101 protein-coding genes and 2 tRNA genes (2 of these 103 cut by a window edge) are annotated in these 115343 nt (G+C 63.4%); 70 read left to right on the top strand and 33 right to left on the bottom strand.

Going from position 1 to position 115343, the window contains the following annotated elements:
• On the top strand, positions 1–245 hold the 3' portion of the coding sequence (locus ACLRDN_RS16965; protein WP_088757477.1) for a hypothetical protein. 4 nt of this gene lie to the left of the window's left edge; 245 of the gene's 249 nt are visible here — the last part of the coding sequence; its start codon lies beyond the left edge, outside the window; its stop codon occupies positions 243–245.
• Between the two features lie 90 nt (positions 246–335).
• Here the strand turns inward: ACLRDN_RS16965 and ACLRDN_RS16960 are convergent, their stop codons facing one another.
• Complete coding sequence (locus ACLRDN_RS16960; RefSeq protein WP_413457234.1) at positions 336–824, bottom strand: response regulator; 489 nt, start codon at positions 822–824, stop codon at positions 336–338.
• A gap of 520 nt (positions 825–1344) precedes the next feature.
• Here ACLRDN_RS16960 and argE point away from each other — a divergent pair.
• Complete coding sequence (gene argE / locus ACLRDN_RS16955; protein WP_413457233.1) at positions 1345–2547, top strand: acetylornithine deacetylase; 1203 nt, start codon at positions 1345–1347, stop codon at positions 2545–2547.
• Between the two features lie 82 nt (positions 2548–2629).
• On the opposite strand, the gene ACLRDN_RS16950 is transcribed toward argE, so the two are convergent.
• Both ACLRDN_RS16950 and ACLRDN_RS16945 read right to left on the bottom strand, forming a co-directional pair.
• A complete protein-coding gene (locus ACLRDN_RS16950; protein ID WP_413457232.1) occupies positions 2630–3787 on the bottom strand; it encodes an MFS transporter in 1158 nt (385 codons plus the stop codon).
• A gap of 96 nt (positions 3788–3883) precedes the next feature.
• The gene (locus ACLRDN_RS16945) at positions 3884–4540 is read right to left on the bottom strand and encodes a 7-cyano-7-deazaguanine/7-aminomethyl-7-deazaguanine transporter (protein ID WP_413457231.1); all 657 of its coding nucleotides are present in this window, start codon (positions 4538–4540) and stop codon (positions 3884–3886) included.
• 191 nt (positions 4541–4731) lie between these two features.
• Between ACLRDN_RS16945 and yddG the strand changes: the two genes are divergently transcribed.
• The 12 genes from yddG (at position 4732) to ACLRDN_RS16885 (ending at position 16814) form a co-directional block, all read left to right on the top strand.
• Entirely contained in the window at positions 4732–5625 is an 894-nt protein-coding gene (gene yddG, locus ACLRDN_RS16940; RefSeq protein ID WP_413457230.1) for an aromatic amino acid DMT transporter YddG, read from the top strand.
• 295 nt (positions 5626–5920) lie between these two features.
• A complete protein-coding gene (gene hemN / locus ACLRDN_RS16935) occupies positions 5921–7372 on the top strand; it encodes an oxygen-independent coproporphyrinogen III oxidase (RefSeq protein WP_310836024.1) in 1452 nt (483 codons plus the stop codon).
• A gap of 13 nt (positions 7373–7385) precedes the next feature.
• Entirely contained in the window at positions 7386–8228 is an 843-nt protein-coding gene (locus ACLRDN_RS16930) for a sulfite exporter TauE/SafE family protein (RefSeq protein ID WP_413457229.1), read from the top strand.
• 2 nt (positions 8229–8230) lie between these two features.
• Positions 8231–10747, top strand: a complete 2517-nt coding sequence (locus tag ACLRDN_RS16925; protein ID WP_413457228.1) for a heavy metal translocating P-type ATPase — start codon at positions 8231–8233, stop codon at positions 10745–10747.
• Positions 10747–10920, top strand: a complete 174-nt coding sequence (gene ccoS, locus ACLRDN_RS16920; RefSeq protein ID WP_413457227.1) for a cbb3-type cytochrome oxidase assembly protein CcoS — start codon at positions 10747–10749, stop codon at positions 10918–10920. The genes ACLRDN_RS16925 and ccoS overlap by 1 nt, the downstream gene beginning before the upstream one ends.
• 152 nt (positions 10921–11072) lie before the next feature.
• On the top strand, positions 11073–12500 hold the full coding sequence (gene ccoN, locus ACLRDN_RS16915) for a cytochrome-c oxidase, cbb3-type subunit I (RefSeq protein WP_413457226.1): 1428 nt from the start codon (positions 11073–11075) through the stop codon (positions 12498–12500).
• Between the two features lie 12 nt (positions 12501–12512).
• Complete coding sequence (ccoO, locus tag ACLRDN_RS16910; protein WP_039784824.1) at positions 12513–13127, top strand: cytochrome-c oxidase, cbb3-type subunit II; 615 nt, start codon at positions 12513–12515, stop codon at positions 13125–13127.
• A gap of 4 nt (positions 13128–13131) precedes the next feature.
• Positions 13132–13326, top strand: a complete 195-nt coding sequence (locus tag ACLRDN_RS16905; protein WP_121042212.1) for a cbb3-type cytochrome oxidase subunit 3 — start codon at positions 13132–13134, stop codon at positions 13324–13326.
• Positions 13319–14251 (top strand): cytochrome-c oxidase, cbb3-type subunit III, encoded by a 933-nt coding sequence (gene ccoP, locus ACLRDN_RS16900; protein ID WP_413457225.1) that lies wholly within the window; start codon positions 13319–13321, stop codon positions 14249–14251. Before ACLRDN_RS16905 ends, ccoP begins: the two co-directional genes overlap by 8 nt.
• Before the next feature lie 143 nt (positions 14252–14394).
• Entirely contained in the window at positions 14395–15882 is a 1488-nt protein-coding gene (ccoG, locus tag ACLRDN_RS16895) for a cytochrome c oxidase accessory protein CcoG (protein ID WP_413457224.1), read from the top strand.
• A 53-nt stretch (positions 15883–15935) separates the two neighbouring features.
• Entirely contained in the window at positions 15936–16481 is a 546-nt protein-coding gene (locus ACLRDN_RS16890) for a FixH family protein (protein WP_413457223.1), read from the top strand.
• Between the two features lie 75 nt (positions 16482–16556).
• On the top strand, positions 16557–16814 hold the full coding sequence (locus tag ACLRDN_RS16885; protein WP_121042204.1) for a hypothetical protein: 258 nt from the start codon (positions 16557–16559) through the stop codon (positions 16812–16814).
• 95 nt (positions 16815–16909) lie between these two features.
• On the opposite strand, the gene fnr is transcribed toward ACLRDN_RS16885, so the two are convergent.
• The 4 genes from fnr to ACLRDN_RS16865 form a co-directional block, all read right to left on the bottom strand.
• Positions 16910–17761, bottom strand: a complete 852-nt coding sequence (gene fnr, locus ACLRDN_RS16880) for a fumarate/nitrate reduction transcriptional regulator Fnr (protein ID WP_413457222.1) — start codon at positions 17759–17761, stop codon at positions 16910–16912.
• Between the two features lie 339 nt (positions 17762–18100).
• Positions 18101–19219, bottom strand: a complete 1119-nt coding sequence (locus ACLRDN_RS16875) for a fatty acid desaturase (RefSeq protein WP_413457221.1) — start codon at positions 19217–19219, stop codon at positions 18101–18103.
• A 205-nt stretch (positions 19220–19424) separates the two neighbouring features.
• Positions 19425–20051, bottom strand: coding sequence for an OmpW/AlkL family protein (locus tag ACLRDN_RS16870; RefSeq protein WP_413457220.1), 627 nt, complete (start codon positions 20049–20051; stop codon positions 19425–19427).
• A gap of 230 nt (positions 20052–20281) precedes the next feature.
• Entirely contained in the window at positions 20282–21349 is a 1068-nt protein-coding gene (locus ACLRDN_RS16865) for a 1-aminocyclopropane-1-carboxylate deaminase (protein ID WP_413457219.1), read from the bottom strand.
• A gap of 198 nt (positions 21350–21547) precedes the next feature.
• On the opposite strand from ACLRDN_RS16865, the gene ACLRDN_RS16860 reads away from it, so the two are divergent.
• Positions 21548–22009, top strand: coding sequence for an Lrp/AsnC family transcriptional regulator (locus tag ACLRDN_RS16860; RefSeq protein ID WP_413457218.1), 462 nt, complete (start codon positions 21548–21550; stop codon positions 22007–22009).
• Between the two features lie 67 nt (positions 22010–22076).
• Positions 22077–23045 carry a prolyl aminopeptidase gene (gene pip / locus ACLRDN_RS16855; protein WP_413457217.1) on the top strand — a complete coding sequence of 323 codons (969 nt, stop codon included), beginning with the start codon at positions 22077–22079 and terminating at the stop codon, positions 23043–23045.
• Between the two features lie 94 nt (positions 23046–23139).
• Here the strand turns inward: pip and ACLRDN_RS16850 are convergent, their stop codons facing one another.
• Entirely contained in the window at positions 23140–23664 is a 525-nt protein-coding gene (locus ACLRDN_RS16850) for a MarR family winged helix-turn-helix transcriptional regulator (protein ID WP_413460405.1), read from the bottom strand.
• A 190-nt stretch (positions 23665–23854) separates the two neighbouring features.
• Here ACLRDN_RS16850 and ACLRDN_RS16845 point away from each other — a divergent pair, with 190 nt between their 5' ends.
• From ACLRDN_RS16845 to ACLRDN_RS16835, 3 genes are read left to right on the top strand one after another with little or no spacing between them, the layout of a single operon-like run.
• The gene (locus tag ACLRDN_RS16845; protein ID WP_413457216.1) at positions 23855–25048 is read left to right on the top strand and encodes an efflux RND transporter periplasmic adaptor subunit; all 1194 of its coding nucleotides are present in this window, start codon (positions 23855–23857) and stop codon (positions 25046–25048) included.
• Complete coding sequence (locus ACLRDN_RS16840) at positions 25045–26613, top strand: MDR family MFS transporter (protein ID WP_413457215.1); 1569 nt, start codon at positions 25045–25047, stop codon at positions 26611–26613. Before ACLRDN_RS16845 ends, ACLRDN_RS16840 begins: the two co-directional genes overlap by 4 nt.
• Entirely contained in the window at positions 26613–28091 is a 1479-nt protein-coding gene (locus ACLRDN_RS16835; protein ID WP_413457214.1) for an efflux transporter outer membrane subunit, read from the top strand. Before ACLRDN_RS16840 ends, ACLRDN_RS16835 begins: the two co-directional genes overlap by 1 nt.
• 601 nt (positions 28092–28692) lie before the next feature.
• On the opposite strand, the gene ACLRDN_RS16830 is transcribed toward ACLRDN_RS16835, so the two are convergent.
• Positions 28693–31551: a hypothetical protein gene (locus tag ACLRDN_RS16830; RefSeq protein WP_413457213.1), complete on the bottom strand. Its 2859-nt coding sequence runs from the start codon at positions 31549–31551 to the stop codon at positions 28693–28695.
• A 115-nt stretch (positions 31552–31666) separates the two neighbouring features.
• Here ACLRDN_RS16830 and ACLRDN_RS16825 point away from each other — a divergent pair, with 115 nt between their 5' ends.
• Together ACLRDN_RS16825 and ACLRDN_RS16820 are read left to right on the top strand one after the other, a co-directional pair.
• The gene (locus ACLRDN_RS16825) at positions 31667–32782 is read left to right on the top strand and encodes an autotransporter domain-containing protein (protein WP_413457212.1); all 1116 of its coding nucleotides are present in this window, start codon (positions 31667–31669) and stop codon (positions 32780–32782) included.
• Between the two features lie 331 nt (positions 32783–33113).
• Positions 33114–37124 (top strand): S8 family serine peptidase, encoded by a 4011-nt coding sequence (locus ACLRDN_RS16820; protein ID WP_413457211.1) that lies wholly within the window; start codon positions 33114–33116, stop codon positions 37122–37124.
• A gap of 63 nt (positions 37125–37187) precedes the next feature.
• On the opposite strand, the gene ACLRDN_RS16815 is transcribed toward ACLRDN_RS16820, so the two are convergent.
• Positions 37188–38099 carry a LysR family transcriptional regulator gene (locus tag ACLRDN_RS16815; RefSeq protein WP_413457210.1) on the bottom strand — a complete coding sequence of 304 codons (912 nt, stop codon included), beginning with the start codon at positions 38097–38099 and terminating at the stop codon, positions 37188–37190.
• 335 nt (positions 38100–38434) lie between these two features.
• Here ACLRDN_RS16815 and ACLRDN_RS16810 point away from each other — a divergent pair, with 335 nt between their 5' ends.
• From ACLRDN_RS16810 to ACLRDN_RS16770, 9 genes are all read left to right on the top strand, one after another.
• Positions 38435–39973 (top strand): ABC transporter substrate-binding protein, encoded by a 1539-nt coding sequence (locus tag ACLRDN_RS16810; RefSeq protein WP_413457209.1) that lies wholly within the window; start codon positions 38435–38437, stop codon positions 39971–39973.
• 71 nt (positions 39974–40044) lie between these two features.
• Entirely contained in the window at positions 40045–40962 is a 918-nt protein-coding gene (locus ACLRDN_RS16805) for an ABC transporter permease (RefSeq protein ID WP_209535617.1), read from the top strand.
• A gap of 17 nt (positions 40963–40979) precedes the next feature.
• Positions 40980–41900: an ABC transporter permease gene (locus ACLRDN_RS16800; protein ID WP_413457208.1), complete on the top strand. Its 921-nt coding sequence runs from the start codon at positions 40980–40982 to the stop codon at positions 41898–41900.
• 22 nt (positions 41901–41922) lie between these two features.
• Positions 41923–42927, top strand: coding sequence for an ABC transporter ATP-binding protein (locus ACLRDN_RS16795; RefSeq protein ID WP_413457207.1), 1005 nt, complete (start codon positions 41923–41925; stop codon positions 42925–42927).
• Positions 42924–43769 carry an ATP-binding cassette domain-containing protein gene (locus ACLRDN_RS16790; RefSeq protein ID WP_413457206.1) on the top strand — a complete coding sequence of 282 codons (846 nt, stop codon included), beginning with the start codon at positions 42924–42926 and terminating at the stop codon, positions 43767–43769. Before ACLRDN_RS16795 ends, ACLRDN_RS16790 begins: the two co-directional genes overlap by 4 nt.
• Before the next feature lie 39 nt (positions 43770–43808).
• Complete coding sequence (locus ACLRDN_RS16785) at positions 43809–45230, top strand: M20 family metallopeptidase (protein ID WP_413457205.1); 1422 nt, start codon at positions 43809–43811, stop codon at positions 45228–45230.
• Positions 45227–46426: a M20 aminoacylase family protein gene (locus ACLRDN_RS16780; RefSeq protein WP_413457204.1), complete on the top strand. Its 1200-nt coding sequence runs from the start codon at positions 45227–45229 to the stop codon at positions 46424–46426. The genes ACLRDN_RS16785 and ACLRDN_RS16780 overlap by 4 nt, the downstream gene beginning before the upstream one ends.
• A 435-nt stretch (positions 46427–46861) precedes the next feature.
• Positions 46862–47173, top strand: coding sequence for a hypothetical protein (locus tag ACLRDN_RS16775; RefSeq protein ID WP_413457203.1), 312 nt, complete (start codon positions 46862–46864; stop codon positions 47171–47173).
• A gap of 413 nt (positions 47174–47586) precedes the next feature.
• Positions 47587–48255: a DUF2026 family protein gene (locus ACLRDN_RS16770; RefSeq protein WP_413457202.1), complete on the top strand. Its 669-nt coding sequence runs from the start codon at positions 47587–47589 to the stop codon at positions 48253–48255.
• A 629-nt stretch (positions 48256–48884) separates the two neighbouring features.
• On the opposite strand, the gene ACLRDN_RS16765 is transcribed toward ACLRDN_RS16770, so the two are convergent.
• The 6 genes from ACLRDN_RS16765 to ACLRDN_RS16740 form a co-directional block, all read right to left on the bottom strand.
• Positions 48885–49166: a hypothetical protein gene (locus ACLRDN_RS16765; RefSeq protein ID WP_413457201.1), complete on the bottom strand. Its 282-nt coding sequence runs from the start codon at positions 49164–49166 to the stop codon at positions 48885–48887.
• Positions 49163–49495: a hypothetical protein gene (locus tag ACLRDN_RS16760; protein WP_413457200.1), complete on the bottom strand. Its 333-nt coding sequence runs from the start codon at positions 49493–49495 to the stop codon at positions 49163–49165. The genes ACLRDN_RS16765 and ACLRDN_RS16760 overlap by 4 nt, the downstream gene beginning before the upstream one ends.
• 287 nt (positions 49496–49782) lie before the next feature.
• Positions 49783–50556 carry a DUF3299 domain-containing protein gene (locus tag ACLRDN_RS16755; RefSeq protein ID WP_413457199.1) on the bottom strand — a complete coding sequence of 258 codons (774 nt, stop codon included), beginning with the start codon at positions 50554–50556 and terminating at the stop codon, positions 49783–49785.
• A 15-nt stretch (positions 50557–50571) separates the two neighbouring features.
• Entirely contained in the window at positions 50572–51840 is a 1269-nt protein-coding gene (locus ACLRDN_RS16750) for an ABC transporter permease (RefSeq protein ID WP_413457198.1), read from the bottom strand.
• Positions 51837–52571 (bottom strand): ABC transporter ATP-binding protein, encoded by a 735-nt coding sequence (locus ACLRDN_RS16745; RefSeq protein ID WP_413457197.1) that lies wholly within the window; start codon positions 52569–52571, stop codon positions 51837–51839. The genes ACLRDN_RS16750 and ACLRDN_RS16745 overlap by 4 nt, the downstream gene beginning before the upstream one ends.
• 119 nt (positions 52572–52690) lie before the next feature.
• On the bottom strand, positions 52691–53284 hold the full coding sequence (locus tag ACLRDN_RS16740; protein ID WP_413457196.1) for a DUF2796 domain-containing protein: 594 nt from the start codon (positions 53282–53284) through the stop codon (positions 52691–52693).
• A 289-nt stretch (positions 53285–53573) separates the two neighbouring features.
• On the opposite strand from ACLRDN_RS16740, the gene ACLRDN_RS16735 reads away from it, so the two are divergent.
• The 5 genes from ACLRDN_RS16735 (at position 53574) to ACLRDN_RS16715 (ending at position 56823) form a co-directional block, all read left to right on the top strand.
• Complete coding sequence (locus ACLRDN_RS16735) at positions 53574–53705, top strand: hypothetical protein (RefSeq protein ID WP_413457195.1); 132 nt, start codon at positions 53574–53576, stop codon at positions 53703–53705.
• A gap of 1 nt (position 53706) precedes the next feature.
• Positions 53707–54549, top strand: coding sequence for a zinc ABC transporter ATP-binding protein AztA (gene aztA / locus ACLRDN_RS16730; RefSeq protein WP_413457194.1), 843 nt, complete (start codon positions 53707–53709; stop codon positions 54547–54549).
• Positions 54546–55433 (top strand): metal ABC transporter permease, encoded by an 888-nt coding sequence (locus ACLRDN_RS16725; RefSeq protein WP_310159270.1) that lies wholly within the window; start codon positions 54546–54548, stop codon positions 55431–55433. Before aztA ends, ACLRDN_RS16725 begins: the two co-directional genes overlap by 4 nt.
• Before the next feature lie 59 nt (positions 55434–55492).
• Positions 55493–56425, top strand: a complete 933-nt coding sequence (locus tag ACLRDN_RS16720; RefSeq protein ID WP_413457193.1) for a metal ABC transporter substrate-binding protein — start codon at positions 55493–55495, stop codon at positions 56423–56425.
• An 80-nt stretch (positions 56426–56505) separates the two neighbouring features.
• Positions 56506–56823: a putative quinol monooxygenase gene (locus ACLRDN_RS16715; protein WP_286865674.1), complete on the top strand. Its 318-nt coding sequence runs from the start codon at positions 56506–56508 to the stop codon at positions 56821–56823.
• A gap of 45 nt (positions 56824–56868) precedes the next feature.
• Here the strand turns inward: ACLRDN_RS16715 and ACLRDN_RS16710 are convergent, their stop codons facing one another.
• Entirely contained in the window at positions 56869–57807 is a 939-nt protein-coding gene (locus tag ACLRDN_RS16710; protein WP_154134935.1) for a LysR substrate-binding domain-containing protein, read from the bottom strand.
• 103 nt (positions 57808–57910) lie between these two features.
• Here ACLRDN_RS16710 and ACLRDN_RS16705 point away from each other — a divergent pair, with 103 nt between their 5' ends.
• Both ACLRDN_RS16705 and ACLRDN_RS16700 read left to right on the top strand, forming a co-directional pair.
• Complete coding sequence (locus tag ACLRDN_RS16705) at positions 57911–58165, top strand: hypothetical protein (RefSeq protein ID WP_088757012.1); 255 nt, start codon at positions 57911–57913, stop codon at positions 58163–58165.
• 488 nt (positions 58166–58653) lie between these two features.
• A complete protein-coding gene (locus tag ACLRDN_RS16700) occupies positions 58654–60669 on the top strand; it encodes a methyl-accepting chemotaxis protein (RefSeq protein ID WP_413457192.1) in 2016 nt (671 codons plus the stop codon).
• A 24-nt stretch (positions 60670–60693) separates the two neighbouring features.
• Here the strand turns inward: ACLRDN_RS16700 and ACLRDN_RS16695 are convergent, their stop codons facing one another.
• Positions 60694–61491 carry a uracil-DNA glycosylase gene (locus ACLRDN_RS16695; RefSeq protein WP_413457191.1) on the bottom strand — a complete coding sequence of 266 codons (798 nt, stop codon included), beginning with the start codon at positions 61489–61491 and terminating at the stop codon, positions 60694–60696.
• A 76-nt stretch (positions 61492–61567) separates the two neighbouring features.
• Entirely contained in the window at positions 61568–63649 is a 2082-nt protein-coding gene (gene uvrB / locus ACLRDN_RS16690; RefSeq protein WP_209583728.1) for an excinuclease ABC subunit UvrB, read from the bottom strand.
• A 433-nt stretch (positions 63650–64082) separates the two neighbouring features.
• Here uvrB and ACLRDN_RS16685 point away from each other — a divergent pair, with 433 nt between their 5' ends.
• The 5 genes from ACLRDN_RS16685 to mnmH all read left to right on the top strand — a co-directional run bounded on the left by ACLRDN_RS16685 (position 64083) and on the right by mnmH (position 68123).
• Positions 64083–65300: an aromatic amino acid transaminase gene (locus tag ACLRDN_RS16685; protein ID WP_288067321.1), complete on the top strand. Its 1218-nt coding sequence runs from the start codon at positions 64083–64085 to the stop codon at positions 65298–65300.
• A gap of 128 nt (positions 65301–65428) precedes the next feature.
• A tRNA-Asn gene (locus tag ACLRDN_RS16680) sits at positions 65429–65504 on the top strand.
• A gap of 180 nt (positions 65505–65684) precedes the next feature.
• Positions 65685–65760: transfer RNA gene (locus tag ACLRDN_RS16675), tRNA-Asn, on the top strand.
• A 237-nt stretch (positions 65761–65997) separates the two neighbouring features.
• Positions 65998–67032, top strand: coding sequence for a selenide, water dikinase SelD (gene selD, locus ACLRDN_RS16670; protein ID WP_413457190.1), 1035 nt, complete (start codon positions 65998–66000; stop codon positions 67030–67032).
• A complete protein-coding gene (gene mnmH, locus ACLRDN_RS16665; RefSeq protein WP_413457189.1) occupies positions 67032–68123 on the top strand; it encodes a tRNA 2-selenouridine(34) synthase MnmH in 1092 nt (363 codons plus the stop codon). Before selD ends, mnmH begins: the two co-directional genes overlap by 1 nt.
• 6 nt (positions 68124–68129) lie before the next feature.
• Here mnmH and ACLRDN_RS16660 read toward each other — a convergent pair whose 3' ends face one another.
• Entirely contained in the window at positions 68130–69188 is a 1059-nt protein-coding gene (locus ACLRDN_RS16660; protein WP_413457188.1) for a permease, read from the bottom strand.
• Between the two features lie 333 nt (positions 69189–69521).
• On the opposite strand from ACLRDN_RS16660, the gene ACLRDN_RS16655 reads away from it, so the two are divergent.
• The 4 genes from ACLRDN_RS16655 (at position 69522) to ACLRDN_RS16640 (ending at position 75760) form a co-directional block, all read left to right on the top strand.
• A complete protein-coding gene (locus ACLRDN_RS16655; protein WP_413457187.1) occupies positions 69522–70862 on the top strand; it encodes an MFS transporter in 1341 nt (446 codons plus the stop codon).
• Positions 70863–70938: 76 nt separating this feature from the next.
• Positions 70939–72507 carry a galactarate dehydratase gene (gene garD, locus ACLRDN_RS16650; RefSeq protein WP_413457186.1) on the top strand — a complete coding sequence of 523 codons (1569 nt, stop codon included), beginning with the start codon at positions 70939–70941 and terminating at the stop codon, positions 72505–72507.
• A gap of 78 nt (positions 72508–72585) precedes the next feature.
• Positions 72586–73695 carry a lactonase family protein gene (locus ACLRDN_RS16645; protein WP_413457185.1) on the top strand — a complete coding sequence of 370 codons (1110 nt, stop codon included), beginning with the start codon at positions 72586–72588 and terminating at the stop codon, positions 73693–73695.
• 304 nt (positions 73696–73999) lie between these two features.
• Positions 74000–75760, top strand: a complete 1761-nt coding sequence (locus ACLRDN_RS16640; RefSeq protein WP_413457184.1) for a methyl-accepting chemotaxis protein — start codon at positions 74000–74002, stop codon at positions 75758–75760.
• A gap of 158 nt (positions 75761–75918) precedes the next feature.
• Here the strand turns inward: ACLRDN_RS16640 and kdgD are convergent, their stop codons facing one another.
• Together kdgD and ACLRDN_RS16630 are read right to left on the bottom strand one after the other, a co-directional pair.
• The gene (gene kdgD / locus ACLRDN_RS16635) at positions 75919–76839 is read right to left on the bottom strand and encodes a 5-dehydro-4-deoxyglucarate dehydratase (RefSeq protein WP_088757000.1); all 921 of its coding nucleotides are present in this window, start codon (positions 76837–76839) and stop codon (positions 75919–75921) included.
• A 266-nt stretch (positions 76840–77105) separates the two neighbouring features.
• On the bottom strand, positions 77106–77873 hold the full coding sequence (locus ACLRDN_RS16630) for a FadR/GntR family transcriptional regulator (protein ID WP_413457183.1): 768 nt from the start codon (positions 77871–77873) through the stop codon (positions 77106–77108).
• Positions 77874–78211: 338 nt separating this feature from the next.
• Here ACLRDN_RS16630 and iscR point away from each other — a divergent pair, with 338 nt between their 5' ends.
• From iscR to iscX, 9 genes are all read left to right on the top strand, one after another.
• Positions 78212–78706, top strand: coding sequence for a Fe-S cluster assembly transcriptional regulator IscR (gene iscR, locus ACLRDN_RS16625; RefSeq protein ID WP_413457182.1), 495 nt, complete (start codon positions 78212–78214; stop codon positions 78704–78706).
• Positions 78707–78723: 17 nt separating this feature from the next.
• Positions 78724–79977, top strand: coding sequence for an IscS subfamily cysteine desulfurase (locus ACLRDN_RS16620; protein ID WP_039784865.1), 1254 nt, complete (start codon positions 78724–78726; stop codon positions 79975–79977).
• Between the two features lie 81 nt (positions 79978–80058).
• Positions 80059–80457, top strand: coding sequence for a Fe-S cluster assembly scaffold IscU (gene iscU, locus ACLRDN_RS16615; RefSeq protein ID WP_413457181.1), 399 nt, complete (start codon positions 80059–80061; stop codon positions 80455–80457).
• A gap of 54 nt (positions 80458–80511) precedes the next feature.
• Positions 80512–80835: an iron-sulfur cluster assembly protein IscA gene (iscA, locus tag ACLRDN_RS16610; protein ID WP_006712826.1), complete on the top strand. Its 324-nt coding sequence runs from the start codon at positions 80512–80514 to the stop codon at positions 80833–80835.
• 184 nt (positions 80836–81019) lie between these two features.
• The gene (hscB, locus tag ACLRDN_RS16605) at positions 81020–81535 is read left to right on the top strand and encodes a Fe-S protein assembly co-chaperone HscB (protein WP_252695244.1); all 516 of its coding nucleotides are present in this window, start codon (positions 81020–81022) and stop codon (positions 81533–81535) included.
• A 13-nt stretch (positions 81536–81548) separates the two neighbouring features.
• Positions 81549–82175 carry a LysE family translocator gene (locus ACLRDN_RS16600; protein ID WP_413457180.1) on the top strand — a complete coding sequence of 209 codons (627 nt, stop codon included), beginning with the start codon at positions 81549–81551 and terminating at the stop codon, positions 82173–82175.
• 45 nt (positions 82176–82220) lie between these two features.
• Positions 82221–84086, top strand: a complete 1866-nt coding sequence (gene hscA, locus ACLRDN_RS16595; RefSeq protein ID WP_413457179.1) for a Fe-S protein assembly chaperone HscA — start codon at positions 82221–82223, stop codon at positions 84084–84086.
• 54 nt (positions 84087–84140) lie between these two features.
• Positions 84141–84479, top strand: coding sequence for an ISC system 2Fe-2S type ferredoxin (gene fdx, locus ACLRDN_RS16590; protein WP_413457178.1), 339 nt, complete (start codon positions 84141–84143; stop codon positions 84477–84479).
• Between the two features lie 45 nt (positions 84480–84524).
• A complete protein-coding gene (iscX, locus tag ACLRDN_RS16585) occupies positions 84525–84719 on the top strand; it encodes a Fe-S cluster assembly protein IscX (protein WP_034331339.1) in 195 nt (64 codons plus the stop codon).
• Between the two features lie 86 nt (positions 84720–84805).
• Here the strand turns inward: iscX and ACLRDN_RS16580 are convergent, their stop codons facing one another.
• Together ACLRDN_RS16580 and ACLRDN_RS16575 are read right to left on the bottom strand one after the other, a co-directional pair.
• On the bottom strand, positions 84806–86125 hold the full coding sequence (locus ACLRDN_RS16580; protein ID WP_413457177.1) for a DUF1501 domain-containing protein: 1320 nt from the start codon (positions 86123–86125) through the stop codon (positions 84806–84808).
• Positions 86126–86144: 19 nt separating this feature from the next.
• The gene (locus ACLRDN_RS16575) at positions 86145–87686 is read right to left on the bottom strand and encodes a DUF1800 domain-containing protein (RefSeq protein WP_413457176.1); all 1542 of its coding nucleotides are present in this window, start codon (positions 87684–87686) and stop codon (positions 86145–86147) included.
• Between the two features lie 373 nt (positions 87687–88059).
• On the opposite strand from ACLRDN_RS16575, the gene ACLRDN_RS16570 reads away from it, so the two are divergent.
• Positions 88060–88785 (top strand): response regulator transcription factor, encoded by a 726-nt coding sequence (locus ACLRDN_RS16570; protein WP_413457175.1) that lies wholly within the window; start codon positions 88060–88062, stop codon positions 88783–88785.
• A complete protein-coding gene (locus tag ACLRDN_RS16565) occupies positions 88786–89514 on the top strand; it encodes a response regulator (RefSeq protein ID WP_413457174.1) in 729 nt (242 codons plus the stop codon).
• An 18-nt stretch (positions 89515–89532) separates the two neighbouring features.
• Here ACLRDN_RS16565 and ACLRDN_RS16560 read toward each other — a convergent pair whose 3' ends face one another.
• Positions 89533–89994, bottom strand: coding sequence for a rhodanese-like domain-containing protein (locus ACLRDN_RS16560; RefSeq protein ID WP_413457173.1), 462 nt, complete (start codon positions 89992–89994; stop codon positions 89533–89535).
• A gap of 490 nt (positions 89995–90484) precedes the next feature.
• On the opposite strand from ACLRDN_RS16560, the gene glnA reads away from it, so the two are divergent.
• The 3 genes from glnA (at position 90485) to ntrC (ending at position 94807) form a co-directional block, all read left to right on the top strand.
• Positions 90485–91900, top strand: coding sequence for a type I glutamate--ammonia ligase (gene glnA / locus ACLRDN_RS16555; protein ID WP_329800269.1), 1416 nt, complete (start codon positions 90485–90487; stop codon positions 91898–91900).
• A 196-nt stretch (positions 91901–92096) separates the two neighbouring features.
• The gene (gene glnL / locus ACLRDN_RS16550) at positions 92097–93170 is read left to right on the top strand and encodes a nitrogen regulation protein NR(II) (RefSeq protein WP_034331333.1); all 1074 of its coding nucleotides are present in this window, start codon (positions 92097–92099) and stop codon (positions 93168–93170) included.
• Positions 93171–93307: 137 nt separating this feature from the next.
• Positions 93308–94807, top strand: a complete 1500-nt coding sequence (gene ntrC, locus ACLRDN_RS16545) for a nitrogen regulation protein NR(I) (RefSeq protein WP_413457172.1) — start codon at positions 93308–93310, stop codon at positions 94805–94807.
• Positions 94808–94985: 178 nt separating this feature from the next.
• Here ntrC and ACLRDN_RS16540 read toward each other — a convergent pair whose 3' ends face one another.
• Together ACLRDN_RS16540 and prpR are read right to left on the bottom strand one after the other, a co-directional pair.
• Positions 94986–96269 carry an MFS transporter gene (locus tag ACLRDN_RS16540; RefSeq protein ID WP_413457171.1) on the bottom strand — a complete coding sequence of 428 codons (1284 nt, stop codon included), beginning with the start codon at positions 96267–96269 and terminating at the stop codon, positions 94986–94988.
• A gap of 242 nt (positions 96270–96511) precedes the next feature.
• Positions 96512–98185 (bottom strand): propionate catabolism operon regulatory protein PrpR, encoded by a 1674-nt coding sequence (gene prpR, locus ACLRDN_RS16535; RefSeq protein WP_413457170.1) that lies wholly within the window; start codon positions 98183–98185, stop codon positions 96512–96514.
• Positions 98186–98502: 317 nt separating this feature from the next.
• On the opposite strand from prpR, the gene prpB reads away from it, so the two are divergent.
• The 6 genes from prpB to ACLRDN_RS16505 all read left to right on the top strand — a co-directional run bounded on the left by prpB (position 98503) and on the right by ACLRDN_RS16505 (position 104427).
• Positions 98503–99393, top strand: a complete 891-nt coding sequence (gene prpB / locus ACLRDN_RS16530) for a methylisocitrate lyase (RefSeq protein ID WP_413457169.1) — start codon at positions 98503–98505, stop codon at positions 99391–99393.
• Between the two features lie 73 nt (positions 99394–99466).
• A complete protein-coding gene (gene prpC / locus ACLRDN_RS16525; protein ID WP_145603944.1) occupies positions 99467–100621 on the top strand; it encodes a 2-methylcitrate synthase in 1155 nt (384 codons plus the stop codon).
• Positions 100622–100890: 269 nt separating this feature from the next.
• Entirely contained in the window at positions 100891–101316 is a 426-nt protein-coding gene (locus ACLRDN_RS16520) for a hypothetical protein (RefSeq protein ID WP_413457168.1), read from the top strand.
• A 321-nt stretch (positions 101317–101637) separates the two neighbouring features.
• Positions 101638–103524 (top strand): propionate--CoA ligase, encoded by a 1887-nt coding sequence (locus ACLRDN_RS16515; protein WP_413457167.1) that lies wholly within the window; start codon positions 101638–101640, stop codon positions 103522–103524.
• 112 nt (positions 103525–103636) lie between these two features.
• Complete coding sequence (locus tag ACLRDN_RS16510; RefSeq protein WP_413457166.1) at positions 103637–104140, top strand: arsinothricin resistance N-acetyltransferase ArsN1 family B; 504 nt, start codon at positions 103637–103639, stop codon at positions 104138–104140.
• On the top strand, positions 104140–104427 hold the full coding sequence (locus tag ACLRDN_RS16505; RefSeq protein ID WP_209535683.1) for a hypothetical protein: 288 nt from the start codon (positions 104140–104142) through the stop codon (positions 104425–104427). Before ACLRDN_RS16510 ends, ACLRDN_RS16505 begins: the two co-directional genes overlap by 1 nt.
• An 81-nt stretch (positions 104428–104508) precedes the next feature.
• Here ACLRDN_RS16505 and xth read toward each other — a convergent pair whose 3' ends face one another.
• Positions 104509–105276 (bottom strand): exodeoxyribonuclease III, encoded by a 768-nt coding sequence (xth, locus tag ACLRDN_RS16500; RefSeq protein ID WP_413457165.1) that lies wholly within the window; start codon positions 105274–105276, stop codon positions 104509–104511.
• Between the two features lie 223 nt (positions 105277–105499).
• Here xth and ACLRDN_RS16495 point away from each other — a divergent pair, with 223 nt between their 5' ends.
• From ACLRDN_RS16495 to ACLRDN_RS16485, 3 genes are read left to right on the top strand one after another with little or no spacing between them, the layout of a single operon-like run.
• Positions 105500–106186 carry a hypothetical protein gene (locus ACLRDN_RS16495; RefSeq protein WP_413457164.1) on the top strand — a complete coding sequence of 229 codons (687 nt, stop codon included), beginning with the start codon at positions 105500–105502 and terminating at the stop codon, positions 106184–106186.
• Positions 106187–106195: 9 nt separating this feature from the next.
• Complete coding sequence (locus tag ACLRDN_RS16490) at positions 106196–107488, top strand: hypothetical protein (RefSeq protein WP_413457163.1); 1293 nt, start codon at positions 106196–106198, stop codon at positions 107486–107488.
• A gap of 2 nt (positions 107489–107490) precedes the next feature.
• Positions 107491–108609 carry a hypothetical protein gene (locus ACLRDN_RS16485; protein WP_413457162.1) on the top strand — a complete coding sequence of 373 codons (1119 nt, stop codon included), beginning with the start codon at positions 107491–107493 and terminating at the stop codon, positions 108607–108609.
• Positions 108610–108767: 158 nt separating this feature from the next.
• Here ACLRDN_RS16485 and ACLRDN_RS16480 read toward each other — a convergent pair whose 3' ends face one another.
• The 5 genes from ACLRDN_RS16480 to ACLRDN_RS16460 form a co-directional block, all read right to left on the bottom strand.
• Positions 108768–109340, bottom strand: a complete 573-nt coding sequence (locus ACLRDN_RS16480; RefSeq protein WP_413457161.1) for an FxDxF family PEP-CTERM protein — start codon at positions 109338–109340, stop codon at positions 108768–108770.
• A 681-nt stretch (positions 109341–110021) separates the two neighbouring features.
• Positions 110022–110789, bottom strand: a complete 768-nt coding sequence (locus ACLRDN_RS16475) for a MipA/OmpV family protein (protein ID WP_413457160.1) — start codon at positions 110787–110789, stop codon at positions 110022–110024.
• Between the two features lie 152 nt (positions 110790–110941).
• Complete coding sequence (locus ACLRDN_RS16470; protein ID WP_413457159.1) at positions 110942–112054, bottom strand: alkene reductase; 1113 nt, start codon at positions 112052–112054, stop codon at positions 110942–110944.
• 155 nt (positions 112055–112209) lie between these two features.
• On the bottom strand, positions 112210–113079 hold the full coding sequence (locus ACLRDN_RS16465) for a dienelactone hydrolase family protein (protein ID WP_413457158.1): 870 nt from the start codon (positions 113077–113079) through the stop codon (positions 112210–112212).
• A 140-nt stretch (positions 113080–113219) separates the two neighbouring features.
• Entirely contained in the window at positions 113220–114740 is a 1521-nt protein-coding gene (locus ACLRDN_RS16460; protein WP_413457157.1) for a leucyl aminopeptidase, read from the bottom strand.
• A 166-nt stretch (positions 114741–114906) separates the two neighbouring features.
• Here ACLRDN_RS16460 and lptF point away from each other — a divergent pair, with 166 nt between their 5' ends.
• A protein-coding gene (gene lptF / locus ACLRDN_RS16455; protein ID WP_413457156.1) for an LPS export ABC transporter permease LptF crosses the window boundary here: on the top strand, positions 114907–115343 show its 5' end (the start). The gene runs 694 nt beyond the window's last position; the window shows 437 of its 1131 coding nt (coding positions 1–437); its start codon is at positions 114907–114909; its stop codon lies beyond the right edge, outside the window.

Genomic DNA, 115343 nt, shown 5'->3' with positions numbered 1-115343 from the left:
CCGAGCAGGAACAAGACCCCTGGATCACCCGCGCCGAAGAACTGAAGACGCAGATGGAATCGCTGCTGGTCGCCCAGCTGGAAGAATATGAAAAGATGACCGCCAAGCTCGAACAGTGGAAGCAGAATCCCGGCGGCTCCTGGCTCACCGAAGCGGACTACCAGCCCTGGCAGGAAGCCCTCAAGAAACTGGAAGCCGCGCAGCGCGAGTTCGATGGCCACATCAGCACGCGTGTGAAGAAATAAGCAGCAGCCAGCGCCTGTTGCGCGAGTAAAAAAATCGCCGTGACCTGTGAAGATCACGGCGATTTTTTTATGCACGGATGTGCGCGATGGCTAATCCTCGCCACCAGCCTTTTTAGGCTCCGCTGCCGCATCGGCATTGCCGGCCGATGCCGGGGAAGCACGCCGGCGCCGCCGCTTGCTCCAGCGCCGCGCACGATCCACCACCACCTCCATGTATTGCTGCGCCGTCTCGGGCTTGAGCAGATATTCTACGGCGCCGGCCTCGATCAGTGCCGGCATCTCCGGCGGATAATCACTGTCCGGAAACACCACGATGGGCACCGACCGGGTATCGCGGCCGGCCTTCATGGCCTGGATGAAATCCAGACCGTTGTTCTCCATCATGCCGGGATCCAGGAAGATCATGCCCGGCATCTGCATCTCGCCGTCCTGGCGGCGCTGCAGCAGACGCTCGATGGCTGCGTCTGCTTCGTCATACCACTGCAATACACAGTGAAAATTCTGGCGCCACAGCGCAAAGCGCGCCAGCTCCACCGCTTCGCCGTTCGACTCAATCATCAGTATGATCGGCGGTTTCATGGTCTCTTCCTTCTCTTGTAGTGACCCTGATCACCATTCCTGTGCCACGGGAATCCTTGCTGGCCTCTGTGGGCGCTTGTCCGGGCACAAAACTTCCACTGCAGTCTGACAAAGATGCGTAGAAACTCATAGCAGGATTTTCCTGATAGGGGACGTTTCGACGTTTTAAGCAACTGTTTATCCCTTTTCAATTGGCATTGAGGGGCAATTGCTGTCCGGGTGGCACCCACGCCTGGCCGTCAAAATCCTTCATCTCTCCAACCGGCCCATGCATTGCGGTGTAAGCTAAGACCTTCTCGTGCAGGGCAGCCCCCTCCTTCCTGAACATCATTCCCGGTCGATGGGACTGGTGCTATCGGAGCCAACGGCTGCGGCCGAGCCGCAATGGCCCAGCCGGCTGCCATCCCAGCAGGCACCGGCCGTGGCACGCGGCTTGCTGCACTTCTGAGGGAACACGCAAGCCAGTCGTCCTCTTGACGGCTGGCCCGGCGTTCCGGATTTGAACAGGCAAACCATCATCATGAATGCATCACTGAACGCAGCCGCCGTGGAACCGACCCCGGCGACGCTGGATATCCTCAAGACCCTCATCGGTTTCAACACCATCAGCCGTGAATCCAACCTGGGCCTCATCGAATGGGTGCGCGACTACCTGGAGCGCCACGGCGCCACCACGCGCCTGACCTACGACGCCGAGCGGCGCAAGGCCAATCTCTTCGCGACCCTCGGAGATGCCGGCCCCGGCCGCTATGGCACGGTCTTCTCGGGCCACACCGATGTGGTGCCCGTCAAGGGCCAGAACTGGGACACCGACCCCTTCGTCGCCCACGTGGCCGATGGCAAATTGTTCGGTCGCGGTGCTTGCGACATGAAGGGATTCATCGCGGTCTGCCTGGCGCGGCTGCCCTTCATCGCGCAGGATCGCTTGCATACGCCGCTGCACTTTTCCTTCTCCTATGATGAAGAAGTAGGCTGCCTGGGCGTGCGCGAACTGCTGGCTGACCTGCAGCAGAACGACATCAAGCCGACCGGCGTCATCATCGGCGAGCCCACCATGATGCAGCCCGTGATCGCGCACAAGGGCAAGCGCTCCTATCGCTGTTCGGTGCACGGGCATGCGGCCCATTCCTCATGTCCGCACCTGGGCATCAACAGCATCGACTATGCGGCCATGATGCAGCTGAAGATCCGCGAGATCGCCTTGCGCGTGCGCCATTCGGAAGTGCAGGATTACGACTTCGATGTGCCGTATTCCTCCATCGTCACCACGCTCTCCAACGGCGGCAACGCGCCCAACATCATCCCGGACAAGGCCGAGTTCGTCTTCGAGCACCGCTTCCTGCCGGGCATCGATCCGGCCGAAGTCTTCGAGGAAGTGAAGCGTTATGCAGAACAGGAAGTGCTGCCGCAAATGCAGATCGAAGGCGCGCAAGGGCGCATCGAATTCGAGACGCTCACCGCCTATCCCGGCATGAGCACGGCACCAGATGATCCGCTGGTGACGTCGGCACTGCGCATCCTGGGCAGTGAACGCGCACGCAAGGTCGGCTTTGGCACCGAAGGCGGCTTGTTCGGCCAGGCCGGGATGCCGGCGGTGATCTGCGGGCCGGGCGACATCGTCCATGCGCACAAGCCCAACGAGTTCGTGACCTTGGAGCAATTGGCCCGATGTGAAAGTTTCTTCGACAACTTCATCGCCTCGGCGCATCTGAAGGCGGCTTGACCGCCAAGATCGCAGCACCCGGATGAATAAAGGCGCTTGCCCGTGAGGGTCAAGCGCCTTTTTTGTCGGAGCGGGGAAGGGATCAGGCGGGAGCGCGCACGCGCTTGTCCAGCGAGGCCGACAGGGCCACCGTGGCCAATCCCAGCAACGCGAAGAACGAGCCGATCAGCGGCAAGTCGGTCAGCGGCAGGCCCGCCGAGATGGCCAATCCACCGACCCACGCGCCGGTGGCATTGCCCAGGTTGAAGGCCCCCTGGTTGAGGGTCGAGGCCAGGTTGGGCGCGCCGCGTGCGGTATCGAGCACGCGGATCTGTGCGCCCGGCACCACCGCAAAGGCAAAAGCACCCCAGGCAAACATGGTCGCCAGCGTCGCCCACTTGTAATGGCTGGTGAAGGAGAACAGCCCCAGCACGATGGCGATGCACAGGAACACCCCGCACATCACCGGCATCAGTTTCCAGTCGGCCAGCTTGCCGCCGGCCAAGCCCCCCACGGTGATGCCGGCGCCGAAGAGCAGCAGCACCCAGCTTTCTTCCTGGGTGCTGAAGCCGGTCACGTCCAGCAGGATGTAGGCAATATAGGTGATCACGCTGAACATGCTGATCGAGGCCAGCGTCGAGGTCAGCAGCGAGAGCTGTACGCGGGTATCGATAATGGAGCGGAACTCCTGGAAGATATTGCCCATCTGCATGGGGATCTTCTTGGGCAGCATGGTCCACAGCATGATGGCCGCCAGCACGCCGATACCGGTGACCACGCCGAAGGTGGAGCGCCATCCGGCCGCATGGCCGAAGGCGGTGCCCAGTGGTACGCCGAGGATATTGGCCACGGTCAGCCCGGTAAACATCAGCGCCACTGCCTGGGCACGCTTCTGCGGCGAGACCAGTTCGGCCGCCACCACCGAGCCGATGCCGAAGAAGGCCGCGTGGCAGAAGGCGGTGACCACGCGGGCCACCATCAGGAAGACGTAATTGGGGGCGACCGCGCACAGCACATTGCCCAGGATGAACAGGCACATCAACCCCACCAGCGCCTGCTTGCGCGGCCACTTGGCGGTGAGAATGGCGAGGATGGGCGCACCTGCGGCCACACCCAGGGCATAGCCCGAGACCAGCATGCCGGCTGCCGGCGCGGTCACGCCCAGATCGCGCGCGACGTCGGGCAGCAAGCCCATGATGACGAATTCAGTGGTGCCGATGCCAAAGGCGGCAACGGCGAGGGCAAACAAGGGCCAGTTCATGCGCAGTCCAGGTGGAGGGTGGAGGGGGAGGGCGCGCGGTCAGGCAAGACCACGCAAAGCCGCCAGTTTACCGCCGGACGCAATCGGCTGCAGGACTCAGGCCGGACCCGCCGCCAGCGCACGGCCGAACCAGCTCTTGGCCAACGACATCAGCGCCCCGTAGGCCGGCAGGAAGAACAGCAGGCTGATGGCGATCTTGAAACCGTAATCGACCAGCGCGATCTCGACCCAGTGCGTGGCCATGAAGGGATCGCTGCTGCGCCAGAAGGCGATGGAGAAGAAGGCGATGGTGTCGCTGGCATTGCCGAAGATCATCGATGCCGATGGCGCCAGCCACCAGTGGCGCGAGGCGCGCAGGCGATTGAACACCTGCACGTCCAGCACCTGCCCCAGTACATAGGCCATGAAGCTGGCCACTGCGATACGCGCCACGAAGACATTGAAATGCGCCAGCGCGCCAAAACCCTGCCACTGCCCCATGTAAAACAGCGCCGAGATCGCGTAGGAGATGAACAGCGCCGGCAGCATCACCGCAAAGATGATGCGGCGGGCCAGCGGCGCGCCAAAGAAACGTACCGTCAGGTCGGTGGCCAGGAAGATGAAGGGAAAACTGAAAGCCCCCCAGGTGGTATGCAGTCCGAAAATGGAGACCGGCAATTGCACCAGGTAATTGCTGGAGGTGATCACCAGCAGGTGGAACAGCGAAAGCCAGGTCAGCAGCGCGGCATGGCGGCGCAGGTCGAGAGTAGTCATATGAACCTTTTTGATGAATGGGGGCGAGGGAACCCATGAACACTTCCAGCCGCAGGGGAGACAGTCGCAGCGGCCAGGCAGAAGGGGCAGCATTTTAGCACAGGGTGGCTCTGCGGCCCGTTCGCGTGCCAGATCGGCCGTTCGATGCGCCGGGCCGTTGAGGTACACTCTTGCGCTTTTGGACGGCTGCAATGAAGAGCAAGAACGCAACCCTGATCGGATTGAGCGCCGTGGTGCTGTGGAGCGCCATCGTCGGCCTGATCCGTGGCGTGAGCGAGCATCTGGGCGCGACCGGCGGGGCGGCAGCCATCTATACGGTGGCCTCGCTGATCCTGCTGGTATCGGTGGGATTCCCCCGGCTGGCAAGTTTTCCGCGCAGGTATCTGCTGTGGGGCAGCGTGCTGTTCGTGGCTTATGAATTGTGCCTGTCGCTCTCCATCGGCTACGCCCATACCGGCCGCCAGGCCATCGAGGTGGGCATGGTCAATTACCTCTGGCCGACCTTCACGCTGGTGGCGGCCATCCTCTTCGGCAATCAACGCGCGACGCTGCTGGTGGTGCCGGGCTTCATTCTTTCCATGTTGGGCATCTGCTGGGTGCTCGGGGGCGACCAGGGGCTGGATCCCTCCGGCATGCTGGCCAACATCCGGGACAATCCGCTGAGCTACGGCCTGGCCTTTATCGGGGCCTTGATCTGGGCCGCCTACTGTACGGTGACGACCCGCATCGCCGAGGGCAAGAACGGGGTGACGCCTTTCTTCATGCTGGTGGCATTGGCATTGTGGGTGAAGGTCCTGCTGGGCGGGCATGCGGCTGAACTTTCCTTCAGTGTGCCTGCACTGGTCTATCTGGTGCTGGCGGCGGCCGCGATGGGGTTGGGCTATGCCGCCTGGAACGTGGGCATCCTGCATGGCAATGTGACGGTGCTGGCCGGGGCGTCGTATTTCATCCCGGTCTTTTCTTCGGCCTTGTCGGCCTTGCTGTTGCGTGCGCCGTTGCCGCCCTCGTTCTGGGTGGGCGCGGCACTGGTGTGCGCCGGGTCGATTCTCTGCTGGCGGGCCACCCGCAGCCGCCTCGCTCGCTAAAGCGCGATGATGCCAACAAGCAATGCCAAGAACCCGTGCGGCGCACAGGAGCTTGCATTTGCGCCACAAGATACGGCGATGGACCCTGCATTGATGCTGTTTTATCAATAAGGTGGGAAGGTCGGGCAGGACGATGGGACAACGCTGCCCGCCCCTTTGATGCATATCAATGCGAGCCGGCAGTGATCTGTCTATTCTGCAAGCTCCAGTCAATACCAGCTCGCCCGGTGGGCTCGCGGCCCAGCGCATGTGCGCGCCGCGTCAGTCCGGCGTGGCAGCCGGCCAGGAGCATCGCATGCAAGTCGCCCATCCGTCCATCCTGCATCCATCCGCCAGTCTCGCCGGCATGAACAAGGCCGTCCTGCGCAAAATGGACCAGCGTGGCCCGCGTTACACGTCCTATCCCACGGCAGATCGCTTTTCGAGTGACTTCGCCGTCACCGACTACCTGCATGCCGTCTCCGACCGCCGCAACATGAGCGCCTGGCGCGCACTGTCGCTGTACCTGCATATTCCGTTCTGCGACACCATCTGCTACTACTGCGCCTGCAACAAGATCGTCACCAAGAACCGCGCCAAGGCATCGCTCTACCTGAGCTACCTCAAGCGCGAGATCAGCATGCAGGGCTCGCTCTTCTCCGGCATGAACCAGGTCGAGCAGCTGCACTTCGGTGGCGGTACGCCGACTTATCTCTCCGACGAGCAGATGTCGGACCTGATGAACCATATCCGCCACAGCTTCACGCTGGCTCCGGATCACGTCGGTGAATATTCGATCGAGATCGATCCGCGCACGGTGTCGGTGGCGCGTGTCCACAAGCTGCGCGAGCAGGGGTTCAATCGCATCAGCCTGGGCGTGCAGGATTTCGATCCGGAAGTCCAGCTGGCAGTCAATCGCGTGCAATCCGAAGAACAGACCCTGCAGATCATCGCTGCCGCGCGTGAAGCCGGCTTCCGCTCGGTCAGCATCGACCTGATCTACGGGCTGCCCAAGCAGAACGTGATGTCGATGTCGCGCACGCTGGCCAAGGTCATCGCCGCCAGCCCGGACCGCATCGCCGTCTACAATTATGCGCACATGCCGGCGCTGTTCAAGACCCAGCGTCAGATCAAGGAAGAAGACCTGCCCAGCGCCGACAGCAAGCTGGACATGCTGTCGCTGTGCATCCGCCAGCTGACCGGCGCCGGTTACGTCTACATCGGCATGGACCACTTCGCCAAGCCCACTGACGATCTTGCCATCGCCCAGCAGCAGGGCCGCCTGCATCGCAACTTCCAGGGCTACTCCACCCATTCGGAGACCGACCTGGTCGCCTGCGGCGTCTCGGCCATCAGCGCCGTGGGCGGCAGCTACAGCCAGAATGAAAAGACCCTGGATGGCTATTACGCCCGCCTGGAAAATTCCACGCTGCCCATCGCCCGCGGCATCCAGCTGGGCATGGACGACGTGCTGCGCCGTCTCATCATCCAGCGGCTGATGTGCAACTTCGAGCTGTCGATCAATTCGCTGGAGATCGCCTATCCCATCGTCTTCCGCGAATACTTCGCGCCGGAGATGGAAAAGCTGAAGCAACTGGAAGAGGACGGCCTCATCAATATCGAACCTGAATGGATCACCGTCGAGCCCAAGGGCCGTCTGCTGATCCGCAACATCTGCATGGTGTTCGACCGCTACCTGACCCAGGACCGCGAAAAAGCCGCAAGCCAGAACAAGGACACACCGCAGCGCTATTCGCAGACCGTGTGAGCGGGGCGCGTCGATGAACCTGCTGCCGATCTTCCTGGTAGGCCTGATGGGCAGCGTCCATTGCATCGGCATGTGCGGCGGCATCATCGGTGCGCTCAGTTCAGCCGCGCCGCCGCGCGCGCGCGCGCCGGCCGCACAGGCGCTGGCCATGGCCGCAGCGCCGGGGCGTGCGGTGCATCGCATCATTCCCCTTCATGTCGCCGGCTCCGCCCAGGTCCAGGCCTTCGGGCAGGATCTGGTGCGCGTGCTGGGCTACAACCTCGGGCGCCTGTCCAGCTACGCGCTGGCCGGCGCGCTGGCCGGTGGCATCGCCGCCGGGCTGTTGCGCGGTGCCGATGTGCTGGGCTGGCTGGCACCGGCACAGACGGTGGCCTACGTCATCACCAATCTCGTTCTGATCCTGCTGGGGCTGTACCTGACCCAGTGGTGGAGCGGACTGTCCCGCATGGAGCAATTGGGCAGCGGTCTCTGGACCCGCCTGCGTCCCCATGCGGCACGGCTGGTGCCAGTCGATACGCCAGCCAAGGCGCTGCTGCTGGGCAGCCTCTGGGGCTGGCTGCCGTGCGGGATGGTCTACAGCGCCTTGCTCACCGCCCTCATGGCCGGCAGTGCCGTGCAGGGGGCGCTGACCATGCTGGCCTTCGGGGCGGGCACCTTGCCGGTGCTGCTGGTGGCGGGCATGTCCGGTGCACGCTTGCGCCAGCTAGCGGCGCGCCCCTGGGTACGGCGTAGCGCCGGCGTGGTCGTGCTGGCTTTCGGACTGCTCGGTTTGCTGCGTGCCGCCGAGATTGGCGGCCTGGGCATTGCGCGCGGCTGGATCGACGTGTTCTGCGTCAGCCCGGTGCACGGAGGATGAGCATGCGTGATGACGGGAGCGATGTGGCGAACCTGTGTTTCCATTGCGGCCAGCCGGTGCCGGCGGGGGAGTCCTGGACGCTGGACATTGGTGGCCTCAGCCGGACGCTGTGCTGCGTGGGCTGCCAAAGCGTGGCCCGGCTCATCGTCGAGAGCGGATGTGAAGATTTCTACCTGCGACGTACCGTTCCCTCTGCCCGCATCGATCCCGAACAATTGCTGCCACCCGAGCTGGCCCTGGTGGATCTGCCCGGGCAGACAGCCGATGGGGAAGTTTCTGACACAGAGGGTCATGCGCAGGAACTGGTGCTTTCCATCGATGGCTTGCGCTGCGCCGCCTGCGTCTGGCTGATCGAGAAATACCTGGCCCGGCTGCCCGGTATCGAGATGGCCGAACTCAACGTGGCCAGTGCGCGCCTGCATATCCGCCGTGATCCTGCCCGCTGTTCCACCTCCACCATCTTGCGCGGCCTGCATGGCCTGGGTTATACGGCCTATCCTTTTGATCCGTTGCGCCAGGGCGAGCAGGCGCGCCGCGCCGGCCGCCGGCTGTTCCGCCAGTTGTTCATCGCCGGGCTGTCGATGATGCAGGTGATGATGTATGCCATCCCGGTCTACATGACGCATGAAGGCATCGATCCCGACATGATGGCGCTGATGCGCTGGGCCAGCCTGTTCCTTACCATCCCGGCGGTGTTCTATTCGGCCTTGCCGTTCTTTACCGGTGCCTGGGCGGGGCTGCGGGCGCGTGCGCCTGGCATGGACCTGCCGGTGGCCATCGGCATTGCTGCGGCCTTCACGGGCAGCGCCATCGCGACATGGCGCGGCGAGGGCGAGATCTGGTTCGACAGCGTGAGCATGTTCATCTTCCTGCTGCTGGCCAGCCGCTATCTTGAGACGGCTGCGCGGCGCAAGTCGGCCGCAGCGCTGGAGCGCATGCAGCAGGCTTTCCCGGCGTCTGCGCTGGTACTGCGCGGCTATCCGCTGCAACGCGAGACGACGCTGGTGGCAGCCAGCCAATTGCAGGCCGGTGACGTGATCCTGGCCCGCCCCGGCGACACCATCGCCGCCGACGCCTGCCTGCTCGAAGGCGTGGCTGAACTGGACCTGGCGCTGCTGTCCGGCGAAAGCCGTCCGCAAGCTTTCCAGCCCGGTCAGGAAGCGCCGGGCGGTGCCGTCAACCTGAGCCAGCCGGTGCTGCTGCGCGTGGTGCGCACCACGCGCGAAAGTACGCTCGCGGCCATTACCCGTCTGGCCGAGCAGGCCGGACAGGGCAAGCCGGCACTGGCGCAGTGGGCTGACATCGTGGCCTCGCGTTTCGTGGTGGCCCTGCTGCTGCTGGCGGCGGTCACTTTCATGGCCTGGCACCTGATCGACCCGACGCGCGCTTGGGCTACCGCCATTGCGGTGCTGGTGGTGTCCTGCCCCTGCGCACTGTCGCTGGCCACGCCATCGGCCCTGGCTGCTGCCACCGACCGCTTGCTGCGGGAAGGCACGCTGGTCGTGCGAGGCAACGTGCTGGAAACCTTGCAGCGCGCCGATACCATCCTCTTCGACAAGACCGGCACGCTCACGCAAGGCCGGCCGCAGATGACGGCACTGTGGAGCTGCATTCCCGAGGCGCAGGCCCTGTCGGTCGCCGCCGCCATGGAGCGCGGCAGTCTGCATCCGCTGGCCAAGGCGCTGGTGGAGGAGGCCGCCCGTCGCGCCAGTGCCGCTTGCGAGGTCGCCGAGCTCGGCTCCGTCACGGGCGCGGGCATGCATTGTGTCATCGATGGCGTCCCGCATCGCCTGGGCGCGCGCCACTTCGTGGCCGAGATCGCAGGACAATCCATGCCTGCCGAACTGAACCAGCCCGCTGCGGCAGTGGCCGGTCCGGTCTACCTGGGCAACAGCCAAGGTTGGCTGGCGCGCTTCGACCTGGCCGATGCATTGCGTGCGGATGCCGTGGATACCGTGGCCGCTTTCCGGGCGCAGGGTTTGCGGGTGATCCTCTTGAGCGGTGACCAGCCCGAGGTCTGCGCCGAGGTAGCAGCGGCCGTCGGTATCGACGAAGTGATCGCCGGCTGCACGCCGCAACGCAAGCTGGAGGTGGTGCGCCAATTGCAGCAGGGCGGGGCGGTGGTGGCCATCGTCGGCGATGGCATCAATGACGCCGCCATGCTGCGCGCAGGCGATGTCTCCTTCGCCATGGGCAAAGGTGCCGCTCTGGCCCAGGTCAGTGCGGATGCCGTCATCATGAGCGATCGCCTGTCGGCCGTCGCGCAGTGTGCGCAGATGGCCCGCCGGACCATGCGCATCGTGCGTCAGAACCTGGTGTGGGCCAGTGTCTACAATTTCCTCGCCATTCCGGCAGCGGCCTTCGGCCTGCTTGATCCGTGGATGTCGGCGGTGGGCATGTCGGCCAGTTCGCTGCTGGTGGTCGGCAATGCGCTGCGCCTGAGCCGCGCCACACGCGCGGCAAGACAGATGCCGGCAAGTGCGCCGGCAGCCCTGCCAGCGCTGGCGGGAGGGGCTTGATGGAAGCACTCTATCTCCTCATTCCACTGAGCACCTTGCTGGTCTTCCTGGCGATCTGGGTGTTCTTCCGCGCCTCCGACGGCGGTCAGTTCGATGATCTCGAAGGACCCGCCATGCGCATCCTCCACGACGACGACATCCCCGCGCAGCCGGAGCGGCAGGATCACGCCTGAGCGCTTTTCGCGCCTGCCTGTTCGTGCAAATTGTCCCTTGAACTGCAGCATTTTTCTTCCGCTCTCTTTCCACTTGATACACGTCAATGCCCCCCGGAGGCTTGCCCCGTAAGCTCGCATTGAACAGTACTCAACAAAGTGGGGAGAGTTTCGTGAGCAAAGAAAATAGCTACAACTACACGGTTGTGCGCCAATTCACCGTGGCGACCATCCTGTGGGGCGTAGTCGGTATGCTGGTCGGCGTGATCATCGCCGCCCAGCTGGCATGGCCCGAATTGAACATGGGGATTCCCTGGCTGAGCTTCGGCCGGCTACGTCCCTTGCATACCAACGCAGTGATCTTTGCCTTCGGCGGCTGCGCGCTGATGGCAACCTCGTATTACGTCGTGCAGCGCACCTGCCAGGTGCGGCTGTTCTCCGACTTCCTGGCGGCCTTCACCTTCTGGGGCTGGCAGTTGGTGATCGTCGGTGCGGCCATCACGCTGCCACTGGGACTGACCCGCGGCAAGGAATACGCCGAGCTGGAATGGCCCATCACCATTCTTATCGCCGTTGTCTGGGTGGCCTATGCCGTGGTGTTCTTCGGCACGCTCGTCAAGCGCAAGGTCAAGCACATCTACGTGGCTAACTGGTTCTACGGTGCCTTCATCATCGCCGTGGCCATCCTGCACATCGTCAACGGCATGACCATGCCGGCCACGCTGACCAAGTCGTACTCGATGTACAGCGGCGCGCAGGATGCCATGATCCAGTGGTGGTACGGTCACAACGCGGTGGGCTTCTTCCTGACCGCCGGCTTCCTGGGCATGATGTATTACTTCATCCCCAAGCAAGTCAACCGTCCGGTCTATTCCTACCGCCTGTCGATCGTGCACTTCTGGGCACTGATCTTCACCTACATGTGGGCCGGTCCGCACCACCTGCACTACACCGCATTGCCTGACTGGACCCAGTCGCTGGGCATGGTGTTCTCGCTGATCCTGCTGGCACCCTCCTGGGGTGGCATGATCAACGGCATGATGACCATGTCGGGCGCCTGGCACCAGCTGCGTACCGATCCCATCCTGAAGTTCCTGGTGGTGTCGCTGTCCTTCTACGGCATGTCCACCTTCGAAGGTCCGATGATGGCCATCAAGACCGTCAACGCCTTGTCCCACTACACCGACTGGACCATTGGCCACGTGCACTCCGGTGCCCTGGGCTGGGTCGGCTTCGTCACCATGGGAGCGATGTATTACCTGATCCCGCGCCTGTCCGGCAAGACCGAGATGTGGAGCAAGGACCTGATCGAGATCCACTTCTGGGTCGCCACCATCGGCATCGTGCTCTACATCGCCGCCATGTGGATTGCCGGCGTGATGCAAGGCCTGATGTGGCGTGCGGTCAACGCCGACGGCACCCTGACCTACAGCTTCGTCGAAGGGGTCAAGGCAACCTACCCGTATTACATCATTCGTCTGATGGGCGGCCTGATGTACCTGTCCGGCATGCTGGTGATGGCCTACAACACCTGGCGCACCATGCGCGGCACCGAACTGGCTGTCGCACCGATTCCTGCCGTGACCAACGCTGCGCACTGATTGGGGGAAAGTATGAAGTTTTCGCATGAATGGATTGAGAAGAACCCCTGGCTGCTCATTGGCCTGGTGCTGCTGGTGGTCAGTGTGGGTGGCCTGGCCGAAATCGTGCCGCTGTTCTTCCAGAAATCGACCACCGAACCGATCGCCGGCCTCAAGCCTTATTCGGCCCTGCGCCTGGCTGGCCGCGACGTTTACATCCGCGAGGGCTGCTACAACTGCCACTCGCAGATGATCCGCCCGCTGCGCGCCGAGACCGAGCGTTATGGCCACTACTCGGTAGCCGGTGAGTCGGTCTATGACCACCCCTTCCAGTGGGGTTCCAAGCGCACCGGCCCGGACCTGGCCCGCGTCGGTGCCCGCTACAGCGATGAATGGCATCGCGCTCACCTGCACAACCCGCGTGACGTGGTACCGGAGTCCAACATGCCGGCCTACCCGTGGCTGGAGCAGGCCAAGCTGGACAACTACGACATCGTCTCGCGCATGAAGGCATTGAAGCGCATCGGCGACCCGTACACCGAAGAAGACATCAAGAATGCCCCGGCCGAGCTGGCCGGCAAGACCGAACAGGATGCGCTGATCGCCTACCTGCAAGGCCTGGGCATCCTGATCAAGGCGGAGAGATAAGACCATGATTGAAATGTTGACCGACCCACGCAGCCTGATCACGCTGATCAGCTTCATCACCTTTGCCGGCATCCTGTGGTGGACCTATGTCGGCCACAAGCCCGCTGATTTCAAGCAAGCCGAGATGATCCCCTTCGCCGACGGCGACATCGGCCAGCCCGCTGCCGACAGCAGCGACAAGGAGGTGCGCCATGGCTGATTTCACCAGTGGTTTCTGGAACATCTGGATCATCGTCCTGACCGTGCTGGGCATCGCCGGTTGCGCGCTGCTGCTGTGGCAGCAGTCCAGCTGGAAGGTCAAGAAGGGCGACCAGCCGGTTGCCGGTTCGACCACCGGCCACGTCTGGGACGACGACCTGACCGAACTGAACAACCCGCTGCCGCGCTGGTGGATGTGGCTGTTCTATCTCACCATCATCTTCTCGGTGGGCTACCTGATTGCCTATCCGGGCCTGGGCAACCTGCCCGGTACCCTGGGCTGGCGTTCGACCGGCGAGCATGATGCCGACGTCAAGCAAGCCGAAGCCAAGTACGGACCGCTCTTCGACAGCTACCTCAAGCAAGACCTGAAGCTGGTGGCCGCCGACCCGCAGGCCCATGCCATCGGCCAGCGCCTGTTCCTGACCTACTGCGCGCAGTGCCACGGTTCGGATGCCCGCGGCAACAAGGGCTTCCCCAACCTGACCGACAATGACTGGCTGCACGGCGGCACGCCCGAGATCATCAAGGAAACCATCCTCAAGGGCCGTCACGGCGTCATGCCGCCCATGGCCGCTGCGGTGGGCACCGACAAGGATGTCGACAACGTCGCCAACTACGTGCTGAGCTTGTCCAATTCGGCCCATGATCCGATCAAGGCCGAACTAGGCAAGTCCAAGTTCGCCGCCTGCATGGCCTGCCACGGCCCCGGCGGTGTGGGCAACCAGGCCCTGGGCGCGCCCAACCTGTCGGACAAGATCTGGCTCTACGGCGGCAGCATCGACACCATCAAGGAGACCATCAACAAGGGCCGAGACAACACCATGCCGGCGTTTGGCGAGTTCCTCGGTGAACCCAAGGTACACGTGCTGGCGGCCTATGTCTGGAGCTTGTCCAACAAGCCCAGCAATGCAGAGGCCAAGTAGGTCCCGATGAGCAGTTGAACCCGCGCCGGGGCCGACGCAGACACAGAGCTGCGCGGCCCCGGTGTTCTTCGTGATGGCCATATCGGCCGCGCGCCCCCGCCAAGGGGCGCATGACAGAGAGCGAAAGCAGAGCAGGCAAGACCATGAACAAGGCCGCAATGACACCCAGGCAGGGCAAGGAAGGGGACCCGCCACCCGAGGCAGGAACGCAGCAGGCGTTGCCGACGAAGGAGGGCAAGGATGAATACGCCGTCATCCGCATGTATGCCGCGCGTGAACAGATTTACCCACGCGAGATCCAGGGACGCTTTGCCAGCCTGCGCTGGCTGTGCGTGTTCCTGACGCAGCTGGTGTTCTACGGCCTGCCGTGGATCAACTGGAACGAGCGCCAGGCCGTGCTGTTCGACCTGGCATCACGCAAGTTCTACCTGTTCGGCCTGGTGCTGTGGCCGCAGGACTTCATCTGGCTGGCCGCGCTGCTGATCATCTGCGCCTTCAGCCTGTTCCTCTTCACGGCCATCGCCGGCCGCGTCTGGTGCGGCTATGCCTGTCCGCAGACGGTCTACACCGAGATCTTCCTGTGGATCGAACGCCGCATCGAAGGCAACCGCAGCGCCCGCATGCGCCTGGACCGCCAGCCCTGGTCGTTCGACAAGCTCTGGCGCAAGTCCGCCAAGCACCTGGCCTGGGGCGGCCTGGCCCTGTGGACCGGCATCAGCTTCGTCGGCTACTTCTCGCCGATACGCGAGTTGCTGCCGGAAATCGGCCAGTTTGCGCTGGGCCCCTGGGAGAGCTTCTGGATCGTCTTCTACGCCTTTGCCACCTATGGCAATGCCGGCTGGATGCGCGAGCAAGTCTGCAAGTACATGTGCCCCTATGCCCGCTTCCAGAGCGCCATGTTCGACCGCGACTCCCTGGTCATCACCTATGACAACGCCCGTGGCGAGCCGCGCATGCCGGCGGCCAAGGCGGCCAAACTGCAGGAGGGGCGCAAGGCGGGCGATTGCATCGACTGCACCATGTGCGTCCAGGTCTGCCCGACTGGCATCGACATCCGCCAGGGCCTGCAATACATGTGCATCGGTTGCGCGGCCTGCGTGGATGCCTGCGACAGCGTGATGGACAAGATCGAGCGCCCGCGCGGCCTGATCCGCTATTCCACCGAGAACGCCATCGAGCAGGGCTTCTCGACGCCGGAGATCCGCCGCCGCCTGTTCCGTCCGCGCATCCTGATCTACACCGCCATCCTGGGCGCGGTGATCGCGCTGTTCCTGGGCTCACTGGTGGTGCGCACGCCGCTGAAGCTCGATGTGATCCGTGATCGCGGTTCCATGGGCCGAGAGGTGGAGGACGGCATCATCGAAAACGTCTACCGCTTGCAAGTCATCAACACCGATGAGCGCGGCCATCGCTATCGCATCAGCGCGAGCGGCATCGATGGACTGACCGTCGATCCGGCCGGCCCCATCGAACTGGCCGCCACCCAGACGCTGATGGTGCCGGTGCGGGTGAGGGCGCCGCATGGGGCAGGTGAGTCCGGTTCCAACAAGATTCATATCGAATTGCAGGCCGAGGACCAGCCCGCGCTGCATGTCAGCGAGAAGGCCGTCTTCCTGGTGCCGCGCCGCTGAGTGCGGCAAGCGGTACAACGCAGGTGAACCAAACTTCAACACGAGAGGAAACCATGACCACCATCTCCCCCAAGCTTGGCAACGCCGCTCCCTGGTACCGTCACCGCTGGCCCTGGCTGCTGATGTCCGGTCCGGCCGTGGTGGTGGTGGCAGGGATCTTTACCGCCTGGCTGGCCATCTCGCGGGCCGATGCCCTGGTGGCCGACGATTACTACAAGCAGGGCAAGGCCATCAACAAGGACCTGCGCCGCGATCATGAGGCGCAGCGCCTGGGCGCGGCCATCGGCATCGCCTATGACCCGGCTGCTGCCGTACTGCGCGGCCGCCTGCAGATGCGCCAGGTACCTGCTGCCGGCGAAGAGGGGCAGACCCTGGTGCTGAACCTGGTACATCCGACCCAGCCGGCCAAGGACCGCACGCTGCTGGTGCGCCCGGCCGCCGATGGCAGCTTCTCGGTACCGCTGGCGGAGATGGAGCAGGCACGCTGGCGTCTGGTAGCCGAGGATGGCAGCCACAGCTGGCGCCTGCACGGGTCCTGGGTGTGGCCGCAACAGCGCAGCATCGAAATGAATGCGGAGGCCTACGCACCGGCCGAATAATGCGCTAAGCTGGAGTGAAGCCGGCTTCAAGACCGGCCATCTTCGGATGAAACTTCATGCGTCAAGGAGACAGCCATGCGCAAACAGCAACGCAATCTCGCCATCGTGGTCTGGGTGGCTTTCCTGATGGCCATCGCGGCCGAGGGCGTGTTCTTTTCCCTGTTCAATCCCGAGGAACTGGCCATGGCGTCCGGCCATGAATGGGAAGCGCTGGGCGCCTATACCGTTGGGTTCTTCTGTTTCTGGGGGAGTTTCGCCGTCTGCGGCCTCCTGGCCGTGAGGCTGACGCGCGCCCTGCCGAGAGAGCGCTTGCGTCATTACGTCCAGGGCTGAACGCCCTGGAACGCTTCAATCAACACTGAATTGACTTGGGTTGGCTAGGGTTGGCTTGAAGTCGGTGCTGCCACTGATTTCAAGCCTGCAAGCCTTCAGCTGGCTGCTCGCGCTGTAGCTGCTGCAGCCGGTGCCGGTGTGCAGGCATCGACGCCGGCGGCCAGGCGCTTGAGCGCGGCCAGATCCACCACTTCCACATCGCGTTGTTCCACCGCCAGCAGGCCCTGCTTGCGGAACTTGGAGATCAGGCGGCTGATGCTCTCGATGGTCAGGCCGAGGTAGTTGCCGACGTCCTGGCGGGTCATGCGCAGCTGGAAGCGTGTCGAGGAATAGCCGCGTGCAGCATAGCGTGAAGACAAATTCACCAGGAAGGCGGCAAAGCGCTGCTCCGCACGCATGTTCCCCAGCAGCATGATGACGTTCTGTTCGCTGGTGATCTCGTGGCTCATCATGCGATGGAAGTGGCGCAGCAGATGCGGGATCTGACCGAACAGCTGTTCCAGGCGGGCAAACGGGATTTCGCAAACTTCGCTGTCCTGCAGGGCCACCGCGTCGCACTGGTGATGCTCGGTGCTGATGGCATCCATGCCCAACAGTTCGCCAGGCATCTGGAAACCGGTGATCTGGCGATCGCCGTCGAGGTTTTCCTGATAGGTCTTGAAATGGCCCACACGCACGGCGTAGAGGGCGGTGAAGCGGTCGCCGATGCGGTACAGGAAGTCATCGCGGGCGACCTTGCGGCGGCCGATGATCTTGTCCAGGCGTTTCATGTCGGATTCATCCAGGCCCATGGGCAGGCACAGCTGGTGCATGCCGCAGGCGGTGCAGCTGCGCAGCGCGGAGCTGGCGGCGGCTTCGCGCGCGGCGGTCAGCGGCGAGCATTGGGTCAGGGGTGCGGCGGCGTTATTGGCAGCGGCGAGCGAAGTGGAGTGGAGTGGCTGGTTCATGCGATGTTCCCGGCGGACGTGTGGCGATCGAATGACTCGATTTTAAGTGCGCGCAACGGGATAGGAAGCACAGTATTCCCGAATCAGACGGCATTTCTTGTCCCAGATCAAAGTTGGTCCAAGTAACTGCCCGAATGGGCAGGAAGGGCTGCCATGCGACGGCAGATTTCACCGAAAAACATCAGAACTGACAGCCAATGACGACGGCTGGCAGTACGTGGAAGAGAAGCGGCCTTGATGGGGGAAAGTGGGCGGTATCGCGGGGTTACCGGGGACCCGCGAATGCCCTTCCATGCGACCGTCTTGTTATTGAAACTTCAGAATCTTCGTGGCTTCCGCTCAGGCTTCTGCCGTGGGCTTGCTCATGTCCGGCAAGGGCAGCGGGGTGCTGGTGGGGCGACCACGATAGTCGGTCCAGCACAGGCGCTTGAAGTCATACAGCTTGCAGCGGCGCGCCGTGTCGAAGTACCAGCGCCAGGAGAATCGCTGGATCACGATGCGGCCGGGCAGCATGGTTTCCAGTTTCTTCTGGGCTTGCTTGAGGCGATACAGCGGCACGCTCATGTCCACGTGGTGCGCGGTGTGTTCCATGATGTGATGCAGCAACGAACCCCAGTAGCGACCAAAGGTCAGGTGCACGGTGGTGGAGACGAAGGGTTGCGCAGCAGCCCAGGTGATTTTGTCTTCATACCAGGCCACCGAGGTATGCGTATGGTGCACATACACCACGAAGCCGATCATGGCCTTCCAGAACAGCAGCGGAATCGCAAAGCCGGTCACCAGCAGGGTCCAGAAGGATTGTTCAGTTGCCTGCGCGGCCCAGGCCAGGCCGGCGATCCAGACGGCGGCTACGGCCGTCACCAGTACGCCATCCCACATGAATTCGGCGCGGCGGGTCGGCATCTGCTTCTTCGAGGGGAAGTACATGCGCTTCCACCACATGTCGATCATGTAGTACAGGCCGGGACCGAAGCCGCTGCGGTAGATGCGCTCCAGGCGCTGGCGCCAGCGCGGCAGGGCGCGGAATTCTTCCAGCGAGCGCGGCTGCCAGACGAAATCAAATCCCTTCAGGTTGGTGTAGCCGTGGTGCACCACATTGTGACCCACCGCCCACAGGCTATAGGGTGTCAGCGAAGGCATGAACAGCAGGCGGCCCAGCCAGGTGTTGAGCTTGCGGCTGGGCGTGAAGGCCTGGTGGCAGGCATCGTGGCCGAGGATGAACAGGCGGCCGATGATGAAGCCATTGACCACGCCCAGCGCGATCTTGGCCAGCAGCCAGGGAGCCCAGACAATGGCCGCGAGGCTGGCGCCGAACAGGCAGAAATCCAGCACCGACAGTGCCAGGGCGATGATCGTGCTGCGCTGGCTGATGGGGATCACCCAGGAGCGGATGATCTTGCGATGGGGCATCGGCGCGCCGGGCGCGACCGGTGTATTGGTGTGCGAAGTCGTCGACATCGTAATTACCTCTTCCTACTATCAAACGGTGGACAGGCGGAGCATGCCGCAGAGACTGCTCCAGCTAACGCTGCAAGGGCGGATGGCATTGCAAGGAGTGGCGGCCGGAAAACCGGTGGCGGTGACGTTAGCGCGGATCCCAAAAAACAACGCGACCGGTCATCATCGATGACGGATCGCGCCGTTTGGGTGCGGCAAGAATACCTTAGAAACGGTAACCCACGCCAACGCCGATGAGCCACGGGTCGATCTTGACGTTGCTGACCTTGGCGCCGGAAGCGGTCTTGACGTCGCTGGAGATCTGCACCTTCTTGATGTCGAAGTTGATCAGCCAGTTCTTGTTGATCTTGTAGTCGGCACCGATCTGCAGGGCGCCACCAAAGCTGCTGCTGTCCAGTTGCAGGCCGCCGGCCAGGTTCACGCTGGAGATGCGGGTGTAGTTGATACCGGCACCGACGTAGGGGCTGAAGGCCGCTTCAGGCATGAAGTGGTATTGCAGGGTCAGGGTCGGCGGCAGGTGCTTGAAGGTGCCGATCTTGTTGCCGTCCAGGCGCACGTCCTGCTTTTGCGGATAGGTCAGCACCAGTTCGGCGGCAATGTTCGGGGTGAAGAAGTAGCTGATGTCGAACTCGGGGATCACCTTGTTGTTGATGGTGATGCGGTCCGAGGCACCGGTGCCGCCGACCTGGTCGGACTTGTTTTCCGGGCTCAGGTTGACGGCGCGCACGCGCACCAGCCACGGGCTTTGCGCTTCTTGCGCGAACACGGGAGCAGCAGCGAACGAGGAAGCCAGGGCGGCTACGGCAGCAGTAAGGGTGACGATTTTTTTCACGGTGTTTTACCTGTCGAGTGAGGATGTCCGAAAGGTACGCGTGAAGCTTTCTGCAGGCTTTGATGCCGATCAAGAGGGCGGGAACATGGGGTGAAAATGCCCTCGCCAGCAGGAACTTGCCCGCTAAAAACGACACAAGCCCGGCCTGCAGGAACAGGCTCGGGCTTGGTATGCAGTGCGGCGCGATCCGGATCGCTGTCTGGATATGCGCCTGTGCGGGGGACCTGCGCTTACTCCTTGAAGCGCGCTTCGCGGGCCAGCTTGGTCAGGTTTTCGGGATCTTCGAAGGCCTTGTAATACGCGTTCAGTGCCGGGGCACCGCCGAGGTGGGCATATAGCACGCGCTGGCCCTTGAAATGGCCCTTCTTGGCCATGTCGATCAAGCCATCGATGGATTTTCCTTCATACACCGGATCGGTCAGCATGGCTTCCATCTCGGCGGCGGTACGGATGGCGGCGATGGTCTGCTCGCTCGGCAGGCCGTAGGCCGGGCCGCTGTAGTCGGGGATGATCTCGATGTCGGCATCGCGCACCACCACGCGCTTGCCGCCCTTGGCGGCGATCAGTTCGCTGGTGTCGTTGGCGATCTTGGTGACGGCGCGGCGGGTCATGGCTTCATCATCGGCGGTGTCGATGCCGATCACGCGGCGGCGCTTCTCCTGGGCGGCGAAACCGACCACCATGCCGGCCTGGGTGGAACCGGTACAGGTCGCCACCACGATGTTGTCGAAGAAGATGCCCAGCTGCTGTTCCTGCATCGCCACTTCATCGGCGAAGTTGGCATACCCCAGGCCGCCCAGCGGGTGGTCCGATGCGCCGGCCGGAATCGCATAGGGCTTGCCGCCCTTGGCGCGCACTTCTTCCAGGGCACGGGCCCAGGTGTCCTTCTCGGTGGTGGAGTAGCCGTAGCCGCCCATGATCGGGTTGCCTCCCATGATGCGCGTCAGGAGGATGTTGCCGACCTTGTCGTAGACCGGATCATCCCATTCCAGCCAGGTTTCCTGCACGGTATAGGACTTCATGCCCACGGCGGCGGCCGCCGCGCAGACCTGGCGCGTGTGGTTGGACTGGATGTTGCCGATCGAGACCAGGGTGTCGCAGCCCTTGGCCAGGGCATCGGCCACCAGCCATTCCAGCTTGCGGATCTTGTTGCCGCCGAAGGCCAGGCCCGAGGAGACGTCATCGCGCTTGGCCCACACTTCCACGCCCAGCATGGCGGACAAGCGTTCCAGCTTGTGGATGGGGGAGGGGAAGAAGCCCAGGGTCTTGCGAGGGAAGAGTTTGTCGAGTGCCAGCATGGAGTGCTCCGGTTCAGGTGGATGGTCGAAAGGGGTCCGAATCTGGTTCGATTCATGGTGAATCGCCGGGATCAACTTTACGCCGGAGGATTAAAATGGTGCTTCCGAATTTATGGCATGATTCGTGATGAAAAAGCGATGTAAATTATTTCATGCAAAGAAAATTACGATAAATCTGAATTTACGGAAAGATTCATCATGTCACTGGACCGCATGGACAAGCGCATCCTCAAGGCGCTGCAGAAGGATGGCCGCATCGGCAATGCCGAGCTGGCCAAGAAGCTCGGCATGAGCGCCACCGCCTGCTGGAACCACACCAAACGGCTGATGGACGAAGGTTATGTGAAGGAAGTGCGCGCCATCCTCGACCCCGAGAAGCTGGGCCTGCCGGTGCTGGTGACGGTGGGCGTGGTGCTGGACCGTTCCACCCCCGAGAGCTTTGCCGAGTTCGAGAAAGCGGCGCGCGAGATCGCCGCCGTGCAGGAGTGCCTGCTGCTGGCCGGGGAATTCGACTACTGGATCAAGCTGCGCGTGAAGGACCTGCAGGCCTTCAACCGCCTGCACGCCAATACCTTGCTGCGGCTGCCGGGCGTGCGGCAGTTGCGTTCATTCTTCGTGCTCAACGAAGTGAAGAACAATCCGGAACTCGTGGTGGAATGAGAACGCTGCGTTCTTGTCCTTCCCATCCTATACTGCATCTTTTGTCTTCACCCTCAAGGACTTGCTGATGACCTCTTCTGCTACTCCCACCCTGCGCGGCCTCTATCTTCCCATCGAACCGCATGACCACGGCATGCTCGACGTCGGCGACGGCCACCAGGTCTACTGGGAAGTCTGCGGCAACCCCAAGGGCAAGCCGGTGGTCTTCCTGCACGGTGGTCCCGGTGGCGGTTGCGGTCCTTCGCACCGCCGTCTCTTCAACCCGGAGAAATACCGCATCGTCCTGTTCGACCAGCGCGGCTGTGGCCGCTCGCGGCCGCATGCCAACCTCGACGCCAACACCACCTGGGATCTGGTGGCCGACATCGAACGCCTGCGCGAACTGCTGGGCATCGCGCGCTGGCAGGTCTTCGGTGGCTCCTGGGGCAGCACGCTGGCGCTGGCCTACGCGCAGACCCATCCGCAGCGCGTGACCGAACTGGTCCTGCGCGGCATCTTCCTGCTGCGCCAGGCTGAGCTGGATTGGTACTACCAGGAGGGGGCTTCGTGGATGGTGCCCGATCGCTGGGACCAATTCCTGGCCCCGATCCCGGCCGCCGAGCGCGGCAACCTGGTGCATGCTTACCGCAAGCGCCTCACCGGCGACGACGAAGCCGCCAAGCTGCAGGCCGCCCGTGCCTGGAGCCGCTGGGAAGCCAGCACCATCACCCTGGTGGCCGATGAACGTCTGATCGATTCCTTCAACGATGCGCAATTCGCGCTGGCCTTTGCGCGCATCGAGAATCACTACTTCTTCAACAAGGGATTCATGGAGGAGGGGCAGTTGCTGGCCAATGCCTCGCGGCTCGAAGGCATTCCCGGCGTCATCGTGCAGGGCCGCTACGATCTGGCCACCCCGGCCAAGTCGGCGTGGGATTTGCACCAGGCCTGGCCCGGTTCGCAATTGCACCTGATCGACAGCGCCGGGCACGCCTACAACGAACCCGGCATCCTCGATCAACTGATCGCGGCCACTGATCGGTTCGCCGATCTGTGATGCCATGGCGGTGAACGCGGCCAGCGATCTGGCCGCACAGTCTGTCTGACGCTCCCCTTTGCGGGAGCGTTTTTTTTTTACCTGTTCGTTCGTTTCAGCTTTTCTTGCGGCTGCGTTTGGCGGGTAGCTCATCCGTTGCTGCGGCTGGCACAGGGGCGTTCGAGGAATACACCTCTTCCAATTCAGCCAGCCGATGGTTGAGTTTGCCCAATACAGTGGTCAGCGCCCCGATTTCCTCTTCGCTCAGGGCAGCGAACAGCCCGTCGATGAAGGTTTTTTTCACCGGCTCGGAAGCGCGCAGCACTTCTTTTCCCGACGCTGTCAAAGCGATGTATTTGACCCGGCGGTCAGTGGTATCGCCATTGCGCTGGACCAGTCCGTCGCGCTCAAGGGCATCGATGGCCTCGGTGATGGTGCGCGGCGCGAAGCCAAAGGCCGTGGCCAGGTCGGCCGCGCGCACCGGACTGTTGCGCTCGATGTGGCCGAGCATCTTGTTGCGCGCCAATGAAGCCCCTTCGCCGGCCATGAGCTTGTCCAGCGTGCGGTGCGAGCGGATGTAGAAGTCGCGCAGCGCCTCGGCGGCACTGCTGCTGTCATCGTTTGTAAAGCTTGTAGACATAATTTTTCCAGATACCATATCATATGGTACCTCATTAATTTCCCCGTTCGGTTGGGGAAAGCTGTATTGACCCCGTATTGCCGCTGTATTGGTGCTGGCGCGTGAAGTGTATTGCCGGGCATCAATACAGTACGGCCAGTGTATTGATTCAGTTAGCAATCCTCCGCGCCCAGATATTAGGATAAAAAAGATGACCGACGCCACACCCAGCAATACAGAAGCAAGTTCCTCTCAGCCGGATGCCTCCACCAACGGCAGCAACAAGAACAGCACTCCCAAGAAACGCATGAGTCCGCGCGCCCGCTTCATCCTGCGCGCGCTGGGCTTGCTGGTGCTGGTGATCGTGGCGGCCTGGGTGCTGTACTACCAGTTCCGCGGCAAGTATCTGGAGAGCACCAACGATGCCTTCGTCCAGGCCGACAGCGTGACGGTGTCTTCCAAGGTCACCGGCTATGTCGACCAGGTGCTGGTGGCGGACAACCAGATCGTCAAGGCCGGCCAGCCGCTGGTGCGCATCGATGCGCGCGATTATTCCGCTCAAGCCGCCCAGGCCAAAGCCCAGATCGACGCCGCCAGCGCCAGCGAGGAAGCCGCCAATGCGCAACTGGCCGAACAGCAGGCCGCCATTGCGCAGGCCAAAGCGCAGCTGGCCTCAGCCGACGAAGATGCCCGCTTCGCCACCGCCGAAGTGGAGCGCTACACCCCCTTGGCGGCTTCTGGTGCCGAAACGCGTGAGCGCCTGACCACCTTGCGCAATCAGCAGGCCCAGGCCCGCAGCACGCTCGCCGCACGTCGTGCTGCACTCGATGCGGCGCAGCTGCGGGTACGCTCGCTGCAGGCCCAGGTGCGCCAGGCGCAGGCCCAGGGCGAGACGGCCAAGGCGCAATACGATGCTGCCAGCGTCAACCTCGGCTACACCGAGATCCGCGCCGCCGTCGATGGCCGCATCGGTGACAAGCAGGTCCGCGTCGGCCAGTTCGTCTCGCCCGGCACGCGCATGATGACCGTGGTGCCGACCCGCTTCTACGTTTCGGCCAATTTCAAGGAAACCCAGATCGGCATCATGCGCATCGGCCAGCCTGCCATCATCAAGATCGATGCCTTGCCGGGCGTGGAATTCCACGGCCATGTAGAAAGCCTCTCGCCGGGCACCGGTGCCCAGTTCTCGCTGCTGCCGCCGCAGAATGCCACCGGGAACTTCACCAAGATCGTCCAGCGCGTGCCCGTGCGTGTAGCCGTCGATGCCACGCAAGAAGAAACCCGCGCCTTCGTGGCGGGCCTCTCAGTGACGGTGGAGGTCAACACCATCGCGGCCAAGGATGAATTGCGTGAACTGCGCGAGCGCAACAGCCAGACCAACGCCACCCGCAAGGAGCCGCAGTGAGCAGCGCGGCTCCCGCCAAGCCCACAGGGCAGGGTACCCAGCCGGAGAAGGCCGATGCCGCCGCCTGGCTGGCGGTCGCGGCCGGCACCCTGGGTGCGCTCATGGCCACGCTGGACATCTCCATCGTCAATTCCTCGCTGCCCACCATCCAGGGGGAAATCGGAGCCTCAGGCACTGAAGGCACCTGGATCGCCACCGCCTACCTGGTGGCCGAGATCGTCATCATCCCCATGTCGGCCTGGCTGGAGCGGCTGCTGGGATTGCGCGTGCTGCTGCTGACGGCGGCCAGCCTCTTCACCTTGTTCTCGGTGCTGTGCGGCCTTTCGACCACGCTGCCGATGATGATCGTGGGCCGGGTCGGGCAGGGTTTCACCGGCGGCGCGCTCATTCCGACCGCCATGACCATCATCGCCACGCGCCTGCCGCGTTCGCAGCAGCCGGTCGGCAATGCCCTGTTCGGTGCGACCGCCATTCTGGGTCCGGTGCTGGGGCCGGTGATGGGCGGCTGGTTGACCGAAAACGTCAGCTGGCACTACGCCTTCTTCATCAACCTGCCCGTGGGTGCGGCCCTCATCACCTTGCTGCTGGTGGCCATTCCCTATGAACGGCCCAAGTTCGAACAATTGGCCGAGGCCGACTGGTTCGGTATTGCCGGCCTGGCGCTGGGGCTGGGCGGATTGACGGTGGTGCTGGAAGAGGGCGAGCGGGAGCAGTGGTTTTCCTCGCCGGATATCCGCTGGCTGGCGGCTGCCTCCGTGCTCGGCTTCATCCTGCTGGCCATCGGCCAGCTGCGTGCGCGCCATCCGGTGATCCAACTGCGGCTCTTGCGCGACCGCCAGTTTGGTTCCGTGGTGATGATGGCCATGATCGTCGGCGTGGCGCTGTATGGCACGGCCTACGTGATCCCCCAATTCCTCTCCGGCATCGCCGGCTACAACTCGCTGCAATCGGGCTGGATCGTGCTGCTCTCGGGCGTGCCGATGATCCTCATGATGCCCTTCACGCCCTTGCTGATGCGGCTGGTGGATATTCGCATTGCTGTGGGCACCGGCTTCCTGCTGCTGGCCACCTCGGCCTTCATCGAGACCGACCTGAGCCCGCTGTCCTATGGCGGCTCCTTCGTGGCCTCGCAGTTGATGCGCGGGGTGGGCACGGTGCTGGCGATGCTGTTCCTGAACCAGGCGGCGATCCGCTCGGTGCCGCCGTCGCAGGCCGGTGATGCATCCGGCCTCTACAGTGCCGCGCGCAATCTGGGCGGCTCGCTGGCGCTGGCGGCCATCGCCGTGATCCAGGACCAGCGCCTGTGGCTGCACAGCCGCCGCCTGGAAGAAAGCCTCAACGCCAATTCCGACCTGGTGCAGTCCGGCATCGCCGCGCAAGCCCATCTGCTGGGCGGGCAGGATGTGGCGATCCAGCTCATGGGTGCCACCATCCAGGCGCAGGCGCTGACGATGACCTATGCCGACCTGTTCTGGATGCTGGGCGTGGCCATCCTCTGCGTGACTCCGCTGGTGCTGTTTCTGCGCCCCTTGCCGACCAATGCCGCACCGGTGGCTTCTCATTGATGATCAACATGGACAAGACTTCTTCTTCCTTCCCGGCCGTGCGCCTGATCGCGCTGGCGGCCGCTGCGCTGCTGGCCGGCTGTTCCGCCCTCGGACCGGACTACGCCGGCCCGCCCGAAGCCGCCCCGCAAGCGGCACACAGCCATCAATTCGTACGCGGCGGCGACAGCGCCAGTACCGCCGCGCCAATCAGCCAGTGGTGGCTAGGGCTGGGCGACAGCGAACTGAACAGCCTCATCGAGCGCGCCCTGCAAGCCAATCCGAACCTGGGCGTGGCGCGTGCCCGCCTGCAGCAATCGCGTGCGGGACTGGCGCTGGAACAGGCCAATGCCGCCCCCAGCGTCGGTGCCTCGGCCCTGGCCGGGCATGCGCGCCTGCCACCGGCCAACCTGGGCGCGCTGACCGGCGGCTCCAGCTCCGGCAATGGCTCGCCGACCAGCGCCAATCTCTACAGTGTGGGCTTTGATGCCAGCTGGGAGATCGATCTTTTCGGTGCCCGCCGCCGTGCGGTAGAAGCGGCCACGGCCACGGCCGATGCGGCGCAGGCCTCGCTGGCCGATGTGCAGGTGAGCCTGGCCGCAGAAGTGGCCAATGCCTACATCAGCCTGCGCGACCGCCAGCTGCGTCTGTCGCTGGGCCAGGAGGCGGTGCAGGCGCAGGAGCAGATGCTGCAGCTGACCGGGCAGCGCGTCGAGCGCGGCACGGCCTCATCGCTGGATCAACTGCGCGTGCAGAACCAGCTTGATGCCAGCCGTGCCGACCTGGTCCCGCTGCAGGCCGAGCGCGATGCCTACCTCAATGAACTGGCCACCTTGCTGGGTCAGGAGCCGGGCACGCTGGATGCGGAATTGGCGGCCACTGCCCCCGTGCCGCTGCCGCCGCAGCAGGTGGCGGTGGGCGATCCGGTCTCGCTGCTGCGTCGCCGTCCTGATGTACGTGCTGCCGAGCGCACACTGGCCGCCGATACGGCCAAGATCGGCCAGGCTGAAGCGGCGCGCTATCCCAGCCTGAAGCTGTTTGGCGTGATTGGCCTGGGTGGAACGCATCCTTCGGACCTGACGCGCCTGGATGATTTTGCAGCGCTGGGTGCGCCCATGCTGAGCTGGAATTTTCTTGACTTTGGCCGCGCCAAGGCACGTGTCACGCAAGCCGAGCAGGTGCGCGACGAGGCCGAGATGAAGTATCGGCAGTCCGTGCTGGAAGCCCTGCGCGATGCCGAGGATGCGCTCTCGCGCTTCCGCTATGGCCGGGTGAGCGTGGCTACCATTGCGCGTTCCAAGGTCTCTGCCGACCGTGCGCTGGTGTTGGCGCGGCAGCGTTATCAGGCGGGTACCGGCACGCTGATCGAAGTGCTCGACACCACGCGGCAGCAGATCACTGCGCAGCAGAATTTGTTGCAGGCCGAGGCCAATCTGACGCGCAGTTTTGTGGGAATTCAGAAGGCGCTGGGGCTGGGGTGGTCGGAGGAAGCGCTCTGAAACTTCGCAGTTGAAAAGCGGCTCCGTTCTTGTCGGCTGCCACCGCATTTTTTCATCTGAATTCTGTCATCGGTGCCATTGCCCTGCATCTTGTGCAGCGAGGACTTGCTGCTTTCGTGGCACATTGGGAAACTTAGTCGCCATGTCTGGTTCTCGCCTGCTTTCAGCGGCGATGCGTTAATCCAGACCTTCACTTCGCCGCACGCAGCAATGCATGCGGCGATATTTTTCTTCTTCTTCTTTCGTGCGGCACCTTAGCCCAGGTCCGCTGACGATCCTGCCTCCGAAGGCAGTCTGCAGGCCGACTCTCCGTCTTTTCTTCCTCGCGATCGCGCCCTCTCAGACGCATGAAAACGTGCGCCTCTTTGGCTCGAATTGCACCAATAGACAATGCCTGAAATGCCATAGCCCCTAAGACAATGCGTCTCTACATAAATCGGTTAAAGCCGGTAGGCAGGGAGGGATAAAACAAGGGCGAAAGACGGATTTCAATTCCAAATTACATTCGCCCAAAAAATGAGGAAGGCAAGATGAAGAAGCAAAAGAAGCAGACCAAGGCGGTTGGAATGGTGTCGCCTGGTGGTTTGCGCAAGCGCGGTCTCTATGCAGCCGTACTGCTGACACTTGGGCCCGCTTTGAGCATGCCGATCATTGCCCGGGCGGCAGATGAGGTAGCGGTGATCGTGCCGGCCGGTGGCGGCACCGCCGTTGGCAGCGGCACAAGTGCAGACAACCCAGATACATCAAGCGCGGGCACTAGCGGCACCGGTACCAACGATGGCAGTGCTACAAGCACGGCCGGTGCAGACACCACGAGCACCAGCACAAGCGGTAGCGGCACTAACACCGCCGCGAGCGGCGCAGGCGCCAGCGGTGGCAGTACCGCAAGCGCAGCCGGCGCGGGCACTGCGCACACCAGTACAAGCGGTAGCGAAACGAGCACCGCCGCGAGCGGCGCAGGCGCCAGCGGTGGCAGTACCACAAGCAAGGCCGGTGCAGACACCACGAGCACCAGCACAAGCGGTAGCGGAACGGATACCGCGGCGAGCGGTACCGGCACCAGCGGTGGCAGTACCACAAGCACGGTCGGCGCTGGCACTGCGAACACCGGCACAAGCAGTAGCGAAACTAACACCGCCACGAGCGGCACCGGTACCAACGGTGGCAGTACCACAAGCACGGCAGGTGCAGACACTACGAGCACCAGCACAAGCGGTAGCGGAACGGATACCGCCGCGAGCGGCACCGGTACCAACGGTGGCATTACCACAAGCACGGTCGGCTCGGGTACCGCGAACACCGGTACAAGCAGTAGCGAAACTAACACCGCTGCGAGCGGCACCGGTACCAACGGTGGCAGTACTATAAGCACGGCCGGTACAAGCACCACGAGCACCAGCACAAGCGGTAGCGAAACTAACACCGCGGCGAGCGGTACCGGCACCAGCGGTGGCAGTACCACAAGCACGGCCGGCGCAGGCACTGCGAACACCAGCACAAGCGGTAGCGGAACGGATACAGCGGCGAGCGGCGCAGGCGCCAGCGGTGGCAGTACCACAAGCATGGCCGGTGCGAGCACCACGAGCACCAGCACAAGCGGTAGCGGAACGGATACCGCCGCGGGTGGCGCGGGCACCAGCGGTGGCAGTACCACAAGCACGGCCGGCGCGGGCACTGCGAACACCAGCACAAGCGGTAGCGGAACGGATACCGCTGCGGTTGGCGCGGGCACCAGCGGTGGCAGTACCACAAGCACGGCCAGTGTAGGTACCACGAGCACCAGCACAAGTGGTAGCGACACTAACACCGCCGCGAGCGGTGCGGGTACCAGCGGTGGCAGTACCACAAGCACGGTCGGCGCGGGCACTGCGAACACCGGTACAAGCGGTAGCGAAACTAACACCGCCGCGAGTGGCGCAGGCGCCAGCGGTGGCAGTGCCACAAGCACGGCCGGCGCGGGCACAGCGAACACCAGCACAAGCGGTAGCGGAACGGATACCGCTGCGGTTGGCGCGGGCACCAGCGGTGGCAGTACCACAAGCACGGCCAGTGTAGGTGCCACGAGCACCAGCACAAGTGGTAGCGACACTAACACCGCCGCGAGCGGTGCGGGTACCAGCGGTGGCAGTACCACAAGCACGGTCGGCGCCGGCACTGCGAACACCGGTACAAGCGGTAGCGAAACTAACACCGCCGCGAGTGGCGCAGGCGCCAGCGGTGGCAGTGCCGCAAGCGCAGCCGGCGCAGGCACTGAGAACACCAGTTCAAGCGGTAGCGGAACGGATACCGCGGCGAGCGCCACTGGCACCAGCGGTGGCAGTACCACAAGCACGGTCGGCGCGGGCACTGCGAACACCGGTACAAGCGGTAGCGAAACTAACACCGCCGCGAGCGGCGCAGGCACCAGCAGCGGTGGCAGTGCCACAAGCGCAGCCGGCGCGGGCACTGCGGGCACCAGCACAAGCGGTAGCGGAACGGATACCGCCGCGGGTGGCGCGGGCACCAGCGGTGGCAATACCACAAGCACGGCCGGCACGGGCACTGCGAACACCGGTACAAGCGGTAGCGGCACTAACACCGCCGCGAGCGGCGCAGGCACCAGCAGCGGTGGCAGTGCCACAAGCGCAGCCGGCGCGGGCACTGCGGGCACCAGCACAAGCGGTAGCGCAACGGATACCGCGGCGAGCGGCACTGGCACCAGCGGTGGCAGTACCACAAGCACGGCCGGCTCAGGCACCACGAGCACCAGCACAAGCGGTAGCGGAACTAACACCGCCGCGAGCGGCGCAGCGACCAGCGGTGGCAGTGCCACAAGCACGGCCGGCTCAGGTACCACGAGCATCAGCACAAGCGGTAGCGGAACTAACACCGCCGTGAGCGGCGCAGCGTCCAGTGGTGGCAGTGCCACAAGTACGGCCGGCTCAGGTACCACGAGCACCAGCACAAGCGGTAGCGGAACTAACACCGGCGCGAGCGGCGCAGCGTCCAGCGGTGGCAGTGCCACAAGCACGGCCGGCTCAGGTACCACGAGCATCAGCACAAGCGGTAGCGGAACTAACACCGCCGTGAGCGGCGCAGCGACCAGTGGTGGCAGTGGCACAAGTACGGCCGGCTCAGGTACCACGAGCACCAGCACAAGCGGTAGCGGAACTGATACCGCCGCGAGCGGCACCGGTGCCGGCAGTGGCAATGCCACAAGCACTGCCACCGCAGGCACTGCGAACGCCAGCACCAGCGGCAGCGGAGCTAGCGCCGCCGCCAGCGGTGGCAGTGGCACAAGCACAGCCGGCCCGGGCACTGCGAGCACCAGCACAAGCGGTAGCGTAGCCAGTGCCGCCGCGAGCAGCACTAGCACTAGCGGTGGCAATGGCACAAGCACGGCCGGCGCAGGCACTGCGAGCAACAGTACAAGCGGTAGCAGCACCGGCACGAGCGGTACCGGCACCAGTACCGCAGGCAAGGGCAGCTCTGGACAAGCCGGAAGCAAGGCAACGACTGCAGCAGCAACCACTGCAACTGCATCATCAGCGCCGTTAGCGGCTCCTCCCGCACCAGTCGTCCCCCCATCACCCACCATGATCGCCGCCGCTGCCGCCGCCCCGGTCACCCCGGTGCTCGGCCAACAGATCCTGAACCCATCCAGCCGCGATATGGCTCAGGTTGCCGCTGCGCTGGTCCGCCTGCCCGACGCGACAGCCGTGCAGCGCGCGGCTAGCCAGACCTTGCCCAGCAACGTCGGCGACGGCGCCATCCGTGGCACCATGGCTTCGGTCAATCGCGTCATCGCCACCCGTAACGATGCCGGCAACGTCGGCGCCGGTGTGGGTAGCGGCTTGTCCTCAGGCGAAGCCAGGCGGGATCGCCAGGTGTGGCTCATGCCCTTCGAGTCGCGCAGCAACCAGGCCGACCGCAATGGCGAATCCGGCTTCAGTGCCAGCACCTGGGGCATGGCCACCGGCGCCGAAATGGAACTGGAGAGCGGGCGCATCGGCCTGTCGTACGCCTACGCCAGCACCAGCGCCAAGGGCAATACGGCCATCACCGGGACCGGCAGCCGCAGCCGCATCGAGTCCAATGTGGTGGCCCTGTATGGCAAGGTTCCGGTGGGCGATCTGTCGCTGGCCTGGCAAGCTGATGTGGGCCGCAATGGCAACCGCCTCTCGCGCGAGATGCGTTTCGGTGGGCTGAACCGCACCGCCCGCAGCAACTACCAGGCCTGGGATGCGCATCTGGGTGCAACGGTATCGTTCACACTGCCCTTGAGTGAAGAGATGAACCTGGTACCTGCCTTGCAGCTTGACTATACCCGCCTGCAAAGCCCGTCCTACGTGGAGAGCGGGGCAGGGGACCTGAACCTCTCGGTGCAGGGCAAACGCAGCGAGGACCTGTTGCTCGGTACCGGCGCACGGCTGAACTACGCGCTCTCGACGAGTTCGCAGATCAGCACCTACCTCGGTGTCAGCTACGATCTCATCAACGGCCGCGAGGACCTGGTGGCCAGCTATGCAGGCGCACCGGGCCAGTCCTTCACCGCAGTCGGGCCTGCCCACTCGCCGTGGTTGCTCAAGGCCGGTGTGAGCTATCGTTTCAAGCTGCCGGGCGCGACCGATGTTTCCCTGCGCTTCGATGCCGAAGGCAGGAGCGGCTTCATCAACCAGTCGGCAGCCGTAAAGGCCAGCTGGCGCTTCTGATCGATGCGCTGAAACGCTGAAAAGCGCAAACGCGGCCGCTCCTGAAGCGGCCGCGTTGCATTGATGAACCTGCCTTGCAAGGCCGCCTCCAGGCCCATTGCTCACCACCTCCTTCCTCTGGTCAGCACAGCATCTGACGCAGAAAGTTACACCTCCCTCCGGCCAGAACAGCACCAAAAGACAATGTCCAGAAAGACCTTGTCCCCCGACAATGCGCCCCTACAAAAGCCGGTTCGAACCGGCACCAAGGGGCGACGACAAGAAGGACGGGGGACGGGGTTGCCTTCCCGATGACCCGGCCAATTCCAAAAGATCGACCGAGGAAGGGAAGATGAAACACAAAAAGAAGCAGGACAAGTCCGCCTGCACCACGCCGCCCGCCGGCTTGCGCCTACACCGTCTCTGCGCCGCCGTACTGCTGACCCTGGGCCCGGCCCTGAGCCTGCCCGCTGGTGCCCAGAGTTTCGTCAACTACGATGGCAGTACCACCACCGACTCTGCTGCCGCCCTGGCCAGCTGGACGGGCAACAAGGAATTCCAGACCGATTGGGGACTGGGTGCCATGAATGCCCAGTACGCCTACGCGGCTGGTTTCTCGGGCCTGGGCATCAAGCTGGGCGCGGTCGATTCCGGGCTCTTGCTGACCCATGCCGAGTTCGTCACCCGCAACGTCAAGGCGCTGGCCGTCACCGGTACCTACGCCAATGACGGGTCGCAGTTCCAGGATGGCAGCCAGGCCTGGAAGGCAGGGGACGCCTTCAGCACCACCGGCGCACTGAGCAAGCTCAACGACAAGCACGGCAGCCACGTCTCCGGCACCATCGCGGCGGCCAAGAACGGTGCGGGCATCATGGGGGTGGCTTTCGCCAGCGACTACCACATCACCAATACCAACGGCACCGATGGTTCGGTCTATGGCGTGAACGTGGACTACAACTACTTCAAGGCGGCCTATGGCAACCTCGCCAGTGCGGGCGTGCGGGCCATCAACAGCAGCTGGGGCAGCGCGGATTCGCGCGATGACTTCGGCAGCATCGGCGGCGTGGCCGCAGCTTACGAGCGCCTGCAAGGCGGTAACAAGAAAAGCTGGCTGGACGCCGCCGCCGATGTGGCCAAAGAATCCAACACGCTGATGGTCTGGGCAGCCGGCAATACCGCCAAGGCCAACGTCAATATCCGCTCGGCACTGCCTTACTTCCGGCCGGAACTGGAACAGAACTGGATCGCAGTGGCCGCCATCAACGCCAGCTCGGCGCTGCCCAGTTTCTCGAACCAGTGCGGGCTGGCCAGGTATTGGTGCGTCTCCGCCCCCGGCTCGGCCATCACCAGTCTGAACATCAATTCCGACACCGACCTGGTCAACGCTTCCGGCACCTCCATGGCCGCCCCGCACGTGACCGGCGCGCTGGGGCTGCTCATGGAGCGCTATCCCGACCTCGACAACCAGGCCATCCGCACCATCCTGCTGACCACCGCCAAGCACCTCGGCAGCGGTCCGGTGGACGTGCCCAATGCCATGTTCGGCTGGGGCGTGCCGGACCTGAACAAGGCCCTGAACGGTCCGGCACAGTTGCTGGGCGTCTTCAAGGCCAATATTGCCGCCAGCAGCAACGACACCTGGAGCAACGACATCTCCGAGGCCGCACTGATCCAGCGCAAGAGCGACGATCGTGCCCAGCTGGCAGCCCACGAGGCTGCCTCGCCGGATGCCCTGCAGGCGGCCGCTGCCAGCGCGGCGGTCCAGATCGCATCGAAGGTAGAGAGCGGCTATGGCGAGGCCATGACACTGGTCCAGACACGTGCGCAGCGCAATGCCACCTTCCAGGCCAGCAAGAAAAAGGAGGACAACACTGCCTTCCAGCAAGCCGACAAGGCAGTCGCCGGCAATGCGCTGGCAGCGGCCCTGCTCAAGCAGTCCGGCAGCGGTCCCACGCTGAGCAAGGAGGAGTTGATGGCCAGGCTGATCGCCGCAGATCCGGCCACGGTGGCCCTGGGCGACTATCACGCCCAAGCCACCTATCTCGACGCCGCCCGCAAAAAGACCGACGCTGATTACGTCGGCAGCCTGGTCAAGACCGGCGAGGGCAGCCTCACCTTGTCGGGCAACAACAGCTATTCGGGTGGCACCCGGCTGGAGGGCGGCACGCTCGGCGTGGCGTCTTCCACCGCGCTGGGTACCGGCCCGCTGGCGATGTCCGATGGCACCACCTTGCGCGCGGCGGCCGACCAACTTGCCTTGGGCAATGCGGTCAACGTCAGTGGCGAAGGGCGCATCGATACCCAGGCCTTCACGTTCACGCTCAATGCCGGCATTGCCGATGGCCGCTGCAAGGGCAGCCTGGTCAAGCAGGGCGAAGGGACCTTGCGCGTGCTCGGTCCGCTCAGCTACAGCGGCAACACCACCATCGCCGCGGGCACTGTGAGCGTTCCGGCCTTCAGCCTGGCAGCGGACCAGACCCTGACCGTGGGCGTGGCCAGTCCCAGCCAATACGGCCGGCTGGCGGTCACCGGGGCGGCCAGCTTTGTACCCGACGCGCACCTGGCCGTGGATGTCTACAAGACCGCCACCCTGGGAAGCGGCCAGACGCTGGCCGGCGTGGTCACGGCCGGCAGCCTGACGGCATCGCGCCTGAATGTCACTGACAATTCTCTGCTGTTCGACTTCAAGCCGGTGGTGTCCGCCACTGCGCTGGACCTGAACATCGTGGACGCGACCAGCATCCAGCAGGTTGCCCAGGCGACGTTGGCGACGGACACCGCTGCTAAACCGACCGCTCCCCCACAGGCATCCACTACGCCCGCGCCATCCGCACAGGCAACGAGCACGCAGGTGTCCAGTACAACGGCACCTGCCGTACAGGAAACAAGCACGCAGGCATCCAGTACACCGGCACCTGCCGTACAGGCAACGAGCACGCAGGTGTCCAGTACACCGGCACCTGCCGTACAGGCAACGAGCACGCAGGTGTCCAGTACACCGGCACCTGCCGTACAGGCAACGGGCACGCAGGTGTCCAGTACACCGGCACCCGCCGTACAGGCAGCGGGCACGCAGGTGTCCGCCACGCAGGCTCCAACTGGTCCGGCTGAAAATAAACCAGCACCAGCAGCACCAGCAGCACCAGCAGCACCAGCAGCACCAGCAGCACCAGCGGCCCTAGCGGCACCAGCAGCACCAGCAGCACCGGCTCCAGCCCCAGCAGCGCGCCCCTCGGCCACGCTCATCGCCGCCGCCACGGCCGCTGCGCGAGTAGCCCCGGTGCTGCACCGCCAGATCCGGCAGCCCTCCACGGCGGACATGGCCCAGGTGGTCACCGCGCTGGGCCGCATGCCCGATCCGGAAAGCCTGCTGCGCGCAGTCAGCCAGACTTTGCCCCGGGACGTCAGCGCCAGTGCCATCCGTGGCACCATGGCCTCCCTGAACCGCGTCATCGCCAGCCGCACCGAGACCGGCAACATGGGGGCCGCCGCCGCAGGCAGCGGCTTGTCCTCTGGCGAGGCAGGCGGCGACCGGCAGGTGTGGATCATGCCCTTCGAGTCGCGCACCAACCAGGGCGACCGCGGCGGCGAGTCCGGCTTCAGCGCCAGCACCTCGGGCCTGGCTACCGGTGCCGAGATGGCGTTTGACGACGCGCGGGTCGGACTCTCCTACGCCTATGCCAGCACCGGTACCAGCGGCAACACCGCCATCACCGGCACCGGCAGCCGCAGCCGCATCGAGTCCAACATGGTGGCTTTTTACGGCAGTCTTCCTCTGGGGGAGTTCTCGCTCGGCTGGCAAGCCGACCTGGGCCGCAACGGCAATCGGCTGGATCGCCAGATGCAGTTCGGTGGCCTCAACCGCATCGCCAGCAGCCGCTACCAGAGCTGGCATGCGCATCTGGGCTCGAATGTATCGGTCACGCTCCCCCTGAGTGAAGCAATGACCCTGGTACCGGCCCTGCAGCTCGACTACACCCGCCTGCAAAGCCCGTCCTACGCCGAGAACGGGGCAGGGGACCTGAACCTGTCGGTGCAGGGCAAGCGCAGCCAGGCCCTGTTGCTCGGCGCGGCGGCGCGCCTGAACCATACGCTGACGGCAGCGTCGCAGATCAGTACCTACCTCGGCGCCAGCTATGACGTCATCAACGATCGCGATGACCTGGTGGCCAGCTATGCCGGTGCGCCTGGCCAGTCCTTCACCACACCCGGATCCGCTCGTTCTCCCTGGCTGTTGAAGGCGGGTGTGAGCTACCGCTTCAAGTTGGTGGAAGCGGCTGACATCGTGTTGCGCTTCGATGCTGAAGGCCGCAGCGGTTTCATCAACCAGTCGGCGGCCATCAAGGCCAGCTGGCGCTTCTGAGTACTTTGTAAAACGCTGAAAAGCAAAAACAACGCGGCCGCTCCTGTAGCGGCCGTGTTGCGTTTACAGGTCCTTGCTCAATTCCGCGACCAGGTAATCCAGGAAGATCTCGACACTGCGCGGCAAGGTCCGTCCCGCCAGCGTCTGCACTTCGACAAAGCGGCCATCGCTCGGACAGTCGCGGATCGGCCGCATGGTCAGCTCACCGCGCTCGATGCGGTAGCGCACGGTGACGTCGCCGGTGATGGAGAGCGCGTCGTTGTCCAGCACGTAGTTGTGCAGCGACTGGATGTAATTGCTGGTCATCACCGGTTCGATCACGACCTGCTGGCGGCTGCAGGCGATGTCGAACAATTGCCGCAGCGTCGTGGTCGGGTCGGGCAGCGCCAGGGGATAAGGCTTGAGCTGGCCCAGCGACACATGGCGGAAGCGCGCCAGCGGATGATCGTTGCGCATCACCAGCGCAATCGGGCCGGGCTGGCGGTGCACGACCTTGATCTCGGGCTCGGGCAGGCGTGCGAAGGTCAGGCCGATATCGGCATTGCCTTCGCGCACCTGGCGCGACACCAGCGCCGGTGCGCCCACGAAGAGCTGGAACACGAAGCCGGGATATTTTTTCTGGAAGGCATTGATCAGGCGCGGCAGGAAATCGATCGCAAAACCTTCCGAGGCCGACAGTCGCACGCGCCCGCTGCGCAAGCCTTTCAAGGCCTGCAGGTCGGCCACCACGCGGTCGGCCTCCAGGGCCATCTTGCGCGCATGCGCGGCCAGCATCTCGCCGCCCGCCGAGAGCACCATGCCGCGTGGACGGCGTTCAAACAGGACCGTATCGAGCGTCTCTTCCAGACTGCTGATCTGGCGGCTGATGGCCGAGCTGGCCACGTTGAGGCGCTGCGAGGCCTCGCTGATGGAACCGCAGCGCACTACTTCAAGAAAGTAACGCAGCGCGGTGTCTTGCAGTTGCTGTGATTTCATCCGGTAACTCCCTCAATCCTGACCAAGGCTGACCGGCACTTTACCCGGTCGGTGCAAATAATTTCGCGCTTTATTTGGTGCGTGCTTCACGGCTTTGGTGCAGTGCGCGCGGGCTGGGCACGCACTGCGATGCTGCACCTGCTCCACGTCCCGCAGCCCAGCAGCGATGCGGCTTTTGCCAGGGTGGTCTCATTGTGGTGCAGCATTTTTGCGTTCTGGATTCGGCAACGCAGGCTTAGAAATTTGATGATTGCGGCATCGATAAATCCTAGCCTAGTATCAGCCCCGACGTCGCGATTTTTTCTAAATTGTCTTATTCAAACGAAGGGGCAGGAATGAACGCACTACCGAAATCCCTCATGCGCTGGTCACATTGCGCGGTATTGGTGGCCGGGGCCATGAGCGCGATGGCCGCCCATGCCGGCAAGGCCAACGACACCCTCATCTACGCTTCCGACAGCGAAGTCGAGAACATCAGCCAGTACCACAACAACCTGCGCGAAGGCGTGATCCTGGCGCACCTGATCTGGGACACGCTGGTCTATCGCGATCCCAAGACCAACGAGTACAAGCCGCAACTGGCCACTGCCTGGAAGTGGGAGTCACCCACCGCGCTGGTAGTCGATCTGCGCCAGGGTGTGCAATTCCAGAACGGCGACAAGTTCAGCGCCGACGATGTGGTGTTCACCTTCAATTACGCCGTCTCGCCGGAATCCAAGGCGGTCACGCGCCAGAACACCGACTGGATCAAGACCGTCGACAAACTGGGCGAGTACCAGGTGCGCATCAACCTGAAGGGGCCGTTCCCCGCAGCGCTGGAATATCTGGCCGGTCCGCTGCCCATCTATCCGGCGGCCTACTTCAAGAAGGTCGGGCTGGAAGGATTCTCGAAGGCCCCCATCGGCACCGGTCCCTACAAGGTCACCAGCGTGACCCCGGGGCAGGGTGTGACCCTGGTCAAGAATGGCAACTACTTCAAGGAGAGCCCGCAGGGCCAGCCCTCGATTGGCAACATCAAGTTCGTGGTGATCCCCGATCCGGAAACCCGTGCCGCACAGCTGATGACCGGGGCCATCGACTGGATCTGGCGCGTGCCGCCCGACCAGGCCGATTCGCTCAAAACCAATCCCAAGCTGGCCGTGCAGAGCGGCGAGACCATGCGCGTGGGCTTCATCACCCTGGATGCGACCGGCACCTCCGCGCCCAATTCTCCCTTCAAGGATGTGCGCGTGCGCCAGGCGGTCAATCACGCCATCAACCGCAAGGGCTATGCCGAGAACCTCATGCGCGGCGGCAGCCAGCCGGTCTATACCGCCTGCTTCCGCACGCAGTTCGGCTGCGACAGCAACGCCGCCATCAAGTTTGACTACAACCCGGCCAAGGCCAAGGAGCTGCTGGCGGCGGCCGGTTATCCGAATGGCTTCGATACCGACATCTACGCTTACCGCGAACGCGAAGTCGCCGAAGCCATCATCGGCGACCTGCGCAAGGTCGGCATCCGCGCACGGCTGCATTACATGAAGTTCGCGGCCCTGCAGACCGAATACCGCAGCGGCAAGACACCCATGAGCTTTTATTCATGGGGCTCGTTCTCGATGAACGATACCTCGGCCTTTGCCGGCGTCTACTTCAAGGGCGGTGCCGATGACATCACCAAGGATCCGCAATTGCAGCAGTTCCTGCAGACGGCCGATACCTCCATTGATCCGGCAGTGCGCAAGGCCAATTACACCAAGGCGCAGGAACTCATTTCCAAGCAGGCTTACGTGGCACCGATGTTCTCCTATTCGACCTTCTATGCCTTCAATGCGCAGCTGAAGTTCCAGGGATATCCGGACGAGTTGCCGCGCTTCTACGAAGCCTCCTGGAAATAAACCCGGTGGCGCACGGGGTCCGTGCGCCGCTCCCGACGTCATCCGCCCAGCTTTTGCAAGGAAGGATCGCCATGTTGATCTACCTCCTGCGCCGCCTCGCCATCGCCTTGTGCGTGGCGCTGACGGTGTCCGTCGTCAGCTTTACCTTGCTGCATCTCTCCGGTGACCTGGCAGTCTCCATCGCCGGGCCGGAAGCCACGGCGGCCCAGGTCGAATCGGTGCGCACCCAGTTCGGCCTGGACCGTCCGTTGACCACCCAATACGTGGACTGGCTGGGGCGCGCCGTGCAGCTCGACTTCGGCAAGTCCTTCTACTTCCAGGGGCCGGTGATGGAAATGATTTCCGAACGCCTGCCCATCACCATCAAACTCGGCGGCAGTGCCTTGCTGCTGGCGATCCTGACCGCCATTCCATTGGGCGTGCTGGCGGCGCTCTATCGCGATACCTGGCTGGATCGCACGGCGCTGCTCATTGCCGTGGTCGGGCAGGCCATGCCCAGCTTCTGGTTCGGCCTGACGCTGATCCTGCTCTTCGCCGTCACCCTGCACTGGCTGCCGGTGGCCGGCAACGAGAGCTGGCAGCATTTCATCCTGCCCGCCGTGGCCCTGGGCTACTACGCCATGCCTGCCATGATGCGGCTGACCCGCTCGGGCATGCTGGAGGTGCTGGGCTCGGACTACATCCGCACGGCACGTGCCAAGGGCCTCTCCAAATCGCGGGTAGTGTTCAAGCATGCCTTGCGCAATGCGGTCATCCCGGTGGTGGCGCTGGCAGCAGTTGAGCTGGGATTCATGCTGGGGGGTTCGGTGGTCATCGAATCGGTCTACTCGATGCAGGGGCTGGGGCAGCTCGCCTGGGACGCCATCTCGCGCAACGACTATCCGGTGGTGCAAGCCGTGGTGCTCATCATCGCCATGTTCTATATCGGTCTGACCTTCCTGGCCGATGTCATCAATGCGCTGCTGGACCCGCGCATCCGTACCCGCTGATCTTGTCTGGAGACGATATGAGCGTTACCTCATCATCCACTTTGCCTGCCCCTGCCGTCTTGAGTGCGGCCTTGCCACCGCTGCCGGCATGGCGTCGCAAGCTGCGCCGCCTGCTGGGCCATCGCGGCCTGGTGCTGGGCGCGCTGTTCCTGGTCATCATCGTGCTGGCGGCCATCTTCGCACCGCTGCTGGCGCCGCATGATCCCTTCGAACAAGACGTCACGGCACGCCTGATCCCGCCGGTGTGGCAGGCCCAGGGCAGCTGGGAACACATCCTCGGCACCGACAAGCTGGGGCGCGACTATCTCTCGCGGCTGATCTTCGGGGCGCGCGTCTCGCTGACCATCGGCATTGCCGCTGCGCTCATCTCGGGCCTGATCGGCACCACCCTGGGCGTGCTGGCCGGTTACTTCGGCGGACGCACCGATGCCGTCATCAGCTATCTCATCACCACGCGCCTGGCCATGCCGGTGGTGCTGGTGGCGCTGGCCATGGCCTCGCTGGTCGGTGGCTCGCTGAAGGTGGTGATCGTGCTGCTGGGGCTGTTGCTGTGGGACCGCTTTGCGGTGGTCACGCGCTCGGCTACGCAGCAGTTGCGGGATGCCGAATTCATCGCGGCCGCCAAGGCCATCGGCGCCTCGACCCCCTACATCCTGCTGCGCGAGATCCTGCCCAACATCATGGGTGCGCTCATCGTGGTGGCAACGCTCGAAATGGCCCACGCCATCCTGCTGGAAGCCACGCTGTCCTTCCTCGGGCTGGGCGTGCAGCCGCCCACGCCGTCCTGGGGCCTGATGGTGGCCGAAGGCAAGACCTACATGTTCTTCAAGCCCTGGGTGATCGTCATTCCGGGAGTGGCGCTGGCGCTGCTGGTGCTGGCGATCAACCTGGTCGGCGACGGGCTGCGCGATGTCAACGCGCCCGATGGCCGCAACTGATGGTTCACGCAAGGAGCACACCATGAGCGTATTGCTGGACGTGAAAAACCTGAAGGTGGACCTGCCCACCGAAAACGGCATGCTGCATGCCGTGCGCGGCATCGATTTCCAGGTGCGCAAGGGAGAGATGCTATGCCTGGTCGGCGAGTCCGGCTGCGGCAAGTCCATGACCTCGCTGGCCTTGATGGGCCTGCTGCCGCGCAAGGCGCAATGCAGTGCCGACCACATCCTCTTCGATGGCGCCGATCTCAACACCATGAGCGAGCGGCAGCGCATGCAGTTGCGCGGCAAGCGCATGTCGATGATCTTCCAGGAGCCGATGACGTCGCTGAATCCCGCCTACACGCTGGGCAACCAGCTCTGCGAGGCGATGCTGCAGCAGCCGGGCGTGACGCGCGGCGAGGCGCGCGAACGTGCGCTCTACCTGCTGCACCGGACCGGCATCAGCAACGCCGAAGACCGCCTGCGCCAGTATCCGCACCAGCTCTCCGGCGGTTTGCGCCAGCGCGTGATGATCGCCATGTCGCTCATGTGCAGCCCGGACCTGATCATCGCTGACGAACCTACCACCGCACTGGACGTGACCATCCAGGCGCAGATCCTGCGCATGATCCGCGAACTGCAGCAGGAGTTCGGGACTGCCGTCATCTTCATCACCCATGACCTGGGCGTGGTCTCGCGCATCGCCGATCGCGTGGCCGTGATGTATGCGGGGCAGGTGGTGGAGACCAGCGGCGTGGCACAACTCTTTGCGCAGCCGCGCCATCCCTACACGCGTGGTTTGCTCAATTGCATCCCCGTGCGCGGCAAGACCTTGCCGGGCAGCAGGCTGCAAGCCATTCCGGGCGTGGTGCCCAGCCTGGTGGGGCAGGTCAGTGGCTGCGCCTTCCGCAATCGCTGTACTTTGGCCGACAGCGGCTGCGAACAGGATCCGCCCATGGTGCAGCAGGGCAGCCCTGGCTTACCACATGAGGCGCGTTGTTTCAAGCTCGATGTGCCGGTATCGGCGATGGAGGTGGCAGCATGAACATTTCGCTGAAACCACGGCCACCGTTGGACGATATCGCGCTGGAGCTGTGCGCCTTGTCGAAGGTGTATCCGCTCAAGCGCGGGCTGTTCCAGGCACCGGGGGAACTGAAGGCGGTCGATGACGTGTCGCTGCGTCTTTATCGCGGTGAGACCCTGGGGCTGGTGGGCGAGTCCGGCTGCGGCAAGAGCACCCTGGCCAAGATGCTGCTGGGCCTGCTGGCGCCGACTTCGGGCAACGTGCTCATCAACGGCCAGGAGGTCGATCCGACCGAGCGCCGCGCGCATGCGCGGCACATCCAGCCGATCTTCCAGGATCCGTATTCGTCGCTCAATCCGCGCAAGACCGTGGGCGAGATCGTCGGCCTGCCGTTAAAGCTGCATGGCATCGGCAATGCTGCCGAGCGCAATGGCCAGGTGCGCCAGATCCTCGATCTGGTCGGCATGCCGGAGCGCACCCACACACAATATCCCAACCAGCTCTCCGGCGGCCAGCGGCAGCGGGTAGCGATTGCGCGGGCACTGATCCTGCGGCCCGACATCCTCATCTGCGATGAGCCGACTTCGGCGCTGGATGTGTCGGTGCAGGCGCAGATCCTGAACCTGCTGCTGGACCTGAAGGCTGAGTTCGGACTGACCTACCTCTTCATCAGCCACGACCTGGGCGTGGTGGAACACCTGGTGGACCGGGTGGCCGTGATGAACAAGGGGAGCATCGTGGAATTGGCCTCACGTGAACAACTCTTCAGCGATCCCCAGCATCCGTATACCCGCATGCTGCTGGCCTCGGCGCTGACGCCCGATCCGGGCCTGGGCATTCCGGCCCTGGCCGCAGCCGCCTGAACACATGAACCAAACTGAAAAAAACCAAGGAGCAGCAGCATGAGCAGAGCACAAGCCATCGCCGGCGTACAGGCTTACTTCGACGACGGCCGTTTCATGGAAACCCTGAAGCGCCGCGTGGCCATCCGTACCGAAAGCCAGGAAGCGGCCAGCCTGCCCATTCTTTACGACTACCTGCACCAGGAGATCACGCCCTATCTGGTCACGCTGGGCTTCGACTGCGAAGTGATCGACAACCCGTTGCCGGGCGGCAGTCCTTTCCTGATCGCCGAACGCATCGAGGAGGGGGCCGCCTTCACCTTGCTCACCTACGGTCATGGCGACGTGGTACGCGGCTATGACAATCAATGGCGCGCCGGCCTCTCACCGTGGGAAATCGTGGTCGAGGGAGAACGCTGGTACGGACGCGGCATCGCCGACAACAAGGCCCAGCACACCATCAACCTGGCCGCGCTGGAAGAAGTCATGAAGGTGCGCGGCGGCAAGCTCGGCTACAACGTCAAGCTGATCCTGGAGATGGGCGAGGAAACCGGTTCACCCGGCCTGAACGAAGTTTGCCGCCAGTATGCAGAGCGCCTGAAGGCCGATCTCTTCATCGCCTCCGACGGCCCGCGCGTGAATGCCCCGACGCCGACCATGTTCCTGGGCTCGCGCGGTGGCTGCAACTTTGATCTCACCTGCCACCTGCGCGACGGCGGCCATCACTCCGGCAACTGGGGCGGCCTGCTGCGCAATCCCGGCGTGCGCCTGGCCAATGCGATCGCCTGCCTGGTCGATGAACGCGGTGCCATCCGCGTACCGGCGCTGCTGCCGGATGCCTTGCCCAACAGCGTGCGCAAGGCCCTGGCCAGCGTCAAGCTGGGCGGCGGCACCACCGATCCCGAGATCGATCCGGATTGGGGCGAGCCCGACCTCACGCCCGCCGAGCGCGTCTTCGGCTGGAATACGCTGGAAGTGCTGGCCTTCAAGACCGGCAATCCAGAGGCGCCCGTCAATGCCATTCCGGGGCGAGCCACCGCGCATTGCCAGATCCGCTTCGTGGTCGGCAGCGATGATGCGCATTTCATCGAACACATCCGCGCGCATCTGGATGAACACGGCTATGACGATGTGCAGGTGACGCTCTCGGGCGTGCAGTTTTCGGCAACGCGGCTCGATCCGGATGATGAATGGGTGCGCTGGGGCCTGGCCTCGCTGCAGGAGAGCACCGGCAAGACACCGACCTTGCTGCCCAACCTGGGGGGCTCGCTGCCCAATGATGTCTTCTCCGAGACCCTCGGCCTGCCCACGCTGTGGGTGCCGCACTCCTATCCGGCCTGCTCACAGCATGCGCCCAACGAGCATATACTGGCCAGCGTGTCGCGCGAGTCGCTGCAGCTGATGGCGGGCCTGTTCTGGGACCTGGCCGAGCAGGGCCGCGATGTGCTGGCGCGCCGCCCATCCCCCACGGAGAATGAATGAACCACCGCCACGAACACGCCCTGTGCGAGGTCGCCGACCTGCACGATATCCATGACGAAATCACCGGCATCCGCCGCCATCTGCACCAGCATCCCGAATTGTCTTTCGAGGAAGTCGATACCGCCGCCCTGGTCGCCGCGCGCCTGGAAGAGTGGGGCTATGCCGTCACCCGCCACATCGGCGGCAACGGGCTGGTCGCCACCCTCAAGGCCGGCAGCAGTGCCCGCAGCATTGGCCTGCGCGCCGACATGGATGCCTTGCCCATCCACGAAGAAACCGGCCTGGACTGGGCCAGCGTGAAGCCCGGTGCCATGCACGCCTGCGGCCACGATGGCCATACCGCCATGCTGCTGGGGGCGGCCAAGCACCTGGCCCGCACGCGCCGTTTTGATGGCACGCTGCACCTGATCTTCCAGCCGGCCGAGGAAGCCGGCTTCGACAGCGGCGCGCAGAAGATGCTGGCCGATGGGCTCTTCGAACGTTTTCCCTGCGATGCCGTCTTCGGCATCCACAATCATCCGGGCGTGGAAGCAGGGACCTTCATGTTCCGCAGCGGTCCCTTCATGGCCGCCTGCGATACCGTCAAGATCCGCCTCACCGGGCGCGGCAGCCACGCGGCGCGTCCGCACCTGTCGGTCGATCCGGTGGTGGCCGCCGCCAGCCTGGTGATGGCCTTGCAGACGGTGGTCTCGCGCAATGTCGATCCGATGGAAACGGCAGTGGTCACGGTCGGCAGCCTGCATGCGGGCAAGGCGTCCAACGTGATTCCCGAATTCGCCACGCTGGAGTTGAGCGTGCGCTCCTTCAAGTCCGAGGTGCGCGCCTTGCTGGAAGAACGCATCCGCGCGCTGGTGGCGCTGCATGCCGAGAGCTACGGTGCGCGGGCCGACATCGAGTACCTGCGCGGCTATCCGGTGCTGGTCAACAACGATGCCGAAACCGAATTCGCGCGCAGCGTGGCCGAGGAACTGGTGGGAGCAGAGAAGGTGATAGCGCCCTTCGGTCCGATCGCCGGCAGCGAGGATTTTGCCTACTTCCTGCAACAGCGCCCGGGCTGCTTCTTGCGCGTGGGCAACGGGCAGGGCCAGCCCATGCTGCACAACGCCGGCTACGATTTCAATGATGCCAACATCCCGGTGGGGGCCGCCTTCTGGACCCGGCTGGTGGAGCGCTGGCTGCCCGTCAAGGCAGGCTGAAAGGGGCGTCGGGCCGCTTATGCGTCAACAGCATAAGCGCATGACGAATGCTTCGTTTTCAGCAGAGGCGTGGCCGGGTACATTGAGGGCGTCTCCTCAGACGTCCTTGGACTTGGACAATTCGAGCCTGAACCCGCCATGCGCAAGCCTGGCGGGTTTTTTTTCGCCTGTTTCCCTGCGGCAGGCCGGCTTGAAATTCACGTAACTTTTACCGGTCATGGAAGAGCTAGATGCGCCGCAAAGCCTGATGGTTGCTTGCTGTCGAGCTGACAAGCCGCGTTGCGGGATCAGGAATTCCCCGATGTTCGCAGTCACGTTGGACTACTACCATGGGAACCAATGAAACACGGTCTGTGCTCCGGACCCCCGACAACACAGTGGGGTCGTGACTGGCACGCAAGACCTTGACCAAGTATCTTGCTTCTGGAGCCAGCCATGCATTTCGTTACCGAATCCGTACCGGGTGAAATCACCCTGATGTTCATCAGTTATCTGGTCTTCTGCACCGTGCTGATGTATCTCTTCGTCAAGACCGACAAGGAGTGGGGCAGCCTGGAAGTGTCGCTGGATGACATCGGCCAGCGCGATCAGCAGATCATGGCCTCGGCTTTGCGCTACGTGCAGGTGGATGCCGAAGACCGTTCGCTGTTCAACAATGGCCTGACCCGGCCGTCGTTGCAGCACTGCGCACAGTATCACGATGTCGATTGCACCTGCTTCATGCAGGAGCCGAAGAAGCCGGATTGAACACCAGGGGAGACGTGCCTGGGGGCGAGGGAGTACAGGGGAAGTGAAGTGAGGGGGAGTGAAGCAGCAAAGGCAGTACCGTTGCGTGGCACTAGGGGTAGTGCCTGCAACAACCGCAAGCATCCGCAGTAGCAGTGAGCAGTGAGCTTAAGTAGTACGCAGTACAGCAGTGAGCCAATGTCGTTTCGTTTTGCAATTGATTTGTAGTCGTAGTTGCAGTACGTAGCAGCAGTTGAAGTAGCCGTAGAAGTAGCAGTAGAGTTTTGCGCAGTAAACATGTCTTGAGGGTGGAACGGCAAGTCGTGAAGCCGCTTTTGTTCCAAAGCGCGTCACGCAACGGGAGTGTGCAGTCCGGCAAGCCCGTGGAGCGGCCTAGCGGCTTGCCCGTTCTTTTCCATGAGAAAATAGCGCCCATGCAAAGCTCACATTCCTCCGCGCAGAACCTGCGCCCATTGATTCCCCTGGCCGATTACCAACGCATCTTCCGCGTCATCCATTCCGTGCTGCACAGCGTGGAAGCGGACATCCCGGCCGCCAGTTTCTTCTTTTCCGTCACCGCCGCCCAGATCCTCAAGAAGTTCTACAAGCGCAATGCCTTCCCGGTCGCCGGAGCGGCCTTCTACCTGATTCGTGAAGATGGGGGCGGCGCGCTGTCCTTTGGTTCACTGGCCGAAGACGGCCAAAGCGTCACCAGCCACCAAGACGCCTTCCACGCCTGGGTACAGTGCGACGGCTATGCGCTGGACTTCATGGCACCGCTGTTCCAGGAGCTGCTGGTTTCGGCCGGCCACCCGCTGCCGGTGCCGCGCCAGATGTTCCAGAAAGACCTGCAGCGCATGAGCGCGGACGTGCAGGCGCTGGCCAAGCCGGGCGACTTCTACCTGGCTTCCAACCTGGAACTGACGCGCGAGCTGCTGCAGCAGTTCGTGGCCAAGAAGGCGCTGACCAATCTCTCGCAACTCTGCCTGGAATGGTTCCGCAAGCCGCCCAAGGCGATGCCGGACGACCTGGCCCTGCAAGGCGCCGATGGCGAAGTCTCGCGCATCAAACTGCAGGCCACGGCCATCGAAGGCGTCTGGTAAGACGTCCGCCGTTTTTCTTCAGCAATGTAGACCGGGAATGTCATGGAGGCGGACGCCTCCGAGAGGAGGGTGTGCTGGACAGATGTCCAACACACCATGCGATCATGCATATCGGTTGCATGTACCGCACTAGGCTTCACACTATAGTTCGTCGTTATGACGGCTTCATGACATTTTCGGTATCGCTTTTCTTTCGGCTGCTGCCACCCCGCTTTTTCCTTCATATCCCCCGTGCACTGTCATGGCGCGGTCATACGCTGCCACTAGACTTCATACGTCTCCTCTGACTCTGTGCAGATGTTGTTGCCTGCGATGCGAGCGCGTCGCAGGCCTTTTTTCTCCGGGTCAGCCAGTTTCTCCTCGCTTCATGCTTCATGCTTCACGCCCAGGCCGGACAGTGGCGTCGTAACCCGGCAGGTCGCACACGTGATGGAAGCCGCGGTCCTCCCTTCCCGTCAGGCGCAAGCTTGCCGGTGCGCGGCGCGGGGTGCGTCCCTCCCTTCCGGGCAGGCTCCGTCACCGGGGCCTGCCCATCGCTTTCTCCTCTCTTCATCTCCCCGTCTTGCACGCTGATTGCCCATCCGCTGCCCTGGTGGTGAATTTCCTTTGCAATCAACGACTTGATGCGCTTACCCAGCGCTTTTCCACAGGCTTGCTCCCAAAAAATGTGGATATCCATGCAAGAGCCGCAAAGCCAAGGCCGCTGCCCGTATCGTGTCATTGGTCATAAAATGCTTAACAATCAATGGCTTGAGTGGCTTGTCCAAGGCTTTTCCACAGGCTTGCACCCAAAAAGTGTGGATATCACCCCGCTCGGCCAGTCTGGGCGCGGCTTTGCGGCGGGCGGGCAGTATCGCCAAAAAACTGCCCGGCTTTGCGTCTGGAATTGTTTTTCCTTTGGAATCAATCACTTGGCTACCTTGTCAAGCGCTTGTCCACAGGCTTGCTCCCAAAATGTGTGGATATCCTGCCGGAAGTGTCTGGCGACGCCGTATTTCGGGCTGGCGAGCGGCTGAAAACCTTGGATCGGACGTGATTGGGCGTGCTTTGCCAGTCGCTGTTGCATTAATGAAAAGTTGTTTGGAATCAATGGCTTGAGTGGCTTGTCAAGTGCTTCTCCACAAGCTTGCTCCCAGAAAATGTGGATATCGTTGCGCGGTGTGCAACGCCTGTTTGGTGCGGCTGGCTGCCCGTTTTTTGCCTTATGCTGTCTCGGCGAAGGAAAGTCCTTTGCAATCAAGGCCTTGCCTGACTTGCCCAGCGCTTCTCCACAGGCTTGCTCCCAAAAAATGTGGATATCCGGTTAAGGGGCGGGGACGAGTCATGGCGGTGGATGGCCAGAAGCCGACTGCACCATTTCTGCGCGCTGCCGAGGCGGTAGTGAAAAGTGCTGAAGAATCAAGGACTTGGGTGGCTTGTCAAAGCCTTGTCCACAAGCTTGCCCCCGTAAAATGTGGATAAGGCCTGCACGGGGCAGGCCTTGTAGGAAGAGGCGGTGAAATTGGGGATAAGCCGACGTGTAGCGACTCAGCTCTTGTCCGGTGCGCTGTAGGGTTCGACGCTGACCGCTTTCATGCTGTAGCTGGAGGCGCCCATGGAAGAATCCGAGCGTTCCACCTTGAGCACGCCGCTGATCCACACGGCATCCATGGTGCGCACGTTCTTGACGGCCTTGGCGCTCTTGACGTGAATGATCTGGTTGGCCGGCGGCGGCGGCACGTGAATGCAGGCGCCGAAGTAGGGCACCAGCAGGAATTCCTTGAGCGCCTCGCCTTCGCGATCCAGCGACACCACGAAGCCGGGCAGCCGCACCGCCTTTCCTTCCATGGCCGCATCGACCGGTGCATCCTTCCAGTACTTCTTGGCCTTCCACAGCGCTGCATCGGCGCGTGGATCGTCATCGGTCAGCTGGTCCAGCTTCAGGCCCTTGAAAGGCGCCATCGGGTCCCAGTCCTTGGGGATCAGGGATTCCCAGGCGATCTCCTGGAAACCGTTCACCATCTTGCCCGAGGCCTGGTAAGGCTTGTCGGTGACGGCGGGGCTTTGCTGCAGCTGGTCGCCGACCTTGTAGGGGCCGGTGGAGGCGGCGGTGACACCGGGCACGGTGCTGCCGGCGTCAGCCCGCGCCGTCACGGCGGGAACCGCCCCGGCCAGCGGGGCGCCGGTGGGCGCGGCTGCGGCAGCAGGCGCAGGGGCTGGCGCCGGGGCCGCCTGGGCATCGCCGTGGGCCAGCAGGCGCACGCCGCTGCCTACCAGCAGCCCGGCGGCGACGATGCCACCTATCCAGTAAAGAGTCTTCATATCAATGCATCCAGATCAGATTCTTGGGGTCAGGCCGTCCGACAGGCTCAGGCGATACGCGCGCCAGGCTGGCAAGAGGCTGGCGACCAGCCCGGCCAGCACGGTCCAGAGCAGCAATTGTAATTCGCCGGCGGCGGGCCACGCGGCTTGCAGGGCGATGCCGAATTGCGCGGCCAGCATCGGTCCCAAGGCCCAGATCAATGCGCTCAGCAGCAACAGGCCGGCCAGCACGCCGCACAGCATCACGCCCAATCCTTCCACGCACAGCAGCCACAGCACATCCATCGGACGCGCCCCGACCGAGCGCAGGATGGCCAGCTCGCGCCGCCGTTCGCCCAGGCTGGCCAGGATCGCCGCCACCAACCCGGCCAGGCCGACCACCACTACCATGCCCGAGACCACCAGCAAGGCGTTCTCGCCGATGCCGACCACGTCCCACAGCTGGTCCAGGGCCACGCCCGGCAGCACGGCCATCAACGGCTCCTTGAAGCCATCGCCATCGGCAATGGCGCGCTGCACGGCGAAGACGCGGGCGCGGCTCTTCAGGCCCACCAGGACGGCGGTGATGCTGGTCGGCGTCAGGTTGAATTTCTTCACGAATTCGGCCGGGATATGCACCCCCGGCAAAGGCGCACCGCCTTCCCAGTCGAGATGGATGGCCTGCATGCCGTCCAGGCCGATATGTACCGTGCGGTCCACCGGGGTGCCGGTGCGCGCCAGGATGCCGACCACCTTGAAGGGTTTGTCGGCGTGTTGCGTCAGTCCGAGTCCGCCCATGCCGTGGGCCAGCACGATGACGTCACCGAGGCGATAGTGCAGTTTGTCGGCCACGTCCGCCCCCAGTACGGCATCGAAGACACCGCTAAAGGGCTGGCCCTGGGCCAGCTTGAGCGACTGGCCGCTGCCATAGCGGAAATGGGTGAAGTAATCGCCATTGGTGGCCAGCACCGGGAAGCCGCGATGCGAATCGCCCAGCGAGATCGGGATAGTCCAGGCCACCGCCGGATTGCGCGCCAGGGCCTGGGCGCTGTCCCAGCCCATGTTGTTGGTAGCGCCGCCGATGCGGAAGATGGCGTACAGCATCAGCTGGATCGGACTGGTCCGCGCTCCGACCACCAGATCCGTGCCGGACACCGATTGCGAGAATCCGGCCCGCACTTCATGGCGGACCCGTTCGATGCCCAGCAGCATGGTGGTGGAGAGGGCAATGGCCAGCAGCATCAGGCCCAGCGTGAAGCGGCGGTTCCAGGCGCTGCGCGCGGCCAGTCGCAGGAGCAGCTTCATGCGGCCTCCTCGGGACGGGCGGCCTGGTTCAACTGTTCCAGCGCGATGCGGCGGTTGAAGCGTTCGGCCAGGCGCTGGTCGTGGCTGACGAAAACCAGCGCCGCGCCGCTCTGCGCACATTCGCGCTGCAGCAGGTTGAGGAACGCTTGCTGGCGGTCGCTGTCCAGGGCCGAAGTTGGTTCGTCGGCGACGATGATTTCCGGACGGCCGATCAGCGAGCGCGCTGCGGCCACGCGTTGCTGCTGGCCGATGGAAAGTTGGGTCACCGGGCGCGTCCACAGGGCCGGTGACAGATCCAGCGCCGCCAGCAGGGATTGCGCCACGCCCTTGAGATCAGTGCCTTGCTGGCCGGCGCGCTCCCTGCGGTAGGACGAGAACTGGCAGGGCAGCAGCACGTTGTCGAGGATCGACAGGTAAGGCAGCAAATTGAACTGCTGGAAGATGAAGCCGATGTGATCCACCCGGAAGCGGTCCCGCCGCGCCGCCGAGAGGCTGTGCAGCGGCTGGCCGAGGACTTCCACGGTGCCAGCCTGCGGCACGATGATGCCGCCGATGGCGGCCAGCAGGGTGCTCTTGCCGCTGCCGCTGGGGCCGCTGACGAAGACATGTTCACCCGCAGCGACCTGGAAATGCGGCAAGGCCAGCGCCGGGTGCGTCTGGCCGGGCCAGGTGAAGCGCAGGTCGCGCATGGCGATGGCGGCGGCCGGGGAGGGGCGTTCAGGAAGAGTCATGACAACATGAAGGAAAAGCGCAGGGGCGCAGAAGCAGGGCAGCACGGGCGATCATAGCGCCTGCGTCTGTCATTGGCCTGACTGGCCGCCGGAGCGGTTGACCCCGGCGGTTCGGGCCATCAGTTCAGGGGGATCAGGGCGCTGCCCGGCACCAGTTGCACCGCGCCTTGCTTCTTGGGCGTAGCCAGTTGCACGTCGATGCGCTGGAAGCCCGGGAAAGCCGCAAACAGGCCGCTCACATCCACCGTGTTGAGTGCGCCGGGGCTGGCGCAGACCAGCGTGAAATCGCCATCGAGGTCGGCATGGCCGTCGCTCGGCGCGGGCTCGCTGCTGGCGGGGGTCTTCTCACCCAAAAGGGCCGGTGTCAGCACGGCCGACTCCAGTTGCACTTCGGCCGGCTTGCACTGGGCGGCGGCATCGGTGGCAAACATGCGGTTGACCTCGCGCAGGTTCTTGACGGCGGCGCGCACGGTGTCCTTGTCCTTGCTGCTGCTGGCGGCGTGTTCGAAGCCGACCAGGTTGATCAGCGGACTGTCCAGGTGCAGGGTCAGGGTGTTGCCTTCCAGGGCCACGTCCAGTTTGCCCACGCCGTGCACGTGCGCGGGATGGTTGCCATGATGGTCATGGCCTTCATCGGCGGCCAGCGCAGGCAGGCTGGACAGGGAGAGCAGGACGAGAGGAATCAGGCGCAACGCTGGACGGGATCGGAACATGGGCGGCTTCTTTCTTGTGCTTGTTGTAAAGGGACTTGAAGGGGGCGGCAAACCGGCAACGCAAGGAAACAGACTGCAAACCAAGGCAGAAGATCCGCCCTCAGAGCGGCATTGTGCCCCGGACCACGGGCAGATTTGCAGCGTTGTTACATTCTGCAACAGGGTTGCATTATAATGCCTGCTTTTCCTGTTTCTGCAACTCGGTTGCGCCAACGGGCAAGCGTGCTCTTGCCAGCCTCGCTGGCCGCGCTGTCCGGTGCCTGTGTTGCGTCTTTTCAGATTGCCTGCCGTGTCGTTTCTCTCTCGATTCCTGTTGAAGCAAGGCGTGCTCGCCAGCCCCTGGTGGCAGCGTGTGCTGGCCGTTGCGCCCGTAGTCCTGCTGCTGTGGCTGGGCGTGTACTGGGCCTTGGGGGAGGGCTGACATGGACGCCGCCATCTCGCTGGACAACCTCACCGTCAGCTATCGCCGCCATCCGGCCTTGCACCATGTCAACGGGGCCTTCGCGCGCGGTTCGCTCACCGCCATCGTCGGTCCCAACGGGGCCGGCAAGAGTACGTTGCTCAAGACCATGCTGGGGCTGGTGCGCTGCAATGACGGGCGCGTGCATACCCATGTCGATGCACGCCGCATCGCCTACCTGCCGCAGCAGGCCGAGATCGATCGCAGCTTTCCCATCACGGTGATCGACTGCGTGCAACTGGGTTACTGGCAGGCCAAGGGCAACTGGGGCGGCATCGACGCCGCCATGCGACAACGTGCGGTGCAGGCGCTGGCGGCAGTCGGGCTGGACGGTTTTGCCGGCCGCCCGGTGTCGAGCCTCTCGGTCGGCCAGTTCCAGCGTGTGCTGTTCGCCCGCATCCTGCTGCAGGACGCCGAAGTGATCCTGCTGGATGAACCCTTCAATGCCATCGACGCCCGCACCACCGGCGACCTGCTGCGCATCATCTCGGCCTGGCATGCAGAACGCCGCACCGTCATTGCGGTGCTGCACGACCATGACCAGGTCCGCCGCGCCTTCCCGCAGACCTTGCTGCTGGCGCGCAATGTGGTGGCCTGGGGCGAGACGGCCGAGGTCATGTGTGAAGAAAACCTGCAGCGCGCCCGCGCCATGGCCGAGGCGGTCGATGAGCATGCCGGCGTCTGCGAGGTCAGCGAGGCGGAGGTGCTGGCCTTGTCGCGCGTACATGACCATGCGCATGAGCACGAACATTCACATGGGCATCCCCACGCGCACCATGCCGCCAGCCCGGGAGGCCAGGCATGAGCGTACTTTCGACGTTGCAAACGCTGGCCATTGCCCCGTTCCTGGAATTTTCCTTCATGCGCCGCGCTTTGGTGGCTGCCTTCGCCCTGGCGCTGGGCAGCGCCCCGCTGGGCGTACTGCTGACCCTGCGCCGCATGAGCCTGTTCGGCGAGGCCTTGAGCCACGCCGTGCTGCCGGGCGTGGCGGTGGGGTTCATCTTCTTCGGCCTGTCGCTGCCGGCGCTGTCCATCGGCGGATTCGCCGCCGGGGTGCTGGTGGTGGCCGTGGCCGGCTGGATCAGCCGCCATACCGAACTGAAGGAAGACGCCAGCCTGGCCGCCATCTACGTGGTGGCCCTGGCGCTGGGCGTGATCCTGATTTCGCGCCACGGCACCCAGCTCGATCTGCTGCACATCCTCTTCGGCAACGTGCTGGGCGTGGACAGCGAGGGCCTGGTGCTCATTGCCGGTGTGGCCAGCGCCAGCGTGCTGGGCATCGCCGCGCTCTATCGCGGGCTGCTGCTGGAGAGCTTCGATCCTTCCTACATGGCCGTGGGCGGCGGACGCAGCGGCGGCGCGATCTACCAGCAGGTATTCCTGATGCTGGTGGTGATGAACCTGGTGGCCTCCTTCCAGACCCTGGGCACCTTGATGGCGGTCGGCCTGATGATGCTGCCGGCGGTCTCGGCCCGGTTGTGGCACGACACCTTGCCGGCGCAGCTGTGCAACAGCGTTCTGCAGGCGGCGCTGGCCGGGTATGCGGGGCTGCTGATCTCGTATTACGCCTCGGTGCCGTCCGGCCCCGTCATCATCGTCTGCGCGGGCGTGCTGTATGCCGCTTCGCTGCTGTTCGCGCCCCGCGGCTGGCTGCCGCGCCTGCTGCGGCGACCGCATCTGCAGGCGTGAAGCTTCACTTTCCCCTGGCTACTGCTGACTTCTTCTGCTTCTCTTTCCCCGGAGTATTCATGAAACTGTTTCGTCCCCTCTCTGCGCTGCTGGCGGCCCTGGCCGTGGCGGCGAGCCTGCCGGCGGCTGCTGCCGAGCGCATCCCGGTGCTGGCCAGCTTCAGCATCCTGGGCGACGTGGTCGCCAATGTCGGCGGCGAGCGCATCGCCGTCTCCACCCTGGTCGGCCCGGATGAAGATGCGCATGTCTTCCAGCCGGCCCCAGATGACATCAAGGCGGTCTCGCGTGCCAAGCTGATCGTGGTCAATGGCCTCGGTTTCGAAGGCTGGATGGAGCGCCTGGCGCAGTCGGCCAATTACCGTGGTGCCATTGTGGTGGCCTCGGCCGGCATCAAGCCGCGCGAGCGCGTGGGGGAGGACGAGGACGATCATGCCCACGGTGCCGGACATGAACATCACGGCAAGGACGACCCGCACGCCTGGCAGGATCCGCAGAACGTGATCGTCTACACCCGCAACATCGTCACTGCCCTGGCCAAGCTGGACCCGGCCGGTGCCGAGGTCTACCGCAAGAATGGCGAGGCCTATGTCGCCAAGCTGCAGGACCTCGATGCCTGGGCCGCACGCCAGTTCAGCCAGATCCCGGATGCCAAGCGCAAGGTCATCACCTCGCATGACGCCTTCGAATACTTCGGTGCGCGCTACAATGTGCGCTTCCTGGCCGCGCAGGGGGTGTCTACCGACAGCGAACCCAGCGCCCGTGATGTGGCTTCCCTGATCCGCCAGATCCGCAGCGAGAAGATCAAGGCCCTGTTTTTCGAGAACATGAGCAACCTCAAGCTGCTGCAGCAGATCGCCCGCGAAGCCGGTACGGCACCGGGCGGCAAGCTGTATGCCGATGCGCTGTCCAAGGCGGATGGCCCGGCCGCGGACTACCTCTCGCTGATGCGCTACAACATCACGCAATTGCTGGAAAAGATCCGTCTCAACTGAGGCCGGACAAATCGCGTATGCTGGTGGCCCCGCGCCGTCGCCCTGGCGGCGCCTGTCACCTTGCATAGGAGAATTCCCGCATGAGCACCGTTACCGTCGTCGCCGTCATCACCGCCAAGCCCGGCCAGCGCGAAGCACTGCTGGCCATCGCCCGCGCCAACCTGGCCGCCGTGCGTGCCGAGGAAGGCTGCATCGAATATGGACTGGTGGTGGATGTGGATGGTTTCGGCCCGAACCAGGCGCCGCTGGGGCCGGATACCTTCGCCTTCGTCGAGAAGTGGAAAGACGAAGAGGCGCTGAAACTGCACTTCACCCTGCCGCACATGACCGACTATCGCGAGAAGTCCAAGGACCTCATCGCGGATCGCAAGGTGCATGTGCTCAAGTCGGCGGACTGATCCTCGCCTCGCTTGTCCCCGCGCCCGGCGCGAGGACGGTCTCCCTCAGTATTCCCCAGGAAAATCCGCCGGCCAGGTCTGCTGCGGATCAAACGAAGATGCCTGGCCCATCTGCTTCAACCACGTGATGAAAGTTTTCAGCGCCGGATTGGTGTCGGCGCTGCTGCGATAGAGCATGTGGTAACCCTCCCCGTGCAGCACGACCTCCGGAAACAGCCGCACCAGCCGGCCTGCGGCCAGATCGTCATCCACCAGCGCCAGCGTGCCCATGCCCACCCCCTGGTCGGTGGCGGCCGCCTGCAGGCTCAGGAAGGAATGTTCATAGACCGTTCCCGGCATCTTGCGCCGCACCGCCACCCCGGCCTTTCCCAGCCACTGCGACCAGGCCGCTGAACGGCTGGAAAGGTGGATCAGCGGCACCTCCACGAAATCGCGCGGCACCCGGATCGGGTGCGTCTCCAGGAAGTGCGGCGAGGCCAGCGGTACCGACACGTCATCCAGGAAGCGCACGCAGTCATAGCCGCTGCGCTCCAGCGGGCTGCGCCAGATGATGACGTCGAAAGGATCCTTCACATCCTCGAAATACTCCGACATGGTCGTGGTCACCCGCACCTCGATGCGCGGGTTGTCGATCTGGAACTGCGACAGGCGCGGAATCAGCCAGCGCATGGCTACCGACGGCGCGGCGATCAGGCGCACCACGCGGCTCTTGCCGGCCAGCGACAGCTGTTCGGCCGCCAGCGCAATGCGGTCCAGGCTGGCCTTGACCTCGGCATAGAAGGCCAGGGCCGCTTCTGTGGGTTCCACGCCACGCGACTGGCGTAAAAACAACGGCTGCTCGAAATACTCTTCCAGCGTTTTGATCTGCTGGCTCACCGCACTATGGGTGATGAAAAGTTCATGGGCCGCCAGCGTCAGACTCCGCGTCCGGACTGCCGCTTCGAATACCTTGAGGGCCTTGAGCGGGGGTAAGGATGAAGACATGCTGTAAGAAAAACTTATAGAGGTGACGGAAAATGTTGCTTTGCAAAAGCCAGGGGCGACCTTATTCTTCAATCACCCAAACGTCAAACAGAAGGAATTCATCGTGAACAACGTCAGTATATTTGCAAAAGATGCCGGTTTTTCTAACAATTTGCGCTCCCTGGTCGAGCTGGCAAAGTTTGCTGTCCAGCAAGTCATCGCCGCCCATGCCTTGAAGCCCGTGCGCAACGATGCCACCGACCTGCATGACGCCGCCTACTTCGAAGGCGTGACCGACCACTTCGAAATGGAAGTGCGCCTGCGCCAGCTGGACCACAGCCACCTGCACGCCGTCTGGAAGCTGCAATCGCAGATCTGAATGCCGATCCGGCCAGCTTGATGGCAGCACCCGCAGCACTGAAGTACCGCAGTACCCGGCAGACCAGGCCCGATGCGCCTGAAGAACGACGATGAAGAGACCGGCTCCGCATACCCGGAGCCGCAGCAGGCAGCCAGCAGTCGCCCACAGAGGCAGACCCTGCCCGACGCATCTCCCGCTTGACCCGTCATACCCCGTATTACAGTGTTACCCGTATTACCCGCAACGGCGGCCTCATGGCCGACAGCGCCCCCAACATGGTCCGGCGCACGCTGCGTTGAACACCTCATCCCCGCTGTTGCGGGGATTTGTCGTTTACGCGCTTGTTTCCTGAAAAGCCATGCCGTCTTGCCCGCCCAGGACACTTTCCTTTTAACAAAAATGACATCGCACGGTAGTGCGGCGCTGCTATATTTGTTGTCGGGAAAAGAAAATATGTTGCTGTTCGTGCAGGTTCCGCTTCATTGCTTCTTACAGGGGAGTTCGCCATGTTGTCTTCACTACGTGCCCGGCTGATCGTCATTTGCGTACTGATCGTGGCGGTGGCCATGATCGTTCTCAGTGGTGCCAACATCTACACCGTCCGCAGCGATACGCTGGAGGGCATCTCCACCCAGACCCGCCAGCTCACCGAAAGCTACGCCGCCAACATCACCGAGTGGGTGCGCAGCAAGCGCATCATCACCGGGGCCATGAAGCAGGCCTTGAAGCAGAGCGATGTCCTGCCCATCGTCGCGGCGGCCCAGGAGGCCGGTTCCTTCGACGACGCCTACATCGGCTATCCCGACAAGCGCATGCTGGCCCTGCACCCGATGCCGGCCGGCTACGATCCGACCGCGCGGCCCTGGTACAAGCAGGCCGTCGATGCCGGCAAGCCGGTGCTCACTGCCCCCTATGTGGATGCCACCACCGGCAAGCTGGTGGTGACCTTCGCCGAGCCGGTCAGCGACAAGGGGACCCTGCAGGCCGTGCTGGGCTCGGACGTGCAGCTCGACAACGTGGTGCGCACCGTGGCCGGCATCAAGCCTACGCCGTCCAGCTTCGCCTTCATCGTCGGCAAGGATGGCCTCATCATCACCCACCCCAACAAGGAACTGGCCTTGAAGCCGGTCTCGGCGCTGGACCAGAACCTCTCCGCCGCCTCGCTGGCGGGCATGAAGCAGGGCGGCAGTGCCACCATCGGCGGGATTTCCTATCTGCTCTTCACCCAACCCATCGACAACACCGACTGGTCGCTGGTAGTGGCGCTGGATTACCGCGAGGCCACGCATGCGATTGGTGCGCTCATGGCGCTGGCCGTCATCCTGGCCGTGGTGGCCATCGTCGCGGCGGCACTGCTGCTGAGCTACACCATCACGCGCCTGCTGCGCCGCCTGGGCGTGGTACGCAATGCCATGGAAGAAATCGCCTCAGGTGACGGCGACCTGACGCGCCGTCTCGATACCACCGGCAAGGATGAACTGGCGCAGATCTCGCGCGCTTTCAACCACTTCACCGACAAGATCTCGCGCACCTTGCTCGATATCCGGCGCGCCAGCGAGTCTGTGAAGGTTTCTTCCAGCGAAATCGCCAGCGGCAACATGGACCTGTCCGCCCGCACCGAGCAGCAGGCAGGTTCCTTGGAAGAGACCGCATCGGCGATGGAAGAACTCACCTCCACCGTGAAGCAAAACGCCGACAACGCCCGCCAGGCGAACCAGCTGGCGGTGTCGGCCTCGGATGTGGCGGTGCATGGCGGTACCGTGGTGGGCCAGGTGGTCAGCACCATGAGTTCCATCAACGAGTCCTCCCGCAAGATCGTCGACATCATCAGCGTCATCGATGGCATCGCCTTCCAGACCAATATCCTGGCCTTGAATGCCGCCGTGGAAGCGGCGCGTGCCGGTGAGCAGGGGCGCGGGTTTGCGGTGGTGGCATCCGAAGTGCGTTCCCTGGCGCAGCGCTCGGCCACGGCCGCCAAGGAGATCAAGCAGCTCATCGATGATTCGGTACAGAAGGTGGAAGCGGGCAGCCAGCTGGTGGCCCAGGCCGGTTCGACCATGGATGAAGTGGTCTCCAGCGTGCGCCGCGTAACCGATATCGTGGGTGAGATCAGTTCAGCCAGCCAGGAGCAAAGCGCAGGCATCACCGAAGTGGGCAATGCCGTGACCCTGATGGATGAGGCGACCCAGCAGAACGCGGCGCTGGTGGAGGAGGCGGCAGCCGCAGCCAAATCCCTGCAGGAACAGGCAGCTCACCTGGCCGCCGTGGTAGCGGGCTTCAAGCTGGATGAAAGCGGCGGGGCGGCCCCGGTCACGCCGCCGCCGGTCCATCGTCCTTCACCGCCGCCGGCTGCGGCAGCGCGTCCGGCACCGGCGAACATCACGCCCAAGCCGGCACCGCTGAAGGCCAAGCCCGCCAACAAGCCTGCGCTGCCGGCCGAACCGGCTGCGCCTGCCGCGCCCAAAGCCGCACCGAAAGCACCGCCCAAGAGCAGTGGCGGCGACGACTGGGAAGAGTTCTGAGCGAGGAAATGGAAGCGGGTCGCCTCAGGCCCGCTTCTTCAGCAGCTGCATGGGCGCAAACAATTGCTGCATGCCGCTGTGCTCGATGAAGCTGAGGTTGTAGGGATGCTCGGCCACCGCGCGCGGGAATTGCGCCACCAGCGGCAGGCCGCTCAGTTGCTCGGCGATCTTCCCCCACAGTACCAGGGTCGGCAGGGGTTTTCCCTGTGCCAGGCCATGCTCGGCCAGGGCGCGCAATACCGTTTCAAAGAAGGGCTTCCAGCCCTTGGCATCCTTGACCGGGGCGACGTGGCTGCGGAACACCAGGCTGGCATTGAGCAGCAGGAAGCCTTGCGCAGTGAGGTTGTCCTGCAGGTCGGCCAGGGTCTGGATGCTGCCTTCCACATCGGCCTGGGCCTGCGCCGCAATGCCGGCCAGCGCATCGCCACTGGTCTGGCCCGCCTGCAACGCGCCCTCGGCCACCAGCAGCATCTTCATGAAATTGCGCAGCGAGGTCGCCCGATTGACCTGCTTGGACAAGCCCTTTTCCGACCACAGCGAACCCACCGCACCATCCATGAAGCACACGCCGGTGGCACTGGCCGCGCGCGGGTAGGGGCCTTCGCCCACCAGCACGTAGCGCACCTGGTCCATGGGCTGCGTGAAGGCTGCGAACAGCCGGCCTTCGGTGGGCAGGTAATCGTCCTGCGCCAGAATGGAAAGATAAGCGGGATCGGCTTGCTGGATCGCCTCCAGGCCGGCGCGCAGGGCGGTATGCCAGGAGGGATGGGCGGTTTGGATCAGGTCCGACAGGGGGGCAGGGAGGGTGGAAACGGAAGACATGGAAAATGAAGGGGAGGCACGGCCGTATGAATGAAGTGGCGGCATTGTATACCGCCCGGCCGGCCTCCCCGCAGGATCAGGCTACTGCCGAATCGCTGCCCGATGCACCGAAGAGCTGCTGCTTGAGCAGCTGCAACTGGTCGCGTGCCGCGGCGGCCTTTTCGAACTCCAGGTTCTTGGCGTGTTCCTGCATCTGCTTCTCCAGGCGCTTGATCTCCTTGCTGATCTGCTTCTCGCTCATGGATTCGTAGTTGCGCTTCTCCTCGGCCACCATCATCTCGGTGCGCGCCTGGGCAGGGTTGAAGATGCCGTCGATCAGTTCGCGGATTTCCTTCTTGATGCCGGTCGGCACGATGCCATTGGCTGCATTGAAGGCCAGCTGCTTGGCCCGGCGGCGCTCGGTTTCGCCGATGGCCTTGTGCATGGAATCGGTCACCACGTCGCCATAGAGGATGGCCATGCCGTTGAGGTTGCGGGCTGCGCGGCCGATGGTCTGGATCAGGCTGCGCTCGGAACGCAGGAAGCCTTCCTTGTCCGCATCCAGGATCGCCACCAGCGAGACTTCGGGAATGTCCAGGCCCTCGCGCAGCAGGTTGATCCCGACCACCACATCGAAGGTGCCCAGGCGCAGGTCGCGGATGATTTCCACGCGTTCGACCGTATCGATGTCGCTGTGCAGGTAGCGCACCTTGATGCCGTTGTCGGAGAGGAATTCGGTCAGCTGCTCGGCCATGCGCTTGGTCAGCGTAGTCACCAGCACGCGCTCGTCCTTGGCGATGCGGTCGTTGATTTCCTGCATCAGGTCATCCACCTGCGTGGTGGCCGGACGCACGGCGATGACGGGGTCCACCAGACCGGTCGGGCGCACCACCTGTTCCACGACCTGGTCGGCGTGGGTGTTTTCATAGTCCGCGGGCGTGGCCGAGACGAAGATGGTCTGGCGCATCTTCTTCTCGAATTCGTCGAACTTCAGTGGCCGGTTGTCCAGCGCCGAGGGCAGACGGAAACCGTAGTCCACCAGGTTCACCTTGCGCGCGCGGTCGCCGTTGTACATGCCGTTCAACTGGCCGATCAGCACGTGCGATTCGTCCAGGAACATGACGGCGTCCTTGGGCAGGTAATCCACCAGCGTCGGCGGCGGGTCGCCCGGCTTGGCCCCGGACAGGTGGCGCGAGTAGTTTTCGATGCCCTTGGTGAAACCGATCTCGGTCATCATCTCGATGTCGAAGCGGGTGCGCTGTTCCAGCCGCTGTTCTTCGATGAGCTTGTTTTCCTTGCGGAAGAATTCCAGGCGCTCGGCCAGTTCTTCCTTGATGGTCTCGATGGCGCGCAGCACGGTCGAACGCGGCGTCACGTAGTGCGAACCGGGATAGATGGTGAAGCGCGGGATCTTCTGGCGCACCCGGCCGGTCAGCGGGTCGAACAGTTGCAGGCTGTCGATCTCGTCGTCGAAGGTCTCGATGCGCACGGCCAGCTCGGCGTGTTCGGCCGGGAAGACGTCGATGGTGTCGCCGCGCACGCGGAAGGTGCCGCGGCCGAAGTCCACTTCGTTGCGGGTGTACTGCATCTGGATCAGGCGGGCGATGACGTCGCGCTGCGAGACCTTGTCCTTGGCGCGCAGGGTCAGGATCATCTGGTGGTATTCGTTCGGGTTACCGATACCGTAGATGGCCGAGACGGTCGCCACGATCACCACGTCGCGCCGTTCCATCAGCGATTTGGTGCAGGACAGGCGCATCTGCTCGATGTGCTCGTTGATCGAGGAATCCTTCTCGATGAACAGATCGCGCTGGGGGACGTAGGCTTCCGGCTGGTAATAATCGTAGTAGCTGACAAAGTATTCCACCGCATTGTGCGGGAAGAATTCTCGGAATTCGCTGTAGAGCTGCGCCGCCAGCGTCTTGTTGGGAGCGAACACGATGGCCGGGCGGCCCAGGCGGGCAATCGTGTTGGCCATGGTGTAGGTCTTGCCCGAGCCGGTCACGCCCAGCAGGGTCTGGTAGAACAGGCCGTCGTTGACGCCTTCGACCAGCTTGTCGATGGCCGCCGGCTGGTCGCCCGCCGGGGGGAACACCTGGTAGAGCTTGAAGGGCGAGTCGGGGAAGGTGACGAACTTGCTCTCGTCCAGCTCGGTATTGATGGGGGTCAGTTCAGCCATGGTCTGGGTTGCCTTTGTCGCGCGGGTTCCGGTGTGCCGCCACGGTGCAGGAAGAACCGGCAACGCCCGCAAGCGGGGCATTGCACACAGGCAAGGTGGAGGCGTGAATATTCATCAAATGCTGCCGGGATGCTGAAGTTCAAGACACAATCTGCGCCTCTGCAGCCGGCAAAACCGGACGCAAAGCCGCGTCAGGAGCCAGCTCATCCACTGGGCCGGACGGCCTGGCGCGGGGTGGACGCAGATCGGGGTTATGTCGATAGAACATGGTGTCATGCAGATTCAGCAGGCAATTGGGCCTGTCTGTGTCTGTGATTGGCCATCCACATTTGTTAGAATGCAGTGTTGCAAAAAGGTGCACATCCGAATCTCTCCCTGTGCACCCATTTCCTTCTGCAGCGCTTTGTTGCAGCTAACTTTTCATGTTATCACGATGAACGCACCTGTCTCCGCCTCCCTGTTTTCCGCCATCGAAATGGCGCCGCGCGACCCCATCCTGGGCGTGACCGAAGCCTACAACGCCGACCAGAACCCGGCCAAGACCAATCTGGGCGTGGGCGTGTACTACGACGACAACGGCAAGGTCCCCCTGCTGGAATGCGTGAAGAAAGCCGAGGCGGAACTGGCAGCCAAGCTGGCCCCGCGTACCTACCTGCCCATCGACGGCCTGGCCACCTATGACCGCGCCGTGCAGGAGCTGGTCTTCGGCGCCGGCAGCGCCGTGGTGACCGAGAAGCGTGCGATCACCGTGCAAGCCCTGGGCGGCACCGGTGCCCTGAAGCTGGGTGCCGACTTCCTGAAGCACTTCTCGCCGGCCGGTACCGAAGTCTGGATCAGCGATCCGAGCTGGGAAAACCACCGCGCCCTGTTCGAGATGGCCGGCTTCAAGGTCAACGCCTATCCGTACTACGATCCGTCTACCCGTGGCGTGAACTTCGCCGGCATGCTGGACGCGTTGAAGGCCATGAGCGCCGGCTCGGTCGTGCTGCTGCACGCCTGCTGCCACAACCCGACCGGTGCCGACCTGACCGACGACCAGTGGACGCAAGTCATTGAAGTGGTGACCTCGCGCGGCCTGATCCCCTTCCTGGACATGGCTTACCAGGGCTTTGGCGACGGTATCGCCGAAGACGGCCAGGTGGTGCGCCGCTTCGCGGAAGCGGGCGGCCCGCTGTTCGTGTCGAACTCCTTCTCCAAGTCCTTCTCGCTGTATGGCGAACGCGTCGGCGCACTGTCGATCGCTGCGGCCAGCGCCGAGGAAGCAGCGCGCGTGCTGTCGCAACTGAAGCGCGTGGTGCGCACCAACTACTCCAACCCGCCGATCCACGGTGGCCAGGTGGTCGCGACCGCCCTGGCATCGCCCGAACTGCGCAAGCTGTGGGAAGACGAACTGGCCGAGATGCGCGTGCGCATCCGCGAAATGCGCCAGCTGCTGGTGGCCAAGCTGAAGGAAAAGGCCCCGGGCCATGACTTCGACTTCGTCATCAAGCAACGCGGCATGTTCTCCTACTCGGGCCTGACCAAGGCCCAGGTGGATCGCCTGCGCAACGAGTTCTCGATCTACGCCGTCGACACCGGCCGCATCTGCGTGGCCGCGCTCAACACCAAGAACATTGACGTGGTGGTCGACGCCATCGCCAAGGTACTGTAATTGGCAGGCGCGGCCCCGTCTTCGGAGGGGGCCGCGCAGGGCGCTTTCTCCTATGAAAAAATGCGCCTTTCCCTGAAAAAAGTTTTGACATGAAATAAAAATCGCGTCATAATCTTTTTCTCAGCTGTTCCCTGATAGCTCAGTCGGTAGAGCGACGGACTGTTAATCCGCAGGTCCCTGGTTCGAGTCCAGGTCGGGGAGCCAAAGAATGCGAAGGCCTCGCAAGCAATTGCGGGGCCTTTTCAATTAGTGTGAGGCTGGTGTTTTGGTCTCGTACGAAGGGCGGCAGGGCTATGCCGCCACGATGCAGAACGATGTAAAAAATTTTCGTTTTCCACTCTGGTCAATCTGAAAAAAATCGTTCATAATCGCGCCCTCAATTGATCCCTGATAGCTCAGTCGGTAGAGCGACGGACTGTTAATCCGCAGGTCCCTGGTTCGAGTCCAGGTCGGGGAGCCAGAATACAAAAGCCTCGCAAGTTTCTTGCGGGGCTTTTTTGTTTTTGGCTTCGTATCTTGTGATGCTCACGCACTGCGCTGGAAACGAGCACAGTTGAGCTGGTTTTTAGTTCACCAGATAAATGCTTCGCCTAGCGTGCCTTCATCTCGTAGCAGTCGCTACCGGCCTTTTCCGTTTCACTTCCTGTCAATTAAACGCTGCTAGAATCGGCATCCCCCGATCAGCCAGGACTTTCCCATGAGCGACCCCATTCGTCTGACCCAATACAGCCATGGCGCCGGTTGCGGCTGCAAGATTTCGCCGCAGGTGCTGGAAGTCATCCTGGCCGGCAGCGGTGCCCAGCATCTCGATCCCAAACTCTGGGTCGGCAATGCCTCGCGCGATGACGCCGCCGTCTATGCCATCGATGAAGAGCGCGGCGTGGTCTCAACCACCGATTTCTTCATGCCCATCGTCGATGATCCCTTCGACTTCGGCCGCATCGCCGCCACCAACGCCATCAGTGACATCTACGCCATGGGCGGCGATCCGCTCATGGCCATCGCCATCCTCGGCTGGCCGGTCAACGTGCTGCCGCCGGAAGTGGCGCGCGAAGTCGTGCGCGGTGGCCGCGCCGCCTGCGATGCGGCCGGCATCCCGCTGGCCGGAGGCCACTCCATCGACGCCCCGGAACCCATCTTCGGCCTGGCCGTGACCGGCGTTGTCGAGAGGCGCCACATGAAGCGCAACGACACCGCCAGCGCCGGCTGCCTGCTCTACCTCACCAAGCCGCTGGGCATCGGCATCCTCACCACTGCAGAAAAGAAGGGCAAGCTGCGCCCTGAAGATGTCGGCACGGCGCGCGACTGGATGTGCCAGCTCAACCAGCCCGGCAGCCGCTTCGGCAAGCTGGCGGGCGTGGCTGCGATGACCGATGTGACCGGCTTCGGCCTGCTGGGCCATCTGGTGGAAATGTGCGAAGGCAGCGGCGTGAGCGCACGCATCCAGCACGCGCTGGTGCCCAGCCTGCCGGGCGTGCCTTATTACCTGGCCGAAGGCTGTGTGCCGGGCGGCACCGGGCGCAATTTCGAGAGCTACGGCAGCAAGATCAGCCCGCTCAGCGAAGCCCAGAAGAACCTGCTGTGCGATCCCCAGACCAGCGGCGGATTGCTGGTGGCGGTGCGGCCCGAAGCCAATCCTGAATTCCTGGCCACTGCCGCTGCCCTCGGACTGGAACTGGCCCCCATCGGCGAACTGGTGGAACGACAGCGTTACGCGGTCGAGGTGCTCTGATGACCGACCTGCAGCCCAGCCGCGAACTGTTCCTCGCCGATACGCCCATGCTGGATGCACGGGCGCCGGTGGAGTTCGGCAAGGGCGCCTTTCCGACTGCGGTGAACCTGCCGCTGATGAATGACAGCGAGCGTCATCAGGTCGGCCTGCGCTATAAGGAGCAGGGCCAGCAGTCGGCCATCGAACTGGGTCATCAACTGGTCGGCGGAGCGGTGAAAGAAGAGCGGATTGCGGCGTGGGCGGCGTTCGCAACAGCGCATCCGGAAGGCTGCCTGTATTGCTTCCGCGGTGGCTTGCGCTCGCAGATCACCCAGCAGTGGTTGAAGAGTGAAGCCGGCATCGCCTATCCGCGCGTGGCCGGCGGCTACAAGGCGCTGCGCCATTTCCTGATGCAAGCCATCGACCAGGCCTTGGCCGAGTGTTCCTTCGTGGTGGTGGGCGGCATGACCGGCTGCGGCAAGACCGACGTGCTGCTGCAGCTCGACAACGCGCTGGACCTGGAAGCCTACGCCAACCATCGCGGCTCCAGCTTCGGCAAGCGCGCCAGCCCCCAGCCTGCGCCGATCGATTTCGAACACCGCCTTGCCATTGCCCTCATCAAGCTGCAGGCGCAGGGGCATCACTGGTTCGCGCTGGAAGACGAGAGCCGCCTGATTGGTGCCTGCGCCTTGCCGCTGGCCTTGCACGAGCGCATGCAGAGCCTGCCCATGGTGTGGCTGGAAGACAGCCGCGAAGGGCGCGTGGAGCGCATCCTGCGCGATTACGTCAGTGGTCTGTGCGAAGAATACGTGGCGCTGGATCCGCGCCACGGGTTTGAACGCTATCGCGCCCATTTGCTGGCCGCGCTAGGCAAGCTGGTCAAGCGCCTGGGTGATCAGCGCTACCGCCGCCTGCTGCAGATGATGGAAACGGCGCTGGCGCGCCAGGAGCAAGACGGCGTGGTCGACCTGCACCGCGCCTGGATCGATGCCCTGCTGGCGGAGTACTACGATCCCATCTATGCCTTCCAGCGGGAGTCCAAGCGCTCCCGCTTGCTGTTCGCAGGACAGCAGACCGAGGTGGTCGGCTTCCTGCGCCAGTATCGGCCCTGAATCAATTTACAGCAGCACCACCGCTACCAGCCCGCTGACCGCGCCGATGAGCATGGTCAGCAGGGTGACGGTCGTGAGCACGCGCGGCGTGAAGGATTTGCGCAGCATCAGCAGCGACGGCAGGCTGATGCTGGGCAAGGTCATCAGCAACGCCACGGCCGGCCCCACGCCCATGCCCAGCGTAAGCATGGATTGCACGATGGGGATCTCGGCGGCCGTCGGGATCACGAAGAGCGTACCCACCACCGCCAGCGCCACGATCCACAGCAGGCTGTTGCCCATGCTGGCATCGACCTGCGGGAACAGCCACACCCGGGCCGCACCCAGCGCCAGCACCACCACGATGTAGACCGGTGCCGTGGTCCAGAACAGCTGCCACAGCTTGCTGCCCCAGCGCACCAGGAAGTGGCGGCCATCGTCCATCGGTTCATATTCGGCGGCGGCCACTGCATCCAGGGCGGCCTGCGGCAGGGTCTCCGTCTGCGCCACACGTTGCGCGATCAGCGACACGCCCACTACCAGCAGCACGCCGGCCACCAGGCGCAGCGCGGCAAAATGCCAGCCCAGCACGAAGCCCATGAACACCAGCGTGGCCGGATTGAGCACCGGGTTGGCGATCCAGAAGGCCAGTGCGGCCCCGACCGACACCTGCTGACGGCGCATGCCCGCCACCACTGGCGCGGCGCAGCAGCTGCACATCATGCCGGGCAGGGCGAACAGGCCACCACGCAGGGTCGAGCCGAGGCCGGCGCGGCCAAACACCCGCAGCAGCCAGTCGCGCGGTACCAGCACCTGCACCAGCGAACCCAGCAGCACCCCCAGCACGGCGGCTTTCCAGATGGCCAGGAAGTAGACCGTGGCATATTCCAGCGCAGCCGACCACGGAGCGGCGGGCGCATTGGCCAGGATGGAGCCGCCAATGCTGTGCTTGTCGGCGGCCACGAAGGATTTGAGGTAGTAGGGCGACCACTTCACATAGTAGAGGCCGATGGCCGCCACCAGGATGAACAGCAGCGGCTTGAGCCAGGCAGAAGAGCCGCGTGAGGCGGAAGAAGAGAATGTCATCGGAAAGATCTTGTGGTATCGGAGTAGGAGAGTGCGCGCATCATACCTGCGGCGCGCCACTTCGTCAGTGCGCCAGAGGGACATGTCAGACAACCGTATCGCCCGGGAACCGGTCTGAAGTGCAGATTCCTTCATATTCACCGCTTGCGTCCGCTTCGCGTCCTGTTATACTGCGCTTGCTGTTGTATGACGTCTTATAACAATCACCTCAACACACAACAATACGCCAAGAGACACCTCCGGCAAGTCCCGACGCTCGTCCGCCCGCGTTCCTGCGGCGGTGCGCCGGGTCCAGGCCGGCGGCGCGGATGGCGAGAGACCTGGAGAATCCAATTGGCGCAAAGCAACACCCCCAGCGGGGCAGCGGCCGGCAAGCCGACCCATATCCGCTACCTGATCCTGTTCCTGCTGTTCGTCGTCACCACCGTCAACTACGCTGACCGCGCCACGCTTTCCATTGCCGGTTCGGCCATGAAGACCGAGCTGTCGCTGGACCCGGTCACCATGGGCTACATCTTCTCGGCCTTCAGCTGGGCCTACGTGCTGGCCCAGCTGCCGGGCGGCTGGCTGCTGGACCGCTTCGGTTCCAAGAAGATCTACATGTGGAGCATTGCCCTGTGGTCTTTCTTCACCTTCCTGCAAGCCGGTGTGACTTGGATGAGCACGGGCGCGGCCGTGATCGCGCTGTTCCTGCTGCGCTTCATGGTGGGTTTGGCCGAAGCGCCGTCCTTCCCGGCCAATGGCCGCATTGTCGCGGCCTGGTTCCCGACCAAGGAACGCGGCACCGCCTCGGCCATCTTCAATTCGGCACAGTATTTCGCGGCCGTGATCTTCACGCCGCTGATGGCCTGGATCGTGCACACCTACAGCTGGCATCACGTCTTCACCGTCATGGGCGTGGTCGGCATCCTGCTGGCCATGGTCTGGGGCAAGATCATCTACAGTCCCAAGGACCATCCGCGCATCAACCCGGCTGAACTGGAACACATCGAATCCGGCGGCGGCCTGGTCGACATGGACAACAAGAAGGTCGCAGCCCCCTCCACCAAGGGCAAAGGTTACATCCGCCAGCTGCTGTCCAACCGCATGCTGCTGGGCGTGTACATCGGCCAATACTGCATCAACGTGATCACTTACTTCTTCCTGACCTGGTTCCCGGTGTACCTGGTGCAGGAGCGCGGCATGTCCATTCTCAAGGCCGGTTTCGTGGCCTCGATCCCGGCGGTGTGCGGCTTCATCGGCGGCGTGGTCGGCGGCCTGATCTCGGACCGCCTGATCAAGAGCGGCATGTCGGTCACCTGGTCGCGCAAGATCCCCATCGTGGGCGGCATGCTGTTGTCGATGACCATGATCCTGTGCAATTACGTCGATGCGCAGTGGATGGTGGTGGGCATCATGGCGCTGGCTTTCTTCGGCAAGGGCGTGGGCGCGCTGGGCTGGGCGGTGGTGGCCGATACCGCGCCCAAGCAGATCGTGGGTCTCTCGGGTGGCCTCTTCAACATGTTCGGCAATGTGGCCGGCATCACGACCCCGATCGTGATCGGCTACATCGTCAAGGAAACCGGTTCCTTTGCCGGTGCGCTGGTCTTCGTGGGCATCAATGCACTGGTGACCGTGATCAGCTATCTTGTCATCGTCAAGGAAATCAAGCGCGTCGAACTCAAGGACGCCTGATCCGTTTTACGGGCGGCCGCTGTTGCAGTGGCCGCCCTTCATTTGAATTGCAGCATTCTGTCGCATGGGACTTAGCATGAGCACCGATACCGCCGCCAGCCAGGCATTCACACCGCGCTACATCATGATGAACGACACCGACAATGTCGCCATCGTCGTCAATGACGGCGGCCTGCCGGCCGGCACCGTTTTCCCCGACGGCCTGACCCTGGTCGACCGCGTGCCCCAGGGTCACAAGATCGCGCTGCGCGATCTCAAGCAGGGCGAGGCCATCGTCCGCTATGACGTGGCCATCGGCTACGCCGTGCGCGACATCCCCAAAGGTAGCTGGATCGAGGAATCGCTGGTGCAGATGCCCCCGGCGCGCGGTCTCGACGACCTGCCCATCGCCACCAAGAAACCGGCGCCGCAGCCGCCGCTGGAAGGCTACACCTTCGAGGGCTATCGCAACGCCGATGGCTCGGTGGGCACGCGCAACCTGCTGGCCATCACCACCACCGTGCAATGCGTGGCCGGTGTGGTGGAGCATGCGGTCAAGCGCATCCGCGCCGAGGTGCTGCCCAAGTATCCCCATGTGGAAGACGTGGTGGCGCTGGAGCATACCTATGGCTGCGGCGTGGCCATCGATGCGCCCAACGCCGGCATCCCCATCCGCACCCTGCGCAACATCAGCCTGAACCCCAACTTCGGCGGCCAGGCCATGGTGGTGAGCCTGGGCTGCGAAAAGCTGCAGCCCAACCGCCTGCTGCCGGAAAACATGATCCCTATCCACAAGGCCGGCGAACCCTATGTGGTCTGCCTGCAGGATGCGGAGCACGTCGGTTTCAACTCCATGATCGATTCCATCATGAAGATGGCCGAGGCGCGGCTGACCGAACTGAACAAGCGCCGCCGCGAAACCTGCCCGGCCTCGGACCTGGTGGTGGGCGTGCAGTGCGGCGGCAGCGACGCCTTTTCGGGTGTGACGGCCAACCCGGCAGTGGGCTTTGCGACCGACCTGCTGGTGCGCGCGGGCGCCTCGGTGATGTTCTCGGAAGTGACCGAGGTGCGCGACGGCATCGACCAACTGACCTCGCGCGCGGTCAACGAGGAAGTGGCCCAGGCCATGATCCGCGAGATGGACTGGTACGACAATTACTTGAAGCAAGGCGGCGTCGACCGCAGCGCCAACACCACCCCCGGCAACAAGAAGGGCGGCTTGGCCAACATCGTCGAGAAGGCCATGGGCTCCATCGTCAAGTCCGGCTCCAGCCCGATTTCGGGCGTGCTCGCGCCGGGCGACAAGCTGCAGCAGAAGGGCCTGATCTATGCGGCCACGCCCGCCTCGGACTTCATCTGCGGCACCTTGCAGCTGGCGGCCGGCATGAATCTTCATATCTTCACCACGGGCCGGGGTACGCCCTATGGCCTGGCGGCCGTGCCGGTCATCAAGGTCGCGACCCGCAATGATCTGGCGCGGCGCTGGCATGACCTGATGGATGTCAACGCCGGGCGTATCGCCAGCGGCGAGGCCACCATCGAGCAGGTCGGCTGGGAGCTGTTCCAGCTGATGCTGGACGTGGCCAGCGGCAAGAAGCGCACCTGGGCCGAACAGTGGAAGCTGCACAATGCACTGACCCTGTTCAATCCGGCGCCGGTGACCTGATCCTCCCTTGGGGCCCGCTTGCGGGTCCTTTTTTTTCCGTAGTCATGCCAACAACAAGATGATTCGCCAGGAGACAGCATGAGCAAGACCCTTTTTTCAACTTCTTCCCGCCTCGCCACCTTGATCGCCACTTCTGCCTTGAGCCTGGCCGCTGCGCATGCCAATGCGGCCACCGTCGCCTACGTTTCCAATGCCGACAGCCAGGACATCTACGTGCTCCAGCTCAATGGCGATGGCAGCGTCAACCTGATCGACAAGGTCGATACCGGCAGCACCGTGATGCCGCTGGCACTGAGCCCCGATCACAAATTCCTTTATGCCGCCCTGCGCGGCCAGCCGTATTCGGTGGTGAGCTATGCGATCGATCCCAAGAGCGGCAAGCTCAAGGCACTGTCCAAGGCGCCGCTGGCCGACAACATGGCCAACATCGCCACCGACCGCAGCGGGCGTTACCTGCTGGCTGCGTCCTATTCGGGCAACAAGATCTCGGTCAATGCCATCGGATTGGACGGTACCGTGCAGGCAGCGCCGCTGGCAGTGATCCCGACCGGCAAGAACGCGCATTCCGTGCAGGTCTCTCCTGACAATGCCTTCGTCTTTGCCAGCAACCTGGGCAGCGACGTGCTGCTGCAATATCGCTTCGACGCGGCCACCGGCTCGGTCACGCCCAACAGCCCGCCGTCGGTCGCCACCAAGGCCGGTGCCGGCCCGCGCCATTTCGTGTTCTCGCCGGACCAGCGTTTCGTCTATTCGACCAATGAGCTCGACGCCACCGTCAACACCTACGCCTATGACCGCCAGTCCGGCACCCTGACCCTGCTGGCCAGCGACTCGGCCTTGCCCGAAGGCTTCAAGACCAGCGAACCGCTGGCGGCCGCCGACCTGCACCTGACCCCGGATGGCCGTTTCCTCTATGCCACCGAGCGCAGCTCCAACACCCTCACCGGTTATCGCGTGGACCCGGCCAGCGGCAAGCTCACCCGCATCCTCAACATTCCCACCGAAACCCAGCCGCGCGGCTTCAACATCGATCCGCAGGGACGTTACCTGCTGGCCGTCGGCCAGAAGGCCGGGCTGACCAGCTATGCCATCGACCGTCACAGCGGCGCGCTTACCCCGGTCTTCCGCTACACGCTAGGACGCAATCCGAACTGGGTCGAGATCATCGACCTGCCCGGCATGCGCTGATCCCTGAAGGGTTTTGCTTCACCCTCAGAAACCTCAATATGTTGTTTTTCAGGCTTGCCGGATGTCATTCCGGCAAGCTTTTTCACATCTGGTCCTCGCCATATGAAGCTGGCTTGATCCAGGACAGCCAGCCGCGGGTGTTGCCGGTGCACAATGCAAAAGCCGACATTTGCTGACGACCCTAACCGGGAATTGGGGGAGTTTTGGTTGGTTTGCCGCCGATATGAAGCGTGACGCGCTGTTGTATCGTCTGTGCCATGTTGTTCATTTCACGTGTTGTATCAATATTAAGCGGAGAGAGGGAATGCGAAATCTGACGGTTCGCTTCAGCCTGATGAGCGCGCTTGCGCTGTTTTCATGCATGATCGTAGTGGGGGCTGGCGTGGGCATCTTTGCACTGGGCCGGGCCAACCAGTCCACCGAATATGTCCACGAGATCACCGAGCGCACCTTGCTGATCAATGACGCCTACAAGGACACCACCCGTACCCGGGCCGCCCATGGGCGCATCTATTCGACGCTCATGGAGAAGGGCGATGCGGCCGTCATCGAGTCCGCTTTCAAAAGCGCCCAGATGACCTATGAGCGCAGCCTCAAGTATCTGGACGATTACGCCAAGCTGCCCGACCTGGAAGGCCAGGATCCGGCTACCAAGACCGAACTGATCGAATCGGCCAAGGCCTTGAACGAGATCCTCAAAAAGGCGACCGACACCCTCAAGGCCGGCGATGCGCAGGGCTACTCCCAGCTCAACAACAATTTCATCAGTAAGGGGGGCGCGCGTTTTTCGACCGCCCTGGATGTCTACCAGAAGCGCGCCATGGAGCTCAACGACAAGGCCACGGCCCAGCGTCAGCGCGAATACAACCTGGTGGTGTGGCTGGTGGTGGCTGGCCTGATCGGCGCCATGTTCCTGGTGGTAGGTGTGCATTTCCTGCTGCGCAATATCGTGCTCACGCCCCTCAACCGTGCCGTGCATCTGCTGGACCTGGTGGCCAATGGCGATCTGAGCACCAAGGTCGAGGTCAAGAACAACAATGAAATCGGCCGCCTGTTCTCGGCCATCCGCAGCATGCAGCAGGGTTTGCTGACCACCGTCTCGCGCGTGCGCAGCAGTTCGGACAGCATCGACACCAGCGCCAAGGAAATCGCCGCCGGCAACATGGACCTGTCGTCGCGCACCGAGCAGCAGGCCAGCTCGCTGGAAGAAACCGCCGCCTCCATGGAAGAACTGACTGGCACCGTCAAACAGAATGCCGACAATGCCCTGCAGGCCAACCAGCTGGCGCATTCGGCCTCCTCCACCGCCAGCAAGGGCGGGGAGGTGGTGTCGCAGGTGGTCGATACCATGCAGGCCATCAATGAATCCTCGCGCAAGATCGTGGACATCATCAGCGTGATCGACGGCATCGCCTTCCAGACCAACATCCTGGCATTGAATGCCGCCGTGGAAGCCGCCCGTGCCGGTGAGCAGGGCCGCGGCTTTGCCGTGGTGGCGTCCGAAGTGCGCTCACTGGCCCAGCGGTCAGCGGCCGCTGCCAAGGAAATCAAGTCGCTCATCGATGCCTCGGTGGAGAAGGTCGAAGCCGGCAGCCAGCTGGTGGAGCAGGCCGGTGCCACCATGAGCGAAGTGGTCACCAGCGTGCAGCGCGTCACCGACATCGTCGGCGAGATCGCCGAAGCCAGCCGTGAGCAGAGCACCGGCATCGAGCAGGTCAACCGCGCCATCACCCAGATGGATGAAGTAACCCAGCAGAACGCCGCCCTGGTGGAGCAAGCGGCCGCTGCAGCCCAATCGCTGCAGGCCCAGGCGACCAACCTGGTCGGCGCGGTCAGCATCTTCAAGATCGATGCACATCAGGTGGCCAGCCCGGCGGCCAAGCCGCGTCCGGCACTGATGGCACCGCCGCCGGCCCCGGCTGCACCTGCTGCACCTGCCTTGAAGCCTGCGCCTGCCGCAGCAGCGGCACCGAAGGCCGCGCCCAAGCTACCGCCGGCCAAGGCCGCACCGCCTGCGCCGAGCAGCCGCATCAAGGACGATGCCCAGGATTGGGAAGAGTTCTGACAGTTGCTGCTTTGCTTCATGAAAACCTCCGTCGCTTCGGCCACGGAGGTTTTTTTTCGGCCGAGGTCTGCACTTTCTTTCATATCGCCCAAAAGGGAGGGGGCCGCAGTTTCCTGCGGCCCCCTCCCTCTTTTCCTGCCGATCAGATCAGACGGTCTTTACTGCGGACCCAGCTTCTTGATCAGTGCAGCCAGTTCTTCGTGCTCTTCCGGCGTGCAGTCGGTCAGGGGCGTGCGCACCGGGCCGGCATCGTGGCCGACGATCTTGGCACCGGCCTTGACAATGGAGACCGCATAACCTGCCTTGCGATTGCGGATGGCCAGGTAGGGCAGGAAGAAGTCATCGATCAGCTTGCCCACGGTGTCGTGGTCTTCCTTGGCGATGGCCTGGTAGAACTCGACGGCAGTCTTGGGAATGAAGTTGAAGACCGCCGAAGAGTACACCGGCACGCCCAGCGCCTTGTAGGCCGCAGCATAGACTTCCGCGGTCGGCAGGCCGCCCAGGTAGGTGAAACGGTCACCCAGCTTGCGGCGGATATGCACCATCGGTTCGATCTCGCCGATGCCGTCCTTGAAACCGATCAGGTTGGGGCAGCGGTCAGCCAGGCGTTGCAGGGTCTCGGCATTGAGCTTGCAGACCGCACGGTTGTAGATGATCACGCCGAAATTGACCGACTTGCAGACCGCTTCGACGTGGGCGGCGATGCCGTCCTGGCTGGCTTCGGTCAGGTAGTGGGGCATCAGCAGGATGCCGTGGGCACCCAGGCGCTCAGCTTCCTGGGCGTAGGCGATGGCCGCGCGGGTGGAGCCGCCGGCACCGGCGATGATGGGCACCTTGCCACGGCAGGTGTCGACGGCGGTGCGGATGATGTCCGAATATTCACCTGGAACCAGCGAGAAGAACTCGCCCGTGCCACCAGCGGCAAACAGCGCGCTCGCGCCATAGGGCGCCAGCCATTCCAGACGTTCGATGTAGGTCTTGGGGCGGAAGTCGCCCTGCTCGTCGAAGTCCGTCAGCGGGAACGACAGCAGGCCGGAAGAGAGGATCTGTTTGAGGTCTTGGGGTGTGTACTGGGACATGGTTTCGCTCGACGCCGTTAGGAATGGGTTGGAAAACGAGGCAAATGGAATGAATGTTGTCTCTGATCTTCTTTTATCCAATTAGGATATCAGTCATCGTACAACATAAGATTTCATAAAGCCAGCAATTTGTTCTGATGGTTTGCGCAGGGGGGCGGGGAAGAATTCCGGGTCGACGGGATCGCCGGTGATGGCGTGCTTGCAGAAGAGGAGGGCAACAGAAGCGGCCGATCCGCGCAGCACGGAACGGCCGGACTTGCGAGCGATCAGGCGTTGCCGGCCGTGCCCGATTCAGCTTCCTGCTGCGCGCGGCGCAGGCGTTCGCGGCTGTTGGTGAGGTGATTGCGCATGGCCGCGCGCGCCGCTTCGGTATCGCCGCGCGCGATCGCTTCATAGATGTCTTCGTGCTCGCGCTGCACCCGCTCCAGATAGCTGGCCTGCTGGTCATGCGCCAGCTCGGCGGTATTGATGCGCTTGCGCGGGATCACGCCCATGCCGAGATGGCTGATGATCTCGATGAAATAACGGTTGCCGGTGGCATTGGCGATGGCGAAGTGGAAACGGAAGTCCGGGCCCACGGTGTCGCCGCCGCTTTTCTGGTTGGCGTGGAACAGGTCCAGCGCCTCGCGGATCTCCTGCAGCTGGGCATCGCTGCGGCGCGATGCGGCCAGGCCGGCCGTTTCGGTCTCCAGGCTGATGCGCAGTTCCAGCAGCGCCAGCAGGTCGCGCATGGTGGTGATGGTGGCCGGGTCGATGTTGATGTTGGAACCCTTCTTCACCTCCAGCACGAAGGTACCGATGCCGTGCCGCGTTTCCACCAGTCCGGCCGCCTGCAGGCGCGAGATGGCTTCGCGCACCACGGTGCGCGAGACGCCCTGGGTCTGCATGATCTCGGACTCGGTGGGCAGCTTGTCGCCCGGCTTGAGGCTGCCGTTGCCGATCATTGCGGTCAGCGCCGCCACCACTTCCTGCGACAGGCTCTGAGGCTTGCGGCGCGGGCGCAGCAGCGGGTTGGGGGTATCGCTTACATCCATATCGTTTTATTTCTCGGGAGCGCTGGCAGACCGGATTGTGAATGGTTGTGATCGGTCCGCATCAGGCGGGGTGAACATAGTCGCGCCATCTTACCAGATCGATAAGCCGCCACGACGCCAGGACCAGCCGTAGCCGTGAGAGTAGCGCACTTTGCGCAAGAGGTCAGACAAGTTTCAGGTGAATTTGACGACGGCTTGCGCCAGGCCGGGTTTTGGTCGATATGAAGGAAAAGGCAGGGTACCTGACAGAATTACTCGGGTTTGCTATACTTGACTCAAATATTCGGGAATTCAGGGTAACCGGCCCGGCCGGTGCATTTGTTTCTGGAGCGAACTTCATGCGTCTTACCACCAAAGGCCGTTTTGCCGTGACTGCGATGATTGACCTGGCGTTGCGCCAGGGCAAGGGCCCCGTCACGCTGTCGGCCATCAGCGAGCGCCAGGAAATTTCTTTATCATATCTGGAGCAGTTGTTCGGCAAGTTGCGGCGTCACCAGATCGTCGAGTCCGTGAGGGGGCCCGGCGGTGGTTACAATCTCGCCCGCAAGGCGGCCGACGTGTCGGTCGCCGACATCATCATCGCGGTGGACGAACCCCTGGATGCAACCCAGTGCGGTGGCAAGGAAAATTGCCACAGCGCGGCGCATCCGGGCGGCGCACGCTGCATGACGCATGAGCTGTGGTCCACCCTGAACGAAAAGATGGTCGAGTACCTGGATTCGGTATCTCTCCAGGATCTGGTGGACCAGCAAAAAGAACCCAAGGCGGCCGAACACCGTGCCGCCGAATCGCAAAGCGTGGTGGTGATGCACCGCCCGCAAGCCGCAGCCTGATTTGGAGCAAGGACCTTATGAACGCACCCCTGGAAAAAAGCCTGCTGGAGACCATCAAGGCTCCGCACTTCCCGATCTACATGGACTACTCGGCGACCACCCCGGTCGATCCGCGCGTGGCCGACAAGATGATCCCCTACCTGCGCGAGCAGTTCGGCAACCCCGCTTCGCGCAGCCACATGTACGGCTGGACCGCTGAAAAGGCCGTGGAAGAGGCGCGTGAAGAAGTGGCCAAGCTGGTCAACGCGGATTCGCGCGAGATCATCTGGACCTCCGGCGCCACCGAGAGCAACAACCTGGCCATCAAGGGTGCGGCGCAGTTCTACAAGTCCAAGGGCAAGCACATCATCACCGTCAAGACCGAGCACAAGGCGGTGCTGGATACCTTCCGCGAGCTGGAACGCGTGGGCTTCGAAGCCACCTACCTGCAGCCCCAGGACAATGGCCTGGTCACCGTCGAGCAGATCGCTGCCGCCGTGCGTCCGGATACCATTCTGGTGTCGGTCATGCTGGTGAACAATGAAATCGGCGTGATCCAGCCGGTGCCGGAAATCGGCGAGTTCTGCCGCTCCAAGGGCATCATCTTCCACAGCGACGCTGCCCAGGCCACCGGCAAGGTCAAGATCGACCTGGAAAACTGGAAGGTCGACCTGATGAGCTTCTCGGCTCACAAGAGCTACGGCCCCAAGGGTATCGGTGCGCTGTATGTGCGCCGCAAGCCGCGCGTGCGCATCGAAGCGCAGATGCACGGCGGTGGCCACGAGCGCGGCCTGCGTTCGGGCACCCTGGCTACGCACCAGATCGTGGGCATGGGCGAAGCGTTCCGCCTGGCGCGTGAAGAAATGGACAGCGAACTGGCGCACATCCGCGCCCTGCGCGACCGCCTGGCCAAGGGCCTGCAAGAGATTGAAGAGACCTACATCAACGGCGACATGGATCACCGCGTGCCGCACAACCTGAACGTGAGCTTCAACTACGTGGAAGGTGAATCGCTGATCATGGCCATCAAGGACATCGCCGTTTCGTCCGGTTCGGCCTGCACCTCGGCCAGCCTGGAGCCGTCTTATGTGCTGCGCGCCCTGGGTCGCAGCGACGAACTGGCGCACAGCTCGATCCGCTTCACCATCGGCCGCTTCACCACCGAAGAAGACATCGATTTCACCATCGAGCTGATCAAGAGCAAGGTCGGCAAGCTGCGCGAGCTGTCCCCGCTGTGGGACATGTACAAGGACGGCGTGGACCTGTCCACCATCCAGTGGGCGGCCCACTAAACCAGGATTCTGCCAGCCATCGCCAGCAGCCGTAGCAGGGCAGGGGCGATGGCCGAAACCATCATCTAGGGAGCAAAGAACATGTCTTATTCCGAAAAAGTACTCGACCACTATGAAAACCCCCGCAACGTCGGCGCCTTCGAAAAGGGCGATGACAGCGTGGGCACCGGCATGGTCGGCGCACCGGCCTGCGGCGACGTGATGAAGCTGCAGATCAAGGTCGGCGCTGACGGCGTCATCCAGGATGCCAAGTTCAAGACCTACGGTTGCGGTTCGGCCATCGCTTCGTCCTCGCTGGTGACCGAATGGGTCAAGGGCAAGACCCTGGACGAAGCCCTGTCCATCAAGAACACCCAGATCGCCGAAGAACTGGCCCTGCCGCCGGTGAAGATCCACTGCTCCATCCTGGCCGAAGACGCCATCAAGGCCGCCGTGCAGGACTACAAGGCCAAGCACGGCGAACAGCAGCAAGCCGCCTGAGCGGCTTGACGGGCAGGACAGCAAGGCCGTTTTCGATTTCGTAAGGCAAGCATCATGGCAATCACGTTGACAGAGAAGGCAGCAAAACACATCAGCCGCTACATGGAGCGCCGTGGCAAGGGCATCGGCCTGCGCCTGGGTGTGCGCACCACCGGCTGCTCCGGCCTGGCCTACAAGCTGGAGTATGTGGATGAACAATCGTCCGAAGACACCGTCTTCGAGTCGCATGGCGTGCGCGTCTTCGTCGATCCCAAGAGCTTGCCCTACATCGATGGCACCGAGCTGGACTTCGCCCGGGAAGGACTGAACGAAGGATTCAAGTTCCAGAATCCCAACGTCAAGGATGAGTGCGGCTGCGGCGAAAGCTTCCGCATCTGACCTGCATTTTCACGTTCTTGTCGATGCCGTCGCACCCGCTTGTGGTGCCGGCGGCCAGCGCTTAGCCGGACCGTGATAGCGTGACCGCCTCGTGATCGCTCCCTGCGGGGCCGACCTGGTCGCCGTCCGCCGTCCCTGATGTGCCAAGCCTGTTGCAGTCCGACAGGCTTTTTATTTTTCAGCCATGCAAAACCACTTCGACCTGTTCCAGCTGCCGCAACGCTTCGCCATCGACCAGAAGGCGCTGGAGCAGGCTTTCCACAGCGTGCAGGGCCAGGCGCATCCGGACAAGTTCGCGCACGCCAGCGATGCCGAAAAGCGCGTGGCCATGCAGTGGGCCACACGGGCCAACGAGGCCTACCAGACCCTGAAGAATCCCTTGAAGCGCGCCCGCTACCTGTGCGAACTGCACGGCGTGGACCTGCAGACCGAATCCAACACCGCCATGGCCCCGGCCTTCCTGATGCAGCAGATGGAATGGCGCGAGACGCTTGACGACGCCAAGGCCGGCAAGGACATCGACGCCCTGGAACAGCTCAATACCGAACTGCTGACTGAGAAGAAAGCCGAGATCGCACGCATCGAAGCGCTGCTGGATGCGGGCGACTATGCCGCTGCCGGCAAGCTGGTGCGCCAGCTGATGTTCCTCGACAAGTTCGGGGCCGAGATCGGCGATGCCTTCGCCCTGATCGAAGGCTGACCGGAGACGCACGATGCCCGATCTGTTCCTGTTCCTGCTGGCCGCGATGACGCTGACCCTGGCACCGGGTCCGGACAACATCTACGTGCTCACGCGCGGCATCGCCCAAGGGCGCAAGGCCGGGCTGGTGGCTGCTGCCGGGTTCTGTTCGGGACTGATCTTCCATACCCTGCTGGCCGTGCTGGGCTTTGCCGCCCTCATCAAGGCTTATCCGCCGGCCTACCACGCGCTGCAATATGCGGGTGCAGCCTATCTGGCTTATCTCGGCGTGCGCACGTTGCGCTCGGCTTCCAGCGGCATCGCGCTGTCGGCAGACGGGCAGGGCGCTGCTGCGGTCCCGCTGCGCCGCATCTACTGGCAGAGCGTGCTGGCCAATATGCTCAACCCGAAGGTGACGCTGTTCTTCATCGCCTTCCTGCCGCAGTTCGTGCAGCGCGAGGCTGGCCATGAAGCCCTGCAGATGCTGATTCTGGCGCTGGTGTTCATTGTTCAGGCCTTCGCGATCTTCAGCGCCATCGCGCTCTTTTCCGGCGCGGTCGGTGCGCTCTTCCGCCGTCGCGCTTGCGCTTCCGTCCATCTGAATCGCCTGGCAGGCTGTGCCTTCATCGGCCTGGGCATCCGGATGGCCTTACCCGAATAACGGCGAGTCACTTCGCCCCAACGCTCCACGACGAGTCCACACCTTATGGCTTTACTGCAGATTTCCGAACCGGGCATGTCCACTGCGCCACACCAGCGTCGTCTGGCCGTCGGCATCGACCTGGGCACCACCAATTCGCTGGTGGCGACCGTACGCAACAGCATTCCCGAAGTCCTGGCCGATGATGACGGCCGCGTGCTGCTGCCCTCGATCGTGCGCTACCTGCCCAACGGCCATGCCAACATCGGCTACAAGGCCCAGGCCGCGCAGACCATTGATCCGCGCAATACCATCGTCTCGGTCAAACGTTTCATGGGCCGTGGCCTCAAGGACATCGCCCACGCCGAGAACATGCCCTATGACTTCCAGGACCAGCCCGGCATGGTGCAGATCAAGACCGTGGCCGGCGTGAAGAGCCCGGTGGAAGTCTCAGCCCAGATCCTGGCCACGCTGCGCCAGACCGCTGAAGATGCCCTGGGCGACGACCTGGTGGGTGCCGTCATCACCGTGCCCGCCTATTTCGATGATGCCCAGCGCCAGGCCACCAAGGACGCGGCGCAACTGGCCGGTCTCAATGTCCTGCGCCTGCTCAACGAACCGACGGCAGCGGCCATTGCCTACGGGCTGGACAATGCCTCCGAAGGCATCTTCGCGGTCTATGACCTGGGTGGCGGTACCTTCGATATTTCCATCCTCAAGCTCACGCGCGGCGTTTTCGAAGTGCTGTCCACGGGTGGCGACTCGGCCTTGGGCGGGGATGATTTCGATCATCGCCTGTTCTGCTGGATCAGCCATGAGGCGCAACTGCAGCCGCTGTCGGATGAAGACACGCGCCTCTTGATGGTCAAGGCGCGCGAGGTCAAGGAGCTGCTTTCCACCAAGGATGAAGTGCAGATCGATGCCGTGCTCAAGTCCGGCGAAGAAGTGCACCTGTCGATTACGGCCGCACAATTCAACGAGATCACCCAGCACCTGGTCGCCAAGACCATGGCGCCGGTACGCAAGGCCCTGCGCGATGCCAGCCTGACCGTGGAGGATGTGGATGGCGTGGTGCTGGTCGGCGGTGCTACCCGCATGCCGCACATCCGCCGTGCGGTAGGCGAGTTCTTCAAGACCAATCCGCTGTCCAACATCGACCCCGACAAGGTGGTGGCGCTGGGTGCGGCCGTGCAGGCCAACCTGCTGGCCGGCAACCGTGCGCCGGGTGACGACTGGTTGCTGCTGGACGTGATTCCGCTGTCGCTGGGCATCGAGACCATGGGCGGCCTGGCCGAGAAGGTCATCCCGCGCAACTCCACCATCCCCTGTGCCCGTGCCCAGGAATTCACCACCTTCAAGGATGGCCAGACCGCCATGGCGATCCACGTGGTGCAGGGCGAGCGTGAGCTGGTGGCCGACTGCCGTTCACTGGCCCGTTTCGAACTGCGCGGCATCCCGCCGATGGCCGCCGGTGCGGCGCGCATCCGCGTGACCTACCAGGTCGATGCCGATGGCTTGCTGGCGGTGTCGGCGCGCGAGATGACCTCGGGCGTGGAAGCCTCCATCACCGTCAAGCCCTCGTATGGCCTGGGTGACGATGAGATTGCCCGCATGCTGCAGGAATCCTTCAGCTCGGCCGATGAAGACATGCAACGCCGCGCCCTGCGCGAAGAACAGGTCGAAGCCGAGCGCATCGTCCTGGCCACCCGCTCGGCCTTGCAGGCCGATGCCGCGCTGCTGTCGGAAGACGAGCGCGTGGCCATCGAAGCGCAGATCGAGGCCGTGACGGCCGCCGCGCAAGGTACGGATCACCTCGCCATCAAGGCAGCGGTCGATGCACTCGCGCATGGCACCGAAGAATTCGCTGCACGGCGCATGGACCGCAGCGTCCACGCCGCGCTGGCCGGCAAGAAACTGGACGAAGTCGCGTAAGCGATTGCGTCACCCGCACACTGTAGACACGATAGACAAGACACGAGAGCCACCATGCCCCAGATCGTCATCCTCCCCCATCCGGTCCTTTGCCCTGAAGGCTCGGTGATCGATGCCCCCGCCGGCAAGACCCTGTGCGATGCGCTGCTGGACAGCGACATCGACATCGAGCACGCCTGCGAAAAGTCCTGCGCCTGTACCACCTGCCACGTCCTCATCCGCGAAGGCTTCGAGACGCTGGATGATCCGACCGACAAGGAAGAAGACCTGCTGGACATGGCCTGGGGCCTGGAAGCGACGTCCCGCCTGTCTTGCCAGGTGGTGCTGGGCGAAGACGACCTGACCGTCGAAATCCCCAAGTACACCATCAACCACGCCTCGGAAAATCACTGATCGTCCGGGCTTCACGTTCGGTGCCGTGGCACCGGGGAGACTGACATGAAATGGACTGATACCCAGCAGATCGCCGAGGAACTCTACGACAAGTTTCCCGAGGTCGATCCCAAGACCATTCGCTTTACCGACCTGCATCGGTGGGTGATGGAGCTGGAGGGATTTGAGGATGATCCCAATCGCTCTGGCGAGCGCATTCTGGAAGCCATTCAGGCGGCTTGGATTGCCGAGGCGGAGTGATTCGGACAGCTGCTGTAAAAGCGAAAGCCGCATCGATTCGATGCGGTTTTTTTTACGTTTGACGTATCTGCAATCTCTCCAAAATATCAGATGAAGAGATCAGGAATCCGTCTTGCACCCGCAGCATATTGTGGAAAAATTTTCTCCAATGCCTGATCCGGGATGCGCATATGCCGCTCTGACAGCGCACACAAGACCGCGCGAAAATCGGTCGTGATCGCCAGATCGCGCCCTTCGTTCAAGGCCGTCTGATTCAGCCCCGGCCACTGTCCATAAATCTTGCCGCCGCGCAGATTGCCCCCCATCAGCCACATCGCATTGCCGTGGCCATGATCCGTGCCGCCGTTGCCATTCTCCTTGAAGGTGCGGCCGAATTCGGACATCACCACGATCACCGTGTCATTGAAGGCCGGCCCCAGTTCACGCGCCAGCGTAGCCAGGCCGGTGGCCAGCGGCGAGAGCCGCCCGGCCAGCTGGCCGGTGCCGTTGCCTTGTGCGATGTGCGTATCCCAGCCTCCCACGGCCAGGAAGGCCAGGCGGATGCGCGGATCATGCCGCATCAACCGGCCCAAGCGTGCCGTATCCATGGACAGGCCATTGGGCAGCGGCGCGCCGTTGTTGGCCATCTGCTGCTCCTGGCTGTTGATCTCGGCCATGAGCTGCTTGCGAGCGGCCATGCCATCGCGATAGGCCTTGCCCAGCGCATCGTCACCGCCATACAGCGGATCGAAGACCTGGCTCCAGCGCGGCTGGTCGATCATGCTCGGGCGCGTGGCATCGCGCCCGGTCTGCAGGTTGGCCGCCACGTTGTGGCCGCTCAGGATGCGTGGCGTGGCGCTGCCGACGTTGATGGCCTGCAGCGGCGACTCGGCCGGCGGCAGGTAATCCATCACCCGGTTGAGCCAGCCATCGCGCGTGCTGTGCTGGCCGGGGGTACCCGTTTCCATATAGTCCTGCGCCTCGAAGTGCGAGCGCGAGCCGTCGGGCGAACCGGAGGCATGCACGAAGGCCAGCTGGCCGCTTTCCCAGTACGGCATCAGCGGCTGCAGCGCCGGATGCAGACCGAAGTAACCGGTCAGGTCCAGTGCGCCATTGGCCTGGCCTGGTCGCGCCACGGCAATGGTCGGACGCGCCTGGTAATACAGCGCATCGCCATGCGGCACCACCACGTTGAGGCCATCGACGGCCCCGCGCAGGAACACCACCACCATGCGCGGCGCACCGTCCCCTTGGGCATGCGCGCGTGGTGCAGGGGAGCCGTAGGCCACCTTGCCGGACGTGTGGCTGGCGCGGCTGATGGTCTGGTCACCGGTCGGCACGACGGCACAGCCGGACAGGCCGATCGGCACCAGGATGGCGCCGCTGCCGGCAGCGCCCAGATAACGGAGGAAATGGCGGCGGTTCATGCAAGCCTCGGCAAGGGGGTTAGCGTTTCATGAAATCGGGACTGCCCAGGATCAGGCCGGCGCGCTGGTTCTCAGGTGCGGCATTGATCTGTGCGGCGGTGGCCGGCGTGATGGCCGGGCCGAGGGTGCGCAGCAAGGCCGCTGCGTCCAGCGGCGGAGCCTCCGTATTGGAGGGCGCAGGCGCGCCTTCCACGCGGGCGATCGGCGACTTGCCGCTGGCCAGGTTGCCAGCCAGGTTGATTCGCCGCAGCAGCGCCCCAGGATTGAGCCAGGCCGCCTCTGAATACTTGTAGCCCTCGGGCGTGAGCCAGCCATACAGTGGCATGCCGAATTGCCCCAGTTCGCCATTGACCGGCTTGGCATTGCGCACCGGAATATCGCCCGCGCGCAGGGCCGAGACCACGAACTGGTACGGTGTCTTGAACTGCGTCTGGTAATTGCTGCGGGCCCAGAATTGCGGGCTGTCGAACAGGGTCTGCAACACGGCCCGGATATCGCCATGGGTAGCCAGGAATTGTTGCGACAGCTTGTTCACCAGCGCCGGATCGGGCTGGTCCGAGACGAAGTATTCCACCAGCTGCGTCGAGACGAAGCGCGCGGTAGAAGGATGATTGGCCAGGATGTCCAGCGCTGCCTCGCCTTCCTGGTAGCCGCTGGCCTGCAGCGGTTTTCCAAGGAACACCTTGGGATTGTTGTCGTGACGTTGGGCGACGAAGCGGAAGGGCGCGGCACCCGTCTTCATCGCCTCCAGATCAATGGTCCAGCCGGAGAGGATGCGGGCCAGCGTGATCACGTCGGCTTGCTGGTAACCGCCATCCACGCCCAGCGTATGCAGCTCCATCAGCTCGCGTGCGTAGTTTTCGTTCAGGCCCTTGAAGCGCCCGCGCGCACCCGGCGTGCCGGCGCCGCTGGAGAGCCAGTTGTCGAGGTAGTAGAGCATCGCCGGATGATGCGCCACCGCCCCCAGCAGATCGCGGAAGTTGCCCAAGGCATAGGGACGGATGGCGTTCTTTTCATAGTCGCCTACCCAGTAGCGCACCCACTCCTTGCCTTCGAAGACGTTGAAGTGATTGGCCCAGAATTCGGTCATGACTTCTTCCAGCTGGCGCGGACTCTCGGTAGCCTGCAGCAGGCGCGCCATGTGGAATTGCGGGCTCAGTTCGCGCGGCGCACGCTGGCGGGCGGCCTGCTGCTCCTCCTTGCTGGCGCTGCGGTCGAAGGACGGCGGACCATAGTCGACGAACAATTGTGCCGGCGTCATCTGCAGCCCCGGCAAGGCTGCCAGGCGCGCCTGCAGGTCATCGGGCAGGGGGATGCGCTCGGGATGCAGCTGCTGGTCGATGTAGCGCTTGGCGCCCATGCGCTCGACCTGTTCCAGCTCGCCCGGGCGTGGACCATAGGCCAGGCGGTTCAGCACGTGCAGGGCACGCTCCTGCTCCGACAGCGGGATGTTGTTGCCCATCGGGGTGGCCGCTTGCACCTGCCCCAAGGTACAGGCCAGTACGGCCAGCATCAACAGTACCGCAGATGGCCGGGAGAGACGCTTGAGTGTCGCTTGCATCGAGCTGCCTCGCGAGATCATAAAAAGTGGAGGGTTGGCGTGGATCGCCTGAAAACGGCGCCAGGCCAGTATGGGCAAGGGCCTGCTGGCGGGCTGTAATAAAGTGTAATGCGCTGTGCCGGGCACACCGGCGCCACTGTAGCGCAGCAAGCTTGAACCTTCATACAGGGTGTTACAAAGCTGACGCGGTCGTCAGCTTCCGGCAAGCGCTGTAAAGTGTGAAACACTGCGATTTGTCGCGGTTTTTCAGACGATTCTTATGCGCTCTTCGGCGGCACTCGACCACAATAGCGCCTTTGCCAGCGTGCGCATCCTGCATGCTGGATTACGCACTGCAGCAGCTTCATCACATCAGAAATCGAGGGGAGGGGGCATGACATGGACCTTGGCATCGGCGACGCGCATCGCCTTGCTGGATGACCACGCCGTGGTGCGCTATGGCCTGGCCAAGCGCCTGGCGGAAGAACCGGACTTTGCCGTCATCGGCGCCTTCGCCACCAGCAAGGAGCTCATGGCAGCCCTGCGTGCCTCTCCCGCCGATTTGCTGCTCATCGATTATTCACTGGGCAGCAACGACATCGATGGACTGAACCTGATCCGTGCGCTGCGGGTACGCTTCCCGCGCAGCAAGATCCTGGTGACCTCGGCCCACAGCAGCCCGGCCACCGTATCCATGGCGATGAAGGCGGGTGCACGCGGTTTCGTGGGCAAGTCGCAGGAGCTGGCCGAACTGATCCAGGCCATTCGCACCGTGACACGCGGACGTGAATATCTCAACACCGCCATGGCCCGCGAACTGGCCATCATGCAGGCTGCCGAGGCGGCCGCGCGCAGCCAGCCGGTGGCCCGCCCGCAGCCGCGCCGCCCGCGCAGCGCGCCGGTGTCCTCCGATTCGCTCTCGGATATGCCCAGCCTCTCGCCGCGAGAACGCGAAGTCCTGCGCTGCTGCCTGGACGGCATGTCGGTCACCGAGATCGCCGAAAAATTCGCCCGCAGCGTCAAGACCATCAGCGGACAGAAGCAATCGGCCTTCCGCAAGCTGGGCGTACGCAGCGACAACGAATTGTTCAAGATCGAATACCAGATCAAGGAGCTGTAAATGCCGCACCCGACGCAAAGCGCCCTCACCCAGCCGCACGCGCCCGGCGTGCTGCTGGTCGATGATTCGGCCACCATCCGCCATGCCATCCAGAACCGTCTGCAGCGGCTGGGCTGCCAGGTCGACTGCATGGCCGATGGCACCACCGCGCTGGCAGCGATCCAGGCCCGGTCCTATGGGCTGGTCCTGCTCGATTGCTTCCTGCCCGACATGCCGGGCCAGGAGGTTGCGCGCCAGGTCCGGCGCATGGAGCAGCAGGATCCCCGGCGTCCCTACACGCCCTTGATCGGCATCTCCGGCGAAACCGATGCCCAGCACGTGCAGCGTTGCCTGGACAGCGGCATGGACGGGATGCTGGGCAAGCCCTTGCAGACCCAGGCCATCCGCCGCCTGCTGGCGCTGTGGTGCGATCACGAGAGCGAGGATGAAGGCGACGCCGCCACGGCCGAAGAGGAGCACAGCCGCGACCTGGACCGGCTCTTCCTGCAGACCACCCTGACCGACCTGCAGGCCCTGGAACAGGCCAGCCTGACGGCCGACAGCGTGCGCATGGCGCAGCTGGCGCACCGCATGAAGGGCGCTGCCCTGACCATGGGACGGCTGGAGATCGTGGCCTTGCTCGATTGCGTGGAAGAAGCGCTGCGCGCCGACGCCGACGGCCAAGAAGCCATCGGCCTGCTGCTGCAGTCGCTGGCCAGTGCCTTGCAGGCGCGCAGCCTGCAGGCCTGAGCGGGGCAAACCGTTGCCTCAGGCGCCCAGCCAGGGCAGGCCGGCCTTGCACCAGCCTTCGATGGTCTTGCGATGGCCGTTGGCGTCCTTGTTGCCTTCGAACCCTTCGAGGATGTCGAAGCAACGCGTATAGCCGTTTTCGGTCGCCAGCTTGGCGGCATGCTTGGAACGCACGCCCGAGCGGCACAGGAACAGCAGCACTTCACCGGGCTGAGCCACTTCCTGCAGTTGCTCCAGGAAGTGCGGATTGGGCTTGCCCTCGGGGTAGAGATTCCATTGCACGGCCAGGTGCTGCGCCGCCGGGATCTGGACCACGCCCACCCAGTCGCGCTCGGCGCGGGTGCGCACATCCACCAGCTTCACGGCAGGATCGGACTGCAACAGGGCCAGGGCTTCCTGCGGGGTCACGGCACCGGCGTAGGGGAGCTGGCCGTCGGTGGCACGTCGGGTGGCAGTGCTGAGAATCGAATCGTTGCTCATGGGAAAAGTCTCTTGAGAAAAAAGAAGCGCGAACAGGCAAGCGCAGGAATTCCGGTGAAAGCCCATGAAGCGCAATTGCGTCAACGCGCCCCAAGGCAGATGATTTTAAACAATATAAACAGTTAGGCAATTTTCCCAAGCTGGTGCATGCCCGGAAGCTCTTCAGGCGACTGCCCCAACACGGCGCATGCACGTAAATGGTGCAATTCATATTCGATCCTGCAAATATGCATTTATACGGTGCGTTTTGATGAAAACGCACTAAAATAATGCATGCGAGACCGTACTGTGCACCGCGCGCAGCGCCCCAGCTGGCGCGTCCTCCCTAAAAACTTCCATTATTGGCGCACCCGAAAGGTTGGTGGCATGGAATCTGCTATCATCCGCGACTGAGTTCGGCGCAAGACCGTTGTATCAAATGCAAAGATCCAGTCGCAGAAAACGGCTCAACACCCCAATTTATACTACTTCCTCGTTTTAGGAGATTCGCATGGCAAGGACGGCCGCAGAGGTTTTGAAGATGGTGAAGGACAACGAAGTCAAGTTTGTCGACTTCCGTTTCGCTGACACCCGTGGCAAGGAACAGCACGTGACCGTGCCGGTTTCGCATTTCGACATCGACAAGTTCGAATCCGGTCACGCCTTCGACGGTTCGTCGATCGCCGGCTGGAAGGGTATCGAAGCCTCCGACATGCTGCTGATCCCGGACCCGAACACCGCCAACATCGACCCGTTCATGGAAGAGACCACCCTCTTCCTGCAATGTGACGTGATCGAGCCGTCCGACGGCAAGGGCTACGACCGCGATCCGCGCTCCATCGCCAAGCGCGCTGAAGCCTACCTGAAGTCCTCCGGCCTGGGCGACACCGCCTACTTCGGTCCGGAACCCGAATTCTTCATCTTCGACGGCGTGCGTTGGGGTGCCGACATGTCCGGTTCCTTCGTCAAGATCGACTCCGAAGAAGCTTCCTGGAGCACCGGCGCCGAGATCGAAGGCGGCAACTCCGGCCACCGTCCGACCGTCAAGGGCGGCTACTTCCCGGTTCCCCCGGTCGACAGCTTCCAGGACATGCGTTCGGAAATGTCCCTGATCCTGGAATCCCTGGGCATCCCCGTCGAAGTGCACCACCACGAAGTCGCTGGCGCTGGCCAGAACGAACTGGGCACCAAGTTCTCGACCCTGGTCGAGCGCGCTGACTGGACCCAGACCCTGAAGTACGTGATCTGGAACGTCGCTCACACCTACGGCAAGACCGCAACCTTCATGCCCAAGCCCCTGGTTGGCGACAACGGCTCCGGCATGCACGTGCACCAGTCGGTCTGGAAGGATGGCAAGAACCTGTTCGCTGGCGACGGCTATGCCGGCCTGTCCGAGTTCGCGCTGTACTACATCGGCGGCATCATCAAGCACGCCAAGGCCCTGAACGCGATCACCAACCCCGGCACCAACTCGTACAAGCGTCTGGTCCCCGGCTTCGAAGCTCCGGTCAAGCTGGCCTACTCGGCCCGCAACCGTTCCGCTTCGATCCGTATCCCGCACGTGGCCAACCCGAAGGGCCGCCGCATCGAGACCCGTTTCCCGGACCCCCTGGCCAACCCGTACCTGTGCTTCTCGGCCCTGCTGATGGCCGGTCTGGATGGCGTGCAGAACAAGATCCACCCGGGCGAAGCTGCTACCAAGGACCTGTACCACCTGCCGCCGGAAGAAGACAAGCTGATCCCGACCGTCTGTGCTTCGCTGGATGAAGCCCTGGAGCACCTGGACAAGGACCGCGAGTTCCTGACCCGTGGCGGCGTGTTCACCGACAGCATGATCGATGCCTACATCGAGCTGAAGATGCAGGAAGTCCAACGCTTCCGCATGACCACGCACCCGATCGAATTCGACATGTACTACTCGCTGTAATCGAATCCGCATCCGGAGAAAAAGGGGAAGCTTGCTTCCCCTTTTTTTATGCGCGGCGCGCCTCCGGTGGCAGGGCAGTGCGCCCGAAAATTGCTAGTCAAAAAAGATCCAGAACACCATCCGCCGCGGCCAGCCTTTGCAAGAGCCCGCCAGACCGGCACGAGACGACATGACCCCAGGCATCAAGAATCCTCCCATGAAGACACCGCTTCCTTCCCTCGATGGCCTCGACCTGCTGGCCTCGGCCGTGATCATCCTCGATGCCAATGGCGGCATCGTCTACGCCAATGCGGCCGCCGAGAACCTGCTGGAGAGTTCCTTCAAGGTGCTCTCGCAGCAGAAGCTCTCGGAGCTCTTCCTCAATGGCAAGGAGCTGACCGCGCTGTTTTATCAGGCCATCGAACACCAGTTCGCCGACAAGCGCCTGGACCTGGTGCTGGAGCGTGCCAACCGCGAGCCGCTGCAGGTTCACACCATCGTCACGCCCCTGGACAGCACCGACTGGCCGGTGCTGCTGGAGCTGCGCGAGAACGTCCAGCAACTCAAGCTGGACCGTGAAGAGCGCATGTTCGACCAGAGCCAGGCCAACAAGGAACTGATCCGCAACCTGGCCCACGAGATCAAGAATCCGCTGGGCGGCATCCGTGGCGCGGCCCAGCTGCTGGAGCTGGAGCTGCCCGAGCGCCACCTCAAGGAATTGCGCGAATACACCCAGGTCATCATCAAGGAAGCCGACCGCCTGCAGACCCTGGTGGATCGCCTGCTGGCCCCGCACCGCCATCCGCACATCGTGGGCGACGTCAACATCCACGAAGTCTGCGAACGCGTGCGCAGCCTGGTGATGGCCGAATTCCCGCAGGGGCTCACCATCAAGCGCGACTATGACCTGTCGATCCCCGAATTCCGGGGCGACAAGGAGCAACTGATCCAGGCCGTATTGAACATCGTGCACAACGCCGCACAAGCGCTGGCCGACCGCATCCGTGCCGGTGATGGCGAGCTGATTCTGCGCACGCGCGTCTCGCGCCAGGTGACGCTATCCAAGGTCAGATACCGGCTGGCACTAGACTTGCATATCATCGATAACGGTCCGGGCATTCCTCCCGATATCCAGGAAAGAATTTTCTATCCACTGGTGTCGGGTCGCGAGGGAGGCAGCGGACTGGGGCTGACCCTGGCGCAGACCTTCGTGCATCAGCACATGGGTGTCATCGAATGCGACAGCCGGCCCGGTTGTACCGATTTCAGAATACTTATACCGCTGCCGTGAGCATGGCCGCAGGCGGCGCGCCAAAGCCGAGTGGATGCCGGGCATCCGGCCCACCAAGGGGGCTGCGGACAGGGCGCCAGAAGCGCCGTGGATCGCGGGAGCATTAACAGCATGACCAACGCAGGAAGAAGTTATTTATGAAGCCAATCTGGATTGTTGACGACGACGAATCGATACGCTGGGTGCTCGAAAAAGCACTGGCCCGAGAAAATCTCGCCACGCAGAGTTTTTCCAGCGCACGCGATGCGATGGCAGCCCTGCAGAACGGCACGCCGCAAGTGCTGGTGTCCGACATCCGCATGCCCGGTGCCTCCGGTCTCGAACTGCTGCAGACCATCAAGGCCAAGCACCCCGGCATCCCGGTGATCATCATCACCGCCTTCTCGGACCTGGATTCGGCGGTCTCGGCCTTCCAGGGCGGCGCCTTCGAATACCTGGCCAAGCCCTTCGACGTCGACAAGGCGGTCGAACTGATCCGCCGCGCGCTCGACGAGAGCCTGCGTGAAACCGACATCGAGCAGGGCGCCGCCCAGACCCCCGAAATCCTCGGCCAGGCGCCGGCGATGCAGGACGTCTTCCGCGCCATCGGCCGCCTGTCGCAATCCAACGTGACCGTGCTCATCACCGGCGAATCCGGTTCCGGCAAGGAGCTGGTGGCGCGTGCCCTGCACAAGCACAGCCCCCGCGCCAGCCAGCCGTTCGTGGCGCTCAACACCGCAGCCATCCCCAAGGACCTGCTGGAATCCGAACTGTTCGGCCATGAACGCGGTGCCTTCACCGGCGCGCAAGCCATGCGCCGTGGCCGTTTCGAGCAGGCCGAGGGCGGCACGCTCTTCCTCGATGAAATCGGCGACATGCCGCTGGACCTGCAGACGCGCCTCTTGCGCGTGCTCTCCGACGGTCACTTCTATCGCGTGGGCGGCCATCAGTCGTTGAAGGCCAACGTACGCGTCATTGCGGCCACCCACCAGAACCTGGAGCAGCGTGTACGTGAAGGTTTGTTCCGGGAAGACTTGTACCACCGCCTCAACGTGATCCGTCTGCGTCTGCCCAGCTTGCGCGAACGCAGTGAAGACATTCCCATCCTGGCCCGCTACTTCCTGGCGCAGAGCGCGCGCCAGCTGGGCGTGGAAGCCAAGCGCCTGTCGCCGCAGGCCATGCAGTTCCTGTCGCAGCTGGAGTTTCCCGGCAACGTGCGCCAGCTGGAAAACCTGTGCAACTGGATCACCGTGATGGCCCCGGGCCAGACGGTCGAGATCAAGGACCTGCCGCAGGACCTGGTGGAAGAGCGCGTCCATGCACCGCAACCGGCGCAGACCATTTCTGCACCTGCATCAGCGGCTGCCGTGGCGGCACCGGTGGCGTATGCCGATCCGGCGTCCGCTGCTGCACCGGCGGAGGCTGCGCCCGGCAACTGGATTTCGCTGCTGGAAGTGGAGGCCGCGCAGATGCTGGCCTCCGAACAGCCCGAGGTGATGGACATCCTCGGCCGCCAGTTTGAAGCAGCGCTCATCAAGATCGCCCTGAAACATACCCACGGCCGCAAGAACGACGCCGCCGTGCGCCTGGGCATCGGCCGTAACACGATCACCCGCAAGATCCAGGAACTGGGCATCGGCGGCGCGGAAGACGATTGACGTCCAGCGTAACCATCAAGCAGGGGAGGCCTGCCCGCGAGCCGCCGCGTGGGCAGGATCAGCAAGGGGAAGAGGCGGCGGCCACAAAAAAGGAAATGGCCTGGATCGCAAGATCCAGGCCATTTTTATTGAGTGTTTCCGTAAACGATTTATATCATTTACGCGAAGAAGCGAATCATCAGCGCAGGCGCAGCACGAAACGTGCGGCCAGCGTGGCGACCAGGCTCAGCACTGCGCCGAAGATGACGAAGTAGCTCACCGACAGCTTGTTGCCGGTGAAGTCGATCAGCCAGGTGATGATGAGGCCGGCGAAGCCGCCGAAGATGGTCACGGCGATGTTATAGGCCAGCGACATGCCGGTGCCGCGCGTGGCCACCGGGAAGATGTCGGCCAGCAGGGCCGGCATGGAGGCGAAATACATGGTCATGAGCACGCCGATGACGGTCTGCAGCAACAGCAGTTGCAGGAAGCCCGGCGAGTTGGTCAGGAACACGAACATCGGATAGGTCAGCACGATGTAGAGCGCGCTGCTGGTGATCATGAAGGGCGTGCGGCCGATCTTGTCGGACATCGCGCCCACCAGCGGCGAGCCGATGAACATGATCAGGCCGGCCACCGACATCGCCGCAAACGAGGACCAGGCCGGCAGGCCCAGCTGCTTGACCGCATAGGTCGGGATATACAGCGACAGGTACACCGAGACGGTGGCCATGATGACGCTGCCGGCACCGATCAAGAGGCGCATCTTCTGGTGGGCGAAGGTATCGCGCAGGGGTGCATCGGTCTTTTCGCTGGATTCCTTGAACTCGGGCGCTTCATCCAGATGGCGGCGGATGTAGATGCCGGCCGGTGCGATCAGCAAGCCGAAGATGAAGGGCACGCGCCAACCCCAGGAGGCCAGTTGCTCGGGCGTGAGCATGTTGTTGAGCACGGCGCCGAAGATGGCCGCGAGCAGCAGGCTGATGCCCTGGCTGGCCACCTGCCAGCTGGAGAAGAAGCCACGGCGATGCGGCGCGTGTTCCACCAGGAAGGCGGTGGAGCTGCCGAACTCGCCGCCGGCGGAGAAGCCCTGGATCATCTTGCCCAGCGCGATGCCGGCCGGTGCCAGCAGGCCGATGCTGGCGTAGCTGGGCATGAAGGCGATCATGGCCGTGCCGACCGTCATCAGCATGATGGACAGCATCAGTGCCGCCTTGCGGCCTGCGCGGTCGGAGTAGGCGCCCAGCACCACCGCGCCCAGCGGACGCATGAAGAAGGACACGCCGAAGGTGGCGAAGGTCAGCAGCAGCGAGACGCTGTCATCGCCCGTGGGGAAGAACTGCTTGGCGATGACCACGGCGAAGGCGCCATAGATGAGGATGTCGAACCATTCGAGCGCATTGCCGATGGAGGACGAGATGATGGCACGCCGCGCTTGCGGATGCGTGGTGCCGGCGCCAGGCGCCGCGGTGTTGCTGGTCATGGAGACTCCCTGATGGATACGTGGATGGAGGAGCAGCACGCCGTTCTGACCCTGGCGGAGCAGAAGGCTGCCTGGCTGTGTATGGATGGTTGTGGGCTCCCTGTGACGGCCGGGGCCGTTACAGCGGGCGAGGATAGGCGGCGCGATGCGGCACTGTCAAGGCGCAGTGCGGGGGATTATCAGGAGGCAGGACGCGCACCTGATTTTGCGAAATCATTTTCTCGTTTCGCGTGCGTGCAGGCTCACGGCTGAGCTGCAGGCTGCGCTTCCATTTCCTTGAGCTTGCGCCACAAGGTCGTGCGGCTGATCCCGAGATGGCGTGCAGCAGCGGCACGATTGCCACGGAAGCGGCGCAGTGCGGCTTGGATGGCGTCATCGTCCGGGGCCATGTCAGCGATGGTCAGCTCATGGGGTGCCACCACCTCTGCCGTGTTCGACAGCAGCGGCTGCGCCATCCCCGCCAGCTCCGGCGCCACCCGCTGGATCAGCGCGGGGGTGAGCGCCTGCAGCGGTTCTGCGGCCAGGAACAGGGCCAGCCTTTCCATCAGGTTGCGCAGCTCGCGCACATTGCCCGGCCAGTCATACGCCGCCAGCAGCGGCGCGCAGCGCAGCAGCTCCGCGCCCAGGTTGGCGTGCGGACGCGCATCCAGTGCCGCCAGCGCATGCTTGAGATGCCATTCGGCCAGCGCCGCAATATCCTCGCGGCGCGCCCGCAAGGGCGGCAACTGCAGACGCAGCACGCTGAGCCGGTAATACAGGTCCGCGCGAAAACGGCCTTCACGCACCCGCGCTTCCAGATCGCAATGGGTGGCGCTGATGATGCGCACCTGGACCGCAATGGGCCGCGTGCCGCCCACGCGCACGACTTCGCGCTCTTCCAGCACGCGCAGCAATCGCGTCTGCAGCGGCAGCGGCATCTCGCCGATTTCATCGAGCAGCAGCGTGCCGCGATGTGCCGCTTCAAATACACCGGCCCGTCCACCTCGGCGGGAGCCGGTGAAAGCGCCTTCCTCATAACCGAACAGTTCGGATTCCAGCAGCGATTCGGCCAGCGCGCCGCAATTGATGGCCACGAAGGGATGGGCTGCCTGACTCTTGCCCTGCATGCGCGGATGAGCACGATGGATGGCTTGTGCCGCCAGTTCCTTGCCGGTGCCGGTCTCGCCCTGGATCAATACGTTGGCCGGCGAGCGCGCAAAGAGCGTGATCGACTGGCGCACCGTTTCCATCACTTCCGAATCGCCCCGCAGGTCCTTGAGGTGATGCCGCGCGCGCAGGCTGTCGGCCACCGGCAGGCTGGGGCCGCGCGTGCTTTCCAGTTGCGTCAGCCGCGCCAGTTCCAGCGCATCTTCAAAGGCCTGCCGCACCGTGGCCGAGGAGTAGAGGAAGATGCCGTGCATCCCGGCTTCCTCGGCCAGGTCGGTGATGAGCCCGGCCCCGACCACCGCCTGCACGCCGCCGGCTTTCAGTTCCTGCACCACGGCGCGTGCATCTTCCTCGGTGGCATAAGTGCGCTGGGCAATGTCGAGTCCGAACATCTGCTGGAATTCAGTCAGCGCCGGCATCGCCTCCTGATAAGTGACCAGCCCGATGCGCGCGCTGATCTGGCGGGCGCGGGCCAGCGCCTGCATCACGTCGAAGCCGCTGGCGCGCGCCACCACCACCGGCACCGGCAGCCGGCTCTTCAGATAGGCACCGTTGGAACCGGCCGAAATCACCACATCGCAGCGCTCGCTGGCCAGGCGCTCGCGGATGGCGCGCACCGCCTCGTCGAAGCCCAGATGAATGGGCTCGATGTCGGCCACGCCGTCGAATTCCAGCGTGATGTCGCGGAAGAGTTCAGAGAGGCGCGATACGGACACGGTCCAGATCACGGGTTTGTCGGCCAGACGGTCAGCGGGGGCAGGGCGTTTCATGGCGGGCGTTCAGGATGTTTCAGCGAAACGTTACTGTAACACTGATGAAACGGCCATGGTTGCGGCACATCAAGCGGGGCGGGGGCGGGCACCCGTGAAAGTGGCATCCGAAGGGCAGCCCGAAAGCCTTATCCCACGCTGGTTCCAGGCGATATGAAGCTTTCTTCAGCGCTTGCGCGATGGAATGCTGCACTGCGATGGCACGGCCGTTGCAATGGTGAACGCATGTGTCGCAGGACGGGGGCGGTTCGCCCCTCCGGCCGCAGCCAGACCATCCGACTTTTCAGCATTCCAACCTCATCGAGAAGGTGTCCACCATGGCTCTCCACTCCGCAGGCGCAGCGTTCCGCCAGGCCGTCCAGGAAGAATCCCCCTTGCAAGTCATCGGCGCGATCAACGCCAATCACGCCCTGCTGGCCAAGCGTGCCGGCTTCCGTGCGATCTACCTCTCCGGCGGCGGCGTGGCTGCGGGTTCGCTGGGCCTGCCCGACCTGGGCATCTCCAACCTGGATGACGTGCTCACCGACGTGCGCCGCATCACCGACGTGTGCGACCTGCCGCTGCTGGTGGACGTCGATACCGGCTTCGGTGCCTCGGCCTTCAACGTGGCGCGCACCGTCAAGTCCATGATCAAGTTCGGGGCGGCCGCCATGCACATCGAAGACCAGGTCGGCGCCAAGCGCTGCGGCCATCGTCCCAACAAGGAAATCGTCAGCAAGCAGGAAATGGTGGACCGCATCAAGGCCGCCGTCGATGCCCGTACCGATGAGAACTTCGTCATCATGGCGCGTACCGATGCGCTGGCCGTCGAAGGACTGGAGGCCGCCATCGAGCGCGCCGTGGCCTGCGTCGAAGCCGGGGCCGACATGATCTTCCCGGAAGCCATCACCGACCTGGCCATGTACAAGCAGTTCGCCAATGCGGTGAAGGTACCGATCCTGGCCAACATCACCGAATTCGGCTCGACCCCGCTGTTTACGGTCGAAGAACTCAAGGGCGCCGATGTCGGCCTGGTGCTCTATCCGCTCTCGGCCTTCCGCGCCATGAACAAGGCGGCCGAAAACGTCTACCAGGCGATCCGCCGCGACGGTACCCAGAAGAACGTGGTCGATACCATGCAGACCCGCATGGAGCTCTATGACCGCATCGATTACCACAGCTACGAGCAGCGTCTGGATGCGCTGTTTGCCCAGCAAAAGAACAAGTAAGACATCAACGCAAAACCGAATACCCCCTTCCGATAATGAGTTTTGACCTAATACAGACTACGAGGAGAACACGATGAGCGATCAGCAAGCCCCCGGTTTCAAGCCCAAGAAATCCGTTGCCCTCTCTGGCGTCACCGCCGGCAACACGGCCCTGTGTACCGTCGGCAAGACCGGCAATGACCTGCACTATCGCGGCTACGACATCCTGGACGTGGCCGACAGCTGCGAGTTCGAAGAGATCGCTCACCTGCTGGTGCACGGCAAGCTGCCCACGGCCGCCGAGCTGCGCGCCTACAAGGCCAAGCTCAAGGCCCTGCGCGGCCTGCCGGCCAACGTCAAGGCGGCGCTGGAGTGGCTGCCTGCAGCCTCGCATCCGATGGACGTGATGCGCACCGGCGTATCGGCACTGGGTTGCGTCTTGCCCGAGAAGGATGACCACAACACCCCCGGCGCGCGCGACATCGCCGATCGTTTGATGGCGTCGCTCGGTTCCATGCTGCTGTACTGGTACCACTACAGCCACAACGGCAACCGCATCGAAGTGGAGACCGACGACGATTCCATCGGCGCCCACTTCCTGCACCTGCTGCACGGCGAGAAGCCCTCCGAAGCCTGGGAGAAGGCCATGCACACTTCGCTGATCCTGTACGCGGAACACGAATTCAACGCCTCCACCTTCACCGGCCGCGTCATCGCCGGCACCGGTTCGGACATGTATTCGGCCATCACCGGTGCCATCGGCGCGCTGCGCGGCCCCAAGCACGGCGGCGCCAATGAAGTGGCCTTCGAGATCCAGAAGCGCTACGACAACCCCGACGAAGCCGAAGCCGACATCCGCCGCCGCGTCGAGAACAAGGAAGTGGTGATCGGTTTCGGCCACCCGGTCTACACCATCTCCGACCCGCGCAACAAGGTCATCAAGGAAGTGGCGCGCAAGCTCTCCAAGGAAGCCGGCTCGACCAAGATGTTTGACATCGCCGAACGCCTGGAAACGGTCATGTGGGACATCAAGAAGATGTTCCCCAACCTGGACTGGTTCTCGGCCGTGTCCTACCACATGATGGGCGTGCCGACGGCGATGTTTACGCCGCTGTTCGTCATCGCCCGCACCTCGGGCTGGGCGGCGCACATCATCGAGCAGCGCATCGACAACAAGATCATCCGCCCCTCGGCCAACTACGTGGGACCGGAAGACCTGAAGTTCGTGCCGATCGGCAAGCGCAAGTAAGACGAGGCAACACGCAGCACCCGCGCCGTAGTGCCATCAGGCGATGGCAGGAGGGCGCGGGCACGAGGGGCAAGAGAGGGAGAGGGCGCAGCAAGAAGAAGGAAGCGGCGGCTGGCGCGTGTCGGCCGCCTCATTCCCCGGGTACCGCAGGTGCGCAGGCAGATTTGTAACAAGCGTTACATGTGGTCGAGTCAGATGCAATAACTTGCTAAGATGCGGTCGGATATTTTCCGCCCCGCGTCCACCCCTGACTCTCCATGGATCATCCGATGATTGCTGCCATCGTTTCCCGCCGTCTTTGCGCGCTGCCCCTGACTTCCTTTGCCCTGGCCGTTGCCCTGTCCGCGTGTTCTTCCACGCCCGTGCCGGTTACCGAGACCAAGCCGGTGCTGCCGCAGCTGCTGCAGTCGCCCGCCGCCACACAGCCGAGCTGGGCCACGCAATTGAAGACCGGTGCCTTCAGCTGCGAGATGGGCAACAAGGTCGAAATCCGCATGGATGGCCGCGTGACCGATGGCGTCACGCTGGTGTGGAAGGGCAGCAGCTACATGATGAACCCGGTCAGCACCTCGACCGGTGCAGTGCGTCTGGAGAACAAGGGCGAAGGCCTGGTGTGGATCCAGATCCCGTCGAAGTCCATGCTGCTCAATTCCAAGATCGGGCAGCAGCTGGCCAACGACTGCCGCACGCGCTGACAATGCAGCGCCGCGCCGTCGTGAAGGCCTGACGTCGGCGCGTTCTTTCCACCCCGCATTTCCTCCTCCCTTGTCATGCCGATGGCGTCTTGCTGTCGGCATCGTTCCCGCTTGATTTGCATCATCCAAGATCGCTTCTGCAAGCGACGGATTCAGCCCCTCGTAAGATTCAGGTGCAAGACTGGTTTCATCGTCGCATGAGGGCCACGCATGGCAAAGACGTTTTTTTTCCATGCTCCAGAGCCACGCGACCATCGGCCTGCAAGCCACGCTGCGCAAGGCCGACAGCGGTTTTCAATTCGAGAGACATGAGGAGACGTCATGCAATACGAGGATTTCTATCGCCGTTCCATCGAGCAGCCTGAAGCCTATTGGGCCGAAGAAGCGCAGCGCATTCATTGGGACAAGCCGTTCACCCGCACGCTCGATTATTCCCGCGCACCGTTTGCGCGCTGGTTCATCGGCGGCACCACCAATCTTTGCTTCAATGCGGTGGATCGCCACTTGGGCGAACGCGGCAAACAGGCGGCACTGATCGCCATCTCCACCGAGACCAACACCGAACGCGTCTACGACTTCGCCGAGCTGCATCGCGAAGTGCAGGCCATGGCCGCCACCATGCTGTCGCTGGGCGTGCGGCGCGGCGACCGCGTGCTGATCTACATGCCCATGATCGCCGAGGCGGTCTTCGCCATGCTGGCCTGCGCCCGCATCGGTGCGGTGCATTCGGTGGTCTTCGGCGGCTTTGCCTCCAACAGCCTGGCTTCGCGCATCGATGATGCGCAGCCCACCCTGATCGTCTCGGCCGATGCCGGTTCGCGTGGCGGCAAGGTGATCCCGTACAAGGGTTTGCTCGACGAAGCGATCAACCTGGCGCAGCACAAGCCGCAGAAGGTCTTGCTGGTCGATCGCGGCCTGGCGGAGATGGCGCGCACGGCGCAACGCGACGTCGACTATGCGCCCTTGCGTGAACAGCACCTGGACCAGCCGGTCCCGGTGGCCTGGCTGGAATCGAATGAAACCAGCTACGTGCTCTATACCTCCGGCACCACCGGCAAGCCCAAGGGCGTGCAGCGCGACGTGGGCGGCTATGCAGTGGCGCTGGCCTCGTCCATGCAGCACATCTTCTGCGGCAAGCCGGGCGAGACCTACTTCTGCACCTCGGATATTGGCTGGGTGGTGGGCCACTCCTACATCGTCTATGGCCCGCTTATTGCGGGCATGGCGACGGTGCTCTATGAAGGCCTGCCGATCCGGCCCGATGCAGGCATCTGGTGGAGCATCGTCGAGAAATACAAGGTCACCCGCATGTTCTCGGCACCGACAGCCATCCGCGTGCTGAAGAAACAGCCGGCCGAATGCATGGAGCGCTACGACACGTCTTCGCTCAAGGCCCTTTATCTGGCGGGCGAGCCGCTGGATGAAACCACGTCGAGCTGGATCTCGGGTGCGCTCAAGGTGCCGGTCATCGACAACTACTGGCAGACCGAATCGGGCTGGCCCATCATCTCGGTCGCCAAGGGCATCAGCGACAAGCCTACGCGCCTGGGCAGCCCCGGCGTGCCGATGCCGGGCTACCGGCTGGCCATTCTCGATGAGGCCACCGGCGAGCCGTGCGCGGCCGGCGAGAAGGGCGTGGTCGCCATCGAAGGGCCGCTGCCGCCGGGCTGCATGCAGACGGTCTATGGCGACGATGAGCGCTTCGTCAACACCTACTGGCGCAGCCTGCCGCGCGAGGTGTATTCGACCTTCGATTGGGGTATCAAGGACCAGGATGGTTACTACTTCATCCTCGGCCGTACCGATGACGTCATCAACGTGGCCGGCCACCGCCTGGGCACGCGTGAAATCGAGGAGAGCATCTCCAGCCATCCCAACGTCTCCGAGGTGGCCGTGGTGGGAGTGGAAGACAAGCTCAAGGGGCAAGTCGCGATTGCCTTCGCCATTCCCAAGCAGGCCGATGCGATTGCCACGCCCGAGGGGCGCCGGGCGCTGGAAGCGGAAATCATGGGCGTGGTGGACAAGCAGATCGGCGCAGTGGGGCGGCCGGCGCGGGTGTTCTTCGTCAGCGGCTTGCCCAAGACGCGTTCGGGCAAGCTCTTGCGCCGGGCCATCCAGTCCATCTGCGAAGGACGCGATCCGGGCGACCTGCCCACCATCGAGGATCCGGCAGCGCTGGAGCAGGTGCGGGCGGTCATCAAGGACTGAGTCGCACTTCTCTCATGAAGCAACGGCGGCCCTGCAGCGGAGCAGGGCCGCCGTGCCCGGCGTAATTTGGTTACACTGACGGCTTTCGCGTTTCCACGATTGCGTCCTGCCCATGTCGCCCTCCATCCGCCCGGCCACCGCTGCCGATGCTCCCGCCCTCTGCGGCATCTACAACCATTACGTGCAGACCACCGTGATCAGCTTCGAGACCGAAGCGGTCAGTGCCGAGACCATGGCCGCGCGCATCGCTGACGTGCAGGCCGATTTCCCCTGGCTGGTCTTTGAAGAGCAGGGCGAGGTGCTGGGCTATGCCTATGCCAGCAAGTGGAAGCCGCGCGCGGCTTACCGGCACTCGGTGGAGAGCTCGGTCTACCTGCGCCACGATGCCGGTGGACGCGGCATCGGCAAGCAGCTTTATCGCGAGCTCATTGCGCAGTTGAAGCCCCTGGGCGTGCATCTGGTCATCGGCGGCATCGCCCAGCCCAATCCGGCCAGCGTGGCGCTGCATGAGAGCGTGGGCTTCGTGTACTGCGGCGTCTTTACGGAAGTGGGCTACAAGATGGGACGCTGGATCGACGTGGGATACTGGCAACTCAAACTGCAAGAGGCCCAATGATGAGATCGACCCGAGCCGCCAGCGCCATCGAGCGCTTGAACGAACGCACCGAATCGCGCGAGTATTCCATGCTGCGCACCTCGGACGAACGTTTCATCCTGACCCGGCGCGTGGCCGGGCAGCCGCTGGAGAAGCTCAACGAGGCCATGGAACTGGATGACTTCGTGCGCTTCGTCAATGCCCACGGACCGCAGAAGGCCAAGCGGGTGAGCAAGCTGGATGTGCAGTTCGAGAAGAACATGCGCAACAAGAAAGAACAAACGCCACCTGAAGGTGGTGTTGAATAATCCCGCTTGCTCGCTTCAATGAAAAACGGCAAATGATATAAATCATTTGCCGTTTTTTTTATGGCTGGCGGGATGTACGCCTCAGTCCGCCAGGGTAGCGATCACCGGTGCGTGGTCCGAGGGTTGTTCCCACTTGCGGGGGACCTTGTCGATGACGCAGGCGGTGCAGCGCGGCACCAGCTCTTCGGACAGCAGGATATGGTCGATGCGCAGGCCGCGATTGAGGCGGAAGCCCATCTGGCGGTAATCCCACCAGCTGTACATTTTTTCCGGTTGGTCGAAGAGGCGATAGGAATCCGTCAGGCCCAGGGCCTGCAGCTTGCGGAAGGCTTCACGTTCCGGTTCGGAGACCAGCACCTGGCCTTGCCAGGCCACCGGGTCGTGCACGTCGCGGTCTTCGGGAGCGATGTTGTAGTCGCCCAGCAGGGCCAGGCGCGGGTTCTTCGCCTTTTCCCGGGCCAGCCATTCGTGCAGGGCGGCCAGCCAGCTGAGCTTGTAGGGATACTTTTCGGATTCCAGCGACTGGCCGTTGGGAATGTAGGCACAGACATAGCGCACGCCTTCGATGGTGGCGGCGATGATGCGCTGCTGTTCGTCGGGGAAGAGCGGATTGTTCTTGACCACGTCGGTCATCGGGTGGCGCGAGAGGATGGCCACGCCGTTGTAGGTCTTCTGGCCCGAGAACTCGACGAGGTAACCGGCGGCGGCGATCTCGGCCGCAGGGAACTTGTCGTCGGTCAGTTTGGTTTCCTGCAGGCAGAGCACGTCGACCGGGTTTTCTTCCAGCCATTTCAGCACTTGCGGCAGGCGGACCTTGAGGGAGTTGACGTTCCAGGTGGCGATTTTCATGGGGATGTATTCAATCTTTGTACGGTCTGTTGCATTCAATTCCAGCCTTGCGGTGAGCCCGGCCGTCACGCTTGACAGCACATCTGCACGGGCCATTCCAGCGAGCCTGGAAAAGTCGGATGGCCCGCACTATAGCACTACCGGTGCCTTTGTTTCTGGCGCGCAAAGAACTTCGCAGATGTATGCCGTTGCAGGCAAACATCAAGCTCATCAGTAATGGACGATGATAAATAAGCATGTAAAAATATTCACGTTACCAATACTTTGTATGGGTGCAGCAATGATTGATGAAAGACAATTTCGTGAATTGGCAGCTGCGCTCAGGTTGGCCACTGCCCCGCTTTCGATCACGGGTGTGCTGGGTGCCGGTAATGTACTGACTGCATCATTTCTCCCTGGCTACTCTTCAGCAGGCTTGCAATGGACCTCCACCATTGATGGCGTCACCTCCGATATTGCGGGGCAGACCGCCTCCACTTATACGCAACGCAGCTCTGACAGGGGCGCCATCATTGGCTGCCGCGCCATCGGCCTGGCCTTTGCTGCCAAGGCTGGTTCGGTCCCTGCGTCGGTACCCGCAGAGCCAGCCATTGTTTCGGTGTCTGCGGGCGATGGTTCGATCTCATGCGTATTTGCCGCGCCCGGCGATAACGGTGGTACGGCCATTACCGGCTACCGGCTCTTTGTCTATGCGGCCGCCGACAACAGCCTGCTGGCCACGCAAGACGGCGCCAGCAGTCCGATTTCCTGTTCCTCCCTCGTGAACGGGATTCCCATCTTTGTAAAGGTCGCCGCCTTCAATTCAGCGGGGCTCGGAGGGCAGTCGCTCTCGTCCCAGGTCGTGATCCCTTTGGCTGCTGACATGTTCAGCAGGGTCGTAAATGGTTTCGCAGTGAACTCTTCGATCTAAGGAAAAATCGTGAACCAGCAACGCTTCGTCAACAATTTTTGCGGCTTGCTTACCGCTCCTGCCGCCGCAGGAGCAAGCTCCATCACCATTTCGGCCGCCCAATCCGCCTTGCTCCCGGTACTCTCCAACGGAGACTATCTGGTCTTCACATTGACCCAGCCAGGGGCATCAGCCGCCGAGACTTCATGGGAGCTGGTGACGGTGACGGCAGTCAACACCGCCACGGGTGTCATGACTTGCTCGCCCATCCAGAATGCCTGGCCGACGGGTAGCAAGTGTGACATTCGCATTACCGCTGCTGCCCTGGAGGCGCTGACCCAACTGCTGGCGCGCAGTGGCACGTTGACCGGATCGCGCATGCTCACGGGGTCTGACCATGGCGCCACACTGGTTTATGCAGGCAATGCCAATATTTCGCTGACCCTGCCTGGTGGTCTTTCTGCGGGATTTTCTTGTACCGTGGTTCAGGCCGGCAGCGGCAAGATTTCGTTCGTTGCCGGGACAGGAGGCGTGAGTTTCGCCAACCTCGGCGCGACCGCGGGAGGGAACACGTTTGTGACCGTCGTGTCGACGGCACCGGGGGTGTTTGCATTCCAGAACCCCACGCCGGCAGGTCCCGTGACCGTATTGCTCTCGGGGATTGCCTTCATTGTCTTCTCGTCCTGGACGTTTTCGGCCAATGGCGCATTGAGCACGGCGCTGGCATTGCCTTACGCTTTTCCGGCCGCCTATTGCTACTTCCCCGCCAACGCGATCGGGGCCAACGTGCCTGCAGGCTGGTATTACACGACCTTTTCAGGTGTCAGCGCCGGTACGGTCTACAACAACACCTATAGCTCCGGCATCCCGTCCATTCCCGCTACGCCCATCGCGTTCACCACCACAGCCGGTACGGTCAATGTGCAGACGAACACCGTCATCCAGGCGCAGAACGCTGTCTTGCCAGGCGGATCGCTGGGCAGGAACGGCCGTCTGCGCGCCTATGCGCTGTTTCAGTCGAACAATTCGGCTGCCTCAAAAGTGGCCACCTTATCGATGGGAGGCGGGCAGATCACGACCTTTACGCTGTCATCGTCGAACGTCATGTCCGAGGCTGCCCACACCACCCAGAACACCGGTGTGCAGAATGCGCAGATTTCCCGTGCGGCCACTTACAACTCCCTGAGCAGCCCTCCCAACTGGAGCACTATCGATACTGCCGCCGACCAGGTCCTGGCCGTCAACCTCACGCTGGCGACAGCGGCGACCGGGGACTATCTGATCTGCCACACCGCCGAATTTACCGCTGAATACGGGGCGTGATCATGATCGGTCCAATTCATGCCGCAGTGAAGGCAGGGCTCGATGCCAAAAGCTATGCCGCCCGTACCTATCCCACCGGTACGTCCATCTCCGTGATCAAGGGAGGGCCGACAGGCGTGCGCCCGTTGAATCCGGTCTACGAGCTTTCGTACAAGCCTGTTCCGGTTTCCTCTGCAACGATCAATGTCTATTGCCGCACCGGTTCAGATGGTTACCAACATCTGGCCGGGTTCGGGGAAGTGGTGGTTCGTACCTTCGATACCGGCAAACGCGATTTCAATGCGGACCGGACGGTTGTCTACACGGATGCGAACTACTGCGTCTATGAGTTGCTCGCCTGGTCCATCAACGGCAGTATCTGGCTGTTCACGCACGAGCGCCTGCGCAGCAATCCGACCAGTACGGCCAGCGCCCGCAATTGCGTCATGGTGTCCACCGACGGCTTGCAGGGCAAGGCGTTTGCCCCGGCCGTGGTCTGCAGTTTCAGCAACTACGTCATTCCATCCTCGGTGCTGACCAATAACGATGGGGCCTCCAGCGTGGTCTACGGGGGAGCGGGGACGTCTCCGGGCATCTACAAGGCCTTGGTCAACACCACGTATGACGGCACACTGAGCAGCTTTTCCCAGGTCAGCACCAATATCGCCTCCGAAGGATCCTATTTGAACATGGACACCGCAGGCACAGTCATTGGCGTTTACCGTACGGACACGGGCGCGCCTTTGCGAATGACCAGGTCAACCAACTGGGGGTCGTCCTGGAGCGGCTATGCCAATACCATCGGCGCCTCCGCTGGCGCGAAAGTCACGCCGAAGCTGATCCGCTGCGCCGGCGATGCATCCAGAGTCATCGTGAGCTTCAATGACCGTGGTAGCGGAAACTTCGACTACATCAGTTCCCTCAATGCCGATGCCGGTCTGGCTGCGAACAGTCTGCGCGCTCCCGCCAGGCTCAGCGATCTGGCCATTTCCAATGGCAATGGTTCGATCTGTGCCTTGAGCGCGTCTGATCGATCCTATCTTTGTATCGCCGCCTCCCTGATGGGAAACAACGCAGCCAATAACATGATCTGGTGGATCTTCTGCGATTCGGTCAACGTGGCCCCGGCTCCCTGGCAGTGATCCATCCAAAGCGCGCCCGAGGCCAAGTCAGAACAAGGCCCGACTGTCGCATGAGCGCTGTGCGCATGCAGAAGCGGCAAGGGGAACCTCTTTTCAGGGGTTCCCCTTGCCGCAACCTCAACGACCCGTAAGCCGGGTTCCGTTTCAGTTCACATCACTTACGCCGGCATCATCTGCGCATTCATCTGCGCCTTGTCACCCTTGTCACCCGCCTTGCGACGACGATAGGCCGCAAAGCCGATCAGGCCCAGGCCGCCGATCATCATGGCGGTGGTCGAGGCTTCCGGTACCGGTGCGATGCTGATGTTGCCGGCGAAGCTGCCGCCAGCCGAACCCAGCACGGTACCAGCCACCGACAGGGTGTAGGCACCCGAAGTCAGGCCGTTGGTGCGCAATGCGAAGGTCTGCAGGTCACCGCTGCTCATTTGCGTGCCGGTGTAGGTCTGGCCATTGCCGCTCAGGGTGAAGCTGTTGATGCCCACGCGCGAGAGGCCGTCCAGGGCGATCGACACCAGGGCCGAGGACACCGAGCCACCGGCGCCGCCGATGTTGAAGGTGAAGTTCTCCAGGAAGGTCTGGCCGGTGGTGCCATCGCCGAAGCGGGCGTTGAAGGTCGACGTGGCGTCGGTCCAGACCAGGGTGCGCGTGCGTTCGAGATCGGCTGCACTAGCCGAGGACGCCATGGCGACAAATGCGGACGCGACAAGGAAACTGCTCAACAGTTTTTTCATAACACACCTCTTTCCAGTTCGATTGATTGGTTGGTATTCGATGGGTACTTCGATTGGTATCTGATTGCGAAAGCACTGCAAGGGGGAAATGCATTCCGGCAGGTTTTATTGTTGATGTTGGCAAGGCCGGAATCGCGTCTCGCTTTGTGATTTTTGTTCAAGGAGACGGAGTGAGAATAATGGAAAAATACTAACGTTTGCAACAGATTATTACGTTTTTCCTGTAACTCCTGTTGTGATGTAGGAATTCAGGAAGTCGCTCTGGTAAAGGGTTTCCGATGACATAAGGGTTTTCTTGAAGCAATTTATGTTGATGCGGAAACTAAGTTTTTGCGGCAACACGAATTGGCTCCCGTGTGCTGAAAAACAGGACAAAATTTGCGTTAGAAAAAGTGACGCATGTAAATATTCGGGAATTATTTACGCATTGAAAGCTCAGCAGTAGCGCTCAGCTCTACAGGAAAAAAATTAGCAAGGAAATCAAGCTCATCAATAGGTGCGGAGGATATGGATGAGGTCCGCGCATCAGCTTGAACGCAAAGATTTTCTCTTGCGCCAGGCGTGGCTCGCAGCAGGAGCCAGCACAGGATCAAAGACGGGAAGCAAGCGAAGGAGGGAAGTGCGGGCGCTGCCGCCTGCAGCAGGCCAGGCGGCCAGCCCCAGGCGGGCAGGAAAGCGGAGTTACTTGAAGCGATAGCTCACTGCGACGATGGCGGTGTCATCGGTGTGCCGGCGCACCAGCGGGCTGTCGGCCACCGAGTTGTCCAGCCACTTGCGGCGCCAGTGCAGGTTGAGGTGCCAGTCACCGGTCAAGGGGACATCGGCCGCCAGGCCCAGGGTGGGGCTGGTGGACGCACCCGCGCTGTACTGGCGCAGGCCGCTGGCAGCCGCTTCGCTGGCGGAGACGCCGACGAAGTAATCGTTGTAGCTGCCGCTGCGATATTCCACGCCGACCTGCGGGTAGAAGCTCACCGGGCCCACATCGATCTGGGCCGCATAGATGGCTTCGGCCAGGGTGCCGTGCGATTTGTTGAAGTCGCGGAAGACGTTGAGGAAGAAGCCGCCAATGGGCGTTTCCTGATAGGTGCCGATGCCCAGCGGAATCGGATCCGAACGGCGCTGCACGCCGCGCTTGGCATCGAAGCCGTCCAGGCTCACGCGCCCGGCCAGTTCCAGGTAGCCGTAGCCCATGCGCGCGGTCTTGACGCCGAAGGTGTCCAGGCGCGCAAAGAAGCGGCCGTAGTCGGCGTAAGCATAGGGCAGCACCTGGTTGTGGCGATGTGCATCGGGACCGTTGCTGTCGACGCGGTAGACGCCTGCACCGAGGTCGCCGGTGAGGCGGTCCTGCAGTTGCAGGGGATCGGTCGTGCCGGTGGTAGGCGCGGTTTGCTGGGCCAGGGCCGGAAGGGCGCAGCAGGCCAGCGTGAGCGTGGCGAAAATTGTTTTCATGATGGGCAGTGGAATGGAAAGGCAAGCGGCATTGTAGCGGGCCGCCGGGCCGCTGCAAGGTCCGTGCACGAAAATGGCCTGCCGTGAAGGCAGGCCATGGCAGTCAATGGCTGTTCGTGCCGGGCGTCAAGCGGCCGGCACGGCTAGCTGCATCAGGATGGCTGCATGGGCGGGTAGTCGGTGTAGCCTTCGGCGCCGCCGCCATAGAGCGTGGCCTGGTTGAACGCGGCCAGCGCTGCGCCGGCCTTGAAGCGCTCCACCAGGTCGGGGTTGGCGATCCACGGGCGGCCGAAGGCCACCAGGTCGGCCAGGTTGCGATCGCGCGCCTTGACGGCCATCTCCAGGTCGTAGCCATTGTTGGCGATGTAGATGCCCTTGAAGAGGTCGCGCAGCACCTGCAGGTCGAAGCCATCCGCGACTTCGCGCGGGCCGCCGGTAGCGCCTTCCACCACGTGCAGGTAGACCAGCTTGTAGCGGTTGAGCTGTTGCACCACGTAGCTGAAGAGGGCCTTGGGATTGCTGTCGGCGATGTCATTGGCCGGGCTGATGGGCGACAGGCGGATGCCCACGCGTTCGCCGGGGATCACCGAGGTCACTGCTTCCACCACTTCCAGCAGCAGGCGGGCACGGTTCTCGATGCTGCCGCCGTAGTTGTCGGTACGCTGGTTGGTCTTGTCGCGCAGGAACTGGTCCAGCAGATAGCCGTTGGCGGCGTGGATTTCCACGCCATCGAATCCGGCCTGCAGGGAGAGCTGCGCGGCGATCTTGTATTGCTCGACGATGGCGGGCAGTTCGGAGGCGTCCAGCGCGCGCGGTTCGACGAAGGGCTTGAAGCCGCTCTCGGTGAAGGCATTGCCCTCCGGCTTGACGGCCGAGGGCGCCACCGGCAGCGCGTTGCCCGGCTGCAGGTCAGGGTGCGAGATGCGGCCCACATGCCACAGCTGCAGGAAGATGCGGCCGCCCTTGGCGTGGACTGCGTCGGTGATCTTCTTCCAGCCGGCCACGTGCGATTCGTTGTAGATGCCCGGAGTCCAGGCATAGCCCTTGCCCTGCGGCGAGATCTGCGTGGCTTCGGCGATGATCAGGCCGGCACCTGCGCGCTGGGCATAGTAGTCGGCCGCCAGTTCGGTGGGCACGTCGCCCGCCTTGGCGCGGCTGCGGGTGAGCGGAGCCATGACGATGCGGTTCTGCAATTGCACGGCGCCCAGTTGTACCGGCTTGAAGAGGTCACTGTGAAGAGGGGCATTGGTATTGGCGTTGGTCATGCTGATCCTTTCTTGTTGGCATTCGATGGGATGAACTGCGTCGACCTTGCTACCGACCACGGCGGGGCCAGCCGTGTTCCGGAAAAAGATGCCTAGTCTAGTCGGGAACGTACGGCGCTGCAGGCGGTCGGCGCGATTTTGCTGAACGGTAATGTTCAGTGCGGGATCTGGTCCAGCCAGGGGCCCAGGCGCGCCCGGACATCTTCGCGCGCAGCGCGGTTGGCCTCGACCGACTGGCGCAGGCGGCCCGGGTCGTCGAAGTCATGCGTGGCGCCCGGATAGAGCGTGACCACCGGCGGCGGTGCCTGGCGCACGGCAATGGCCTGGCGCAGCACGCGCTGGCAGGTCACTGGCGAGACTTCCTCGTCGGCACTGCCCAGCAGGACCTGCACGGGTTTGTCCAGTTCAGGGTGGGAAGACAGCAGCGCCTGCTTGCCGCATCCCGGATAGAACACCAGCGCGGCGGCGAAGGACGGCACATCGCCCGCCGGCCGCGCGGCCTGGCGCTGCATCACGTTCAAGGCCGTGCTGGCGCCGTTGGACCAGCCTTGCAGCATGATGCGGCGGACATCGACCTCGCTGCGCGTGGCCAGCCATTGCAGCGCCCCCTCAGCATCGAGCGGACGCACGGTCAGTTCATTGGTGGCCGCGCGCTCGGGCGCGCCGTGCGTGTGGCGGCCAAAACCGTGGGCCACGCCGCGCGGACCGAAGCTGTCTACCAGCAGGACCACGTAGCCACGGGCCAGCCAATAGCGCGTCCAGTCCAGATGGCGGGCCGAGAGCGTACCGGCATCACAGGGGGACGGGATGGCCGGGCCGATCTGTGTGCAGGCGGCGTTCACCCGCGAGGAGTAAAGCCCGGCGCGCCCATGCAGCAGCACGATGGCCGGATGGGGGCCGGCTCCAAAGGGATCGTAGAGATAGCCGGTAAGGGTGGTTTTACCGTCAGATGAAGGAAAACGCACGGTCTGTGCGGGCGGCATCGGCGCGTCTTGTGCGATGGCCTGTTCCGGCAGGATCAGCATGGTCCCGCCCAAGACCAGTAAAAAGATGAAAAAAAACCACCGCAGCACGAGGTGCTGCGGTGGTCTTCCTGCGTCCGGCAAGGGCTGCGGCAGGAGGGCGGTCATGGCATGGCCGGTTGCGTCCTCGTGCCGCGGCTCCATCAGCCGCGTGCCGGCTTGGCGCGCGCCTGGTTGAGCAGCCAGGTGGTCAGCAGCGGCACCGGGCGGCCGGTGGCGCCCTTGGCCGCGCCGCTCTTCCAGGCGGTGCCGGCGATGTCCAGGTGGGCCCAGGTGTACTTGCGGGTGAAGCGCTCCAGGAAGCACGCCGCCGTCACGCTGCCGCCGGGCTGGCCGCCGATGTTGGCGATGTCGGCGAAGTTGGACTTCAACTGCTCCTGGTAGGCGTCCTGGATGGGCATGCGCCAGGCGGTGTCGCCGCTTTCGCGGCCAGCCGCCAGCAGGGCGTTGGCCAGCTGGTCGTGGGTGTCATCCTCGCGGGTGAACAGGCCCGTGTTGTGATGGCCCAGGGCCACCACGCAGGCACCGGTCAGGGTGGCGATGTCGACCACGGCGGCCGGCTTGAAGCGCTCCACGTAGGTCAGCGCGTCGCACAGGATCAGGCGGCCTTCGGCGTCGGTATTGAGGACTTCGATGGTCTGGCCGGACATCGAGGTGACGATGTCGCCCGGCTTGGTGGCACGGCCCGAGGGCATGTTCTCGCAGGTCGGGATGACACCGATGACGTTCAACTTCAGGCCCAGTTCGGCGATGGTACGGAAGGTGCCCAGCACCGAGGCGGCGCCGCACATGTCGTACTTCATCTCGTCCATGTTCAGGCCCGGCTTGAGGGAGATGCCGCCGGTGTCGAAGGTGATGCCCTTGCCCACCAGCACTACCGGCGCATCCTTGGCCTTGCCGCCCAGGTGCTTCAGGACGATGAACTTGGGCGGCTGGTCGCTGCCATTGGTGACCGACAGGAAACTGCCCATCTTGAGCGCTTCGAGCTGCTTGCGTTCCAGCACTTCCACGCCCAGCTTGAATTCCTTGGCCAGCTTCTTGGCGGTAGTGGCCAGGTAGGTGGGGGTGCAGACGTTACCGGGCAGGTTGCCCAGTTCCTTGGTCAGCGCCATGCCGTTGGCCAGCGCCACGGCTTCGCCCAGGGCGGCCTTGGCGGCGGCGCCTTGCTCGGCGGCCACCAGCAGGGTGATCTTCCTGACGCCGGTGGGCGCCGGGTCCTTCTTGCTCTTCATCGTGTCGGAACGATAGACGGCGTCACGGCCGGCCAGCACCACGGTGCGGATGGCCCAGTCCAGGCCACGGCCCTTGATGCCGTCGAAGGGCAGGGCCAGGGCGGCGTCGTCACAGCCCAGGGTGGCCAGTGCGCGCACCAGGCCGCCGCTGGCAGCGGCAAAGTTCTTGTCAGCGGCCTCGTCTTCGTTGCCCAGGCCCAGCAGCACGATGCGTTCGGCTGCGATGCCGGTCACGCCGCGCAGCAGCAGGGTCGAGCCAGGCTTGCCGGAAATGTCGCCCGACTTCAGCGCGGCGCTGATGGCGCCCAGCTTGTCGAGGGCGCCGGCGGCCTTGGACAGCTTGCGGTTTTCATAGATGCCAACGACCAGTGCGCCGGTCTTTACGCCCGTCAAGGCGTTTTTTGCGTCCAATGTTTTTGTGCTAAAGTCCATCGTTCGTCCTTTATATGAATTACCTGGCGATTATAGAGCCCATTTCGTTGCCACGCGCGCATGAGTTCTGCCAGGTAAGCCAGCTTCGGACACGATGCCGGGCGCCGGACCTCCGCGCAGGCCATTCGTTAATGACCCCGACACCAGAAACCAAGCCAGCCTTCCCATGATTTTCCAACGCGCCCTCAGACGCGAACTGACCAGCACCGCAGGTGGGGTCTTCACTACCCTGTTCACCATCACGCTGACCGTGATGCTGATCAAGATCCTCGGCCAGGCCGCCGGCGGCCAGGTGGCCTCGCAAGACGTACTGGCCCTGATCGGCTTCCAGTCGCTGAACTACATGCCCATCATCCTGATCCTCACCGGCTTCATCTCGGTGCTGCTGGTGATGACGCGCAGCTACCAGGATTCCGAAATCGTGGTCTGGTTCGCCTGCGGCATGTCGCTCACGCGCTGGATCGCCCCGGTACTGCGCTTCGGCTGGCCCATCATGGCGCTGGTGGCGGTGCTGTCCTTCGTGGTCACGCCCTGGGCCAATGAACAGAGCAGCGAATACCGCAGCCGTTTCGAGCAGCGCGAGGACATCGCCCGCGTCTCCCC

This window comes from Herbaspirillum huttiense, assembly GCF_047300815.1.
Classification (GTDB): domain Bacteria; phylum Pseudomonadota; class Gammaproteobacteria; order Burkholderiales; family Burkholderiaceae_D; genus Herbaspirillum; species Herbaspirillum huttiense_A.
The sequence above is the reverse complement of the archived record's forward strand: the minus strand, read 5'-3'. Positions and strand labels throughout refer to the sequence as shown.

Excerpts from the sequence above, each read along its gene's own strand:
- ACLRDN_RS16640 (WP_413457184.1), top strand. The coding sequence starts at position 74,000 with ATGCGAAATCTGACGGTTCGCTTCAGCCTGATGAGCGCGCTTGCGCTG.
- glnL (WP_034331333.1), top strand. The coding sequence starts at position 92,097 with ATGAAGACACCGCTTCCTTCCCTCGATGGCCTCGACCTGCTGGCCTCG.
- mnmH (WP_413457189.1), top strand. The coding sequence starts at position 67,032 with ATGACCGACCTGCAGCCCAGCCGCGAACTGTTCCTCGCCGATACGCCC.
- ACLRDN_RS16570 (WP_413457175.1), top strand. The coding sequence starts at position 88,060 with ATGACATGGACCTTGGCATCGGCGACGCGCATCGCCTTGCTGGATGAC.
- ACLRDN_RS16850 (WP_413460405.1), bottom strand. The coding sequence starts at position 23,664 with ATGTCTACAAGCTTTACAAACGATGACAGCAGCAGTGCCGCCGAGGCG.
- ACLRDN_RS16520 (WP_413457168.1), top strand. The coding sequence starts at position 100,891 with ATGATTGCTGCCATCGTTTCCCGCCGTCTTTGCGCGCTGCCCCTGACT.
- ACLRDN_RS16750 (WP_413457198.1), bottom strand. The coding sequence starts at position 51,840 with ATGAAGCTGCTCCTGCGACTGGCCGCGCGCAGCGCCTGGAACCGCCGC.
- ACLRDN_RS16875 (WP_413457221.1), bottom strand. The coding sequence starts at position 19,219 with ATGTCGACGACTTCGCACACCAATACACCGGTCGCGCCCGGCGCGCCG.
- prpR (WP_413457170.1), bottom strand. The coding sequence starts at position 98,185 with ATGAAACGCCCTGCCCCCGCTGACCGTCTGGCCGACAAACCCGTGATC.
- ACLRDN_RS16745 (WP_413457197.1), bottom strand. The coding sequence starts at position 52,571 with ATGACTCTTCCTGAACGCCCCTCCCCGGCCGCCGCCATCGCCATGCGC.
- kdgD (WP_088757000.1), bottom strand. The coding sequence starts at position 76,839 with ATGTCCCAGTACACACCCCAAGACCTCAAACAGATCCTCTCTTCCGGC.
- ccoG (WP_413457224.1), top strand. The coding sequence starts at position 14,395 with ATGAACAAGGCCGCAATGACACCCAGGCAGGGCAAGGAAGGGGACCCG.
- ACLRDN_RS16890 (WP_413457223.1), top strand. The coding sequence starts at position 15,936 with ATGACCACCATCTCCCCCAAGCTTGGCAACGCCGCTCCCTGGTACCGT.
- ACLRDN_RS16835 (WP_413457214.1), top strand. The coding sequence starts at position 26,613 with ATGATCAACATGGACAAGACTTCTTCTTCCTTCCCGGCCGTGCGCCTG.
- ACLRDN_RS16825 (WP_413457212.1), top strand. The coding sequence starts at position 31,667 with ATGATCGCCGCCGCTGCCGCCGCCCCGGTCACCCCGGTGCTCGGCCAA.
- ACLRDN_RS16470 (WP_413457159.1), bottom strand. The coding sequence starts at position 112,054 with ATGACCAACGCCAATACCAATGCCCCTCTTCACAGTGACCTCTTCAAG.
- ACLRDN_RS16700 (WP_413457192.1), top strand. The coding sequence starts at position 58,654 with ATGTTGTCTTCACTACGTGCCCGGCTGATCGTCATTTGCGTACTGATC.
- ACLRDN_RS16885 (WP_121042204.1), top strand. The coding sequence starts at position 16,557 with ATGCGCAAACAGCAACGCAATCTCGCCATCGTGGTCTGGGTGGCTTTC.
- argE (WP_413457233.1), top strand. The coding sequence starts at position 1,345 with ATGAATGCATCACTGAACGCAGCCGCCGTGGAACCGACCCCGGCGACG.
- ACLRDN_RS16645 (WP_413457185.1), top strand. The coding sequence starts at position 72,586 with ATGAGCAAGACCCTTTTTTCAACTTCTTCCCGCCTCGCCACCTTGATC.
- ACLRDN_RS16815 (WP_413457210.1), bottom strand. The coding sequence starts at position 38,099 with ATGAAATCACAGCAACTGCAAGACACCGCGCTGCGTTACTTTCTTGAA.
- iscR (WP_413457182.1), top strand. The coding sequence starts at position 78,212 with ATGCGTCTTACCACCAAAGGCCGTTTTGCCGTGACTGCGATGATTGAC.
- ACLRDN_RS16475 (WP_413457160.1), bottom strand. The coding sequence starts at position 110,789 with ATGAAAACAATTTTCGCCACGCTCACGCTGGCCTGCTGCGCCCTTCCG.
- ACLRDN_RS16770 (WP_413457202.1), top strand. The coding sequence starts at position 47,587 with ATGCAAAGCTCACATTCCTCCGCGCAGAACCTGCGCCCATTGATTCCC.
- ACLRDN_RS16485 (WP_413457162.1), top strand. The coding sequence starts at position 107,491 with ATGATCGGTCCAATTCATGCCGCAGTGAAGGCAGGGCTCGATGCCAAA.
- ACLRDN_RS16630 (WP_413457183.1), bottom strand. The coding sequence starts at position 77,873 with ATGGATGTAAGCGATACCCCCAACCCGCTGCTGCGCCCGCGCCGCAAG.
- ACLRDN_RS16960 (WP_413457234.1), bottom strand. The coding sequence starts at position 824 with ATGAAACCGCCGATCATACTGATGATTGAGTCGAACGGCGAAGCGGTG.
- ACLRDN_RS16460 (WP_413457157.1), bottom strand. The coding sequence starts at position 114,740 with ATGGACTTTAGCACAAAAACATTGGACGCAAAAAACGCCTTGACGGGC.
- ACLRDN_RS16620 (WP_039784865.1), top strand. The coding sequence starts at position 78,724 with ATGAACGCACCCCTGGAAAAAAGCCTGCTGGAGACCATCAAGGCTCCG.
- garD (WP_413457186.1), top strand. The coding sequence starts at position 70,939 with ATGAGCACCGATACCGCCGCCAGCCAGGCATTCACACCGCGCTACATC.
- ACLRDN_RS16660 (WP_413457188.1), bottom strand. The coding sequence starts at position 69,188 with ATGACATTCTCTTCTTCCGCCTCACGCGGCTCTTCTGCCTGGCTCAAG.
- ACLRDN_RS16865 (WP_413457219.1), bottom strand. The coding sequence starts at position 21,349 with ATGCTGGCACTCGACAAACTCTTCCCTCGCAAGACCCTGGGCTTCTTC.
- ntrC (WP_413457172.1), top strand. The coding sequence starts at position 93,308 with ATGAAGCCAATCTGGATTGTTGACGACGACGAATCGATACGCTGGGTG.
- ACLRDN_RS16740 (WP_413457196.1), bottom strand. The coding sequence starts at position 53,284 with ATGTTCCGATCCCGTCCAGCGTTGCGCCTGATTCCTCTCGTCCTGCTC.
- ACLRDN_RS16720 (WP_413457193.1), top strand. The coding sequence starts at position 55,493 with ATGAAACTGTTTCGTCCCCTCTCTGCGCTGCTGGCGGCCCTGGCCGTG.
- ACLRDN_RS16930 (WP_413457229.1), top strand. The coding sequence starts at position 7,386 with ATGAACCTGCTGCCGATCTTCCTGGTAGGCCTGATGGGCAGCGTCCAT.
- ACLRDN_RS16495 (WP_413457164.1), top strand. The coding sequence starts at position 105,500 with ATGATAAATAAGCATGTAAAAATATTCACGTTACCAATACTTTGTATG.
- ACLRDN_RS16795 (WP_413457207.1), top strand. The coding sequence starts at position 41,923 with ATGAGCGTATTGCTGGACGTGAAAAACCTGAAGGTGGACCTGCCCACC.
- ACLRDN_RS16540 (WP_413457171.1), bottom strand. The coding sequence starts at position 96,269 with ATGACCAGCAACACCGCGGCGCCTGGCGCCGGCACCACGCATCCGCAA.
- ACLRDN_RS16820 (WP_413457211.1), top strand. The coding sequence starts at position 33,114 with ATGAAACACAAAAAGAAGCAGGACAAGTCCGCCTGCACCACGCCGCCC.
- hscA (WP_413457179.1), top strand. The coding sequence starts at position 82,221 with ATGGCTTTACTGCAGATTTCCGAACCGGGCATGTCCACTGCGCCACAC.
- ACLRDN_RS16790 (WP_413457206.1), top strand. The coding sequence starts at position 42,924 with ATGAACATTTCGCTGAAACCACGGCCACCGTTGGACGATATCGCGCTG.
- iscU (WP_413457181.1), top strand. The coding sequence starts at position 80,059 with ATGTCTTATTCCGAAAAAGTACTCGACCACTATGAAAACCCCCGCAAC.
- ACLRDN_RS16925 (WP_413457228.1), top strand. The coding sequence starts at position 8,231 with ATGCGTGATGACGGGAGCGATGTGGCGAACCTGTGTTTCCATTGCGGC.
- ACLRDN_RS16800 (WP_413457208.1), top strand. The coding sequence starts at position 40,980 with ATGAGCGTTACCTCATCATCCACTTTGCCTGCCCCTGCCGTCTTGAGT.
- ACLRDN_RS16580 (WP_413457177.1), bottom strand. The coding sequence starts at position 86,125 with ATGAACCGCCGCCATTTCCTCCGTTATCTGGGCGCTGCCGGCAGCGGC.
- aztA (WP_413457194.1), top strand. The coding sequence starts at position 53,707 with ATGGACGCCGCCATCTCGCTGGACAACCTCACCGTCAGCTATCGCCGC.
- ACLRDN_RS16515 (WP_413457167.1), top strand. The coding sequence starts at position 101,638 with ATGCAATACGAGGATTTCTATCGCCGTTCCATCGAGCAGCCTGAAGCC.
- ACLRDN_RS16810 (WP_413457209.1), top strand. The coding sequence starts at position 38,435 with ATGAACGCACTACCGAAATCCCTCATGCGCTGGTCACATTGCGCGGTA.
- prpC (WP_145603944.1), top strand. The coding sequence starts at position 99,467 with ATGAGCGATCAGCAAGCCCCCGGTTTCAAGCCCAAGAAATCCGTTGCC.
- ACLRDN_RS16845 (WP_413457216.1), top strand. The coding sequence starts at position 23,855 with ATGACCGACGCCACACCCAGCAATACAGAAGCAAGTTCCTCTCAGCCG.
- ACLRDN_RS16575 (WP_413457176.1), bottom strand. The coding sequence starts at position 87,686 with ATGCAAGCGACACTCAAGCGTCTCTCCCGGCCATCTGCGGTACTGTTG.
- ACLRDN_RS16945 (WP_413457231.1), bottom strand. The coding sequence starts at position 4,540 with ATGACTACTCTCGACCTGCGCCGCCATGCCGCGCTGCTGACCTGGCTT.
- ACLRDN_RS16560 (WP_413457173.1), bottom strand. The coding sequence starts at position 89,994 with ATGAGCAACGATTCGATTCTCAGCACTGCCACCCGACGTGCCACCGAC.
- hemN (WP_310836024.1), top strand. The coding sequence starts at position 5,921 with ATGCAAGTCGCCCATCCGTCCATCCTGCATCCATCCGCCAGTCTCGCC.
- ACLRDN_RS16480 (WP_413457161.1), bottom strand. The coding sequence starts at position 109,340 with ATGAAAAAACTGTTGAGCAGTTTCCTTGTCGCGTCCGCATTTGTCGCC.
- ACLRDN_RS16780 (WP_413457204.1), top strand. The coding sequence starts at position 45,227 with ATGAACCACCGCCACGAACACGCCCTGTGCGAGGTCGCCGACCTGCAC.
- ACLRDN_RS16565 (WP_413457174.1), top strand. The coding sequence starts at position 88,786 with ATGCCGCACCCGACGCAAAGCGCCCTCACCCAGCCGCACGCGCCCGGC.
- ccoP (WP_413457225.1), top strand. The coding sequence starts at position 13,319 with ATGGCTGATTTCACCAGTGGTTTCTGGAACATCTGGATCATCGTCCTG.
- ACLRDN_RS16905 (WP_121042212.1), top strand. The coding sequence starts at position 13,132 with ATGATTGAAATGTTGACCGACCCACGCAGCCTGATCACGCTGATCAGC.
- ACLRDN_RS16685 (WP_288067321.1), top strand. The coding sequence starts at position 64,083 with ATGAACGCACCTGTCTCCGCCTCCCTGTTTTCCGCCATCGAAATGGCG.
- ACLRDN_RS16805 (WP_209535617.1), top strand. The coding sequence starts at position 40,045 with ATGTTGATCTACCTCCTGCGCCGCCTCGCCATCGCCTTGTGCGTGGCG.
- ACLRDN_RS16600 (WP_413457180.1), top strand. The coding sequence starts at position 81,549 with ATGCCCGATCTGTTCCTGTTCCTGCTGGCCGCGATGACGCTGACCCTG.
- ACLRDN_RS16710 (WP_154134935.1), bottom strand. The coding sequence starts at position 57,807 with ATGTCTTCATCCTTACCCCCGCTCAAGGCCCTCAAGGTATTCGAAGCG.
- ACLRDN_RS16950 (WP_413457232.1), bottom strand. The coding sequence starts at position 3,787 with ATGAACTGGCCCTTGTTTGCCCTCGCCGTTGCCGCCTTTGGCATCGGC.
- ACLRDN_RS16775 (WP_413457203.1), top strand. The coding sequence starts at position 46,862 with ATGCATTTCGTTACCGAATCCGTACCGGGTGAAATCACCCTGATGTTC.
- ACLRDN_RS16695 (WP_413457191.1), bottom strand. The coding sequence starts at position 61,491 with ATGTCTTCCGTTTCCACCCTCCCTGCCCCCCTGTCGGACCTGATCCAA.
- yddG (WP_413457230.1), top strand. The coding sequence starts at position 4,732 with ATGAAGAGCAAGAACGCAACCCTGATCGGATTGAGCGCCGTGGTGCTG.
- selD (WP_413457190.1), top strand. The coding sequence starts at position 65,998 with ATGAGCGACCCCATTCGTCTGACCCAATACAGCCATGGCGCCGGTTGC.
- ACLRDN_RS16510 (WP_413457166.1), top strand. The coding sequence starts at position 103,637 with ATGTCGCCCTCCATCCGCCCGGCCACCGCTGCCGATGCTCCCGCCCTC.
- ACLRDN_RS16715 (WP_286865674.1), top strand. The coding sequence starts at position 56,506 with ATGAGCACCGTTACCGTCGTCGCCGTCATCACCGCCAAGCCCGGCCAG.
- ACLRDN_RS16505 (WP_209535683.1), top strand. The coding sequence starts at position 104,140 with ATGAGATCGACCCGAGCCGCCAGCGCCATCGAGCGCTTGAACGAACGC.
- iscA (WP_006712826.1), top strand. The coding sequence starts at position 80,512 with ATGGCAATCACGTTGACAGAGAAGGCAGCAAAACACATCAGCCGCTAC.
- hscB (WP_252695244.1), top strand. The coding sequence starts at position 81,020 with ATGCAAAACCACTTCGACCTGTTCCAGCTGCCGCAACGCTTCGCCATC.
- glnA (WP_329800269.1), top strand. The coding sequence starts at position 90,485 with ATGGCAAGGACGGCCGCAGAGGTTTTGAAGATGGTGAAGGACAACGAA.
- fnr (WP_413457222.1), bottom strand. The coding sequence starts at position 17,761 with ATGAACCAGCCACTCCACTCCACTTCGCTCGCCGCTGCCAATAACGCC.
- ACLRDN_RS16465 (WP_413457158.1), bottom strand. The coding sequence starts at position 113,079 with ATGCTGATCCTGCCGGAACAGGCCATCGCACAAGACGCGCCGATGCCG.
- ACLRDN_RS16725 (WP_310159270.1), top strand. The coding sequence starts at position 54,546 with ATGAGCGTACTTTCGACGTTGCAAACGCTGGCCATTGCCCCGTTCCTG.
- ccoO (WP_039784824.1), top strand. The coding sequence starts at position 12,513 with ATGAAGTTTTCGCATGAATGGATTGAGAAGAACCCCTGGCTGCTCATT.
- prpB (WP_413457169.1), top strand. The coding sequence starts at position 98,503 with ATGGCTCTCCACTCCGCAGGCGCAGCGTTCCGCCAGGCCGTCCAGGAA.
- pip (WP_413457217.1), top strand. The coding sequence starts at position 22,077 with ATGACCTCTTCTGCTACTCCCACCCTGCGCGGCCTCTATCTTCCCATC.
- ccoS (WP_413457227.1), top strand. The coding sequence starts at position 10,747 with ATGGAAGCACTCTATCTCCTCATTCCACTGAGCACCTTGCTGGTCTTC.
- fdx (WP_413457178.1), top strand. The coding sequence starts at position 84,141 with ATGCCCCAGATCGTCATCCTCCCCCATCCGGTCCTTTGCCCTGAAGGC.
- ACLRDN_RS16860 (WP_413457218.1), top strand. The coding sequence starts at position 21,548 with ATGTCACTGGACCGCATGGACAAGCGCATCCTCAAGGCGCTGCAGAAG.
- iscX (WP_034331339.1), top strand. The coding sequence starts at position 84,525 with ATGAAATGGACTGATACCCAGCAGATCGCCGAGGAACTCTACGACAAG.
- ACLRDN_RS16785 (WP_413457205.1), top strand. The coding sequence starts at position 43,809 with ATGAGCAGAGCACAAGCCATCGCCGGCGTACAGGCTTACTTCGACGAC.
- uvrB (WP_209583728.1), bottom strand. The coding sequence starts at position 63,649 with ATGGCTGAACTGACCCCCATCAATACCGAGCTGGACGAGAGCAAGTTC.
- xth (WP_413457165.1), bottom strand. The coding sequence starts at position 105,276 with ATGAAAATCGCCACCTGGAACGTCAACTCCCTCAAGGTCCGCCTGCCG.
- ACLRDN_RS16755 (WP_413457199.1), bottom strand. The coding sequence starts at position 50,556 with ATGAAGACTCTTTACTGGATAGGTGGCATCGTCGCCGCCGGGCTGCTG.